This window comes from Cytobacillus spongiae (assembly GCF_021390075.1).
This window is the reverse complement of the sequence record NZ_CP089997.1, coordinates 3,286,241-3,401,583: the sequence shown is the minus strand read 5'-3', so window position 1 is coordinate 3,401,583 and position 115,343 is coordinate 3,286,241. Positions and strand designations below refer to the sequence as shown.

At 39.1% G+C, this 115,343-nt stretch carries 109 protein-coding genes, 21 tRNA genes, 3 rRNA genes, 1 pseudogene, 1 riboswitch and 1 other annotated feature (2 of these 136 running past the window's edge); of the genes and pseudogenes, 101 read left to right on the top strand and 33 right to left on the bottom strand.

Going from position 1 to position 115,343, the window contains the following annotated elements:
- The 3 genes from pruA to LS684_RS17190 form a co-directional block, all read left to right on the top strand.
- Positions 1 to 393: the end of an L-glutamate gamma-semialdehyde dehydrogenase gene (gene pruA / locus LS684_RS17200; RefSeq protein WP_233807740.1), read on the top strand. The gene continues 1,155 nt to the left of window position 1, outside the view; only the last 393 of its 1,548 coding nucleotides appear in the window; the start codon falls outside the window, past its left edge; the stop codon is at positions 391 to 393.
- Positions 394 to 533: 140 nt separating this feature from the next.
- Entirely contained in the window at positions 534 to 1,733 is a 1,200-nt protein-coding gene (locus tag LS684_RS17195) for an ornithine--oxo-acid transaminase (protein WP_233807739.1), read from the top strand.
- 83 nt (positions 1,734 to 1,816) lie between these two features.
- The gene (locus LS684_RS17190; protein ID WP_233807738.1) at positions 1,817 to 3,103 is read left to right on the top strand and encodes a Glu/Leu/Phe/Val family dehydrogenase; all 1,287 of its coding nucleotides are present in this window, start codon (positions 1,817 to 1,819) and stop codon (positions 3,101 to 3,103) included.
- Between the two features lie 51 nt (positions 3,104 to 3,154).
- Here the strand turns inward: LS684_RS17190 and LS684_RS17185 are convergent, their stop codons facing one another.
- A complete protein-coding gene (locus LS684_RS17185) occupies positions 3,155 to 3,388 on the bottom strand; it encodes a DUF378 domain-containing protein (RefSeq protein ID WP_233807736.1) in 234 nt (77 codons plus the stop codon).
- 169 nt (positions 3,389 to 3,557) lie between these two features.
- Between LS684_RS17185 and LS684_RS17180 the strand changes: the two genes are divergently transcribed.
- The 3 genes from LS684_RS17180 to LS684_RS17170 all read left to right on the top strand — a co-directional run bounded on the left by LS684_RS17180 (position 3,558) and on the right by LS684_RS17170 (position 6,785).
- Positions 3,558 to 4,721, top strand: coding sequence for an iron-containing alcohol dehydrogenase (locus LS684_RS17180; RefSeq protein WP_233807734.1), 1,164 nt, complete (start codon positions 3,558 to 3,560; stop codon positions 4,719 to 4,721).
- Between the two features lie 201 nt (positions 4,722 to 4,922).
- On the top strand, positions 4,923 to 6,272 hold the full coding sequence (locus tag LS684_RS17175) for a glucose-6-phosphate isomerase (RefSeq protein WP_233807733.1): 1,350 nt from the start codon (positions 4,923 to 4,925) through the stop codon (positions 6,270 to 6,272).
- Positions 6,273 to 6,377: 105 nt separating this feature from the next.
- Positions 6,378 to 6,785, top strand: coding sequence for a YugN-like family protein (locus LS684_RS17170; RefSeq protein ID WP_233807731.1), 408 nt, complete (start codon positions 6,378 to 6,380; stop codon positions 6,783 to 6,785).
- A 2-nt stretch (positions 6,786 to 6,787) separates the two neighbouring features.
- On the opposite strand, the gene LS684_RS17165 is transcribed toward LS684_RS17170, so the two are convergent.
- Positions 6,788 to 7,777, bottom strand: coding sequence for a potassium channel family protein (locus tag LS684_RS17165; RefSeq protein ID WP_233807729.1), 990 nt, complete (start codon positions 7,775 to 7,777; stop codon positions 6,788 to 6,790).
- A 371-nt stretch (positions 7,778 to 8,148) separates the two neighbouring features.
- On the opposite strand from LS684_RS17165, the gene LS684_RS17160 reads away from it, so the two are divergent.
- Positions 8,149 to 9,936, top strand: coding sequence for a methyl-accepting chemotaxis protein (locus LS684_RS17160; RefSeq protein WP_233807727.1), 1,788 nt, complete (start codon positions 8,149 to 8,151; stop codon positions 9,934 to 9,936).
- Between the two features lie 415 nt (positions 9,937 to 10,351).
- Positions 10,352 to 10,765: a LytS/YhcK type 5TM receptor domain-containing protein gene (locus LS684_RS24320; protein WP_432418833.1), complete on the top strand. Its 414-nt coding sequence runs from the start codon at positions 10,352 to 10,354 to the stop codon at positions 10,763 to 10,765.
- 13 nt (positions 10,766 to 10,778) lie between these two features.
- Here the strand turns inward: LS684_RS24320 and LS684_RS17155 are convergent, their stop codons facing one another.
- Positions 10,779 to 10,964, bottom strand: a complete 186-nt coding sequence (locus LS684_RS17155; RefSeq protein WP_233807725.1) for a hypothetical protein — start codon at positions 10,962 to 10,964, stop codon at positions 10,779 to 10,781.
- Positions 10,965 to 11,329: 365 nt separating this feature from the next.
- Here LS684_RS17155 and LS684_RS17150 point away from each other — a divergent pair, with 365 nt between their 5' ends.
- Entirely contained in the window at positions 11,330 to 13,393 is a 2,064-nt protein-coding gene (locus LS684_RS17150; RefSeq protein ID WP_233807722.1) for a methyl-accepting chemotaxis protein, read from the top strand.
- 98 nt (positions 13,394 to 13,491) lie between these two features.
- Here LS684_RS17150 and murQ read toward each other — a convergent pair whose 3' ends face one another.
- Genes murQ through LS684_RS17125 form a run of 5 tightly spaced genes read right to left on the bottom strand, consistent with a single transcriptional unit; the run spans position 13,492 to position 17,935 of the window.
- Positions 13,492 to 14,394: an N-acetylmuramic acid 6-phosphate etherase gene (murQ, locus tag LS684_RS17145; protein WP_233807720.1), complete on the bottom strand. Its 903-nt coding sequence runs from the start codon at positions 14,392 to 14,394 to the stop codon at positions 13,492 to 13,494.
- 24 nt (positions 14,395 to 14,418) lie between these two features.
- Complete coding sequence (anmK, locus tag LS684_RS17140) at positions 14,419 to 15,576, bottom strand: anhydro-N-acetylmuramic acid kinase AnmK (RefSeq protein ID WP_267930290.1); 1,158 nt, start codon at positions 15,574 to 15,576, stop codon at positions 14,419 to 14,421.
- On the bottom strand, positions 15,573 to 16,484 hold the full coding sequence (locus LS684_RS17135; RefSeq protein ID WP_233807713.1) for a BadF/BadG/BcrA/BcrD ATPase family protein: 912 nt from the start codon (positions 16,482 to 16,484) through the stop codon (positions 15,573 to 15,575). The genes anmK and LS684_RS17135 overlap by 4 nt, the downstream gene beginning before the upstream one ends.
- A 13-nt stretch (positions 16,485 to 16,497) precedes the next feature.
- Entirely contained in the window at positions 16,498 to 17,586 is a 1,089-nt protein-coding gene (locus LS684_RS17130; protein ID WP_233807711.1) for a DUF871 domain-containing protein, read from the bottom strand.
- A 13-nt stretch (positions 17,587 to 17,599) separates the two neighbouring features.
- Complete coding sequence (locus LS684_RS17125; RefSeq protein WP_233807702.1) at positions 17,600 to 17,935, bottom strand: PTS lactose/cellobiose transporter subunit IIA; 336 nt, start codon at positions 17,933 to 17,935, stop codon at positions 17,600 to 17,602.
- A 160-nt stretch (positions 17,936 to 18,095) separates the two neighbouring features.
- On the opposite strand from LS684_RS17125, the gene LS684_RS17120 reads away from it, so the two are divergent.
- From LS684_RS17120 to LS684_RS17095, 6 genes are all read left to right on the top strand, one after another.
- Positions 18,096 to 18,959: a MurR/RpiR family transcriptional regulator gene (locus LS684_RS17120; RefSeq protein WP_233807701.1), complete on the top strand. Its 864-nt coding sequence runs from the start codon at positions 18,096 to 18,098 to the stop codon at positions 18,957 to 18,959.
- A gap of 2 nt (positions 18,960 to 18,961) precedes the next feature.
- A complete protein-coding gene (locus LS684_RS17115) occupies positions 18,962 to 19,267 on the top strand; it encodes a PTS sugar transporter subunit IIB (protein WP_233807700.1) in 306 nt (101 codons plus the stop codon).
- A gap of 22 nt (positions 19,268 to 19,289) precedes the next feature.
- A complete protein-coding gene (locus tag LS684_RS17110) occupies positions 19,290 to 20,570 on the top strand; it encodes a PTS sugar transporter subunit IIC (protein ID WP_233807699.1) in 1,281 nt (426 codons plus the stop codon).
- Between the two features lie 86 nt (positions 20,571 to 20,656).
- Positions 20,657 to 20,947 carry a hypothetical protein gene (locus tag LS684_RS17105; protein ID WP_233807697.1) on the top strand — a complete coding sequence of 97 codons (291 nt, stop codon included), beginning with the start codon at positions 20,657 to 20,659 and terminating at the stop codon, positions 20,945 to 20,947.
- A gap of 14 nt (positions 20,948 to 20,961) precedes the next feature.
- The gene (locus LS684_RS17100) at positions 20,962 to 22,293 is read left to right on the top strand and encodes a 6-phospho-beta-glucosidase (RefSeq protein ID WP_233807696.1); all 1,332 of its coding nucleotides are present in this window, start codon (positions 20,962 to 20,964) and stop codon (positions 22,291 to 22,293) included.
- A 543-nt stretch (positions 22,294 to 22,836) separates the two neighbouring features.
- Positions 22,837 to 23,166 carry a hypothetical protein gene (locus tag LS684_RS17095; RefSeq protein ID WP_233807695.1) on the top strand — a complete coding sequence of 110 codons (330 nt, stop codon included), beginning with the start codon at positions 22,837 to 22,839 and terminating at the stop codon, positions 23,164 to 23,166.
- 471 nt (positions 23,167 to 23,637) lie between these two features.
- Here LS684_RS17095 and LS684_RS17090 read toward each other — a convergent pair whose 3' ends face one another.
- Positions 23,638 to 23,787: a hypothetical protein gene (locus LS684_RS17090; RefSeq protein ID WP_233807694.1), complete on the bottom strand. Its 150-nt coding sequence runs from the start codon at positions 23,785 to 23,787 to the stop codon at positions 23,638 to 23,640.
- A gap of 426 nt (positions 23,788 to 24,213) precedes the next feature.
- Between LS684_RS17090 and LS684_RS17085 the strand changes: the two genes are divergently transcribed.
- Positions 24,214 to 25,368 carry an MFS transporter gene (locus LS684_RS17085; protein ID WP_349293131.1) on the top strand — a complete coding sequence of 385 codons (1,155 nt, stop codon included), beginning with the start codon at positions 24,214 to 24,216 and terminating at the stop codon, positions 25,366 to 25,368.
- A gap of 339 nt (positions 25,369 to 25,707) precedes the next feature.
- On the opposite strand, the pseudogene LS684_RS17080 reads toward LS684_RS17085, so the two are convergent.
- Positions 25,708 to 25,932: pseudogene (locus LS684_RS17080) on the bottom strand (DDE-type integrase/transposase/recombinase); the annotation flags it as partial.
- Between the two features lie 36 nt (positions 25,933 to 25,968).
- Here LS684_RS17080 and LS684_RS24310 point away from each other — a divergent pair.
- The gene (locus tag LS684_RS24310; RefSeq protein ID WP_432418832.1) at positions 25,969 to 26,373 is read left to right on the top strand and encodes a radical SAM protein; all 405 of its coding nucleotides are present in this window, start codon (positions 25,969 to 25,971) and stop codon (positions 26,371 to 26,373) included.
- Here the strand turns inward: LS684_RS24310 and LS684_RS17075 are convergent.
- Together LS684_RS17075 and LS684_RS17070 are read right to left on the bottom strand one after the other, a co-directional pair.
- Positions 26,327 to 26,399 (bottom strand) — tRNA-Ala (locus LS684_RS17075). The genes LS684_RS24310 and LS684_RS17075 overlap by 47 nt on opposite strands.
- Before the next feature lie 66 nt (positions 26,400 to 26,465).
- Complete coding sequence (locus LS684_RS17070; RefSeq protein WP_233807692.1) at positions 26,466 to 27,158, bottom strand: MgtC/SapB family protein; 693 nt, start codon at positions 27,156 to 27,158, stop codon at positions 26,466 to 26,468.
- A 100-nt stretch (positions 27,159 to 27,258) separates the two neighbouring features.
- Here LS684_RS17070 and LS684_RS17065 point away from each other — a divergent pair, with 100 nt between their 5' ends.
- The 3 genes from LS684_RS17065 to LS684_RS17055 are packed head-to-tail and all read left to right on the top strand — an operon-like array spanning position 27,259 to position 29,304.
- The gene (locus LS684_RS17065) at positions 27,259 to 28,170 is read left to right on the top strand and encodes a DMT family transporter (RefSeq protein WP_233807691.1); all 912 of its coding nucleotides are present in this window, start codon (positions 27,259 to 27,261) and stop codon (positions 28,168 to 28,170) included.
- A 9-nt stretch (positions 28,171 to 28,179) separates the two neighbouring features.
- On the top strand, positions 28,180 to 28,731 hold the full coding sequence (locus LS684_RS17060) for a GNAT family N-acetyltransferase (RefSeq protein ID WP_233807689.1): 552 nt from the start codon (positions 28,180 to 28,182) through the stop codon (positions 28,729 to 28,731).
- Positions 28,732 to 29,304, top strand: a complete 573-nt coding sequence (locus tag LS684_RS17055) for a GNAT family N-acetyltransferase (RefSeq protein ID WP_233807682.1) — start codon at positions 28,732 to 28,734, stop codon at positions 29,302 to 29,304. It abuts the gene before it with no gap.
- Positions 29,305 to 29,422: 118 nt separating this feature from the next.
- Here the strand turns inward: LS684_RS17055 and LS684_RS17050 are convergent, their stop codons facing one another.
- Complete coding sequence (locus LS684_RS17050) at positions 29,423 to 29,599, bottom strand: hypothetical protein (protein ID WP_233807680.1); 177 nt, start codon at positions 29,597 to 29,599, stop codon at positions 29,423 to 29,425.
- A 702-nt stretch (positions 29,600 to 30,301) separates the two neighbouring features.
- Here LS684_RS17050 and LS684_RS17045 point away from each other — a divergent pair.
- The 23 genes from LS684_RS17045 (at position 30,302) to LS684_RS16935 (ending at position 37,331) form a co-directional block, all read left to right on the top strand.
- Positions 30,302 to 31,852, top strand: a 16S ribosomal RNA gene (locus LS684_RS17045).
- A gap of 316 nt (positions 31,853 to 32,168) precedes the next feature.
- A 23S ribosomal RNA gene (locus LS684_RS17040) occupies positions 32,169 to 35,101 on the top strand.
- Between the two features lie 187 nt (positions 35,102 to 35,288).
- A 5S ribosomal RNA gene (gene rrf, locus LS684_RS17035) occupies positions 35,289 to 35,405 on the top strand.
- Together the 16S, 23S and 5S rRNA genes with 20 tRNA genes alongside form the textbook arrangement of a ribosomal RNA operon.
- Before the next feature lie 9 nt (positions 35,406 to 35,414).
- Positions 35,415 to 35,490: transfer RNA gene (locus tag LS684_RS17030), tRNA-Val, on the top strand.
- 10 nt (positions 35,491 to 35,500) lie between these two features.
- Positions 35,501 to 35,576, top strand: a tRNA-Thr gene (locus LS684_RS17025).
- 16 nt (positions 35,577 to 35,592) lie between these two features.
- A tRNA-Lys gene (locus LS684_RS17020) sits at positions 35,593 to 35,668 on the top strand.
- A gap of 10 nt (positions 35,669 to 35,678) precedes the next feature.
- Positions 35,679 to 35,763 (top strand) — tRNA-Leu (locus LS684_RS17015).
- 9 nt (positions 35,764 to 35,772) lie between these two features.
- Positions 35,773 to 35,847, top strand: a tRNA-Gly gene (locus LS684_RS17010).
- Positions 35,848 to 35,855: 8 nt separating this feature from the next.
- A tRNA-Leu gene (locus LS684_RS17005) sits at positions 35,856 to 35,944 on the top strand.
- 13 nt (positions 35,945 to 35,957) lie between these two features.
- A tRNA-Arg gene (locus tag LS684_RS17000) sits at positions 35,958 to 36,034 on the top strand.
- Positions 36,035 to 36,037: 3 nt separating this feature from the next.
- Positions 36,038 to 36,114: transfer RNA gene (locus tag LS684_RS16995), tRNA-Pro, on the top strand.
- Positions 36,115 to 36,130: 16 nt separating this feature from the next.
- Positions 36,131 to 36,206, top strand: a tRNA-Ala gene (locus LS684_RS16990).
- A 20-nt stretch (positions 36,207 to 36,226) separates the two neighbouring features.
- Positions 36,227 to 36,303, top strand: a tRNA-Met gene (locus LS684_RS16985).
- Positions 36,304 to 36,312: 9 nt separating this feature from the next.
- Positions 36,313 to 36,389, top strand: a tRNA-Ile gene (locus LS684_RS16980).
- A gap of 17 nt (positions 36,390 to 36,406) precedes the next feature.
- Positions 36,407 to 36,499, top strand: a tRNA-Ser gene (locus tag LS684_RS16975).
- Between the two features lie 23 nt (positions 36,500 to 36,522).
- Positions 36,523 to 36,596: transfer RNA gene (locus LS684_RS16970), tRNA-Met, on the top strand.
- 3 nt (positions 36,597 to 36,599) lie between these two features.
- A tRNA-Asp gene (locus LS684_RS16965) sits at positions 36,600 to 36,676 on the top strand.
- 149 nt (positions 36,677 to 36,825) lie between these two features.
- A tRNA-Phe gene (locus LS684_RS16960) sits at positions 36,826 to 36,901 on the top strand.
- Positions 36,902 to 36,910: 9 nt separating this feature from the next.
- Positions 36,911 to 36,984 (top strand) — tRNA-Gly (locus tag LS684_RS16955).
- A gap of 9 nt (positions 36,985 to 36,993) precedes the next feature.
- Positions 36,994 to 37,070: transfer RNA gene (locus tag LS684_RS16950), tRNA-Ile, on the top strand.
- Positions 37,071 to 37,082: 12 nt separating this feature from the next.
- Positions 37,083 to 37,157, top strand: a tRNA-Asn gene (locus LS684_RS16945).
- A gap of 3 nt (positions 37,158 to 37,160) precedes the next feature.
- Positions 37,161 to 37,251, top strand: a tRNA-Ser gene (locus LS684_RS16940).
- An 8-nt stretch (positions 37,252 to 37,259) separates the two neighbouring features.
- A tRNA-Glu gene (locus LS684_RS16935) sits at positions 37,260 to 37,331 on the top strand.
- A 296-nt stretch (positions 37,332 to 37,627) separates the two neighbouring features.
- On the opposite strand, the gene LS684_RS16930 is transcribed toward LS684_RS16935, so the two are convergent.
- Positions 37,628 to 37,825 carry a hypothetical protein gene (locus LS684_RS16930; protein WP_233807678.1) on the bottom strand — a complete coding sequence of 66 codons (198 nt, stop codon included), beginning with the start codon at positions 37,823 to 37,825 and terminating at the stop codon, positions 37,628 to 37,630.
- A gap of 226 nt (positions 37,826 to 38,051) precedes the next feature.
- Between LS684_RS16930 and glgB the strand changes: the two genes are divergently transcribed.
- The 5 genes from glgB to LS684_RS16905 are packed head-to-tail and all read left to right on the top strand — an operon-like array spanning position 38,052 to position 45,984.
- Positions 38,052 to 39,992 (top strand): 1,4-alpha-glucan branching protein GlgB, encoded by a 1,941-nt coding sequence (glgB, locus tag LS684_RS16925; RefSeq protein WP_233807676.1) that lies wholly within the window; start codon positions 38,052 to 38,054, stop codon positions 39,990 to 39,992.
- A complete protein-coding gene (locus LS684_RS16920) occupies positions 39,940 to 41,091 on the top strand; it encodes a glucose-1-phosphate adenylyltransferase (protein ID WP_233807675.1) in 1,152 nt (383 codons plus the stop codon). The genes glgB and LS684_RS16920 overlap by 53 nt, the downstream gene beginning before the upstream one ends.
- 21 nt (positions 41,092 to 41,112) lie before the next feature.
- Positions 41,113 to 42,138 (top strand): GlgC family sugar phosphate nucleotidyltransferase, encoded by a 1,026-nt coding sequence (locus LS684_RS16915; protein WP_233807668.1) that lies wholly within the window; start codon positions 41,113 to 41,115, stop codon positions 42,136 to 42,138.
- Positions 42,135 to 43,586 carry a glycogen synthase GlgA gene (glgA, locus tag LS684_RS16910; protein WP_233807666.1) on the top strand — a complete coding sequence of 484 codons (1,452 nt, stop codon included), beginning with the start codon at positions 42,135 to 42,137 and terminating at the stop codon, positions 43,584 to 43,586. Before LS684_RS16915 ends, glgA begins: the two co-directional genes overlap by 4 nt.
- Complete coding sequence (locus LS684_RS16905) at positions 43,576 to 45,984, top strand: glycogen/starch/alpha-glucan phosphorylase (protein ID WP_233807664.1); 2,409 nt, start codon at positions 43,576 to 43,578, stop codon at positions 45,982 to 45,984. The genes glgA and LS684_RS16905 overlap by 11 nt, the downstream gene beginning before the upstream one ends.
- 69 nt (positions 45,985 to 46,053) lie before the next feature.
- Here the strand turns inward: LS684_RS16905 and LS684_RS16900 are convergent, their stop codons facing one another.
- Positions 46,054 to 46,989, bottom strand: coding sequence for a 1,4-dihydroxy-2-naphthoate polyprenyltransferase (locus tag LS684_RS16900; RefSeq protein ID WP_233807662.1), 936 nt, complete (start codon positions 46,987 to 46,989; stop codon positions 46,054 to 46,056).
- 621 nt (positions 46,990 to 47,610) lie between these two features.
- On the opposite strand from LS684_RS16900, the gene LS684_RS16895 reads away from it, so the two are divergent.
- The 7 genes from LS684_RS16895 (at position 47,611) to LS684_RS16865 (ending at position 55,950) form a co-directional block, all read left to right on the top strand.
- Complete coding sequence (locus LS684_RS16895; RefSeq protein ID WP_233807660.1) at positions 47,611 to 49,017, top strand: isochorismate synthase; 1,407 nt, start codon at positions 47,611 to 47,613, stop codon at positions 49,015 to 49,017.
- Entirely contained in the window at positions 49,014 to 50,765 is a 1,752-nt protein-coding gene (gene menD / locus LS684_RS16890; RefSeq protein ID WP_233807645.1) for a 2-succinyl-5-enolpyruvyl-6-hydroxy-3-cyclohexene-1-carboxylic-acid synthase, read from the top strand. Before LS684_RS16895 ends, menD begins: the two co-directional genes overlap by 4 nt.
- Before the next feature lie 2 nt (positions 50,766 to 50,767).
- A complete protein-coding gene (gene menH / locus LS684_RS16885; protein WP_233807643.1) occupies positions 50,768 to 51,574 on the top strand; it encodes a 2-succinyl-6-hydroxy-2,4-cyclohexadiene-1-carboxylate synthase in 807 nt (268 codons plus the stop codon).
- A 69-nt stretch (positions 51,575 to 51,643) separates the two neighbouring features.
- On the top strand, positions 51,644 to 52,462 hold the full coding sequence (gene menB / locus LS684_RS16880; protein WP_233807641.1) for a 1,4-dihydroxy-2-naphthoyl-CoA synthase: 819 nt from the start codon (positions 51,644 to 51,646) through the stop codon (positions 52,460 to 52,462).
- Positions 52,463 to 52,549: 87 nt separating this feature from the next.
- A complete protein-coding gene (locus LS684_RS16875) occupies positions 52,550 to 54,037 on the top strand; it encodes an o-succinylbenzoate--CoA ligase (RefSeq protein WP_233807639.1) in 1,488 nt (495 codons plus the stop codon).
- Positions 54,038 to 55,147, top strand: coding sequence for an o-succinylbenzoate synthase (gene menC / locus LS684_RS16870; RefSeq protein ID WP_233807637.1), 1,110 nt, complete (start codon positions 54,038 to 54,040; stop codon positions 55,145 to 55,147).
- An 8-nt stretch (positions 55,148 to 55,155) separates the two neighbouring features.
- Positions 55,156 to 55,950: a DUF817 domain-containing protein gene (locus LS684_RS16865; protein ID WP_233807636.1), complete on the top strand. Its 795-nt coding sequence runs from the start codon at positions 55,156 to 55,158 to the stop codon at positions 55,948 to 55,950.
- A 63-nt stretch (positions 55,951 to 56,013) separates the two neighbouring features.
- On the opposite strand, the gene LS684_RS16860 is transcribed toward LS684_RS16865, so the two are convergent.
- Positions 56,014 to 57,063, bottom strand: a complete 1,050-nt coding sequence (locus LS684_RS16860; RefSeq protein ID WP_233807635.1) for a cytochrome d ubiquinol oxidase subunit II — start codon at positions 57,061 to 57,063, stop codon at positions 56,014 to 56,016.
- A 16-nt stretch (positions 57,064 to 57,079) separates the two neighbouring features.
- Positions 57,080 to 58,441: a cytochrome ubiquinol oxidase subunit I gene (locus LS684_RS16855; RefSeq protein ID WP_233807634.1), complete on the bottom strand. Its 1,362-nt coding sequence runs from the start codon at positions 58,439 to 58,441 to the stop codon at positions 57,080 to 57,082.
- Between the two features lie 195 nt (positions 58,442 to 58,636).
- Here LS684_RS16855 and LS684_RS16850 point away from each other — a divergent pair, with 195 nt between their 5' ends.
- Together LS684_RS16850 and LS684_RS16845 are read left to right on the top strand one after the other, a co-directional pair.
- Positions 58,637 to 58,996: a DoxX family protein gene (locus tag LS684_RS16850; RefSeq protein ID WP_233807633.1), complete on the top strand. Its 360-nt coding sequence runs from the start codon at positions 58,637 to 58,639 to the stop codon at positions 58,994 to 58,996.
- A 25-nt stretch (positions 58,997 to 59,021) separates the two neighbouring features.
- A complete protein-coding gene (locus tag LS684_RS16845; RefSeq protein ID WP_233807632.1) occupies positions 59,022 to 59,468 on the top strand; it encodes a MarR family winged helix-turn-helix transcriptional regulator in 447 nt (148 codons plus the stop codon).
- A gap of 384 nt (positions 59,469 to 59,852) precedes the next feature.
- Here the strand turns inward: LS684_RS16845 and LS684_RS16840 are convergent, their stop codons facing one another.
- The gene (locus tag LS684_RS16840) at positions 59,853 to 61,055 is read right to left on the bottom strand and encodes a metal ABC transporter solute-binding protein, Zn/Mn family (RefSeq protein ID WP_233807631.1); all 1,203 of its coding nucleotides are present in this window, start codon (positions 61,053 to 61,055) and stop codon (positions 59,853 to 59,855) included.
- A 226-nt stretch (positions 61,056 to 61,281) separates the two neighbouring features.
- Between LS684_RS16840 and LS684_RS16835 the strand changes: the two genes are divergently transcribed.
- Positions 61,282 to 61,842 (top strand): beta-class carbonic anhydrase, encoded by a 561-nt coding sequence (locus LS684_RS16835; RefSeq protein WP_233807630.1) that lies wholly within the window; start codon positions 61,282 to 61,284, stop codon positions 61,840 to 61,842.
- A 16-nt stretch (positions 61,843 to 61,858) separates the two neighbouring features.
- Here the strand turns inward: LS684_RS16835 and yidD are convergent, their stop codons facing one another.
- Positions 61,859 to 62,083, bottom strand: a complete 225-nt coding sequence (gene yidD / locus LS684_RS16830; RefSeq protein ID WP_233811691.1) for a membrane protein insertion efficiency factor YidD — start codon at positions 62,081 to 62,083, stop codon at positions 61,859 to 61,861.
- Between the two features lie 80 nt (positions 62,084 to 62,163).
- Positions 62,164 to 62,325: a YtzI protein gene (gene ytzI, locus LS684_RS16825; RefSeq protein ID WP_233807629.1), complete on the bottom strand. Its 162-nt coding sequence runs from the start codon at positions 62,323 to 62,325 to the stop codon at positions 62,164 to 62,166.
- Between the two features lie 144 nt (positions 62,326 to 62,469).
- On the opposite strand from ytzI, the gene LS684_RS16820 reads away from it, so the two are divergent.
- From LS684_RS16820 to LS684_RS16810, 4 genes are all read left to right on the top strand, one after another.
- The gene (locus LS684_RS16820; RefSeq protein ID WP_233807628.1) at positions 62,470 to 62,907 is read left to right on the top strand and encodes a Dps family protein; all 438 of its coding nucleotides are present in this window, start codon (positions 62,470 to 62,472) and stop codon (positions 62,905 to 62,907) included.
- A gap of 306 nt (positions 62,908 to 63,213) precedes the next feature.
- A complete protein-coding gene (locus LS684_RS16815; RefSeq protein WP_233806036.1) occupies positions 63,214 to 64,419 on the top strand; it encodes an IS256 family transposase in 1,206 nt (401 codons plus the stop codon).
- Between the two features lie 423 nt (positions 64,420 to 64,842).
- Positions 64,843 to 64,974 carry a hypothetical protein gene (locus tag LS684_RS24155; protein WP_267930287.1) on the top strand — a complete coding sequence of 44 codons (132 nt, stop codon included), beginning with the start codon at positions 64,843 to 64,845 and terminating at the stop codon, positions 64,972 to 64,974.
- A gap of 373 nt (positions 64,975 to 65,347) precedes the next feature.
- Entirely contained in the window at positions 65,348 to 65,539 is a 192-nt protein-coding gene (locus LS684_RS16810; protein WP_233807627.1) for a putative motility protein, read from the top strand.
- 40 nt (positions 65,540 to 65,579) lie between these two features.
- Here LS684_RS16810 and LS684_RS16805 read toward each other — a convergent pair whose 3' ends face one another.
- On the bottom strand, positions 65,580 to 65,837 hold the full coding sequence (locus LS684_RS16805; RefSeq protein ID WP_233807626.1) for a DUF6154 family protein: 258 nt from the start codon (positions 65,835 to 65,837) through the stop codon (positions 65,580 to 65,582).
- Between the two features lie 196 nt (positions 65,838 to 66,033).
- Here LS684_RS16805 and LS684_RS16800 point away from each other — a divergent pair, with 196 nt between their 5' ends.
- Positions 66,034 to 66,366 carry a hydrolase gene (locus tag LS684_RS16800; protein WP_233807624.1) on the top strand — a complete coding sequence of 111 codons (333 nt, stop codon included), beginning with the start codon at positions 66,034 to 66,036 and terminating at the stop codon, positions 66,364 to 66,366.
- 37 nt (positions 66,367 to 66,403) lie between these two features.
- Here LS684_RS16800 and LS684_RS16795 read toward each other — a convergent pair whose 3' ends face one another.
- Entirely contained in the window at positions 66,404 to 67,279 is an 876-nt protein-coding gene (locus tag LS684_RS16795) for a DUF6612 family protein (RefSeq protein WP_233807622.1), read from the bottom strand.
- 146 nt (positions 67,280 to 67,425) lie between these two features.
- Between LS684_RS16795 and ytkD the strand changes: the two genes are divergently transcribed.
- Entirely contained in the window at positions 67,426 to 67,896 is a 471-nt protein-coding gene (gene ytkD, locus LS684_RS16790) for an RNA deprotection pyrophosphohydrolase (RefSeq protein WP_233807620.1), read from the top strand.
- A gap of 346 nt (positions 67,897 to 68,242) precedes the next feature.
- Here ytkD and LS684_RS16785 read toward each other — a convergent pair whose 3' ends face one another.
- From LS684_RS16785 to LS684_RS16775, 3 genes are all read right to left on the bottom strand, one after another.
- Positions 68,243 to 69,055, bottom strand: coding sequence for an ABC transporter permease (locus tag LS684_RS16785; RefSeq protein WP_233807618.1), 813 nt, complete (start codon positions 69,053 to 69,055; stop codon positions 68,243 to 68,245).
- On the bottom strand, positions 69,048 to 69,812 hold the full coding sequence (locus LS684_RS16780) for an ABC transporter ATP-binding protein (RefSeq protein ID WP_233807616.1): 765 nt from the start codon (positions 69,810 to 69,812) through the stop codon (positions 69,048 to 69,050). Before LS684_RS16780 ends, LS684_RS16785 begins: the two co-directional genes overlap by 8 nt.
- Before the next feature lie 66 nt (positions 69,813 to 69,878).
- Positions 69,879 to 70,874, bottom strand: coding sequence for an ABC transporter substrate-binding protein (locus tag LS684_RS16775; protein ID WP_233807614.1), 996 nt, complete (start codon positions 70,872 to 70,874; stop codon positions 69,879 to 69,881).
- A 365-nt stretch (positions 70,875 to 71,239) separates the two neighbouring features.
- Here LS684_RS16775 and LS684_RS16770 point away from each other — a divergent pair, with 365 nt between their 5' ends.
- Positions 71,240 to 72,025: an alpha/beta hydrolase family protein gene (locus LS684_RS16770; RefSeq protein WP_233811690.1), complete on the top strand. Its 786-nt coding sequence runs from the start codon at positions 71,240 to 71,242 to the stop codon at positions 72,023 to 72,025.
- Positions 72,026 to 72,068: 43 nt separating this feature from the next.
- Complete coding sequence (locus LS684_RS16765) at positions 72,069 to 72,314, top strand: DUF2584 domain-containing protein (RefSeq protein WP_233807613.1); 246 nt, start codon at positions 72,069 to 72,071, stop codon at positions 72,312 to 72,314.
- A 597-nt stretch (positions 72,315 to 72,911) separates the two neighbouring features.
- Here the strand turns inward: LS684_RS16765 and pckA are convergent.
- On the bottom strand, positions 72,912 to 74,498 hold the full coding sequence (gene pckA, locus LS684_RS16760) for a phosphoenolpyruvate carboxykinase (ATP) (RefSeq protein WP_233807612.1): 1,587 nt from the start codon (positions 74,496 to 74,498) through the stop codon (positions 72,912 to 72,914).
- Between the two features lie 208 nt (positions 74,499 to 74,706).
- Here pckA and LS684_RS16755 point away from each other — a divergent pair, with 208 nt between their 5' ends.
- The 3 genes from LS684_RS16755 (at position 74,707) to asnB (ending at position 79,381) form a co-directional block, all read left to right on the top strand.
- Positions 74,707 to 75,081: a thiol-disulfide oxidoreductase DCC family protein gene (locus LS684_RS16755; protein ID WP_233807611.1), complete on the top strand. Its 375-nt coding sequence runs from the start codon at positions 74,707 to 74,709 to the stop codon at positions 75,079 to 75,081.
- Positions 75,082 to 75,239: 158 nt separating this feature from the next.
- Positions 75,240 to 75,417, top strand: a riboswitch (SAM riboswitch).
- A gap of 316 nt (positions 75,418 to 75,733) precedes the next feature.
- The gene (gene metK, locus LS684_RS16750) at positions 75,734 to 76,933 is read left to right on the top strand and encodes a methionine adenosyltransferase (protein ID WP_233807610.1); all 1,200 of its coding nucleotides are present in this window, start codon (positions 75,734 to 75,736) and stop codon (positions 76,931 to 76,933) included.
- 552 nt (positions 76,934 to 77,485) lie between these two features.
- A complete protein-coding gene (gene asnB / locus LS684_RS16745) occupies positions 77,486 to 79,381 on the top strand; it encodes an asparagine synthase (glutamine-hydrolyzing) (protein ID WP_233807609.1) in 1,896 nt (631 codons plus the stop codon).
- Here the strand turns inward: asnB and LS684_RS16740 are convergent.
- Positions 79,378 to 80,178 (bottom strand): C39 family peptidase, encoded by an 801-nt coding sequence (locus LS684_RS16740; protein ID WP_233807608.1) that lies wholly within the window; start codon positions 80,176 to 80,178, stop codon positions 79,378 to 79,380. The two genes, asnB and LS684_RS16740, sit on opposite strands and share 4 nt — an antisense overlap.
- Before the next feature lie 67 nt (positions 80,179 to 80,245).
- Complete coding sequence (locus LS684_RS16735) at positions 80,246 to 80,767, bottom strand: gamma carbonic anhydrase (RefSeq protein WP_233807607.1); 522 nt, start codon at positions 80,765 to 80,767, stop codon at positions 80,246 to 80,248.
- A 285-nt stretch (positions 80,768 to 81,052) separates the two neighbouring features.
- Between LS684_RS16735 and LS684_RS16730 the strand changes: the two genes are divergently transcribed.
- Together LS684_RS16730 and LS684_RS16725 are read left to right on the top strand one after the other, a co-directional pair.
- Positions 81,053 to 82,132, top strand: coding sequence for a tetraprenyl-beta-curcumene synthase family protein (locus LS684_RS16730; protein ID WP_233811689.1), 1,080 nt, complete (start codon positions 81,053 to 81,055; stop codon positions 82,130 to 82,132).
- Between the two features lie 194 nt (positions 82,133 to 82,326).
- Positions 82,327 to 83,331, top strand: a complete 1,005-nt coding sequence (locus LS684_RS16725; RefSeq protein WP_233807606.1) for an LLM class flavin-dependent oxidoreductase — start codon at positions 82,327 to 82,329, stop codon at positions 83,329 to 83,331.
- A gap of 69 nt (positions 83,332 to 83,400) precedes the next feature.
- On the opposite strand, the gene mnmM is transcribed toward LS684_RS16725, so the two are convergent.
- Positions 83,401 to 83,973 carry a tRNA 5-(aminomethyl)-2-thiouridylate-methyltransferase MnmM gene (gene mnmM / locus LS684_RS16720; protein ID WP_233807605.1) on the bottom strand — a complete coding sequence of 191 codons (573 nt, stop codon included), beginning with the start codon at positions 83,971 to 83,973 and terminating at the stop codon, positions 83,401 to 83,403.
- Complete coding sequence (gene mnmL, locus LS684_RS16715; protein WP_233807604.1) at positions 83,970 to 84,938, bottom strand: tRNA modification radical SAM protein MnmL/YtqA; 969 nt, start codon at positions 84,936 to 84,938, stop codon at positions 83,970 to 83,972. The genes mnmM and mnmL overlap by 4 nt, the downstream gene beginning before the upstream one ends.
- A gap of 206 nt (positions 84,939 to 85,144) precedes the next feature.
- Between mnmL and LS684_RS16710 the strand changes: the two genes are divergently transcribed.
- The 17 genes from LS684_RS16710 (at position 85,145) to LS684_RS16630 (ending at position 97,089) form a co-directional block, all read left to right on the top strand.
- Positions 85,145 to 85,408 carry a YtzC family protein gene (locus LS684_RS16710; RefSeq protein WP_233807603.1) on the top strand — a complete coding sequence of 88 codons (264 nt, stop codon included), beginning with the start codon at positions 85,145 to 85,147 and terminating at the stop codon, positions 85,406 to 85,408.
- Positions 85,409 to 85,418: 10 nt separating this feature from the next.
- Positions 85,419 to 85,583, top strand: a complete 165-nt coding sequence (locus tag LS684_RS16705; protein WP_233807601.1) for a glycogen biosynthesis protein GlgD — start codon at positions 85,419 to 85,421, stop codon at positions 85,581 to 85,583.
- A 505-nt stretch (positions 85,584 to 86,088) separates the two neighbouring features.
- A complete protein-coding gene (locus LS684_RS16700; protein ID WP_233807599.1) occupies positions 86,089 to 87,039 on the top strand; it encodes a hypothetical protein in 951 nt (316 codons plus the stop codon).
- 5 nt (positions 87,040 to 87,044) lie between these two features.
- Positions 87,045 to 87,482, top strand: coding sequence for a cytochrome c maturation protein CcmE (locus tag LS684_RS16695; protein WP_233807597.1), 438 nt, complete (start codon positions 87,045 to 87,047; stop codon positions 87,480 to 87,482).
- A 21-nt stretch (positions 87,483 to 87,503) separates the two neighbouring features.
- The gene (locus LS684_RS16690) at positions 87,504 to 89,492 is read left to right on the top strand and encodes a heme lyase CcmF/NrfE family subunit (RefSeq protein ID WP_233807595.1); all 1,989 of its coding nucleotides are present in this window, start codon (positions 87,504 to 87,506) and stop codon (positions 89,490 to 89,492) included.
- On the top strand, positions 89,489 to 89,962 hold the full coding sequence (locus LS684_RS16685; protein WP_233807593.1) for a cytochrome c-type biogenesis protein CcmH: 474 nt from the start codon (positions 89,489 to 89,491) through the stop codon (positions 89,960 to 89,962). The genes LS684_RS16690 and LS684_RS16685 overlap by 4 nt, the downstream gene beginning before the upstream one ends.
- 13 nt (positions 89,963 to 89,975) lie before the next feature.
- On the top strand, positions 89,976 to 90,329 hold the full coding sequence (locus tag LS684_RS16680) for a hypothetical protein (RefSeq protein WP_233807591.1): 354 nt from the start codon (positions 89,976 to 89,978) through the stop codon (positions 90,327 to 90,329).
- A gap of 5 nt (positions 90,330 to 90,334) precedes the next feature.
- A complete protein-coding gene (locus LS684_RS16675; protein ID WP_233807589.1) occupies positions 90,335 to 90,679 on the top strand; it encodes a hypothetical protein in 345 nt (114 codons plus the stop codon).
- Positions 90,680 to 90,695: 16 nt separating this feature from the next.
- Positions 90,696 to 91,400, top strand: a complete 705-nt coding sequence (gene ccmA / locus LS684_RS16670) for a heme ABC exporter ATP-binding protein CcmA (RefSeq protein WP_233807587.1) — start codon at positions 90,696 to 90,698, stop codon at positions 91,398 to 91,400.
- A complete protein-coding gene (locus tag LS684_RS16665; RefSeq protein WP_233807585.1) occupies positions 91,397 to 92,080 on the top strand; it encodes a heme exporter protein CcmB in 684 nt (227 codons plus the stop codon). The genes ccmA and LS684_RS16665 overlap by 4 nt, the downstream gene beginning before the upstream one ends.
- Positions 92,080 to 92,790, top strand: coding sequence for a cytochrome c biogenesis protein (locus LS684_RS16660; RefSeq protein ID WP_233807584.1), 711 nt, complete (start codon positions 92,080 to 92,082; stop codon positions 92,788 to 92,790). Before LS684_RS16665 ends, LS684_RS16660 begins: the two co-directional genes overlap by 1 nt.
- A gap of 15 nt (positions 92,791 to 92,805) precedes the next feature.
- Positions 92,806 to 92,937, top strand: coding sequence for a CcmD family protein (locus tag LS684_RS16655; protein ID WP_233807583.1), 132 nt, complete (start codon positions 92,806 to 92,808; stop codon positions 92,935 to 92,937).
- 15 nt (positions 92,938 to 92,952) lie between these two features.
- The gene (locus tag LS684_RS16650; RefSeq protein WP_233807582.1) at positions 92,953 to 93,456 is read left to right on the top strand and encodes a TlpA family protein disulfide reductase; all 504 of its coding nucleotides are present in this window, start codon (positions 92,953 to 92,955) and stop codon (positions 93,454 to 93,456) included.
- Between the two features lie 64 nt (positions 93,457 to 93,520).
- Complete coding sequence (locus tag LS684_RS16645) at positions 93,521 to 94,045, top strand: cytochrome c3 family protein (RefSeq protein WP_233807581.1); 525 nt, start codon at positions 93,521 to 93,523, stop codon at positions 94,043 to 94,045.
- Entirely contained in the window at positions 94,038 to 95,471 is a 1,434-nt protein-coding gene (locus LS684_RS16640; protein ID WP_233807580.1) for an ammonia-forming cytochrome c nitrite reductase subunit c552, read from the top strand. Before LS684_RS16645 ends, LS684_RS16640 begins: the two co-directional genes overlap by 8 nt.
- Positions 95,472 to 95,715: 244 nt before the next feature.
- Positions 95,716 to 96,903 carry an MDR family MFS transporter gene (locus LS684_RS16635; protein ID WP_233807579.1) on the top strand — a complete coding sequence of 396 codons (1,188 nt, stop codon included), beginning with the start codon at positions 95,716 to 95,718 and terminating at the stop codon, positions 96,901 to 96,903.
- A gap of 45 nt (positions 96,904 to 96,948) precedes the next feature.
- Complete coding sequence (locus tag LS684_RS16630; RefSeq protein WP_233807578.1) at positions 96,949 to 97,089, top strand: hypothetical protein; 141 nt, start codon at positions 96,949 to 96,951, stop codon at positions 97,087 to 97,089.
- 236 nt (positions 97,090 to 97,325) lie between these two features.
- Here the strand turns inward: LS684_RS16630 and LS684_RS16625 are convergent, their stop codons facing one another.
- Positions 97,326 to 98,375 (bottom strand): NAD(P)/FAD-dependent oxidoreductase, encoded by a 1,050-nt coding sequence (locus LS684_RS16625; RefSeq protein ID WP_233807576.1) that lies wholly within the window; start codon positions 98,373 to 98,375, stop codon positions 97,326 to 97,328.
- Between the two features lie 451 nt (positions 98,376 to 98,826).
- Here LS684_RS16625 and LS684_RS16620 point away from each other — a divergent pair, with 451 nt between their 5' ends.
- The 8 genes from LS684_RS16620 to LS684_RS16585 all read left to right on the top strand — a co-directional run bounded on the left by LS684_RS16620 (position 98,827) and on the right by LS684_RS16585 (position 107,906).
- The gene (locus LS684_RS16620) at positions 98,827 to 99,333 is read left to right on the top strand and encodes a GNAT family N-acetyltransferase (RefSeq protein ID WP_233807574.1); all 507 of its coding nucleotides are present in this window, start codon (positions 98,827 to 98,829) and stop codon (positions 99,331 to 99,333) included.
- A 45-nt stretch (positions 99,334 to 99,378) separates the two neighbouring features.
- The gene (locus LS684_RS16615) at positions 99,379 to 100,743 is read left to right on the top strand and encodes a sigma-54 interaction domain-containing protein (RefSeq protein WP_233807573.1); all 1,365 of its coding nucleotides are present in this window, start codon (positions 99,379 to 99,381) and stop codon (positions 100,741 to 100,743) included.
- A gap of 303 nt (positions 100,744 to 101,046) precedes the next feature.
- Positions 101,047 to 102,366 (top strand): GntP family permease, encoded by a 1,320-nt coding sequence (locus LS684_RS16610; RefSeq protein WP_233807572.1) that lies wholly within the window; start codon positions 101,047 to 101,049, stop codon positions 102,364 to 102,366.
- 15 nt (positions 102,367 to 102,381) lie between these two features.
- Complete coding sequence (locus LS684_RS16605; protein WP_233807571.1) at positions 102,382 to 103,158, top strand: 3-hydroxybutyrate dehydrogenase; 777 nt, start codon at positions 102,382 to 102,384, stop codon at positions 103,156 to 103,158.
- Positions 103,159 to 103,621: 463 nt separating this feature from the next.
- Positions 103,622 to 103,848: a binding site (T-box leader), on the top strand.
- Between the two features lie 75 nt (positions 103,849 to 103,923).
- Entirely contained in the window at positions 103,924 to 106,341 is a 2,418-nt protein-coding gene (leuS, locus tag LS684_RS16600) for a leucine--tRNA ligase (protein ID WP_233807570.1), read from the top strand.
- A gap of 260 nt (positions 106,342 to 106,601) precedes the next feature.
- Positions 106,602 to 106,907, top strand: coding sequence for a rhodanese-like domain-containing protein (locus LS684_RS16595; protein ID WP_233807569.1), 306 nt, complete (start codon positions 106,602 to 106,604; stop codon positions 106,905 to 106,907).
- Between the two features lie 194 nt (positions 106,908 to 107,101).
- Positions 107,102 to 107,605, top strand: a complete 504-nt coding sequence (locus tag LS684_RS16590; RefSeq protein WP_233807568.1) for a CBO0543 family protein — start codon at positions 107,102 to 107,104, stop codon at positions 107,603 to 107,605.
- A 118-nt stretch (positions 107,606 to 107,723) separates the two neighbouring features.
- Positions 107,724 to 107,906, top strand: a complete 183-nt coding sequence (locus LS684_RS16585; RefSeq protein WP_233807567.1) for a sporulation protein Cse60 — start codon at positions 107,724 to 107,726, stop codon at positions 107,904 to 107,906.
- A 26-nt stretch (positions 107,907 to 107,932) separates the two neighbouring features.
- On the opposite strand, the gene LS684_RS16580 is transcribed toward LS684_RS16585, so the two are convergent.
- Positions 107,933 to 109,204 (bottom strand): BaiN/RdsA family NAD(P)/FAD-dependent oxidoreductase, encoded by a 1,272-nt coding sequence (locus LS684_RS16580; RefSeq protein WP_233807566.1) that lies wholly within the window; start codon positions 109,202 to 109,204, stop codon positions 107,933 to 107,935.
- A 192-nt stretch (positions 109,205 to 109,396) separates the two neighbouring features.
- Here LS684_RS16580 and LS684_RS16575 point away from each other — a divergent pair, with 192 nt between their 5' ends.
- Entirely contained in the window at positions 109,397 to 111,013 is a 1,617-nt protein-coding gene (locus LS684_RS16575) for a putative polysaccharide biosynthesis protein (protein ID WP_233807564.1), read from the top strand.
- A gap of 11 nt (positions 111,014 to 111,024) precedes the next feature.
- Positions 111,025 to 111,744, top strand: coding sequence for a pseudouridine synthase (locus LS684_RS16570; RefSeq protein WP_233807562.1), 720 nt, complete (start codon positions 111,025 to 111,027; stop codon positions 111,742 to 111,744).
- 92 nt (positions 111,745 to 111,836) lie between these two features.
- Here the strand turns inward: LS684_RS16570 and LS684_RS16565 are convergent, their stop codons facing one another.
- Positions 111,837 to 112,058 (bottom strand): DeoR family transcriptional regulator, encoded by a 222-nt coding sequence (locus tag LS684_RS16565; RefSeq protein WP_233807561.1) that lies wholly within the window; start codon positions 112,056 to 112,058, stop codon positions 111,837 to 111,839.
- A 497-nt stretch (positions 112,059 to 112,555) separates the two neighbouring features.
- Here LS684_RS16565 and LS684_RS16560 point away from each other — a divergent pair, with 497 nt between their 5' ends.
- From LS684_RS16560 to LS684_RS16550, 3 genes are all read left to right on the top strand, one after another.
- Entirely contained in the window at positions 112,556 to 113,266 is a 711-nt protein-coding gene (locus LS684_RS16560; protein ID WP_233807560.1) for an ABC transporter ATP-binding protein, read from the top strand.
- Complete coding sequence (locus LS684_RS16555) at positions 113,263 to 114,420, top strand: ABC transporter permease (RefSeq protein WP_233807559.1); 1,158 nt, start codon at positions 113,263 to 113,265, stop codon at positions 114,418 to 114,420. The genes LS684_RS16560 and LS684_RS16555 overlap by 4 nt, the downstream gene beginning before the upstream one ends.
- Before the next feature lie 81 nt (positions 114,421 to 114,501).
- Positions 114,502 to 115,343: the 5' portion of a potassium channel family protein gene (locus tag LS684_RS16550; protein ID WP_233807558.1), read on the top strand. Its footprint extends 172 nt past the window's final position; only the first 842 of its 1,014 coding nucleotides appear in the window; the start codon lies at positions 114,502 to 114,504; the stop codon falls past the right edge of the window.

Here is a 115,343-nt window from a genome sequence, read left to right as displayed (position 1 = left end):
GCAGGAGGAGAAGGGGACAGCTCAAAAGGCTTCTTCATTCAACCAACTGTAGTAGCTGACCTAAAGCCAACAGACCGCTTAATGCAGGAAGAAATCTTCGGACCAGTTGTTGGTTTCACAAAAGCGAAGGATTTCTCTGAGGCAATCGAGATCGCAAACAACACAGAGTACGGCTTAACAGGTGCTGTCATCACAAGAAACCGTGCACACATCGAGCAAGCTCGTGAAGACTTCCATGTTGGAAACCTATACTTTAACCGTAGCTGTACAGGTGCGATTGTTGGATACCAACCATTTGGTGGCTTCAACATGTCAGGAACCGATTCAAAAGCAGGTGGCCCGGACTACCTACTTCTTCATATGCAAGCGAAGACAACTTCTGAAATGTATTAATCTATTTTTTACTACGAGCCTTCAAAGTAAGAAGGCTCCCATGTACAATAGTAGTTGAGAAATTTCTAACAATTAAAGAAATTTCAAATCGTTTCAAGTGCCGTGATGAATGATACAAAAAAGTGAATGGAGGAAATAGAATGACAGAAGCAACGAAATCAAACTCTCTTATTGAACAAACTGAAAAATTTGGTGCGAAAAACTATCACCCTCTACCAATCGTTATTTCACAAGCAGAAGGTGTATGGGTAGAGGATCCAGAAGGCAACAAATATATGGATATGCTAAGTGCTTACTCAGCCGTTAACCAAGGGCATCGTCATCCAAAGATAATTCAAGCGCTTAAGGATCAGGCTGGTCGTGTTACATTAACTTCACGTGCATTCCATAATGACCAGCTTGGCCCATGGTACGAAAAAATTTGCCAATTAACAAATAAAGAAATGGCTTTACCGATGAATACAGGAGCGGAAGCAGTTGAAACGGCTATTAAAACTGCTCGTAGATGGGCATATGATGTGAAAGGTGTTACAGAGAATCAAGCCGAAATTATTGCTTGTGTAGGAAACTTCCACGGTCGTACAATGACTGCTGTGTCCCTATCCTCAGAGGATGAATACAAGCGTGGATTTGGCCCAATGCTACCAGGGATTAAACTCATTCCATATGGGGATTTAGAAGCTTTAAAAGAAGCGATTACTCCAAATACGGCAGCATTTTTAATTGAACCAATTCAAGGAGAAGCAGGTATTGTTCTTCCGCCGCAAGGCTTCTTAAAGAGTGCATATGAAGTATGTAAAGAAAACAATGTTCTTTTTATTGCAGATGAAATTCAAGCGGGTCTTGCTCGTTCTGGAAAGATGTTTGCTTGTGAATGGGAAGATGTAGATCCTGATATGTATATTTTAGGAAAAGCATTAGGTGGAGGCGTGTTCCCAATTTCATGTGTTGTAGCGAATAGTGAAGTGCTAGGTGTATTCAATCCTGGTTCACACGGTTCGACTTTTGGCGGAAATCCGATGGCATGTGCCGTATCGGTTGCAGCCCTTGATGTATTAGTAGAAGAAAACCTTGCAGAACGTTCACTAAAGCTTGGTGAATACTTCATGAATAAATTAAAAGAAATCAATAATCCAATCATTAAAGAAGTACGTGGACGTGGATTATTTATCGGAGTTGAGCTAAAGGAGCCAGCACGTCAATATTGTGAAGCTTTAAAAGAAGAAGGTCTATTATGTAAAGAAACACACGACACAGTGATTCGTTTTGCTCCACCACTGGTGATTTCAGAAGAAGAGTTAGATTGGGCAATTGAACGAATTCATAAAGTGCTTAGCTAAAAAGTAAGCACAGGCAGTACGTCATTGAATAACAGCACTTGTTTTACACAGCATATTATTTACGAGACTAAAGAGGTGCCATTATGGGAGCTACTGGGGTAGTAGAAAATAAAGAAAATCAGCAAACAGAAGAATCATTAAATTTATTTACTTCCACACAAATCGTCATAAAGGATGCGTTAACTAAGTTAGGGTATTCAGACGAAATGTTTGAGCTTTTGAAAGAGCCTTTGCGCATGTTAACCGTCAGAATTCCTGTCAGAATGGATGACGGCTCTGTGAAAATCTTTACTGGATACCGTTCACAGCATAATGATGCGGTTGGTCCAACAAAGGGAGGAGTTCGCTTCCATCCAGAAGTGAATGAAGACGAAGTGAAGGCACTTTCCATGTGGATGAGCTTAAAATGTGGAATTGTTGATTTACCATATGGTGGAGGAAAAGGGGGAATCATTTGTGACCCTCGAACGATGTCAATGGGAGAGCTTGAACGCCTTAGCCGTGGATATGTACGCGCGATTAGCCAAATCGTTGGACCAACAAAGGATATACCTGCACCAGATGTCTACACAAATTCACAAATCATGGCATGGATGATGGATGAATATAGCCGCCTTCGTGAGTACGATTCTCCTGGGTTTATTACAGGAAAGCCGTTAGTTCTCGGTGGTTCTCAAGGGAGAGAAAAAGCTACAGCTCAAGGGGTAACAATTTGTATCGAGGAAGCTGCGAAGCGGAAGGGCGTCCAAATTGAGGGAGCACGTGTGGTCATTCAAGGATTCGGAAATGCCGGCAGCTTCCTTGCTAAATTTATGTATGATGCTGGAGCAAAAGTAATTGGTATATCAGATGCATTGGGCGGGCTGTATGATCCGAACGGTTTAGATATTGACTATTTATTAGACCGTCGTGATAGCTTTGGTATGGTAACAAGTCTTTTTGAAAATACCATAACGAATGCAGAGCTGTTAGAGATTGATTGTGACATTTTAGTTCCTGCAGCAGTGTCGAATCAGATCACAGCTCAAAATGCTCGGAACATTAAAGCAACCATTGTGGTAGAAGCAGCGAATGGTCCAACTACATTGGATGCCACTAAGATCCTGTCGGAACGAGGCATTCTCCTAGTCCCTGATGTATTAGCAAGTGCTGGAGGCGTAACGGTTTCCTATTTTGAATGGGTACAAAATAATCAAGGCTACTATTGGAGCGAAGAAGAAGTAATCCAAAAGCTTCGCAAAGTACTTGTTCAAGCTTTTGAAAATGTGTACAATACAGCGACCAACCGTCAAGTAAACATGCGCTTAGCCGCCTATATGGAAGGCGCAAGAAAAATGTCAGAAGCATCACGCTTCAGAGGTTGGGTATAAGTAATGCAAAAAATCCTTGCACTATATAAGTGCAAGGATTTTTACGCTTTATTATCTACTTGGTCTAGCTTCAGGCTCTCTTTCAAGCTCTTCATTTGGTTTGAAGAGAAGTCCTAAGTTGATTAAACCTGCAATTCCTACTAAACCATATACAATTCTTGCAAGAGCAGAATCTTGACCACCAAAGATGGCAGCAACAAGATCGAATTGGAAGAATCCAATTAATCCCCAATTTATAGCTCCAATGATGGTAAGAACTAGTGCAATACGTTGGATTGTACTCATGCTGTTTCCTCCTTAGTTGTTGATGGATTCACTAATAGAATGAATCCAACTGATAAAATTTATTCATGTAAACCTAAAGGCAAATTAATTTTTTGCAATCATAGTTTTTGCAATAACTCCCTAATTATTCGATAATAATAACGAAGATAACTAAAGGAGGGCGTTACCGTTGCAAAGCTTTACATATTGGAATCCAACAAAGTTAATTTTTGGGAAAAATCAGTTAGAACAACTTAAGAATGAAGTTCCGCAATATGGTAAAAAAGTGCTTCTTGTATATGGCGGAGGAAGTATTAAAAAAAATGGGCTATACGATCAAGTAGTCAGCCTGTTAAAAGAAATAAATGTGGAATGGTTTGAACTAGCTGGAGTTGAACCAAACCCACGAATCTCAACAGTTCGTAAAGGCGTAGAAATTTGTAAAAATGAAGGCATTGATTTTTTGCTAGCTGTCGGTGGAGGAAGTGTAATTGATTGTACAAAAGCCATTGCAGCTGGTGCTAAATACGATGGAGATGCATGGGATTTAGTGAATAAGAAAGCATTTGCCAAAGAAGCTCTTCCGTTTGGTACGGTCCTGACCCTTGCTGCTACAGGTTCAGAAATGAACGCGGGTTCTGTAATAACGAACTGGGAAACAAATGAGAAATATGGATGGGGAAGCCCTGCTGTATTCCCTAAGTTCTCAATTTTAGATCCAACGAATACTTTCACCGTACCAAAGGATCAAACAATTTATGGAATTGTAGATATGATGTCCCATGTATTTGAACAATACTTCCATCAAGTCGAAAATACCCCCTTACAGGATCGTATGTGTGAATCAGTATTAACTACTGTTATGGAAGTAGCACCAAAGTTGATTGAGGATCTGGAGAATTACGATTATCGCGAAACCATTTTATACAACGGTACAATTGCTCTAAATGGAATGCTACAAATGGGGTACAGAGGAGATTGGGCATCACATAATATCGAGCATGCAGTTTCAGCAGTATACGATATTCCGCATGCAGGCGGTCTTGCCATTTTGTTCCCTAATTGGATGAAGCATAATCTAAATGAAAACCCAGCTCGCTTTAAACAGCTAGCTGTTCGAGTTTTCGGTGTAGATGCTGCTGGGAAAACAGACGAAGAAGTAGCGCTTGAAGGAATTGAGAAGCTTCGCGAATTCTGGAGCAGTTTAGGTGCACCAACACGTCTAGCTGATTATGATATTGATGACTCGAAGCTCCAGTTAATGGTAGATCGAGCAATGGCAAATGGTGATTTTGGAAACTTTAAAAAGCTAAACCATGAAGATGTTACCGCTATTTTGAAAGCATCCCTTTAAGAATTTCATTCATGAGCTCGACTACAATCGGTCGAGCTTTTCCCTTGTAATTTATGGGATAATGTCGCTGAAATTGGTTTATTCTATAGATGTGAAAAATAATTCGAAATTGGACGCGCTTACATATAGGGAAGCTTCTTGATTCCTCTTTCAGGTTTCGTTAAAGTGTAATAGATAATAAATATATTGGAGGATCAATAGATGACACATGTTCGTTTTGATTACTCAAACGCATTAAGTTTCTTTGGAGAACACGAAATTACATATTTGCGCGATGCCGTGAAAGTCTCTCACCATTCATTGCATGAGCAAACAGGTGCAGGAAGCGATTTTTTAGGATGGGTTGACCTTCCTACACAATATGATAAAGAAGAATTTTCTCGCATCCAGAAGAGTGCTGAGAAAATTAAAAGTGATTCTGATGTTCTGTTAGTTATTGGAATTGGTGGGTCCTATCTAGGAGCAAGAGCAGCAATTGAGATGCTACAGCACAGCTTCTACAATGCCCTTTCTCAAGAGAAGCGGAAAACTCCTCAAGTACTCTTTGTTGGGAATAATATTAGTTCTACTTATATGAAGGACTTAATGGACCTTATTGAAGGAAAAGATTTTTCGATTAATGTCATTTCAAAGTCAGGTACAACAACAGAGCCTGCCATTGCCTTCCGAATTTTCCGTAAGCTACTAGAGGAAAAATACGGTGTAGAAGAAGCGCGTAAACGGATCTATGCTACAACAGACCGTGAAAAAGGTGCGTTAAAAACACTAGCTACAGAAGAGGGCTATGAGTCATTCATCATTCCTGATGATGTAGGAGGTCGCTACTCAGTGTTAACAGCTGTTGGTCTTCTGCCAATTGCCGTAAGTGGGGCTGATATTGATGCGATGATGAAGGGAGCTGCACAAGCTTCAGAAGATTTTGGTAGCTCAGAATTAGAAGATAATATTGCCTACCAATATGCGGTTGTGCGAAATGTTCTCTATAATAAAGGGAAAACAATTGAAATGCTTATCAACTATGAGCCAGGGCTTCAGTATTTTGCTGAATGGTGGAAACAGTTATTTGGCGAAAGCGAAGGAAAAGATCAGAAGGGAATTTTCCCTGCATCAGCTAACTTCTCAACAGACCTTCATTCACTAGGGCAATACGTTCAAGAAGGACGCCGTGACTTATTTGAAACGATTATTAAAGTGGAAAAATCACGCCATGAGCTGGAGATTGAAGAAGCAGCTAGTGATTTAGATGGCTTAAACTATTTGGCTGGCAAAACGGTTGATTTCGTAAACAATAAAGCATTTGAAGGAACGATGCTCGCACATACAGATGGTGGAGTGCCGAACTTAGTTGTATCTATTCCTGAAATGGATGCATATACTTTTGGATATCTTGTCTATTTCTTTGAAAAAGCATGTGCGATGAGCGGCTATTTACTAGGAGTTAACCCATTTGATCAACCAGGCGTAGAGGCTTATAAAGTAAATATGTTTGCTCTTTTAGGTAAGCCTGGATATGAAGAAATAAAAGCAGAATTAGAGAAACGATTAAAATAAACAAAAGGAGAGTTAGCCAAATTATGGTTAACTCTCTTTTTTATCATATTGTCCCCTCTTGTTAGGAAAAGCTAATAAAAAGAAATTGAAAGGGGATACGTAATAATGATTGAGATACCTTCCAAAATAGAAGGAATGCAATTTGACTTGTACAAGCTTGAACAAGCTCTTAAGCCTCTAGGATACACGGTTGGAGGGAATTGGGATTATGATCATGGTTCTTTTGATTATAATATTGACAGTGAAGTAGGATATCAGTTTCTTCGAGTTCCTTTTCAAGCGATCGATGGTCAATTGGATTCGAACGGCTGTACGGTTGAGATTGGTCGCCCTTTTTTGTTATCCCATAAGTACCAACGTGGCTTAGATGATAACGCCTTTACAGGGAATCTCTCCGCATCCTTTAATCAGTTCTCAGAGCCTGTTGATAAAGATGCAAGCTTTCCTAAGGAGTATATCGATGTTGGGAAAGCCCTTCTTGATGAGCTTGAAAGTGCATTAATAAATGAATGACTTTACTTCGATATAATTAATAGTTGATCATCAATTTGGATGCGGAACGACTTAGGAGGATTCACAACAGTGTTTTCTCCTCTTTTTATGCCAACTAATAAGATTTCCTCTTGGAGTAATAAAAAATTCATTTCTGTGAAGCTTTTTCCTACCATTTCTTTGGTAATTGGACTAAGCGAAAAACGACTTCCATTTAACTGATTCATGAGGTCCACTAATGAGCTGACAAGTCCTTCTGACGCAATGCTATTCATCATTGCAAAGCTTGTTAATATATTGGATTGAATGATTTCATCCGCGCCAGCTCGCTGCGCATTAAGCAACTGTTCAGAAGTAAGTACTTCAACAATACAGAAAATAGAAGGATTTAACCCTTTAATTGTTAAGAGTGTTAAGATGGTGTTCATATCAGCTTGAAGCTCATCCATATTTTGATCAGCTGTAATGATGACCTTTTTTGCTCCAGCAATATTTGCTTTCAGGAGTGTTGCATCTTGATTTGGCCGACCTTGGATAAAATGAACATGTGCATTTGTAAGAGGATTTCTTTCGAGAGAGTAATCAATTAATACAACATCTTCTGTTGTTTTTCTACATAGAGATTCAATGATTTCTCTTGAACGCTCGTTCCATCCAATTACAATTAAATGATGATCTTTTTTAAAAGCCACTTTGCCCTCCAAGTATGCATTTTGTCGTGTGACGGTAGCTGCCGCTAAAGTGACGAAATAGGTAGAAAGGAATCCAGCTCCTAAAAGAATCAATATGATTCCGGTTACTTTTCCAACCATTGATTGTGGAACAAAATCACCATAGCCTACCGTCGAGGTTGTAATAATTGCCCACCAAATGCCATCAAATATGGTTGGAAACGTTTGAGGCTCTATTATATGAGCGATGAACCCAAATGTAAGGATCAATAGCAAAGCCATCGCCAATATTCGAATCATGAGCGGGAGCCGAATAAAAGTCGAGTATAGAAGTCGTGACACGCTCTCACCCTCTAGAATAGTTCTCCTTTCCATTATTGACCAAAATGAACGAGGTAAAACCGTAAATGTAAAGAGCAGTTTCGATCATTCGGATTTATTGAATGATAACCAGGTTATAAGTAGTTTTGCGGATCTGTTCAGAATTTCAATGGGATCACCAAATTGCCTTTGAAAATCATCCGGTGAGAGATTATGAGGAATATGTTTAGTTACTCGAAATATATTATTAAAATATAATAAATTTTCCTTATTTTCACAGATTCTTACAGAAAATCATACCAAAAAATATTATTGCAAACAGGACTTTCGTAGTGGTAATATACTATTATACTTAATATTCAGCAAATTCTGTAAAAAAAGGAGTGAGTACGATGAAATTTTTACAATCAATGAGGTTTAAGCTTCCTTTTTTAATGATTGTTTTACTAGTTGTACCGTTAACAATAGTAGGCTTTCTCTCATATCAAAAAACGAAAGTAATAGAGTATGCTGTTATACAAAAAGAGGATATGGAGAATGTGTCTGCTAAATTTAAGAGGATTTTTTCTGAACATGAAAATTTAATAGATGAGTTCACAGGTTATCCCGAACTCAAAATAGATACGTATCGGTTTCCAACGAAAGTAGAAAAGAACATAACGAACATGCCGAAGCCGAACGATCCGATGAAAATGGAATTTTATGAATCCTTTTTCCAAGACTTTGAAAAACAGCATGATTTTCTATTAAATACTTATGTTGCGACAGAAGAAGGAGAAGTTTACTTATCTAATATTCCTCCGAAAGAAGTGGATTTGACTCAATTTGATCCGAGAGAGCGGGAGTGGTATAAGCAAGCAAAAGAGGCAAATGGTGGAGTGGTTTGGACAACTCCCTATGTAGATGCAGGCTCTGGGAAATCAACAATTACCTTAGCGAAAACGATAGAAGATAAGAATGGGAACATGATAGGAGTTGTAGGGTTCGATTTTGACATGCATAAACTGGCCCTTCTGCTGCGAGGGGATTTGAGAAACACAACATTAATTGTAGCCGCCCTTGCCACGTTAATCGGGATTGCTATCGTTTCAATCTTTGTCATTCGGTTTAACGGTACCCTTCAAGCTTTACGACAAGAGATGGCAAAGGTTGAAAATGGAGACCTTTCGATTCAACCACTGGCGGTAAATCGTAAAGATGAGCTAGGTGAAGTGATATCAAGCTTCAATCAAATGGTTGCAAACCTAAAAGAACTAGTCCAAAAGGTCATTGATACCTCCCAGCATGTGGCAGCTTCTTCAGAACAGCTAAGTGCAAATGCAGATGAAACCTCTAAAGCATCAGAACAAATAGCAAGCTCTATCCAAGAGGTATCATCTGGAGCAGAGATTCAGTTAAACCGAGTTTCAAGCTCAACCAATATTGTTCAACAAATCTCGATCGATATACGGGATATATCTACTCGTGCTGATCGAGTTGCTCAGTCATCCCAACATACATTAGACAAAGCACAATCAGGAGAGGCAATTATTCAGAATGCAATTGAGCAAATGAATAGCATCACACATAATACAAAGCAATCAGCAGAAGTTATTTCCCTATTAAGCGAAAAATCGAAGGAAATCGAAGAAATTGTTACATTAATTAATGCGATTGCGGATCAAACAAATTTGCTTGCATTAAATGCTGCAATTGAAGCGGCAAGAGCAGGCGAGCACGGAAAAGGGTTTGCCGTCGTAGCAGATGAGGTGCGAAAGCTAGCTGAACAATCTGGGAAATCAACACAGCAAATCAATACTCTGATCAAAGAGATTCAATCGAATATCCACAAAGCTGTTGATTCAATGCACAATGGAGAAAAATCGGTAAAGAGAGGTACCGAGTTAGTTGGAGATGCTGGGAAATCCTTTATCGATATTTCAGAATCAGTTGACGCTGTAAGCAATCGAATGAAGGAAGTATCTCAATCGATTGAACAAATAAACCAACACACAGGAGCGTTAGTAGATTCCATTAAGGGTGTAAGCGAGATTACGGAACAAACGACAGCTTATACACATGAAGTTGCAACTGCGACAGAAGAACAAACGGCTTCAATGGAGGAAGTTAGTGCGGCAACAAAAGTGTTAGCAAACATGGCAGAAGAGCTGCATGAAGTTGCTAGTCAGTTTAAAATATAATGAATGAGGGACAAAATCAACAGGCCTAGAAGCTAATTTCTAGGCCTGTAGTTAAATTATCGTTCTATTTTTTTTCTAATTCCTCTACCCTCTTTTCTAGTCGTTTTGTCTTTTCCATCTCCTGAATGAGAAATGCAACCGTACTACACGATATAAAAAATGCAACCCACGCCACGTGAAAGGCCCCCCAATAGTCTTGTATTTTAGTACTTTACCATCATATTCAATTTTCCAACAATATGCAATTATGCTAGTATTAGAGATAGTATACAAAAAATAGTAAGATAGGAGCTGTTTAAGTGCAAGAAATATCAAGCTTTGTAGGCGAGGTATTATTCAACCTTTTATTGGTTTTGACTCCTATTTACTTTTATCAGTTTATTTTTACTAATATGGATCAAAAGGTAGTTAAGATATTTTCAGGAATCTTTTTGGAATTGCAGCTGTATTAAGTATGACGTTTCCTGTGGTGGCTGGAGAAGGCTTTTTATGGGATTTGCGCTGGGTCCCCTTTGCGATATGTGTGTTATATATGGGAGACCTAGCAGGAGCCATATGTGGATTGATTCTAATTAGCTATCGTTTTTCTTTAGGAGGAATAACTGCGTCACTTACTGTACTTTCTGTAGCCATAATTATATTCTACTTATTTCAATTCTATCGGAGATATTTTCCTCAATTTTCAAAGCCGAAAAAATACATAAAGAATACAACTGCTGCTGTCATGACCTTTTTTATTGTCCTTAGTGCTATTTGGATTGAATCTCCTTCAATTTGTAATCGGTCTTGTATTTCCTGTTTTAATTCAATTCCTTTTATATGCCACTGAAAATCTGCCGATTTTATAGATTTTCTTGAAAATCAAATAAAAAAGCTGGCTCAATTCCATTTAATTGGAATTGAGCCAGCTTTATTTTTGTATTGTCGTCCTTTTTTGCTTCAGTTGTTGCTCCATCAGTTTTAGAATTCTTTTTAGAATTGATCGAAAAATGGCCATTGTACCTTGCCTCTCCATGCCAATTAGACAAGAGATGTAGACTCCTGCGGGAACAGCGGGACAGGTGAGATCCCGCAGGCGCTTTAGCGCTGAGGAGGCTCACCGCACGCCCCGCGGAAAGCGAAGTATCCTTGAGTGAAGATCAACCGGTCTTTTTAACCAAACTATTCTATTAAGGACTTTTTCAGTGGCCTCCATTAAATAGAGGCATTTTTTTATTGTGCAACCCTGAGTAAATAATAGATATACCTTTTCCTCTAGGACTGATTTATCACAATCCTCTAATGTGTAATGAATAAAAATATTTTTGTAAATAATGTAACGCGATATATGTCGAACGTTGTCGTTTGATGTATAATCAAAAAAAGTATATTAATTCTTCTAAAGGGTGATGAGATGAAAAAGGGGTTTTGGTTATTTCGAAAGCTTGAGAGAAAATTAGCTTTTGCTGTACTAATTGCTATATTTATTGTGTTTTCTGCGACAGGGGTAGTGATGTTTAGCCAAGCGAAACAACAAGTTGTTAACAATATTGAGGATACATTATCCATTAGTAGTTTATCTATTTCGGATAAAGTTAGCTCTTTCTTTGAAATTAGATCGACGATGGTTGAACAAATGAAAACCAACCAAACCATCGTTAATTTTCTCAAAACAGCGAATGATAGAGATCATATAACAGAAAACCCTTATTATAGTGAACTCAACATGGCGTTAGATGAGATTGCGGCACTAGACAAAACAATTGGACTGGCATGGGTGGCGAGTGAAGAGGGGAGTTTTCTCGTTGGAAATGGAAAATATCTTTCTGCGCCTGATTGGAAGATTAGTGAACGTCCATGGAGAATACAAGTAGAATCCAGTGAGGGGTTTACTTTTACAGATCCATATGTGGATGCTATTACAGGTAAGGTAGTCATCAGTATCGTTGATAAAATTCAAGATAATGGGAAGATCATCGGCTTTGCAGCGTTTGATGTGTATTTAGATGATCTTCCAGAGATCATGAAATCCTTTACATTTGGAGAAAATGGATACACGTTCTTGGTTGATCGTACTGGGCAATTTATGTACCATCCAGACAAAGACTATATATTAGAGAAAAATATTAATGAGCTTACAGGTGAGATGTCCGCGATTGCGAACGAATTATCTCAAAATCAAACGGGTGTGAAATTAATTGAAGAATCAGGCGAGGGGAAATATGTAGGTTATGCACCTGTTCAGCAAAGTGGTTGGGCAATCGGAGCCGTTATGCTACAAGATGAAGCCCTTTCCTCATTAGAGACCTTATTCAAGACGACCATATTGTCCTTTACGATTGGTACAATTGTATTGGTAATATTAATGTATGTACTTGTAAGACATAATTTACGATTAATTCCAAGACTTCAAACATCGTTAGAGAAGATGGCTAAAGGAGATCTTACTGCCAAAGTGGAGCATAATTCCTACGACGAAATCGGAGAGATTGCGGATTCAATGAATGCAATGGCATCTAGTATGACCGATGCTATGATTACCGTAAATGAATCTGCTTCTTCTGTTACCCATTCATCTGAAGAAATCCGTCAAGTGTTTGAACATACTATTCGTTCGACCTCTGAAGTAGCGATGGCAGTCGGGGAGATTGCGCAAGCAACTGAGCAGCAAGCGAATGATTCTGAATCTGGTTCTTCACAAGTAGATAGCTTGGCAGGAAACATTGAACAAGTGGTTCACGCGACAAAAGAGATCGATAGCAAGACCTTTGATGCCGTTCAATTAAGCAAGGAAGGTACAAACCAGGTGCAGGACTTAATCAAATGGTCAAAAGCAGCGAGTGAATCAACGAATCAAATTGGAACGATTATTAATGAGATGAATGAAGCAAGTAAACAAATCTCATCTATTGTGGAAACGATTCATGGTATCGCCGAACAAACAAATTTACTTGCTTTAAATGCTTCAATCGAGGCGGCAAGAGCAGGGGAAGCAGGAAAAGGATTTGCAGTTGTAGCAACAGAAGTTCGAAAATTGTCTGAGCAAACAGGATCTGCTACAGAGGAAATACAAGCGAAAGTTCATGCCATTCAAGAAAAATCAAGACAAGCTGTGCAAGAGTTTGAGTACAATAAAGAGTATATTGGGAAAAATGAACAATCTGTTATGCAGACAGAACAAACCTTTAACACTATTACTGTAACACTAGATGAATTGAATGTGGGCACTAGAAACATTGATCAATTGATAGAAGAGATGAAATCGAAAAAGGAAGAGCTTGTAGATTCCATGCAAAGTATATCTGCAAGTGCGGAAGAGAACTCAGCTGCAACAGAAGAAGCTTCTGCAAGTGCTCAAGAGCAATTAGAGCAAGTAAGACAAGCCTATCAATATGTTGAGATGTTAAATAAGCTTTCTGAAGACCTTAAAACATCCATCTCAGCTTTTCAATTTCGTAAAGAAGAGGGAGAAAAGTAAATAAAGATAAATAAGGGGCATCTCTATAAGGGGATGCCCCTTGCTATTTGATATCTTTTTTATCCTTTTAATAGAAAACAACCTTTGAAAAGTGATTTTTACGATTTTACAGCTGCTTTTAATGCAGCTCGTAAGTGTCCTTTGTGCTGCTTTAAAAGCTCGGCAACGTCTTCTTTCCCTAGGCCTGTTAAGAGGGATAGAATGGCAGGTTTAACTGCACCGTGAGTATCAAGAGCTTGAATGGCTTCTTCTTCACTTGCATCGGCTGCTTCCATAATGATATTTCGGGAACGGATTTTTAGCTTTTCATTTGATGGCATAACATCCACCATTAAGTTGCTGTAAACCTTTCCAAGTTTGATCATAGAGGCTGTTGTCAGCATGTTTAATATAAGCTTCTGCGCAGTACCTGCTTTCATTCGTGTTGAACCCGTAACGACCTCTGGCCCTACCTCGGCAACAATGTCATGATCAGCAATCTGACCCATTGGAGAGTTTGGAGAGCAAACGATAGAAGCGGTGACTGCACCTCTTTTTTTTGCTTCTTTTAATGCACCAATTGTGTATGGAGTGCGCCCGCTTGCAGCAATTCCAACGACAACATCCTTTGAGGAAACTTGATGAACACAAATTTCTTCAATCCCCGCCTCTTCATCATCCTCAGCCCCTTCCATTGGATACTGAATCGCTTGTTCTCCACCAGCAATGATAGCTACAACCTTTTCTGGATCCGTGCTATAGGTTGGAGGACATTCGGAGGCATCGAGAATTCCAAGTCTGCCGCTCGTGCCTGCTCCGATATAGAGGAGGCGACCGCCATCTTCCATTTTCTCTACGATCGAATCAACGACTTTCGCGATAACAGAAATGGTTTTTCCTACCGCAAGAGCAACTGTCTGATCCTCTTCGTTAATTTTTTTTAACATGTCTTCTGTGCTCAATGTATCGATTTCCATCGTGTTTGGATTTCTTGTTTCTGTCAGAATTTTAGTAAGATCCATTTTCTGTAACTTCCTTTCGTAATGTCAATAGGGACTAGGTGTAATTGACCCTAAAATGACGGGGTGTTTTGCTCCTGTTGCACTGGGCACATTTCCAGGCTGACCATGAAGTGTTTCATTTGCTAATAGCGCGAAGGCAATGGCCTCCTTTGCATCAGATGAATAACCAAGATCCTCTTGAATAAGGACTCTTCGTTCTGGAAGAAGCTTGCGAAGCATGTTAATCAACGTAGAATTATAGCTTCCTCCTCCTCCAATGATTACTTCATCTATTGCATGTGTAGGAAAGACATATGCTTGATAGGCATTCGCTATAGTCTGAGCCGTATAGTAAGTCGCTGTTGCCACAAGATCTTGCTTTGATAGGTGGCTGTACTGTTGTAAGATTTTCAGAATAAAACGCTCTCCAAAAAGCTCTCTACCCGTTGATTTAGGAGGCTTTTTATTGAAGAAATCTTTCTCCCACTGGATCCATTCTTGAACGACTTGTTGATTAACGACACCATCTGCAGCAATCGCTCCATTTTTGTCATATGGAATTTCGAATAGCTTTTCGCAAAGTCCATCCATGATCATATTGCCAGGTCCTGTATCAAAAGCGTAGATGTCCTCTAGAGAGCAATTCTTTGGAAGTACGGTTACATTTCCAATTCCGCCGATATTTTGCAGAAGTCTGCCGGCTTCAGGATTTCGATAGAGTAGAAATTCTGTAAAGGGGACAAGTGGCGCACCTTCCCCGCCTGCTGCCATATCCATTGAACGAAAGTTGGATACCACTTTTGTATTTGTTCGATAGGCAATCACACTAGGCTCACCAATCTGTAGAGTTGATGGTACAGATTGATCTGCAGCAAACGGCTGATGATACACAGTTTGACCGTGGGAACCAATAAAACTTAGCTGTTTCGTATCTATTCCTGCTTCTTTGCATACTTGAAGGACCGCATCAGCAAAAATATCTCCAAGTTCAAAATGCAAGCTAGAAAGAAGAGGGGTAGAAGACTGCTCCATGCTCATGACTTGAAAAATCTTATCTTTTACCTTTTGTTCAAATGGAGTGTTTGTGAAATGGATTAATTTCACGTTCGTAGACAGTCCAGCACCATCAATGGAAACTAATGCTGCATCCACTCCATCGACGGAAGTGCCAGACATTAAACCGACAGCTAGTTGTTCACTCACCCTTGTATCATTCCTTTCTTAATCGCATATTGAACTTCAATGGCGCCAGTCGCAGGAGATAAAGAGTGAGAGCGATAACTAGCTCCATTAAAGGCGGCGTCAATCACTTTTTTAAATGCCTCTTGGACCCATTGATTCTTTTCTAAAACGCTTCCTTTCCAAGCGACAATAGGTGTATCGACTATATTAAGTCTTTGAAGGAGCTGGACAGTTTGGTGACCAAGGGCTGTCCCAGCATCTTGAAAGAGGGAAATCGCTGTTTGATTCCCTCCCTCGGCTAGTTGATGAATCACCTCTGTCAAAGAGGCGATTTCACCTTTTGATGAGGAATAGATGAATCCCTTCAATCCTTTTCCATCTGTTGCACTGATTTTTTTTAATAGATTGCTTGAAAGATAGGAGAGGGGAACACCTTGGTCTATTTCATCCGCAATCCTTTTAATCGATTGGATGGCAACATGATATGCACTACCTTCATCTCCTAACAGATGGCCCCAGCCGCCCGTCATTCCTTCCAGTGCTCCATTCCTACCGTAGCTAATGGAGCCTGTTCCAGATATGGTAAGGACTCCATTGTTATTTCCAATCAAGCTGAAATATGCAAGTGCAGCATCATTGATAATATATATAGGAAGGGAGGTGAGCTTCTCTAGTTCTTTTTTCATCTCAGGGGCAAGATTGCCCGATTCCGCTCCAGCCATTCCGATAATAATCGAATCTATTGAACTTGAAGCTTGATCCATAGTTAGGTGTTGAATAACATTTCCAATATTCTTTAATGCATCAGGAAAAGAGACGGTAGGGTTACCGTGTCCTGAAATTGCTTCTTGTAGGATGTTTTTATTGTCATCAAGTAGTAGTCCTTTTGTTTTCGTTCCACCTGCATCTATACCGATAATCATCTTCATAATCCCACCTTAATTATTCGGCTTTAAAGGCAAATTTCCCCCATGGCTTTAAATAATCTAGAAGGAAAATCTCTTCTTCTCGAATTCTTCCAACTACATTAGTTTTACCAGAGTTTTCCATATCCTGTAAAGCGATTTGTAGCTCGCCTGTATATTGGGCATAGTAATTATTTTCTATGACGATATCTCCACGTCGAATATTAACCGCATGATGCGGAGGGAAATCGTGTCCACGATACTTAACACGGCTTTGGGTTGAGCGGATTAAATAGTCAGATACATCTCCTCTATAGAAATGAGGTTCAGCAAATAGGATCGTCTTTTCTAAATCCGTCGTGCTTTCATGGACTTCAACGGTGAAGGTAAGTTTCGCTGGATTCAGCTCACTCAATGATTTAAGTTCTTCCTCTGACGCATACGCATTGCTGATAATTACATCATCAATTAAACCAGTTGCAAATAGATGTTTCGCTTGTACATCAATTGGGAGATTGCGGTGCATTTCAAGAGTTGGGAGCCCTTCCATTACTGGCCATGGTCCAAACGTTGCTTCTGCTGATGAAACAAATGCTGCAGTTCTCATGCCAATCTCTTTAAATTTCTTGCTGCAATCAATAAAGAATGGATAAGACAGCCCTGAATATCGATGTGGATAAAAGTTATGACAACCTAATAATCGATCCTTATTTGGCTGATACGTCATGATATTGTCAATGTACTTCGTAGCGTTACTCATGTTCAGTTCAATTTTTAAATTGTATGGATTGTAGGACATCATAGATTCCTCATGACCTGTATACCCGAGGTCAAGTCGAATTCCATGAGCACCTAGGTCTGCAAAGAAGGAAAGGTCATCATAGGAAATATTCAGTTCTTTAAAAATCCTAGGGCTAATATCTGCAATGACCTCCATCCCTTTTTCACGAGCAAATGCAATTGTCTCTTTAAAATTTGCAAGAATTTCATCCTTGTTCCCTTCAACAGACAGGAGGCAAGTAAATACTCGTTCGAATCCGTATGAAGCAGCAAGTGCTAAATACTCTTTGTCTTCCTCAACTGTAGAATGATTCGGATATATAGATACACCAAGTCGCTTGCTCATTTTCTACTCCTCCTTATGCTCTCTTTTCTAATTCATCAATTCTCTTTAGCATCTTAATCATTTGTTCAATAAGTGAAATCTCACTAATAGAAGTCATCAGATGGTCCTGTGCATGTATCATTAATAGAGATTTCTCAAATTTATCTCCATTAATTTCTGCTTGGATTAATTGAGTTTGTGTTTTGTGTGCTTTGTTTAAGTCTTGATGAGCGGCTTCTACTAATTGATCCGCTTCTGCGAAATTTCCTTCATGTGCTTTTGAGAGTGCCTCGTAAGCAGTGCTTTTCGCATTTCCTCCATTTGAGATGATTTCGAAAATTTCCATTTCTATATTACGTACTTCTGACATTGACGACTCCTCCTTGAGCTTAATTGAAATATGATTCTAGCATAATTATAAAATAAAAATTTAAAAACACAAAATAAATATTGAAATTTTATTTCATTATCGCATATAATCATAGTATATTGAAAGCCTTTACAACACAATCTTTTTTTTGGAGGTGACTATGGCAGAATTTCAAGTGTTAAAACATATTAAAAGTCAGTTGGATTCCTATACTCCATCTGAGCTAGCTGTTGCAGAATACGTACTAAGCTCACCTGAAAAGGTCATGGAAATGACCACGAAGCAACTTTCTCAATCATGTGGAAGTAGTGAAGCTGCAATTATCCGTTTTTGTAAAAGAATTGGGATTAACAGTTTTAGCGGGTTAAAAATCGAGCTTGCCAAAAGTACAAAGTCGGAACAATCTCCTTCCGAGATGGTAAATACACTTTTGCATTTTGAAGATGACCTTCAGACGGTTTTTAACAAAGTGCTTGTTAATACCCATCAAGCGTTAAAATGCACTGAAAAGCTATTTGTTATTGATGAAATGGAGAGGGCTGTGAAGGCTTTTCATGAAGCAGAAAGAGTCTATCTGTATGGAGCAGGCGGTTCAGCTGTTGTAGCAGAGGACTTCACTCTGAAGCTGCTTCGATTAAATTACTTAGCTTTTCAAGCAAATGACATTCATGTACAAATGATGATGGCTGCGAATCTAACAGAACGCGATGTCCTTTTTGTCGTTTCTACTTCCGGTCAAACAAAAGAAATTCTAAAGCTAATGAATGTTGCCCAGGAAAAAGGAGCAAAGATTGTTCTTCTTACACAACATGGAAAGTCACCAGCACGAAAGCTAGCCGATATTGTGTTAACTATTTCAGAGGAGGAACACAATATCCGAATTGGAACGATGACCGCACGAATTGCGCAATTAGTCGTCATCGATGCCTTATTTGTAGCTCTTTGTATGGAAAAAGGACATGGTGTATATGAACAAATTGTTCACACCCATGAGGTTGTCCAAAGAATGAAAGAGGAGGAATAGTGATGAAAATTTTATTCGTATGTTCAGGTGGTATGTCAAGTGCAATCGTGGTTAATGCATTAAAAAAAGAAGGCGAAAAAGCAGGAATTGAAATGGAAGTTCAAGCAATCGGTACTGGTGAAGTTTCTGATGAAATCACAAAAGGCTGGGATGTGTGTATGGTAGCACCTCAAATTCGTCATCGTTTTGATCAAGTAAAACAAGAAGCAGACAAAGCGAACGTACCATGTGGGCCAATCCCGCCACAGGCATATACACCACTTGGAGGACCGACACTGCTTAAAACTGTAAAAGAACTAATTAAATAATAAGATAACGGGGGGTTCACTCATGCAAAAATTTGTAAGTTTTTTAGAGAATAATTTATCTGGCCCTATGGCAAGACTCTCTGAACAAAGACACTTGCAAGCGATTCGAGATGGAGTAATTTCGGCTTTACCGTTCATTATCGTTGGGTCCTTTTTCTTAATTCTAGCATTCCCGCCTGTACCAGAAGCGGGAGTATTCGGAGATATTAAGCAATGGGCTTCAGACAATATCATTGAAATCCTCATTCCATACCGTTTAACGATGTTTATTATGTCACTCTATATAGCCTTTGGGATTGGATATAATCTCTCCAAAAGCTATGGTTTAGACCCATTATCAGGTGCACAAATTTCAGTCGCAGCTCTATTATTAACAATTACTCCTCAAGTGATGGAAGGCCAAGGATGGGTTCTCCCAATGACAAACCTTGGAGGTCACGGATTGTTTGTGGCAATGATTGTTTCCATTGCAGCTGTTGAAATCCTTCGATTCTGTAAGACGAAAAATATTACTATTAAAATGCCAGAACAAGTTCCGGCATCTGTATCAAGAAGTTTTGAAGCTCTTATTCCCGTAGCTATTGTTATTTTACTCGTATCTTCTATTACCGTTTTAGCTGGTGTTGATCTACATCACCTAATTAGTAAGGCAGTTGCACCACTTGTTTCTGTTGGTGATAGTATTTTTGGTGTATTAATTCCAGTATTCTTAATTACATTCTTCTGGTCATTCGGGATTCATGGGGTTTCTGTAGTAGGAACGGTTGCACGTCCTCTATGGGAAGTATTCCTTGTTAATAATGCAGATGCAGTAGCTAGTGGGGGAGCGATTCCTCATATTGCACCGGAAACATTCTACCAATGGTTTATCTGGATCGGTGGATCTGGGGCAACGCTAGGATTAGTTCTTGCTATGGTATTCTTCTCACGCTCAAAATATTTAAAAGCATTAGGAAGAACAAGTATCGTGCCAGGTATCTTCAATATCAATGAGCCAATTATTTTCGGTGCTCCAATAGTATTGAACCCAATTTTAATCATTCCGTTTATCATTACGCCACTAATTACAGGAACACTTTCGTATGTGGCAACAACAATTGGGCTAGTTTCGCCAACCTACATCATGCCTCCATGGACACTTCCAGCACCAATAGGAGCATTCCTTGCAACGGGTGGGGACTGGAGAGCAGTTGTACTTGTACTTATTAATATTACCATTTCATTCTCAATCTACTTCCCGTTCTTTAAGATGTATGATAAGAAAATGATTCAAATGGAAGAAAACGACGAACAAGCAGCTTAAGCGAACGAAAATAAATCGAATTGAAAAGTGGGAGTCCTTGGATTCCCACTTCTTTATTACACAAACACAGGTTAGGAGTGAAGGAATTGGTAGAAACCGTCGTTCCAAAACGAATTGGCTTTCGAAGTGTATTTGTAATTCTTCTATCTGTTTCAATAGGGTTACTTCTATTATCAAAGCCGTTAGTAAGCATCGGTCTAACAAAAGAATGGAGTATTTTCCTCGCAACAGGAATCTCATCCACAATTGCATTAGCGTTTGTTATGTTGAAAATCGAAGGTCCCGTAGAGGATCCGTCTGTTAAAAAGAAACGACTATTGCTTTCCGTTATTGTAAGTTTCTTGATTAGCTTTGTTCTAGCATTTATAGCTAAATAAAGGAGGTTTGCAAGATGAAAAAAGGAATAAAAATTGTAACCATTGGTGGAGGCTCAAGTTATACACCAGAGTTTGTAGAAGGGTTAATAATGCGTTACAAAGAATTACCTGTAAGTGAATTATGGCTAGTGGATATCGAAGAAGGCAAAGACAAGCTACAAATTGTTGGGGATTTGGCGAAACGAATGGTGGAACAAGCGAAGGTCCCAATGGAAATTCACCTTACATTAGATCGTCGAGAAGCATTGAAGGATGCTGATTTTGTAACCACGCAAATGAGAGTGGGCCAATTAAAAGCTAGAATTCAAGATGAGCGTCTACCGATTAAGTACGGGATGATTGGCCAAGAAACAAATGGTGCAGGTGGTCTATTTAAAGGAATGAGGACCATTCCTGTCTTACTGGAGATTGCCAAGGAAATTCAAGACCTTTGTCCTGACGCATGGCTGATTAACTTCACGAACCCTGCTGGGCTTGTGACAGAAGCACTGCTACGATATGGTGCTCATCCGAAGGTAGTTGGCGTATGTAATTTACCGATTAATACGAGAATGACGATTGCAAGATTATTAGGCGTTGATGTGGAGCGTTTGCATATTGATTTTGCAGGGTTAAACCATATGGTCTATGGACTAGATGTGAAGGTGGATGGTGAGTCCGTACTTCCTCAAGTCCTTGAGTTGATGGGAGATCCTGAACAACAAGTGTCGATGCAGAACATTGCCCCTATTCCATGGGAAAAAGAGTTCATCAAAAGCTTAGGCGTTATTCCATGTCCTTATCACCGCTATTACTATAAAACGAGTGAGATTCTACAGAAGCAGTTAGAAGAGTATCAAAATGGAGGTACTCGTGCAGAGGTAGTGCAGCGACTAGAGAACGACTTATTTGAGCTTTACCAAGATGAAAACTTAAAAATTAAGCCTCCTCAGTTAGAAAAAAGGGGAGGAGCATATTATAGCGATGCTGCCTGTAACTTAATTTCATCTATTCATAATGATCGAGGAGATATCCAGACACTCAATGTTCGTAATGAGGGTGCCATTTTAGGATTGCCTGTCGATTCAGCTGTCGAGGTAAACTGTGTGGTAACAAAGGAAGGACCAGAACCTATTCATGTAGGAGAGCTTCCAGTCGCTGTATCTGGACTTGTTCAACAAATCAAATCTTTTGAACGTGTAGCAGCGGAGGCTGCTGTAACAGGCTCTTATGAGAAGGCATTGCTGGCAATGACAATCAACCCGCTTGTCACAAGCGATGTAAAGGGAAAACAGCTTCTTGATGAAATGCTCGAAGTACATCAAGAGTATCTCCCGCAATTTAAAGGCCAAATTCAACATTCATAACTAGAAGAAGAGGCTGGGGCATACGTATTTCAGTCAATGGAATATCCGAACTATCAGGAGTTATCTCCTTTTACTAGTTCGGGTATTTTTGTTTGTGCGGAAAACAAATTATTAAAAAATAGTGGAATGGAGCGGAAGACTCTCGACTACTAAGGGAAATAGAGGAAAGGCTGAGACACCAAAGCGCAGCGAGGGTGCTCAGCTTCCTCCACGCGGAAAGCGAGTGTCTGCAGCGTAAATGGAACGAACTTGTTTTTACAACCTAACTATTTTAAAAAAGTCATTGTTCGTTTTTGAGAAGGAGTCATTTAGTTATGTCCAAGCCTCTTCCTATTATTGTATTTTTGCATCCTTGCTTTCCATTCCTGTATTGGATACGGACGTTATGCCATGCGGCTAATGACATTAGAATGGTTTGAATATAAAGTTCCATCATACTGATGATGAAAAATCTAAAAGATATGTGTTTTTTTAATTGCGGAGTTGTTAATCCATGCATCGAATGAACTACAATCAATCCTACCGCAAGAACCCCTAGACGAAGTGTGGTTAGAAAGAATTCAATCAGCCAATAATCTACTTTTTGAAATGGGAAAAATCAACATAGAAATTCTTCCTGTAAACAGCATTAAATTGAATGAAGAGACGGTATCTCGCCGCCAATTGTTTACGATGTGGGGAAAAGAAAGCAAGAGGCTTGCGAAGGAAGTTTCTCCTGCTAGTTGGCGTTTTAACCAAAAAAACCTTGAGCTTGCTCCATATTATTCAGACTTTCAGTTTAACCAAGTGGAAATTAATAGTGATACATGCACACTCTGCAGAACATGTGAGAGACTATGTCCGAAACAATGCTTCGTAATAAATGAAGAGTGAATCTCTTCGCAAGCCTGCTCATCATGTATGTTATGTGTGGATAGCTGTCCTGAACAGGCAGTATCAATTAATGAGAAGGTGTCAAAAGCCACGACAATTACTTTAGATGTTTACAATAAGACCTGTACTGATTGCAAGAAACCTTTCAAAACACTTCATAAGCAAGAGGCAAAATGCCCTGTTTGCTCTCACAAGAGAGAAGGATATCTTAGTAGCAACACTTGCTAAAAATGTCCTCATTGTTTTATGCAGTTATGAATAGAATACGTTCATAAGGGAACCCGTTAAGGTAAAGCTTAACGGGTTTTTAGTTATCCTGCCCCAGGAGTGATCTATTATCATACTAAAGCTATGTGCATTAAGTACATTCTGTCCTACTTAAAATCATCATCCAACTTAACATGGTGGATACTATTTTTTTTACTTTCTTCTAGGTATTTTTTTTAGTGCTTGAAAGATAATCTGTCCTCTTTATAGAATAACTTCAAAAAACTGCCACATCACGATAATTTCTTTGACATCAATTGGATCGGCTCTTGTGTGACTTGTGATTGAGAAAAAATAAAACTCTTCAGCGTTAAAATTGGTTCCTATTCTTACTTTTATTAGAAATGTATTCAATTAATGACTCTTATAAAGAAAAAGGAACTTGTAAAAATTTGGAGGGGATTAGGAATAGTTGTCGAATTTAATTTAGACTTAGATATTTCGAAGTACTATAATATCTTTTTAAAAAAACTATAATGGTTCGGTGAAGTTTATGGTTAGTTATACTCAAAGGATGAAAATGCTGTAAGACGGGAAATGCTCTTTTACGCAGTAAGTTTGTTAACTACTAACAGAATTAAGGCTTGTTGTGTTAAAGGTCATATGTAAGAAAAGCTCATAATTATTTTCTCTCTTTAGATGAATCAAAAGAACGGAAGGAAGCTCTGAAAGTGGATTTAAATAATATAAAAACATGGGATACTCTCTATGATTCATGTGTGGGATCATATAATACTTAATAAATAAGGGTGACAATATGCAACTTTATAAAAAAAAACTATAGTTTCATTTATATTAATAAATGAGTTATTAGCAACACAAGCATTAATTGTTCCTATCAGAGTATTATTCTATATTCATTTTTTAATATCAAATTCAGAAATTTCTATTTTAAAATTTGCAATGTTGGTAGTAGTTTTCTTTTTTGAGGTTCCAACTGGTTACGTTTCAGATAGATATGGGCATAAGAAGGCTGTTTTACTTGCTAAAATATCTGGAATACTTTCCATATTGATATTTATCTTTATGGGGAATTTTATTGGATTTTTAATTGCGAATGCTCTTTTAGGGTTAGCTTCCTCCATGGAGTCTGGTGCAAGGAACGCATACTACATGGAAATAACAAGAAAACAAAATATTGAATACAAAGATGTAATGGTTAAATTAGGTAAGTACTCTAAATACATACAATTTTTCTTAATGATTTTTAGTTCAATATTATATACACATTCCTATTTACTACCTTTTATCATAACATTTAGTCTTTATCTACTATCAATTCTATTTTTTTCTCTTTTACCAAATCAACACAAATATATAGAAAATGATAAAAAAGAAAATATATGGGGAGTTAGTAAACGTTTACTAGTCAAGATTTTACTAGATAAAAGATTGAGACTTGAGCTTATCTTTTTTACCTTCACATCTTCAATACTAATAAGTAATTTTGATTATTATACACACTTTTTTATAAATGCTAATATTAATGAAGGGTACTTTGGATTAATTTTTGCAGGTTTCATGCTTATAAATGTTATCGGTATAAACCTTTATAGCAAGGAATTATCAGTACGAAACGAAAATTTATTGTTTATCCTTACTCCTTTTAGTTTTCTATTGATAAGTAGTGGTAATATTGTTTTATTGATTGTTGGAGTGCTAATACAGCAAGTGCTATTTGCTTACTATTCTATCCACTACGATATATATGTTATAAAGTCAATTGATGATCTAAAGAATAGTGCACACTATCAATCAATGATTTCATTACTATATACTATTTTAAGAATGGGCATAATCTTAATTGTATCATTAGGATTTAAAGTTCTTAATTTAACCTCAATGTTCATTATATTTTTCGTAATCTTTTTCTTTACTACTCTCTATTATATAAAAAATCGAATTGATATAGGGGTGGGAAGAGATACGATTTAACTAATACCGGATTGTATCTCTATAATTCTCCGAAAATCTTAGAATTACTACTTTGTTTCTTATCCCTAAAATGCAGTGGACCCGGAGTTGGCTTGAAAAGGAGCCTCGGCGGGCATCAGCTCCCTGCGAGGAGCCAGCTAGTCATCGAGCTGGCTGCGCCAAACAAGGCTATCATGCCCGCCACTCCATATAAAGCCGTGGGTTACACACGAACTTCCTTAATCTTTATTGCCTGAAGCTCTGCTTTTTCCAAGAATTCCAATGGTGCGATGTCTTGAATGCTCCCATGTATACGAACTTTATTGTAAAACTTCATAAACTCTGAAACCACTTACTTTAAAAGGATTCGATATAAACGTTGTCATAACAGTTTCCTTTTCGGCTCTTACTGCCTATCATTTTGTATTTTTTTAATAGTTTTTGATATTCTGAGGGGGCATATTGAACAACACGATCTGAATGATGAATGACATCTTTTCCAGGCTTTTGAAGTTCGTATGCCATCTTTAATGCGGTAATGACGAATCCCTTGGTCATGGTTTTGCTCATAGCCCATCCGACGATAATGGATATTTAGTTCCAAAAAATCTGGATGAACAAATGGAAATAGAACTTAATAGATTTAAGAATAAGTATCACTCAACGCATTATCACTTAATTATCATGCCAACTGAACAGTGTAATTTTCGTTGCGTTTATTGTTATGAAGACTTCATAAAAGGTCAAATGACAAAGGAACACCAAGATGCGCTCACCAAACACATTGAAGAAAAAGCAAGTAGTATTGAGAATTTAGAGATTGGTTGGTTCGGAGGTGAACCACTAGAAGGATATGATGTTATAAAGTATATATCTGAGAGAGTTATAGAGCTTTCAAAGAAATATGGCTTTAAATACTCATCCCACACGAGCCTTGAAAAAATAAGAAAAACCCTTGCTACGCAAGGGCTTCCGGTTATGGAGCATAGGGGGCTCGAACCCCTGACCTCTACGCTGCCAGCGTAGCGCTCTCCCAGCTGAGCTAATGCCCCGAATAAATGGATTCTAATGAAGATTATAGCTACATGTGCCCGTTGATGCAAGAGGAAAATGAGAAATTATAAGCTCTCTACTTGAATCCCTCTTACACCTTCAATTTTAGAGACGCTATAGTAAACATCCGTTGTTTTTCTTTTATAGTTAACCGTTATGAGTAGTTGAATATGATGATCGCCGTCTTCAAGGTCACGTATTTTAATATTCTTAATAGAGATCCCTTCTTGTTGAATTTCTCCAATAATATCAGCGATGCTCTCTTTTTCTCTTATATTGAGCTGGAGGAGGATTTCTTTTTCCCGGAGCTGTTTTGGTCCAAGGATGGACATGACAATTGGAATGACTTCTACACTAATGATGAGAAGAACAACCCCTGCCATTGCCTCAATGAAAAAGCCAGCGCCTACTGCAATCCCAATTCCAGCAGCTCCCCAAATCATCGCAGCAGTTGTCAGGCCGGAGATGCTATCATTTCCCCTTCGTAATATAACTCCTGCTCCTAAAAAGCCAATTCCAGAGACAATTTGAGCGGCTAGACGTAAAGGGTCCATTGTAATATTGACATCATGGTCGCGTGGAAACAGATAAGCAGATTCAATAGAAACGATTGTTAATAAACAGCTAACGATGGAAATGACTAAACTCGTTTTTAATCCAACAGGTTTTCGTTTCAATTCACGCTCTAATCCAATGACAAGTCCGAGAATACCTGAAAGTCCAAGCTTAATGAGAATTTCAGTCTCAATGAAACTCATTTTTTCCTTCACGCCCTTCACTGAAAAAATACATAGTAAAACAACTGGAATTCGTTGTAAAATGATGTAGACACAATTGAATCTTAAAAGGGGTAAAGATATGAATCAACCACGAATAAACCCATATGTTGCTATTATCATAGGGGTCATCTCAGTTTCAACTTCAGCGATCCTAGTCAAGCTTAATTCGGCTCCTTCAGGTGTCACCGCATTTTATCGATTATTTTTTTCAGTTCTCATCATGCTGCCAGTATTTTTAATAAAGTATGTCGGAGAATTAAAAACTGTGACGAGACGGGATTGGTTTTTCTCAGTGATTGCAGGTGTCTTTCTTGCATTTCATTTCATCCTATGGTTTGAGTCATTAAATTATACATCTGTTGCCAGTTCAACAGTATTGGTGACACTTCAGCCACTATTTGCGTTTTTAGGTACGTATCTATTTTTCAAGGAACGTTTTTCGCCAAAAGCAATCATTGCAGGAATTATTGCCATTATAGGGAGTGTGATTATTAGCTGGGGAGACTTTCAAGTTAGTGGTTCCGCCCTCTTCGGTGATATTTTAGCGCTATTCGCTTGTGCCCTTGTTACAGGGTATTTAATGTTTGGTCAGACAGTTCGCAAACGATTATCTTTGGTCACTTACACATTCGTTGTGTATAGCATTAGCTCAATTACTTTATTGTTATATACATTTGCTGTAAATGAACCGTTGCTACCTTACCCTACTAGCGATTGGATATACTTTATTTTACTCGCTCTTATCCCAACATTACTTGGTCATACGTTATTTAATTGGGCACTTAAATGGCTGAGTACAAGTATTATTTCAATGGCAATTTTATTTGAACCAGTGGGTGCTACCATTCTGGCAATCCTTTTATTGAATGAGCACGTCATCTGGCCGCAAATTGTGGGCGGGACAATTGTATTAGGAGGAATTTCTTTATTTTTACTTGATGAAAGAAAGTTAAAACGTAAAAGAATGAAAGAATCCCAAGTGGCTAGTTAGGAGGATTGGATGAATATACGGGAAGCAGTAATAGAAGATGCTAGAGGAATGGCAGAGGTACATGTAAAAAGCTGGCAAGAAACTTACGAACATATCATCGAAGAGAGCTATCTAAGTAAGTTAAAAGTAGACGATCGATATGAATTATGGAAGAAATTAATTCCTTCTCGAAGCGAAAACAAACCAATCTACATTGCAGAAGAAGATAAAATAGTAGGTTTTGCATCCTTTGGTCCAGAACGAAAACAAAGTCATTCAATTGACTCTGAGTTATATGCCATTTATTTATTGAAAGAAGCGAAAGGAAAGAGAGTAGGAACAAGTCTACTTTATGAAGGTGTCACACAACTTAGAAAATGTGGAAGTCATTCTTTATTAGTTTGGGTTCTAGAGAGTAACTCAAGTAAAGCCTTCTATGAAAATTATGGGGGAGAAGTCTATCTCCAAGAAGAGATAACAATAGGTAATCAAAAATTAGTTGAAGTAGCCTATGTTTGGAAAAATCTTTCGGTGCTTCAGGATAAACTTGCATTAGCATTGTCTTTTAAAGGAGATTCATAGATGGGAATGGATCGTGCCTTCGAAGTTTTTCCTGCGCTACAAACAGAACGTTTACACCTAAGAAAACTTGAACTGAGCGATTCTATTGAATTATACAGTTATTTCTCTTTAGAAGAAGTAACTAAATATTATGATGTAGAAACTTTTCGGACAGAACAAGAAGCAGAGGAATTAATTGAAAGTTTATTCTTTTCATATGAGCAAGGAAAGCAAATTCGATGGGGCATTACAAAGAAAGAAACAAATGAACTCATCGGTACCTGTGGGTTTCATTCAATTGATCGTACCCATTCCAAGCTAGAAGTTGGATATGATCTGCACCCTGATTATTGGAGTCTTGGAATTATGTCCGAAGCGATGCACCGGATTATTAGCTATGCTTTTGAGGAAATGGATGTTAATCGGATAGAGGCATTCTATTTTCCAAAAAACATAGCATCTAAAAGAGTATTAGAGAAAAATGGCTTCCAACACGAAGGAATCTTAAGAAAAAGGTTCTTGCATAAAGGGAGTTATTTAGATGCAGTCTTAACAGCAAAACTTAAAGAAGATAGGAAAGAGGATCTCCTTTGATTGAAGAGGGGATCCTCTTTAGTAAGTTAACCTATATGGATATCGTTACCTATATTAGTAGAGGAAGTTTATTTTCCTGAAAGTAAAAAATGGCAATAGAAGCCTCTATTCATTCGTTCTAATAAAAAATGTATGTGAAGCTTGAAAACACGAATGCAAATGTAGTGGTAAAGACAAACGTTCCTCCTCTGACTTTTCCTTCAGTATTAGCAATTTGAATCCCTTCATAATAAGCATAGGCGAAAAGAAAGATAGCCATTACTAGTGAGATGTATAGTGCAATAGGTTCTAACATATTCATCACCTTTCAAATAGTCTATTTAATCCTATGAACAGATCATTAATTCTATTACTTAAAAAATCGTCCACAAATAAGAACATTAATTATCCGAAAAATACAATTTTTTTGTTAGTAACTCAATAATTGTGGATAATATGCATATCTTTATCCACTGCCTGTGGGTAAGTCAGCTGAATGTTGTGAATATTATGTAACATATGTGTATAATAATGTGGATAAAACTGGGTTTTCCACAAAATAGTACTCGTATAGTCTCGATTCCAAATTGGTAATGGGGCATTCATCATTATTAAAATCGTTCTACTATATATTTATTTGTTCTTCTATATCTTATGATGAGGTAGAATATATAGTAGATTATAATAAGTTCGAAGTTTTTACTCAGGCAATCATAACAGAGAGCTTAAGTAATTTATTTGCAGATATAATGAAGAAAAAAACACGCGAAAAATTTTAGAAGAAAAAATGAAAAATTATATTGAAATTATTTTTTGTGCGTGATATATTATTACTTGTCCTTAAGGACGCCAACATTTTGATAAAAAAGTTTCTCAAAAAAGTTATTGACATGATTTTATCAAAAATGTTATATTAATAAAGTCGCTTCTCGGCGATGATGATTGTTCTTTGAAAACTAAACGAACCATAACGTCAACGTTTTAAATTTGTTTTAACTATTGAGCTAATCAATACTCTTTTATGGAGAGTTTGATCCTGGCTCAGGACGAACGCTGGCGGCGTGCCTAATACATGCAAGTCGAGCGGATCTTTAAAAGCTTGCTTTTAAAGATTAGCGGCGGACGGGTGAGTAACACGTGGGCAACCTGCCTATAAGACTGGGATAACTCCGGGAAACCGGGGCTAATACCGGATAATGGCTCCTAACACATGTTAGGATTCTGAAAGATGGCTTCGGCTATCACTTATAGATGGGCCCGCGGCGCATTAGCTAGTTGGTGAGGTAACGGCTCACCAAGGCGACGATGCGTAGCCGACCTGAGAGGGTGATCGGCCACACTGGGACTGAGACACGGCCCAGACTCCTACGGGAGGCAGCAGTAGGGAATCTTCCGCAATGGACGAAAGTCTGACGGAGCAACGCCGCGTGAGTGATGAAGGTTTTCGGATCGTAAAACTCTGTTGTTAGGGAAGAACAAGTACCGTTCGAATAGGGCGGTACCTTGACGGTACCTAACCAGAAAGCCACGGCTAACTACGTGCCAGCAGCCGCGGTAATACGTAGGTGGCAAGCGTTGTCCGGAATTATTGGGCGTAAAGCGCGCGCAGGCGGTTCCTTAAGTCTGATGTGAAAGCCCACGGCTCAACCGTGGAGGGTCATTGGAAACTGGGGAACTTGAGTGCAGAAGAGGAGAGTGGAATTCCACGTGTAGCGGTGAAATGCGTAGAGATGTGGAGGAACACCAGTGGCGAAGGCGACTCTCTGGTCTGTAACTGACGCTGAGGCGCGAAAGCGTGGGGAGCGAACAGGATTAGATACCCTGGTAGTCCACGCCGTAAACGATGAGTGCTAAGTGTTAGAGGGTTTCCGCCCTTTAGTGCTGCAGCTAACGCATTAAGCACTCCGCCTGGGGAGTACGGTCGCAAGACTGAAACTCAAAGGAATTGACGGGGGCCCGCACAAGCGGTGGAGCATGTGGTTTAATTCGAAGCAACGCGAAGAACCTTACCAGGTCTTGACATCTCCTGACAACCCTAGAGATAGGGCGTTCCCCTTCGGGGGACAGGATGACAGGTGGTGCATGGTTGTCGTCAGCTCGTGTCGTGAGATGTTGGGTTAAGTCCCGCAACGAGCGCAACCCTTGATCTTAGTTGCCAGCATTCAGTTGGGCACTCTAAGGTGACTGCCGGTGACAAACCGGAGGAAGGTGGGGATGACGTCAAATCATCATGCCCCTTATGACCTGGGCTACACACGTGCTACAATGGATGGTACAAAGGGCTGCAAGACCGCGAGGTTTAGCCAATCCCATAAAACCATTCTCAGTTCGGATTGCAGGCTGCAACTCGCCTGCATGAAGCCGGAATCGCTAGTAATCGCGGATCAGCATGCCGCGGTGAATACGTTCCCGGGCCTTGTACACACCGCCCGTCACACCACGAGAGTTTGTAACACCCGAAGTCGGTGGGGTAACCTTTTGGAGCCAGCCGCCTAAGGTGGGACAGATGATTGGGGTGAAGTCGTAACAAGGTAGCCGTATCGGAAGGTGCGGCTGGATCACCTCCTTTCTAAGGATATTTACATGAAAGTTGACGCTTATGGTTCGTTTAGTTTTGAGAGAGCAATCTCTCTATAACAAACTCTCTTCTTATTATAGAAGAAAGTGAACTTGTTCCTTGAAAACTAGATAATGAAATATAGAAGAAAAAAAGAATTACCGAGTAATCGCCAATCTTAAGATTTTCTCTAAACAAGAAATTAGAAGGTTTCAAGACGCGAGCAGGTCGAGGAAGCAACTGAGTGAGCACCGGAATGTACTTACGTACATGAGGAGCGGAGCGAAGGAAGCTGACGAAGAGATGCGATGTGTATTGAAAGCTTATAGGTTAAGTTAGAAAGGGCGCACGGTGAATGCCTTGGCACTAGGAGCCGATGAAGGACGGTACTAACACCGATATGCTTCGGGGAGCTGTAAGTAAGCTTTGATCCGGAGATTTCCGAATGGGGAAACCCTCTATCCGTAATGGGATGGAATCCTTATCTGAATACATAGGATATGGAAGGCAGACCCGGGGAACTGAAACATCTAAGTACCCGGAGGAAGAGAAAGCAAATGCGATTCCCTGAGTAGCGGCGAGCGAAACGGGATTAGCCCAAACCAAGAGGCTTGCCTCTTGGGGTTGTAGGACACTCTATACGGAGTTACAAAGGAACGGAGTAAACGAACAAGCCTGGAAAGGCTGGTCAGAGAAGGTAACAACCCTGTAGTTGAAACTTCGTTCCCTCTTGAGTGGATCCTGAGTACGGCGGGACACGTGAAATCCCGTCGGAAGCTGGGAGGACCATCTCCCAAGGCTAAATACTCCCTAGTGACCGATAGTGAACCAGTACCGTGAGGGAAAGGTGAAAAGCACCCCGGAAGGGGAGTGAAAAAGATCCTGAAACCGTGTGCCTACAAGTAGTTAGAGCCCGTTAATGGGTGATAGCGTGCCTTTTGTAGAATGAACCGGCGAGTTACGATTACATGCAAGGTTAAGTTGGATAGACGGAGCCGTAGCGAAAGCGAGTCTGAATAGGGCGAATGAGTATGTGGTCGTAGACCCGAAACCAGGTGATCTACCCATGTCCAGGGTGAAGTCCAGGTAACACTGGATGGAGGCCCGAACCCACGCACGTTGAAAAGTGCGGGGATGAGGTGTGGGTAGCGGAGAAATTCCAATCGAACTTGGAGATAGCTGGTTCTCTCCGAAATAGCTTTAGGGCTAGCCTCATGTAGTAAGAGTCTTGGAGGTAGAGCACTGTTTGGACTAGGGGCCCCCATCGGGTTACCGAATTCAGATAAACTCCGAATGCCAAAGACTTATCCATGGGAGTCAGACTGCGAGTGATAAGATCCGTAGTCGAAAGGGAAACAGCCCAGACCACCAGCTAAGGTCCCAAAGTATACGTTAAGTGGAAAAGGATGTGGAGTTGCTTAGACAACCAGGATGTTGGCTTAGAAGCAGCCACCATTTAAAGAGTGCGTAATAGCTCACTGGTCGAGTGACTCCGCGCCGAAAATGTACCGGGGCTAAACGTATCACCGAAGCTGTGGATTGACATCTACGATGTCAGTGGTAGGAGAGCGTTCTAAGGGCGTTGAAGCTAGACCGCAAGGACTGGTGGAGCGCTTAGAAGTGAGAATGCCGGTATGAGTAGCGAAAGATGGGTGAGAATCCCATCCACCGAATGCCTAAGGTTTCCTGAGGAAGGCTCGTCCGCTCAGGGTTAGTCGGGACCTAAGCCGAGGCTGAAAAGCGTAGGCGATGGACAACAGGTTGATATTCCTGTACCACCTCTTTTCCGTTTGAGCAATGGGGGGACGCAGGAGGATAGGGTAAGCGCGCTGTTGGATATGCGCGTCCAAGCAGTTAGGCCGGTAACGAGGCAAATCCCGTTACCATAAGGCGGAGCTGTGATGGCGAGGGAAATAAAGTACCGAAGTTCCTGATTCCACACTGCCAAGAAAAGCCTCTAGCGAGGAAAAAGGTGCCCGTACCGCAAACCGACACAGGTAGGCGAGGAGAGAATCCTAAGGTGAGCGAGAGAACTCTCGTTAAGGAACTCGGCAAAATGACCCCGTAACTTCGGGAGAAGGGGTGCTTTTTAGGGTGAATAGCCCTGAAAAGCCGCAGTGAATAGGCCCAGGCGACTGTTTAGCAAAAACACAGGTCTCTGCAAAGCCGCAAGGCGAAGTATAGGGGCTGACGCCTGCCCGGTGCTGGAAGGTTAAGAGGAGGGGTTAGCGTAAGCGAAGCTCTGAATCGAAGCCCCAGTAAACGGCGGCCGTAACTATAACGGTCCTAAGGTAGCGAAATTCCTTGTCGGGTAAGTTCCGACCCGCACGAAAGGCGTAACGATCTGGGCACTGTCTCAACGAGAGACTCGGTGAAATTATAGTACCTGTGAAGATGCAGGTTACCCGCGACAGGACGGAAAGACCCCGTGGAGCTTTACTGTAGCCTGATATTGAATTTTGGTACAGCTTGTACAGGATAGGTAGGAGCCTTGGAAGCCGGAGCGCCAGCTTCGGTGGAGGCATTGGTGGGATACTACCCTGGCTGTATTGAAATTCTAACCCACGCCCCTGATCGGGGCGGGAGACAGTGTCAGGTGGGCAGTTTGACTGGGGCGGTCGCCTCCTAAAGAGTAACGGAGGCGCCCAAAGGTTCCCTCAGAATGGTTGGAAATCATTCGTAGAGTGTAAAGGCACAAGGGAGCTTGACTGCGAGACCTACAAGTCGAGCAGGGACGAAAGTCGGGCTTAGTGATCCGGTGGTTCCGCATGGAAGGGCCATCGCTCAACGGATAAAAGCTACCCCGGGGATAACAGGCTTATCTCCCCCAAGAGTCCACATCGACGGGGAGGTTTGGCACCTCGATGTCGGCTCATCGCATCCTGGGGCTGTAGTCGGTCCCAAGGGTTGGGCTGTTCGCCCATTAAAGCGGTACGCGAGCTGGGTTCAGAACGTCGTGAGACAGTTCGGTCCCTATCCGTCGTGGGCGTAGGAAATTTGAGAGGAGCTGTCCTTAGTACGAGAGGACCGGGATGGACGCACCGCTGGTGTACCAGTTGTCTTGCCAAAGGCATCGCTGGGTAGCTATGTGCGGAAGGGATAAGTGCTGAAAGCATCTAAGCATGAAGCCCCCCTCAAGATGAGATTTCCCATAGCGCAAGCTAGTAAGATCCCTGAAAGATGATCAGGTTGATAGGTCAGAGGTGGAAGCATGGTGACATGTGGAGCTGACTGATACTAATCGATCGAGGACTTAACCAAATAAGAAAGCGAAGGCGACTGTACAACTTCGATAGAAGGTAGGAGCCGTAGCTGGACTAGTTATGAAAATGGCATTACCGATATTCTTTCTTCTTCTATACATTATCTAGTTTTGAGGGAATAAATATAAAATTTCTCTTGAAAAATACTTAAAACATATTATAATAATATATGTCTTTAAGAAAAGTTTGGTGACGATAGCGAGAAGGTCACACCCGTTCCCATGCCGAACACGGAAGTTAAGCTTCTCAGCGCCGATGGTAGTTAGGGGCTGTCCCCTTGTGAGAGTAGGACGTCGCCAAGCGTATATAATGGAGGATTAGCTCAGCTGGGAGAGCACCTGCCTTACAAGCAGGGGGTCGGCGGTTCGATCCCGTCATCCTCCACCATATTCTTTATGCCGGTGTAGCTCAATTGGTAGAGCAACTGACTTGTAATCAGTAGGTTGGGGGTTCAAGTCCTCTCGCCGGCACCATTTTATATACTAATATGAGCCATTAGCTCAGTCGGTAGAGCATCTGACTTTTAATCAGAGGGTCGAAGGTTCGAGTCCTTCATGGCTCACCATTTATATCATGCGGGTGTGGCGGAATTGGCAGACGCACCAGACTTAGGATCTGGCGCCGCAAGGCGTGGGGGTTCGACTCCCTTCACCCGCACCAATTATATATGCGGAAGTAGTTCAGTGGTAGAACACCACCTTGCCAAGGTGGGGGTCGCGGGTTCGAATCCCGTCTTCCGCTCCAAAGGTAGTGCCGGGGTGGCGGAACTGGCAGACGCACAGGACTTAAAATCCTGCGGTAGGTGACTACCGTACCGGTTCGATTCCGGTCCTCGGCACCATTTTATAAATATTGCGCCCGTAGCTCAATTGGATAGAGCGTTTGACTACGGATCAAAAGGTTAGGGGTTCGACTCCTCTCGGGCGCGCCATTTCGGGAAGTAGCTCAGCTTGGTAGAGCACTTGGTTTGGGACCAAGGGGTCGCAGGTTCGAATCCTGTCTTCCCGACCATTTTCTAAAAAAGATTGGGGCCTTAGCTCAGCTGGGAGAGCGCCTGCCTTGCACGCAGGAGGTCAGCGGTTCGATCCCGCTAGGCTCCACCAATTATACTTTGATTTATCATGGCGGCGTAGCTCAGCTGGCTAGAGCGTACGGTTCATACCCGTGAGGTCGTGGGTTCGATTCCCTCCGCCGCTACCATGAAGTCTTGGACCTTTAGCTCAGCTGGTTAGAGCAGACGGCTCATAACCGTCCGGTCGTAGGTTCGAGTCCTACAAGGTCCACCATCTCAATTTTATACTGCGGAGGAATACCCAAGTCCGGCTGAAGGGATCGGTCTTGAAAACCGACAGGCGGGTTAAACCGCGCGGGGGTTCGAATCCCTCTTCCTCCGCCACTTATTTATCTAAATATTATTATCGCGGGGTGGAGCAGTCCGGTAGCTCGTCGGGCTCATAACCCGAAGGTCGCAGGTTCAAATCCTGTCCCCGCAATTTGGTCCGGTAGTTCAGTTGGTTAGAATGCCTGCCTGTCACGCAGGAGGTCGCGGGTTCGAGTCCCGTCCGGACCGCCATTTTCACGAAATAAGTAATGTATTATTATATTTGGCTCAGTCGGTAGAGCACGACCGAATAAGCTTCTTGAATAATCATTCTGAAATCGGAACGAAGGTTTGACACATTTTACGAACATTTTTAAAATAAGTAAATCACTATTAAATTTGGCTCAGTAGCTCAGTCGGTAGAGCAAAGGACTGAAAATCCTTGTGTCGGCGGTTCGATTCCGTCCTGAGCCACCATTGTTATATGCGGGTGTAGTTTAATGGTAAAACCTCAGCCTTCCAAGCTGATGTCGTGGGTTCGATTCCCATCACCCGCTCCATTTGATCTTGGGCCTATAGCTCAGCTGGTTAGAGCGCACGCCTGATAAGCGTGAGGTCGATGGTTCGAGTCCATTTAGGCCCACCATTCTATTATTATTCCACAGTAGCTCAGTGGTAGAGCTATCGGCTGTTAACCGATCGGTCGCAGGTTCGAGTCCTGCCTGTGGAGCCATATGGGGAAGTACTCAAGTGGCTGAAGAGGCGCCCCTGCTAAGGGTGTAGGTCGGGCAACCGGCGCGAGGGTTCAAATCCCTCCTTCTCCGCCATATGTTTTGGCCCGTTGGTCAAGCGGTTAAGACACCGCCCTTTCACGGCGGTAACACGGGTTCGAATCCCGTACGGGTCATATAGAAAAAAGCTGTTGACAATTGTCAGCAGCTTTTTTCTATATTTAGACAAAGCTGTGAACTCATTAACTAGTTGAATCCTTCTTCTTCTTCATAAATATAAAGATCCGTATGATAGAATGAACAAAACACGCTCATTCAACCATAGGAACTAAGTATCCTTCGAAAATCTAGTTGAGTATCGTCTTGATAAGAATTTCATCCCATCCAATCCACGGTCGCGCTTATAGTCTACTTACGTTCTAAATTGTAACCACATAGTCCCTCTTGTATTGCATCCAACAAAATCATCCTTTTAATAATCAACTAGTTCATCCTTTTTATTTAATGGTAGCCCAGGATTGTCTAGGTCAATTTCGGAAGTTACCCCAGTATAAGGTCCTCTAAACATATCTCCTGTTGCTAAAATTTTTTTATCTGGCGCTTCAAAATAAGGGGCGCCCACCTCAGTTTTATTTTCTCTCAGTAGCTTTTCTTCTTCTTTATTACTCATGAATGTTATACTCCCTTCAAAAATAATTTCATTTTTATTGTTTTATTTTGTCTTATTGTTCATTGGGTTATGTCGAAATCAGTTGAATTGTAATATTTTACAGATTTTATTAGCAAATTATTAATATTTATGTCAAAAAATTTAAAATTATTTTACAAGGATTATTATTCTAGAACTCGAATATTACAAGAAAGTCGAGAAATTATTATAGTTGGGACGGGAGAAAATGACTGTGACTACGTTATTTCCAACAGAATTTCAATTGCACTTATTCCATGAAGGAACGCTTTTCGATGCACATGAGCTGTTTGGAGCTCATCTAGTTGAGGCGGAAGGAATTACCCATACTCGATTCTGTGTATGGGCTCCTAATGCCAGAATTATCAGATTAGTAGGTGATTTTAATAATTGGAATGGAATGGGGTACGACTTACATAAAGTGAATCATGAAGGTGTTTGGATGCTTGTTGTGAATCAAGACCTTTCCCATGAAAATTATAAATACGAGATAATCACCTCCACAAACGAAAGGCTACTAAAGGCAGATCCCTTTGGTTATTATTCAGAATTACGCCCACATACAGCTTCAGTTATTTTCCCCTTATCTGGTTATGACTGGAATGATGAAGAATGGTTGAAAAAAAGAAGGAAAAAAGATACAAAAAATGAAGCTACATTAATCTATGAGGTTCATCTAGGTTCTTGGAAACTGAAGGATGATGGTAGCTATTATACGTATCGTGAACTTGCAGATGAGTTAATCCCTTATGTTGGTGAACTTGGGTTTACTCATATTGAAATCATGCCAATTGTTGAGCATCCGCTCGATTTGTCATGGGGCTATCAAGGAACGGGTTATTTCTCAGTGACCAGTCGTTATGGAAATCCAGTAGACTTTATGTATTTCGTGGATCAATGTCATCAGAATGGGCTTGGTGTCATTTTAGATTGGGTACCTGGTCATTTCTGTAAAGATGCCCATGGCTTGTACCGATTTGATGGCAGCTATTTATATGAATATCAAAATTCGTTGGATCGTGAAAATGAGATTTGGGGAACCGCCAATTTTGATTTAGGAAAAACGGAGGTTCAAAGCTTTTTAATTTCAAATGCTAAGTTTTGGATTGAATACTTTCATGTAGATGGGTTTAGAGTGGATGCAGTATCCAATTTAATTTATTGGCCGAATTCGAATGGGATGCATGAAAATCAATTTGCGATTCGGTTTTTAAAAAAGTTGCATACATTCATAAATGAATACGATTCAAGTGTTCTGATGATAGCTGAGGATTCTACCGACTGGCCAGGTGTGACAAAATCGGCAGAGGATAACGGGTTAGGCTTCACATATAAATGGAACATGGGATGGATGAATGACACGTTAGACTATATGGAGACTCCGCCTGATCAGAGGGCAAATAAGCATCACAAGATTACATTCTCTATGCTGTATGCATTTAGTGAAAGTTTCGTCCTTCCTTTTTCTCATGATGAGGTAGTCCATGGCAAGAAATCACTTCTAAATAAAATGCCAGGGGATTATTGGGATAAGTTTGCTCAGTATCGGTTGTTGCTTGGGTATATGATTTGTCATCCTGGCAAAAAACTGCTTTTTATGGGATTTGAGCTAGGTCACTTTGCAGAATGGAAGGACCAAGAGCAACTAGATTGGTTTTTATTAGATTATGACATGCATGATAAGACACATGCATATGTTAAAGAACTATTTAAAGTATATCGCCGCTCAAAGCCTTTGTATGAGCTTGACTGTAGCTATGAAGGGTTTGAGTGGATTGATGTTCATAACAAGGAGCAATCAATCTTCTCTTTTATCCGAAAAGGGAAGCGTGCTAACGAGTTATTAGTCGTAATTTGTAACTTTACAAGTCATATGTACCCTGAATTTCGAGTAGGTGTTCCTCTCTTAGGTTCTTATCGGGAAATCTTAAATAGTGATGATTCCCGTTTTGGTGGTTCACATGTGATAAATAAAAAAGTGATAAAAGCAGAGGAGCAAGAGTTCCATGGAAAAGCATATTCGATTTCTATGTCCATGCCACCTTATGGAATTTCAATATTACGCCCTGTTAAGCATAGGAAGGAGAGGATAAGTAATGGCAAAGAAAAAATGCGTAGCGATGCTATTAGCCGGAGGGAAAGGGAGTAGGCTTAGTTCATTAACGAAAAATTTGGCAAAGCCAGCGGTCCCATTCGGAGGTAAGTACCGTATTATTGATTTTACATTAAGTAATTGTACGAACTCAGGTGTGGAAACAGTAGGGGTATTAACTCAATATCAGCCACTTGTTCTAAACTCCTATATTGGGATTGGAAGCGCATGGGATTTGGACCGGAAAGATGGTGGTGTGACTGTCCTACCACCATATAGCGTTTCCTCTGAAGTTAAATGGTACTCTGGTACAGCCAGTGCCATTTATCAAAATCTCAATTATATTAAACAATATGAACCAGAGTATGTCCTGGTGCTTTCTGGAGATCATATATACAAAATGAATTATGATCTGATGCTCGATCATCATATTGAAAAAGGTGCAGATGTTACGATATCAGTAATTGAGGTGCCATGGGCAGAAGCAAGCCGGTTTGGCATAATGAACACGAATGAGGAATTGCGCATAACGGAATTTGAAGAAAAACCCCAAATGCCGAAAAACAACTTAGCTTCAATGGGCATTTATATTTTTAATTGGGCGACATTAAAGGAATATCTAGAAATGGACGATCGAAACCCTGAATCCTCTCATGATTTCGGCAAAGATGTTATCCCGCTTTTACTTGAAGAAAATAAAAAGCTATTTGCTTATCCTTTTTCAGGCTATTGGAAGGATGTAGGTACGGTGAAAAGCCTTTGGGAAGCAAATATGGATTTGTTAGATGAAAAGTGCGAACTAAATTTATTTGATTATTCTTGGAGAATCTATTCCGTCAATCCGAATCAGCCACCACAATACATTTCCCCTGAAGCTACAGTAATTGAATCATTAATTAATGAAGGTTGCACGGTGGAAGGTGAAGTGGAAAGATGTGTTTTGTTTCAAGGAGTGAAAGTTGAAGAAGGGTCTGTATTAAAAGAAACGGTTATTATGCCAGATGCCACTATTGGGAAGAATTCCTATATTGAAAAAGCCATTATTCCTTCAAATATACGTATTCCAGAGGGGACTGTTATTCGTCCGGGACGAGAATCGGATGATATTATTCTTGTTACAGAAGAGCTTATTGAAGAGCTATATCATAATTGTTAGAAGGGATGGAGGGAAATCTTGTTGAATAAAAAGTTACTAGGTGTTATTGATGCAACTACCTACCATGAAGATTTAGAAGAAATCATTATTCATCGCTCGCTTGCGGCAGTTCCTTTTGCTGGCAGGTATCGTTTAATTGATTTTATTTTATCCAATATGGTCAATTCGGGGATTCAAAGTGTAGCGATTTTCCCTAAATTTCAATATCGCTCATTAATGGATCATTTAGGTTCAGGTAAGGATTGGGATCTCAATCGAAAGCGTGATGGGCTATTCTTTTTCCCTTCTCCAAGTATCGATATTGGCCAAGGGATAGGCTCATTTAATCATTTCGCAGCAAACATTGATTATTTTTATCGCAGCAATCAAGAATATGCATTAATCGCTAACTGTTTTACTGTAATGAATATGAGTTTTCAGCAAGTATTGGATCGTCACATTCAAACAGGCTGTGATATTACGGAAATTCGCCAAGGTGGTCAATCACTAGAGATGTATTTAGTCAAAACTTCTCTTTTAATTGAACTCATAGAAACGCGCAATGAAACGGGCTTTATGTGTATGAATGATGTAGTTTCAGATATTCATCATACGTATAAACTATGTACCTACGAATATATGGATTATGCTGTTAAGATTGACTCAATTGAAACTTATTACAGCACTAGTATGAGTTTACTAGCACCAGATATGTGGAAAAAACTCTTCAAGCACGATCAACCGATTTTTACAAAAGTAAAGGATGAGCCGCCGACTCGTTATTTAAAAGGTGCACACGTTCAACATTCGATGATAGCAAATGGTTGCCAAATTGAGGGGCAGATTGAAAAAAGCGTCGTGTCAAGAGCAGTAAAAATTGGAAAAGGCTCCATCATAAAAAATAGTGTGATTATGCAAAAATGTCAAATAGGTGAGAACTGTGTGTTAGATTCGGTCATTTTAGACAAAGATGTAAAGGTAGAGGATGGAACGGTTATTCAAGGTACATCTGAATCACCAATTGTGATTAGAAAAGGCACAACACAAGGAGCGTTGATGAACTCGTGAAAGTATTATTTGCTGTCTCCGAATGCGTCCCGTTTATAAAAACGGGTGGGCTAGCTGATGTAGCAGGGTCACTACCAAAAGAGTTAAAGAGATTAGGAACGGATGTTAGAGTGATTCTGCCGAAATATGGAATGATCTCTGACTCCTATAAGAAGCAGATGAAAAAAGTAACAAGCTTCTATGTTCAGCTAGGATGGAGAATGCAATATTGTGGAATAGAAGAGCTTAAGCTAGATGACGTGACATTCTATTTTGTAGATAATGAATATTATTTTAAACGAGATCAGCTTTATGGATTTTATGATGATGGGGAACGATTTGGTTTTTTCAATCGAGCCGTCCTTGAAGCGATTGAAAAAATCGGATTTTATCCGGATGTAATCCACTGTCATGATTGGCACACAGGCATGATTCCATTTCTGTATAAGGTAGAGTATCAGAAACGAAATGGGTATGGGCTGATTCGTACGGTTTTTACCATTCACAATTTACAATTCCAAGGCATTATGCCAAAGGAAACCCTTCAGGATATTTTAGGATTGGATGAACGCTATTTCCACATTGACCAGCTTGAGTTCTATGGAAATATTAATTTTATGAAAGGTGCAATTGTCGCTGCTGATAAGATTACAACGGTTAGTCCTACCTACAGAAATGAAATTCAAACCGAATATTATGGCGAAAAATTAAACCATTTGCTTATCAAAAGGGATGAGGATTTAGATGGGATATTAAATGGGATTGATGATGACATGTATCATCCTTTAAAGGATTCATCTTTGGTTCAATCATATAGCGCGGATGATTTGCAAGGAAAAGCGATCAATAAGGCTGAAATTCAGAGGAAGTTTGCCCTTCCAGTTAATTCTGATATACCTCTTCTCGTCATGATTACTCGATTGACCAGGCAAAAAGGGTTAGACCTTGTTCAATGTGTGTTTGATGAACTGTTAAGCGATCATTTGCAGATGATTGTATTAGGGAGCGGAGATGCTTCATTTGAGCATTTCTTTCGAGAAATGGAGCACTTCTATCCTACAAAGTTTAAAGCATACATTGGCTTTGATGAAGACCTTGCTCACAGGCTTTATGCAGGTGCTGATTTATTCTTAATGCCTTCTCAATTTGAACCATGTGGATTAGGACAGCTCATTGCTATGAAGTATGGTGCCATTCCAATTGTGAGGGAAACAGGTGGACTAAATGATACAGTCCATTCATTTAATGAAGCAACGAATGAAGGAAATGGTTTTTCCTTTACCCATTTCAATGCTCACGATATGTTACACACGATTCGAAGAGCAAGCTCCTTCTACCAAAATGAGGATGTTTGGGATCTGCTCGTAAAACGTGCGATGAATATGGATTACAGCTGGGCTCAGTCTGCCTTTAAATATAATCGATTGTATTCTGAGCTTATCTCGAGGAGTGAGAGCCATGTTTTCTAATAAAGAAGAGTTTAAAGCCGCATTTTTAAAAAAGCTTGAGATGATCTTCGGTAAAAGTTTTGATGAGAGTACAAAAGGCGATCAGTTCCTGACACTCGGTTATATGATTCGAGAATATGTAAGTTCTGAATGGATTAAGACGAATGAATTGTATCGCGAAGCAAATGGCAAGCAAGCCTATTATTTATCTATTGAATTTTTATTAGGAAGATTATTAAGTCATAATTTACTGAACTTAGGAATTGATGAAGTTGTTAAGTCAGGTCTAGAAGACTTGAATATTCAATTAGGCGATTTAGAAGAGATTGAGGCGGATGCTGGACTAGGTAATGGGGGTCTAGGCCGCCTTGGTGCATGTTTCTTAGACTCATTAGCTTCTCTTAATCTACCTGGACATGGCTGTGGTATACGTTATCGCCACGGCTTGTTCGAGCAGAAATTTGTCGATGGCTATCAAGTCGAATTACCGGAACAATGGCTTCGGTATGGGCAAGTTTGGGAAGTAAGAAAGCAAGACCAATCTATTGAAGTGCCGTTTTGGGGAAAGGTTGAAACGACAGAGGAAAAGGGGCGGCTCATCTTTCGCCATGTGGATGCAGAAACCATTACTGCTGTACCGTATGACATGCCAGTAGTAGGGTATAAGACAGACACCGTAAACACGCTAAGGCTTTGGAGTGCTGAACCTTCCCCATATCCCATTCATACTGATGTTTTAAGGTATAAGCGTGAAACAGAAGCAGTATCAGAATTTTTATATCCTGATGATACGCATGACGAAGGGAAAATCCTACGATTAAAGCAACAGTACTTTCTTGTATCTGCGAGTATTCGATCCATTATTCGTTCATATGAGAAGCAACATGATTCGTTAACAGATTTTCATAAGCGTGTAAGTATTCATATCAATGATACACACCCTGTATTAGCTATTCCTGAGCTCATGAGAATACTAATGGATGAAAAGGGGATTGGCTGGGAGGAAGCCTGGACGATTACGACTCAAACTATTTCCTATACAAATCATACAACTCTATCAGAAGCACTAGAAAAGTGGCCGGTTCGAATTTTTCAGCCACTCCTTCCCCGAATCTATATGATTGTTCATGAAATAAATGAACGTTTTTGTCGTTCATTATGGGAAAAGTACCCTGATAATTGGGGGAAAATAGAGGAAATGGCCATCGTTGCCCACGAACAAGTGAAGATGGCTCACCTAGCTATAGTGGGAAGCTATAGTGTCAATGGAGTCGCGAAAATTCATACCGATATATTAAAAAACCGTGAAATGACCAATTTTTATCATTTGTATCCAGAGAAATTTAACAATAAAACGAATGGCATTACTCATAGAAGGTGGTTGCTTAAATCGAATCCAAAGCTTGCGAAGCTACTATCAGATTCTATTTCAGATAAATGGCTGACCCAGCCAGAAGAATTAAATGATCTTGTCCCTTTTCAAAGTGATAGTGCTTTTCGAGATCAGCTGTTTCAAATTAAACAGGAAAATAAACAAAAGCTGGCGGAACGAATTCGTAATCAGACGGGAATTGTCATTGATGAAGCATCGATTTTCGATGTACAGGTGAAGCGACTTCATGCGTATAAACGCCAGCTTCTAAATGTACTTCATATTATGTATATGTATAATCGATTGAGAGAAGATTCTAGCTATCAAATGTTTCCACGCACCTTCATTTTTGGAGCAAAAGCATCTCCAGGCTATTACTATGCAAAGAAAATCATAAAGCTAATCAATACGGTTGCTGAAAAAGTGAACAGTGACCCAGTTACAAAAGATAAGATAAAAGTTATTTTTCTAGAAAATTATCGTGTTTCATTGGCAGAGGATATCTTTCCTGCAGCTGATGTGAGTGAGCAAATATCAACTGCCAGTAAGGAAGCTTCAGGCACAGGCAATATGAAATTTATGATGAATGGCGCTTTAACGCTCGGAACATTAGACGGGGCAAACATCGAAATTAAAGAGAAGGTGGGCGACGATCATATCTTTATTTTCGGATTAACAGCTCAAGAGGTATTGAATTATTATCAAAATGGTGGGTATCAGTCATTAGAGTATTACCATCATGACCAAAGGATTCGGCAAGTCGTCGATCAGCTCACAAATGGATTTTTTGAAGGGTTAGACGATTTTGAAGTTATCTACGATGCCCTTCTCATGGAAAATGATCAATACTTTGTGTTGAGGGACTTCGCCTCATATGCTAACACTCAACGAGAAGTGGGGAATGCTTATGAAAATCAAGAAAGATGGTTAAAATCGAGTGTGATCAACATCGCTAAATCTGGTTATTTCTCAAGTGACAGAACCATCAAGGAATATGCAACTGATATATGGGGAATTCAACCATTTAGTAAGGAGTTTTCTCGCTAGATTGATAGATGAAGAGGAACAAACGAAAAACGCTTGGATTTTGAATATCCAAGCGTTTTCTTATGCTATTTATAAGAAATATCCTAAAAATAATCCAACTGAAAGCAAGAAGCCGAAAATGGTGTTCGTTTGAGCGGTTGCCTGCATGGCTGGCATCATTTGCATGGGTACTGTTTTTCCAATAAAGCCTTTCGTAGCCTTAATTGGCTTAGGCATGCTTAGAAGAACAATGGCTAACCATGGAGAAGTCACACCTGTAAGTATCAGTACAAACACCCAAATATAGGATACAAGAAACATACCAGCCAATAATTTAATGGCACCTTGTCGGCCCAAAAGAATCGCTAATGTTTTCCGGCCAAATTCCTTGTCACCATCTAAATCTCGAATGTTGTTGGCTAGCAAAATCGCTCCAACTAAAACCGCAATCGGGATGGAAACAAGTACACTTGTTGTTGAAACGGTCCCAACTTGAATGTAAAAAGAAATTAGGATGATGAGCATTCCCATGAACAGTCCTGCCACAATTTCACCGAATGGTGTATAAGCGATTGGTAGAGGTCCACCCGTATAGAAATAACCAGCAGCCATACAAATAAGGCCGACGATTGCTAACCACCAGCTTGTACTCATGCAAATGTATACCCCAAGCAATAAAGAAATGCCGTACAATCCAAAAGCTAGAGAAAGAACCGTCTTAGGCTTAATTCCTTCCCGTACAATTGCTCCACCAATTCCTACCGAATGCTCGTTATCCAAGCCTCGCTTAAAATCGTAATATTCATTGAACATATTCGTTGCGGCTTGAATTAACAAACTCGCAATCAGCATAGCAACAAATAAACCAAGATGGATGGTCGTTTGATGGATCGCTAAAGCCGTACCAAGAAGTACGGGAACAAAAGCAGCTGTTAATGTGTGTGGCCGCGTTAGCTTCCACCATACTTGCCAGTTGTTTCCTACCCTTCCAGTTGAGGAAGGACTTGTCTGCATATTTGGTTGCATTGTATTCTCTCCCTTATCTTATGTCAGACGTATATATATCTAAGATGCAAAACGATTGGTCTCATTCTGTACAAACTTAAGTTTAGGTAATGGACGATTTTGTGTCAATGACTTTTTACACGTAATAAAGGAGGTCATTTCCAATAGAAGGGCTAGTAGTAAGGACTATTTTCTAAGAGCTTGTCGTTTAATACCAGGTAAGAGTATCTTCTTCATAAGAAACTGACTATGTTACAAAACAACAATGGATAGGAAAACTGCAATAGTAATAGAAAGGCTATTAAATTAGACACCTATGAAGATAAATGAAGCCTGAGCCTATACGTAAAAAACTTCGCTCCCATTGGTATCTAAACCTCTGGATTAACTCAAATAGAAGAGCCCTAAGACCTCTTGTTATTTCTAGAATGCTGAAGCTACAATCTAATAGTAATGACGCTTGGATAATCAAGTCCTTTCATGGAAAAAATAGCTGAAATCAAAAGATTCCTTATTAATAAGGATAAAACTCGCTAATATGTGATTGCTTTTATTGACATGTAAATGGAATGAGGTGTATCTTAAAATAAGCTTAAGACAGTAAGGATAACGGTCTTTAGACGGTTATTGGGGGGATTTTTTTTGGTTACGATTCAAGATACGGAACTAAAAGAAGGGATCCTAAAAGGAATTGAAAGGGCAAGGAATTTTTCGAAGTCTATTCTAGTAAGTGAAGTTCATCAAATTGAAATGATGGACCCCCTTTCATTTTATGCTGCGGGAAAAGAGAATTTTTTCGGTGAGCGATTTTTTTGGAAAGACCCTTCTGATGAAACGACGATTATAGGAATTGGAATATGTAAACAAATTCAATCGGATCAGGCTTCTGACCGCTTTTTTCATGTGGAAGAAGAGTGGGCAAGACTAAACAAGGATAGTTTAGTCGATAATTCCTTTCAACTAAATGGGACTGGCCCTACGATGTTCGGGGGTTTTTCCTTCGATCCATTGAAGGAAAGAACAGAACTTTGGTCTAAATTTTCACATACCCTGTTCCATGTTCCAAAGTATATGCTAACACATGTAAATGGGCAATCTTATCTGACAACGAATGTAATTTGTACCAAGCATGATGATGCATCTTTATTTGAAAAGATAGAAGCAGAGAGGCGTACACTATTAACAAATGTAGAACTGCCAATAAATCAAGAGGTGCCCATGATAAAGGAAGCTGTGGAGATTGAACCTTCCGAATGGAAGGATACCGTTTCTTCCATTGTGAAGGGTTTGAAAACAGGTCCAATTAAAAAAGTAGTCCTTGCTAGAGAGCTAAGGCTCCAGTTTAATCATGAATTCGACATAGAATCGGTGCTCCAAAAATTATATGAGGAACAACGCCAAAGTTATATTTTTGCTTTTGAATCTAATGGTGACTGTTTCTTAGGTGCATCTCCTGAACGATTGGTGAAGAAGAATGGGGACGAAGTGTTCTCTACATGCTTAGCAGGGTCAACCCCACGTGGGAAGAATAAAGAAGATGACGAGCTGCTTGGTGAACAACTTCTATCCGACCAAAAGAACTTAGTGGAGCATCAATACGTGGTAGATATGATCAAAACGGCAATGAAAGACGAATGCATAGAGGTCCATTTACCTGATCAGCCTCAATTAATGAAAATGAGAGATATTCAACACCTTTACACACCTGTTACTGGAAAAACACAGAATGATACATCCTTGCTTCGACTCGTTAAGCGATTGCACCCAACTCCAGCTCTTGGTGGATTACCAAGAATGGAAGCTCTTGAAAAAATAAGAGAGGTTGAACAGTTAGACAGAGGCTATTATGCTGCACCACTCGGTTGGATCGATTACCAAGGGAACGGTGAGTATGCAGTTGCGATACGATCAGCGCTTATTCAGAAGACAGAGGCTTCATTGTTTGCAGGTTGTGGAGTTGTTGAAGATTCAAACGCTGAGAGCGAATATTTAGAGACAAAAATTAAGTTTCGACCTATGCTTTCCGCACTTGGAGGTAGTCCAAAATGAAGCATCAAGAAAATATAACAGCATACCTTGCTGCATTTGTTTCCGAACTAGTGAATTGTGGTGTAACTCAAGTGGTAGTTAGTCCTGGATCACGTTCAACCCCATTGGCAATGCTTTTAGCAGAGCATCCAGGCATGCATGTTCATGTTCATGTAGATGAGCGGTCAGCGGCTTTCTTTGGACTAGGAATAGCCAAGGCTACCGGTGATCCAACCGCAATTCTGTGCACTTCTGGAACAGCTGCCGCTAACTATTTTCCTGCAATTGTGGAAGCTAATTTATCAAGGGTCCCATTGATTGTATTAACAGGTGATCGACCACACGAGCTGAGAGACGTAGGTGCTCCACAAGCAATTGATCAAATTCACTTATACGGGAAACATGTGAAATGGTTCGTTGAAATGGCACCACCTGAGAGTTCTGTTGAAATGGTTCGATATGCACGTACAGTGGGGGCAAGAGCAGTTGCTACTGCTTTGCATTCACCTGCTGGACCTGTCCATCTCAATTTTCCTTTTCGTGAGCCACTCATTCCTAATCTGGAAAATAAAAAGTCGCTCTTCCAAATGACAGAGCGGGAAAAAGGCTATGTGGGGGTTGAACTAGGAAAGCTTCAATTGAGTGATGGGGAATATCGGCACGTAGCTGAAGCGGTATCATGTACAAAGAAAGGAATCATCGTCGTTGGAGCGATTGAAGATCCTACCTTTACTGAGGCCGTTATTGAACTCGCAGGAAAACTTCAATACCCAGTAATTGCTGATCCACTATCACAACTTCGAAGTGGGAAACATGATAAAACCAATATCATCGATGCATACGATACCTTTTTGCGAAACGATGATGCTAAAAGGGTGATGAAGCCAGAAGTAATTCTCCGTTTTGGTGCCATGCCGATTTCGAAAGCGTTATCAATCTTCCTAAAAGAAAACGAAGTGGCTACCCAGTACGTTATTGATGGCGGTGGAGATTGGCGAGATCCATCACAGTTAGCTACTCATATGATATATGCAGATGAAGTGATATTCTGCCAATCAATCAGCAAACTTGTAGAGGCTAGAGAATCATCTGATTATTTGTCCACCTGGCAGCAACTCAATTTATTAGCTAAACAAGAATTAAACATTATTCGTGATCACCAAGAGCTGAGTGAAGGAAAAATATTCAGCTTGATTGCCGATTTACTTCCAAAAAAGGCTGCATTGTTTGTTGGGAACAGTATGCCGATTCGCGATCTAGATACTTTTTTCCATAATAATGATAAGTCCATTCGGATATTTGCCAATCGGGGTGCAAATGGCATTGATGGAATTGTTTCGACTGCACTTGGCGTTGGGACTGTAATGCAGCCCCTTTATTTAGTTTTAGGAGACTTAACATTCTTTCATGACTTAAATGGCTTAATTATGTCTAAACTCTACCAAATCCCTATTCGTATAATATTAATAAACAATAATGGTGGCGGTATTTTCTCTTTCCTTCCACAAGCAAACTATCGTGATCATTATGAAGTGTTATTTGGAACTCCTTTAGACTTAGATTTTAGCCATGCTGTTTCTATGTACAATGGTTCCTACCGTACGATCACGGATTGGAATCATTTTACTTCCTCTTTTGGGCAGAATTTGGAGAATGATGGTCTCCAAGTGTTGGAAATTATGACAAATAGAGAGGATAATTTGCAAGAGCATCGAGAATTGTGGAAACGTGTTTCCCAGGAAATAAGTCGATTTTTGAATGGGGAATAGGGATGGAATTTGTATTAAATGAAGAGAGTTACTATGTCGAAATGGCTGGAAATGGATTTCCGTTGTTTTTGCTTCATGGGTTTACTGGCGATGTCACTACCTGGTATTCTACTAGTCCCTATTTTGCTTCAAAAGCCCAATTGATTTTTGTTGATCTATTAGGACATGGAAAAACAGCAAAGCCCAGTAATTATGAACGGTATGACATTCAGTTGATTGCAAATGATATGGTGGAGCTACTTGACAAGTTAGGGATTGAACAAGTGGATATACTAGGTTACTCGATGGGAGGTAGGCTAGCTCTCACGATTGCGATGCTCTATCCTGAAAGAGTAAGAAAACTGATTTTAGAAAGCGCCTCTCCAGGAATTCTGTTTAGTAATGATAGGCAGGAGCGTAGAAGACAAGATCAGCAACTTGCTCATTTTATCCTAGAAGAAGGAATCGAAAGGTTTGTTGAAAAATGGGAGAACATCACTCTTTTTCAGACGCAAAAAAATCTTCCTATTGACATTCAAAGTCAAATACGAAATCAGCGTAGAAAAAATTCGGAATTGGGACTAGCCAATAGTTTACTTGGAATGGGCACGGGCTCACAGTCATCCTGGTGGAATTTGCTTGGTGAATGCGCTGTCGAAACCTTGTTAATAACAGGGGAACTTGATCTTAAATTTTGTACTATTGCGGAAAAAATGCAGAATATGCTCGCAAAATGCAAATGGGTGAATGTGAATGGATGTGGACATGCAATTCATGTGGAAGAACCTGAAAAGTTTGGTACAATAGTAAGTGAGTTCTTGTCGAAATAAGAGTGCTTTAGCCAAGCTTAATAAAGCGTTTTCTCTTGAGTAACTCAGAAATTTTAAGGAGGATTTTATATGACAGTTGAATGGGTAGCTGGTCGTCAATATGAAGACATTATTTATGAAACGTGTAATGGAATTGCGAAGATTACGATCAATCGTCCAGAAGTACATAATGCCTTTCGTCCTAAGACCGTAATGGAATTGATTGATGCGTTTGCATTCGCACGTGATGATCAACGAGTTGGAGTTATTGTTTTAACAGGAGCAGGAGATAAAGCATTCTGTTCAGGTGGGGACCAATCGGTACGTGGACATGGGGGCTATGTGGGTGAAGATCAAATTCCTCGTTTAAACGTATTGGATCTTCAACGTTTAATTCGTGTTATTCCAAAGCCGGTTATCGCAATGGTAAAAGGTTATGCAATTGGTGGAGGACATGTTCTTCATGTAGTATGTGACTTAACGATTGCTGCAGATAATGCTGTATTCGGTCAAACGGGCCCGAAAGTTGGAAGCTTTGATGCAGGGTATGGTTCAGGCTATTTAGCAAGAATTATCGGGCACAAGAAAGCACGCGAAATTTGGTACCTATGCCGCCAATATAATGCACAAGACGCATTAGACATGGGACTAGTTAATACGGTTGTTCCACTAGAGCAAGTAGAAGAAGAAACGATTAAATGGTGTGAAGAGATTCTTGAAAAGAGTCCTACTGCCCTTCGTTTCTTAAAGGCTGCAATGAATGCAGATACGGATGGTCTAGCTGGAATCCAACAATTTGCTGGTGACGCTACATTACTTTATTACACAACAGAAGAGGCGAAAGAAGGCCGTGACGCGTTTAAAGAAAAACGCAAGCCGGACTTTGGTCAATTCCCACGTTTCCCTTAATAGGTCAGATTTGAACAGCTTGGTGGAGATCCATCAGGCTGTTTTAACTATGTATTGATTCATTCGTTTCGGAAAGGAAGATCGAGCATGAGCGGATATAGGATGCCGAACTTTTTAATAAACAGAGCATTTTTAACACCCAACCGGATAGCGTTGATTTGTGGAGAGCGTTCATATACCTTTCAACAAGTATTTGAAAAAGCTAAGGGAATAGCTGGTCTGCTTACTTTCTATGGAATTAAGCAGAATCAGCAAGTAGGGGTATTGTTGAAAAATAACGTGGATACGGTTTGGATTCTATATGCCCTTCAACTCTTAGGAGTGAAAGCAGTATTATTGAATAACCGCCTGTCAGCAGAAGAGTTAATCTGGCAGTTAAAGGATTCAGAGGCGACTGCTCTTTTAACAGAAGAGTCATTTCAAAGAGAATCAGATTCCATCCAAACTGAGGTAAACCCTTTTCTTATTCTAGATAAAGAAATGTTGTTTTCGACCACCCATCACGAACCGAATGTGATCGAGGAAATCAATTTAGAAGATATTTGTTCAATTATGTATACTTCTGGTACAACTGGAAATCCGAAAGGTGTCTTGCAAACATACGGAAATCATTGGTGGAGTGCAACAGGGTCCGCATTAAACTTAGGAATCACTGAGAAGGATCGCTGGCTGTGTGCTGTTCCACTTTTTCATATAAGCGGATATTCCATTTTAATGAGAAGCCTTATTTATGGAATAGCAGTTGTTCTTCATCCTACGTTCGATGAGAAAGCGATTATAAGAGATATACAGGATAAAAAGGTGACAATTATGTCTGTCGTTAGTACAATGCTCTCTAGAATTCTCCAGGATTTAGAGGATAATCTTCTGCCTGACTATTTTCGCTGTATGCTGCTAGGAGGTGGACCTGCCCCATTGCCCCTTCTTGAAACATGTGAATCCAAGAATATACCAGTTTTTCAAACGTACGGAATGACGGAAACTTCCTCACAAATGGTTACATTAGCACCGGAATATAGCCTTTTAAAGCTAGGATCTGCTGGTAAGCCACTTTTTCCTTCCCAAATAAAAATCGTAAATGAGGAAGGATTAGAGGTAGATCAGAACATCCCAGGTGAAATTATTGTTAAAGGTCCAAATGTAACAAAGGGGTATCTAAATCGCCCTAAGGATACGGAAGAAAAGATCAAGGATGGCTGGTTGTATACAGGGGATATCGGCTATGTGGATGAGGAAGGATTTTTATATGTACTTGATCGCCGTTCAGATCTCATTATATCAGGTGGCGAAAATATTTATCCCGCCGAAATTGAGGGGGTATTGTCCTCACATCCAGATATATTGGATGTAGGGGTCATCGGAAAAGACGATCCAATTTGGGGACAAATTCCCATCGCCTTTATTGTCCGAAGAAATTATTTAACAGAAGCGGAAGTGACTACCTTTTGCGCTGGGAAGTTAGCTAAATATAAAATTCCAAAAGAAATCCGGTTTATAGAGGAATTACCACGCAATGCGGCGAAAAAGCTACTTAGACGTGAGCTTCGTTATTTATTGAAAGAGGATAGATCCTAAATGAGACTAACTGCCATTAATTTTTACGTTATTCACATGCCTCTTGTCACGCCTTTTTCTACGCATTTAGAAACGGTGAAGAATCGCGAGAGCATTATCATTGAAATTATTGATCAGGATGGGAGAAAAGGCTATGGAGAAGTCGTTGCATTTTCTTCCCCGTGGTACACTGAAGAAACGGTGAAGACTTGTTATCATATGCTTACTGATTTTTTTATTCCTTTTTTGATGAAAAAAGAAATTAGAGAAGCAAAGGATATTTATCCGTTATTAAGTAATTTTAAAGGAAATCCTATGGCAAAAGCTGGGTTAGAGATGGCTTTTTGGGACCTGCAGGCAAAGCAAATGAATATTTCTTTATCAAAGCTATTAGGGGGAACTGCTTCAACTATTCCAGCAGGAGTTGTTGTCGGAGCGAAGAGTATTGAGGAAACCTTAGAGCAAATTGAACAGCACCTACTAAACGGATATCAACGCGTGAAGATTAAAATAAGCCCGGAAAATGATCTTAAGCTCGTATCTGCTATTCGAAAAGTGTATCCCCATCTATCACTAATGGCCGATGCCAATTCAGCTTATACTTTGAGGGATATGGATCGTTTGAAGGCGTTAGATGAGTATGGATTATTAATGATTGAACAACCATTAGATGCGAATGATATTATTCACCATGCTACCTTACAAAAGGAGCTTCAAACACCCATTTGCTTAGATGAGAGTATTGTGACGTTTCAAGATGCGAAGCATGCAATTCAGCTTGGCAGCTGTCAGGTGATTAATATTAAAATCGGACGTGTGGGCGGCGTGTGGACCGCTAAACAAATCCATGATCTTTGTTTAGAGAAGAACCTGGAAGTCTGGTGCGGAGGGATGCTTGAATTTGGCGTATCTAGAGCTCATAATATCGCATTAGCTTCTCTACCAGGATTTACAATCCCAGGTGATATCTCATCATCAAACAGGTATTGGACTGAGGATATTACATTGCCTGAGGTGAAGGTTGAAAAAGGGAGTATTTCTGTTCCATCGGGAACGGGAATTGGATTCGAAATCAATGAAAACCGTCTGAAGCAAGTAACCGTTGCTACAGAAAGATTTTCATTTTCTTAGGAGAGCATATGAAGTATTTAAAGGACTTACTAACTTTTACATATCTTCAAGCATTATCATGTATCTTTCCAGTTATCATTTTTTTGACACTTGGTTTGTCTACCTATGTGAAAATTCCAGGGGTAGGGAGGTATGATTTCATCCTCTTGATTTGCATCATTGCTCAGGTATTTATGATCATTTCTAAGCTTGAAACAATAGATGAACTCAAGGTGATTTGTGTCTTTCATCTCATTGGCCTAGCACTAGAAATCTATAAAGTCCATATGGGCTCTTGGTCGTATCCAGAGGAGGCTTGGTCAAAAATAGCAGGCGTACCATTGTATAGTGGATTTATGTATGCGAGTGTGGCAAGTTATATGTGCCAGTCGTGGAGAAGGATGAGCCTTCGGATAACTGGCTGGCCGAACCTATGGCTTGCATGGGCAAGTGCTGTTGCTGTTTATGGGAATTTTTTTACGCATCATTATATCTATGATTTTCGCTGGATATTGAAAGCAGTCATTGTCATGATCTTCTTTCGGTCATATGTTCTCTTTACGTTACGATCAACCACTTACAGGATGCCAGTCCCACTCTCTTTTGTATTAATTGGTTTCTTTATTTGGATTGCGGAGAATATTGCTACCTTCTATGGAGCTTGGCAATATCCGAATCAACAGGATGGATGGCAGCTTGTTCATTTCAGCAAAATCAGTTCATGGCTGCTATTAGTTATCGTAAGCTTCATCATTGTTGCACAGCTTAAGCATGTAAAACAAGCGAGAAAAACAATCAGTGATCAAAAAGAAATAACCCAATAAAACAAGCAGCAGGGATAGCCTGTCTGCTTGTTTGGTGAACCTGAGATGTTAACACTTTGATTATTATGTTTGCTGTTTAGACTCTTTTTGACGTAAGTATTTTTTATCATGCATAAATAAACTCCAAAAGTAAATGAATCCTGGAAATAAAATTGCAAACCCAACGATATAAGTGATGAATACTGCCCGGAAAGAGTTCGGATCAGTGAATGCCTCTTGAATCGTTACTTCAGGATACACGATATATGGCAGATGTGCTTTTCCATAAACATAGCTTGCGAGTAAGTATTGAATCGTGATGGCAATTACAGCAATTCTCGGCATTCCTTTTATACGTTGGTTTTTAAAGGAGGGTAAAAATAAACTTAAACCTCCTAGTAAGAAGAACGCAACAGATGTAAGTAATAATGGTAAGTCATCGAGCATCTTATCGTAAATCCACTTTGCCTCAGTTTTAAGGGTAAGCATAATGAGAAACGCCATTAATACAGATATAGGTCCAAGTATGATCGCATCTCTTCGGTACACATAATATGCTTCCATCTCCTCAGATACCTTTGAATAATCAGCAAGCAGGAGTGAGGAGAGAAAAAGTGTACTACTAAATGCAAAAGCAAAAAATGCATATTCGTTTGGACTAGTGAAAAGTCCAAACAAGTCGAGTGTTTGTTTCCCATCCGATATATCTACGTAATTTCCATGGGTAATTGGAAGAACGCTAATTAATAAGCCGGGAATTAATATCCCTGAGATCCCTGAAACAATGGTTAGCGGCTTGCGATATTCTTGTGCAATATTGGAGAAGACAAGAAAGGCACTTCGGATGGCAAGTAACAGCAAGATCATACTACCGGGAACAAGCAATACAGTTCCTAACGTATAGGCTGCTTTTGGGAAAAGGCTATAGACCGCAACGACAAGTGCAACGATAAAGGTATTCGTTACTTCCCATGTGGGAGAGAGATAACGGTTGGCAATATTGGTCGCTTTTGTTTTCGGTTTGTTAATATAGATCATTGACCAAAAGCCAGCGCCAAAATCCATTGTCGCCATAACAGCATATATAAATACGAACCCCCAGAGTACCGTTACAGCCAATAGAGCATCTGTCATTTTTCCATCAACTCCTTTATGAATTTGAACCGAATAAAGGCACTCCTTTTTGCTCTGCACGATTGATATCATCGATAACGGTATTCTTACGGAAGTAATAAAGCAGCACTAATACAACTGCTACCCCAAGAACAATGTATACAAGAATAAATAAGATAAATAAAATCCCCAAATTAGTTGCTGTTGTAGCTGAATCCTCAGTAGACAGGATCCGATAGATGGTCCAAGGCTGACGTCCTGTACACGCAAATACCCATCCGAATTCAATCGCAAGTACAGCTAACGGTCCAGAGGCTACAAACGACCACATAAGAAATTTAGGAAATCTATCTTTTTTCAATAACTTGTTCCAAACATAGGCGACTAACGAGAGAAGTATTAATAGTGAGCCGATTCTAACCATAGCATTAAAGAGTGTATGGACAAATAATGGGGGCCACTCTTCCTCTGGAAAGTCATCCAAGCCGATCACCTTTGTATCGAATGAATTGCCTGCTAAAAAGCTTAAGGCCCAAGGGATCTCTATTGCCCATTTCACTTCTTTTTCTTCCCGGTCAGTGAATCCACCAATTGCTAGTGGGGCATGGGTTTGGGTTTCAAACAGCCCCTCAGCAGCAGCGAGTTTCTCTGGTTGGTATTCATGTAAATATTGAGCGGATTCATGCCCATTAATGGACGTGAGGAATGAGAATATCCCGCCAATAATTAAACTAAGCATTAATGCCTTTTTATGAAATTGGTAAATCCTTGACTGAAAATCACTTCTCAGCATCTTAAAGGCTGCAACAGAAGCAATGACAAATGCACCAGTTGTATAGGCAGATAATGCAACATGACCTGCAGTTACAAAAAAGCTAGGGTTAAAAAATGCTGCCCACGGATCCACATCCACAATTTCTCCGTCCACAATTCGGAACCCTTGAGGAGTCCCTTCAAATGCATGAACATTTGTGATTAGCACAGCGGAGGCTAGTGCACCTATGGCAACGAGAATAAGACTTGAAATTCTCATCCATGGAGGAATTCGTTCTGCTGCATATACATAGATGGACATAAAGAGAGCCTCGATAAAGAAAGCATAAATTTCAATTTGAAAGGGAAGGGGCATGACTTTACCAATAACCTCCATAAACCCAGGCCATAAGAGAGAGAGCTGTACCCCTGCAATGGTCCCCGTCGGTATTCCAACACCAAGAAGAACAGCAAATGCCTTTGTCCATCTTTTTGCCATAATGACATAATCTAAATCCTTGGATTTCTGATATAAAAGCTCAGCTGTCAGCATCATAAGTGGAAGGCCCACGCCAATGGTGGCAAATATAATATGAAATCCCATGGTGATTCCAAATAAAGAGCGTGCAATTAATAAATCATCCATTCTCCACATTCGTCCTTTCATCAATCATTCCATTATCGTATTCTTTGCATATTTTTGGTTTATATGTAAAGATTTCCTGTTAAATTAATAATTCTTACTGCCTGTCTCTCATATTGACAAACAACTTATCCTAATGTTAGGATATTTTTATCCTATTATTAGGATAAATAATCTTAGGGTAAAAGGAGAGGGAAAATGATGCAAACATTTTCATTCATTTTAGAGATATTATTAGGAGTTGGATTTTTATTATTTGGAGGGATGAAGTTTGGTTCGAAGCAAATGGTGGAGGAATTTCAACGATATGGATATCCAGGAGGGTTTCGAATTTTTACAGGCTTAGTAGAAATTACTTCAGCGGTATTAATATTTATCGGAATTTGGAATGAACTATTTACTGCCTGGGGAAGTTTCCTTATGGTAGCGACCATGGTAGGTGCTATTTTTACCCATATCAAGGTGAAAGATCCTATGAGTAAACTAGGTATGCCACTCCTATTACTCATTTTGAGCTTAATTGTGTTATTATTAAATTTTCAGTATTTAATGGGATAGTAGCATAAATGGAATAGGAGGTTACATGTTGCAAGAGGAGAATCAACTTGATTTGAGACTATTTCGAATTTGGATGAAAGCTACAAAAACAGTTGCTGATAACATCCGAAATGATATCGATCGGTATCAAATTAATAATGAAAACTTTATGATTTTAGAGTTGCTTTATAGTAAAGGCCCCCATCCGGTTCAAAAAATAAGCGAAACGTTTGCCATTCCTAGTGGGAGCATCACATATGTTGTGGATAAATTAGAAAAGAAAGGGTTAGTAAAAAGGCTGCCTAACCCAGAAGATAGAAGGGCTTCTAACGTCACATTGACAGACGAAGGTAGAGCTCTCTTTGATGAGATTTTTCCTCAGCATGTGGCTACAATTTCTCAAAATCTATCATTTATTACAGAAGATGAAAAGGAACAGCTCATCTACTTATTAAAGAAAATTGGCTTAGGGGCAAAAGAGTTAAATAGTTGATGGCTAAAGTATTGAAATAGGGTATGGTCTCCATACTTTTTTCATTGTAAAAGAAAGAGGCTGGGACATAACTATATGACTCCTTCTCAGAGACGAACAATGATTTTATTCAAATAGTTAGGTTGTAAAAACAAGTTCGTTCCACCTGCGCTGCAGACACTCGCTTTCCGCGGGGAGGAATCTGAGCCTCCTCGCTTCGCTTGGGTGTCTCAGCCTTTCCTCTATTTCCCTTAGTAGTCGAGTGTTTCTTCCGCTCCATTCCACTATTTATTAATAGTTTTTTCTGAACAAACAAAAATACCCGAACTAGCAAAAGGAGATAACTCCTTCTACTAGTTCGGATATACCATTGACTGAAATCTAATATCCCAGCCTCTAAACGATTTAATGGGAAGAGTTTAACGCCTTTTCAAGACCTTTTAAATTGTCTTCCATTATGGAGAAATAAGTGCGTTTCTCTTTTAAGTCTTCATCTGTTAATACAGATAAGTTATGAAGAGTCAGTGCTTCCGCATTTAATTCGTTTTGCACTATTTCTGTTAGTTTTGATGATACATTTTGTTCAAAGAACACATGTGATAAACCATGTTCACGTGCTTCATTAATAATATTTTCTAATTCTTTCTGGGATGGCTCACTTGAAGTAGAAACACCTGAGATACTAATTTGTTCCATTCCATATCTATTTTCCCAATAGCCATATGCTTTATGTGAAACTAAGATTTCCTTATGAGCAGCTGTTGAGATCGTTTTTTCAAATTTTTCATCAAGCTCATCAAGTTCGTTTGCAAGCTGTTCAAAATTGGTTTCAAGCTCATTCTTATGGTCTGGAAGTAAGCGAACAAGCTCTAGCTTAATAGCTTCTGCTAATTCCTTCGAATAAATAGGGTCTAGCCAAACATGGGGATCAATGTCACCATGATTATGTCCTTCGTGCCCATCATGTCCTTCTTCTGAATCCGAATGTTCCTCTTCCGAATGTCCTTCCTCAGAATGAGAATGCCCTTCTTCTGAATCAGAATGCCCTTCTTCCGTATGCCCTTCTTCTGAATCAGAGTGTCCTTCTTCCGTATGCCCTTCTTCTGAATCAGAGTGCCCTTCTTCCGTATGTCCTTCTTCTGAATCAGAGTGCCCTTCTTCCGTATGTCCTTCTTCTGAATCAGAGTGTCCCTCTTCCGAATGCCCTTCTTCCTCGTGTTCCTCCCCACTATGCCCGCTTTCTTCTAAGTGAATATTTTCTCCAGCAGGTAAGAGGGATACTTGTTCATTTTCCAACGTATCTTTTGCTTTTTCAACAAAACCTTCGAGTCCTAATCCGATGAAAATAAATAAGTCAGAATCAGCTAGCTTCATCATATCTTTTTGTGATGGTTCAAAGGTGTGTTCATCAGCACCAGGCGGGTAAATTGTATCGACATCTACTAGGTCACCGGCAATCCGCTCTGTAAAATACTGTAATGGATAAACAGTCGTATAGACGTTTAATTTGTCGTTTTTTTCCTGGTTTGTAGAATTAGAATTTCCACAAGCTGAAAGGAATAAGCTTGCAGGAAGTAGAATAGCAAATAACAGTATCAGCTTTTTCATATAAGTTCCCCCTCTGTATTTAAAGTATTTAAAGCGTATTGATTACGATTTATCGCAAAAAAAAATTTTCTTTTTTATTTTATATTAGTAGGTAAATAATCCGTAACCGTTCCGATTTCACTATGATATCGTACAAAATTTTTTCGGAAAATGCAAGAATAAAAATTGTCTAGTTTTGTAATTGTTTGTATGCTAGAAAGGACTACTTAAAAAAGGGTGAAGAGAAATGAAACTACTCGAAGAGATTTTGCAGCATAATGAGCAATTCGTTGCTGACAAAAAGTATGAGGAGTATGCGACGACAAAATTTCCAAACAAGAAAATGGTTATTTTAACTTGTATGGATACTAGACTTCTTGAGCTATTACCTAAGGCAATTAACGTATCAAATGGGGATGTAAAGATTGTAAAGAATGCCGGAGCACTAGTTTCTCATCCTTTTGGAAGTATTATGAGGAGTCTATTAATTGCCGTTTACCAGCTACAAGCGGATGAAGTGCTTGTGATTGGTCATCATGATTGTGGGATGAGCGGAATGAAGGCCGACACTGTGATTGATTCAATGAAAAAAAGGGGAATCACAGAAGCAACCCTAAACACAGTCAACTACTCTGGAGTGGATGTTAACGCATGGTTAAGCGGCTTTGACAATGTATGTGATAGCGTAGGACACAGTGTGGATATCATTAAACATCATCCATTCATGCCGAAGGATGTTCCCGTTCATGGATTAGTGATCAGTCCAGAAACTGGAAAGCTTGATTTGGTTGTTAATGGATATGAATGATACGTAAGTGAGACTATCATTCCTTTTTTTCTGGAACAAGGTCAATCCCACCTGGATGTAAGGGATGACATTTCAAGATTCGTTTGATTGTTAGATACCCACCTTTAATTGGCCCAAACCGTTGAATGGCCTCAAGTCCGTATGAAGAACAAGTAGGATAAAAGCGGCATGTTGGCGGTTTAAGAGGTGATATAACAATTTGGTAAAATCGAATGATTCCAATGAACATTTTTTTAAACATCATATAGTCTCCTAGGAATTGTATTGAAGGGAAGACAAGACAATAGAGTTTACTTCCCTTGGTATAATTTCATATAACTATTATTTTTTCGATGCATCGCTTTCTTCGTTACTTTGTAAATGCGGATTATCTTCCAATGTGTCTACCGTATGCTTATATGAGTAGGCCTTTGAGGTTGTTAATACAGATAATAGGAGCACAACTAAAACGATAATCACACTTATGATTAATACGACAGTCATTTCAATGACGCCTCCTTCGCCACTATTTTATCAGAAGCCTCCCAAAAAGAGTACTCTCGAAACTTTCTTAAATGAATTTATTTTTTTGCTAAAATGTTTTATCTTGTCCAATCAGGGAAATATAACAATGGGAGGATGATAAATATGTCACAACAATTAATTCAATCTGTTAACAAACAAGTAGCCAATTGGACGGTCCTTTATGTGAAGCTACATAATTATCATTGGTATATTAAAGGACGTCATTTCTTCACTCTACATGAGAAGTTTGAAGAGCTTTATAATGAAGCGAATATCCATATTGATGAGCTAGCAGAACGTATTCTGTCCCTTGGTGGAAGCCCTGTTGCTACAATGAAAGATTGTTTAGAACTGGCTTCTGTTTCAGAAGCATCGGGAAGTGAAAAGGAAGAAGAGATGGTTCGCACGATTTGTAATGACTTCGAAGCTATGGAGAAAGAGCTTCAAGAAGCAATCGAGCTAGCTGAGGAAGCAAACGATGAAGGAACAGGTGATATGCTGTTATCTGTAAAACAAAGTTTGAAGAAGCATATTTGGATGTTCAAAGCATTTTTAGGATAAAGGTCTCAGATAGGAGATCTGCAAATATTGGATAGAGGCTGGGTGTGAAGATGCCCAGCCTCTTTTCTGTTTAGTTCATCTAAAGATAGGTATTTTGACCAGGCGTCAGCTCATAAGTTAGTAAGATAAAAATTTTTGAGAGGAGAACTAAAACCGAGTGAACAGCGTAGATATGACAGAAATCATCAAAAAGTATGATCGCTTCGGAAAAAACCGAAACAAGAGAAGTGAATTCACCTGTGGAATCGAGAGCGTATAAAATTTTGTGTAAATGGATATACTTTCCATTAAAGGAGATGGTCGTTTATGCAAAGTTTTCGAGATCTAACTGTAAGAGAATTAGCTAGTCAATGCCAAACTGTTGATGATATTCATATGATGATGAAAGAATTGTTTAGAGAAACACTTCAACAGGTATTTGAGGCTGAAATTGAGGAACATCTAGGTTATTCCAAGCATGATTCTTCTGGGAATAATACAGGAAATAGTCGTAATGGATATAGTAAAAAGTCGATTAAAACAAAGCTTGGAGAGACTCCTCTTAGTATACCTAGGGATCGAAAAGGTGAATATGAGCCACAGATTATCAAGAAGTATGAAACTTCTATCAATGGACTTGAAGATCAAATTATTGCTCTCTATTCTAAGGGAATGTCTACTCGAGATATCGAGCAACACATGAAAGATATCTACGGAGTCAATGTTTCACCAAGTTTGGTCAGTAAAGTCACAGATAAGATTTTACCCCTGGTCTATGAGTGGCAGTCTCGTCTACTAGAACCTGTTTATCCTATCGTGTTTTTAGACGCTATTCATTTTAAGGTAAAGCATGAAAATCGAATTGTTAGTAAAGCCGCATACACGGTATTAGGGATTAATACCGATGGTATTAAGGATATACTTGGAATCTGGATTGGTGAGGATGAGAGCGCTAGCTTCTGGCTGAATGTCTGCCAGGATCTTAAAAGCAGAGGAGTTGAAGACATTCTTATTGTTTGTAAGGACGGGCTTTCAGGCTTTTCTGAGGCGATTAGCGCTACGTTCCCAAAGACAGATATACAGTCATGTATTATTCATCAATTACGAAACAATGTAAAAGGTGTCCCTATGAAATACCGCAAAGAACTTATGGCTGATTTAAAGTTAGTTTATAAAGCGGTTACTTTAGAAAAAGCTGAAAGTGCTTTTCAAGATTTCAAAGAACAGTGGGGACAGAAGTATCCTGCAATTATTAAATCATGGGAAACAAATTGGTTGGAGTTAACTACTTATTTCTCCTATCCAGTAGAGATAAGAAAACTGATTTATACAACGAATACTATTGAAGCTTTCCATAGGCAGTTAAGAAAAGTTACGAAAACCAAAACAGCTTATCCAACAGATAATTCTTTACGTAAGATTGTTTTTCTGGCCACTATGGGGGTGACAGACCGATGGACTGTACCTGTACCAGGGTGGATGGAATGTAGGCAACAGTTTGAAATCATGTTCGCTGGTCGGCTTGGGAAATAAGTTCTGTCCTAGCATTCCTACGTATTAGGGCAATGCCTTAAGGGTTTATCGCTTTAGGTTCTCCCAAAAGGGAAAAAGAGAGGAAAATCCTCTCTTCCTTTTGTACAGAACCCCACTTGGTGCTCGGGTTGCTCCCCAGCATTGCCCTATCCCCCTAGTAGGTAAGATTATTGTTGACTATCAAGCACATGTTCAATCATTTACACAAAATAATTTACACTACCGTGGAATCCATCATACTGAGCGAAATGTGGGCATTGATGAGCGAAAGTGAGTCGAACCGGAGCGAAATCTTGACAATTGTGAGCGAAAATCGGAAAAAGCGAGCGAAATCGGCCCCTTTGTGAGCGAACGCTCGAAAAAGGAGCGTTCGCTCACAAAGTTAGAAAGATGCAAATTATTTGAGAGGAGAACTAAAACCGAGTGAACAGCGTAGATATGGCAGAAATCATTAAAAAGTATGATCGTTTCGGAAAAAACCTAAACAAGAGAAGTGAATTCACCTGTGGAATCCATCATACTGAGCGAAATGTGGGCATTGATGAGCGAAAGTGAGTAGAACCGGAGCGAAATCTTGACAATTGTGAGCGAAAATCGGAAAAAGCGAGCGAAATCGGCCCCTTTGTGAGCGAACGCTCAAAAAAGGAGCGTTCGCTCACAAAGTTAGAAAGATGCAAATTATTTGAGAGGAGAACTAAAACCGAGTGAACAGCGTAGATATGACAGAAATCATTAACATATGTGACAGGTAACCAAAGTAGATGCCAGTTCACACAAAAAATCGAAAATCGAGTTAAAAGAAGTACTCCCCATTAATTTCCCCATAAATGACAGCATTAACCCGAATCCGAATCCCTCTATATACACACTAATTTTCAACCACCCAAAGGTTAGACATGCTAAACTATCTATTAAGGAGGGATTGGCAATGAACATTTCAGAACTAATGGGAAAGCAAGTGGCTGAGCTTCAGCATACGTTGAATATAACCCTGCTAAAGAGTCAAATGTCTACCCAAACAGCTGCCGTTACAACCATGATTGAAGACATGACAAGCATACAGAAAGCGACACCGGCACCTCACCCGAACCTTGGTAAAACGGTTGACATTAAAGCATAAAAAGCTGATCTCTCATAGATCAGCTTTTGCTATGTATACGTTAATGTAAGTTTCGGTGAGACAATCCTTGTATTTTTCGTTGACCATAATCTTCTTGGGCAAATTTACCCTTCAAGCTTTCGATTAAGTAAATACCCATTAAGTTATATAGTTCCTGTTTATCCAATTCATGAATGATGCCGAGAAGGTCCTCGTAGCTCATTTCCTCCAAAAAGGCAAAAGCAAGCATATCAATATCCTCATCGTCACCCGTTAATTTATCTCGATATAATTCATAAAGCTCATCTACCAGTTTCACATGACTCACCCTCCGTTTAGATATAGAATTTTCATTTCTTCTTTTTTTATTATACTAATGGAATACCCTCTATTATGTAAAATATTCTCGAAATCCTTTAAGACTTTTTGAACATCTTGATTTCATGGCTTCCAGCGAATAAATTTTCAGTGAATGTGGGAAACCAAGACCAATAAGGATAAAGGGGATGCTAGTGATGGCTGAACAGAAAAAAACGTATTATATTGATATAGGTAGTGGAGAAATTAGCCAAAGTGAAACAAGCTCGACTTGGAGCTATAAAATTGAAGCTACAGACAATGATATCATTGAACTTAGAGAGCTCTTTGAGCAAAATTACTCGACGGACTGGCAGAATTTCTTTCGTGCTCATGTTCCGTATGTACAATATCATTTTGATCGTGAAAATGATGCCTATGATCGCACCATGACGAAGGTCTACGAGATGATTCACAAACTAGGAAATGAGGAGGCCAAACGCCATATTGAAAGTATGGGAATCTTAACAGAAGAAAACCCTCCAACATAAACTAAGCCGCTTTCTATAAAAGAAAGCGGCGGATTTGCTACATTTCCATCTCTACAGCAGTATCTAGGATCTCTTGAGGAATCGTGATTTCGTCATATTGATTGTAGTCACGATATTTTCCATTCATACTTTGCTTTAATTGAATGCTTTCTCCCTCCGCAGTTAGATCCATATTCATAAACATGTTAATGCTTGTTGGATAAAACGTATTTTTATCAATATAAAATTCATATGAAACTTCATTTATCTTCATTCCACTTAATAGGTCTCCATTAGCAGCAAGTTCAGGTGGTAAGGTTTGTTGAAGGGTTTCTTGAATAAAATCGTTGAACTTATCACCAGAGGCATTTAATTTAAGAATAAAGTTCTTGTCGTCCTGTTCGAAGGAAAAGTCATCCATGAACTGTTGCATTTTCTTCAATTCTTCTGTAGGGTTTGTTTGTTGGTCAGATATTTGCATTAACTGATCAGCCATTTCCTGAGGAAACTTCATCCATGTTTCACCAGCGGCATCGTAAATGTACATTCCATCTGCTGTAAAATAAGACTCGGTTTCATAAGTTTCGTTTGAGCCTTCCATTTCAATAGACATTTTTTGATGAAGTGCCATTGGGTCTGAAATAACTTTCATATCAATGGATGAATTTAAATTCATCACTTCTGTTTGTGAGCTCGAGCTCATTTCTTGTTTCATATCCATTGTTGCTGCAAAACTTTTTAATCCTTCTGAAGCCTTCATTGATTTGTCCATTACTTCCTCAAGGGTAAGCTCTGAATTATTTTCTGATTGGATTTGTTCATTTTGTCCTTCTTTTCCATTCGCATCTTGATTGACAGGCTTAGCAGTTTCATTACATGCCGCTAGCATCAATACAAGTAGAGCGGACATCAACATTGTTAAAGTTTTTTTCAACCGTTACACTCCCCTTTTATAAAACTGGCTTTCGTATGTACATACGAATAGCTAATGTGAAAAGTTTCAGTCACATCACTTAAAAAAGAAATCATTTCCATATATAATAATAGCATGAAATTCTTAAGAATATTGAGGTAGTTTAGATGGAACATTTTCATGATTTTTATGGGTCTTTCGTACGGCTGGCTTTCTCACGTCATGCATTTTCGAAAGATCCTGTACATGTATTTGTGATTTGTAAGTATCAAGATCATTGGCTCTTAACAAACCATTCGAAGCGTGGATGGGAATTCCCAGGAGGTAAGTTAGAAAAGGGAGAGACGCTTGAAGATGCTGCTAGAAGAGAGGTTTTAGAGGAGACAGGTGCTCACCTTATGAGTCTTAGATATATTGGCGAGTATGAAGTCACGAATGAGGAAACCACTTTTGTTAAGGCGATTTTTTGGGGGGACGTAGAAAAGATAGATGAACACGATAGCTATCTTGAAACGAAGGGTCCTGTATTAGTGAAAGGCGACTTGTTATCAGAACGTTTCCAAGATCATTATAGCTTCATCATGAAGGATGATGTGGTAGCTCTAGTGCTAGATCATTTAAAAGATGGGCTATATTGAATTTATTGTGTAAGCCTTTGTATGAGGAGGCTGGGACATAGGTATTCCAGTCAACGGTATATCCGAACGATCAGGAGTTATCTCCTTTACTAGTTCGGTATTTTTGTTGGTTCAGAAAACAAGTTTTTAAAAAATAGTGGAATGGAGCGGAAGACACTCGACTACTAAGGTAAATAGAGGAAAGGCTGAGACACCAAAGCGCAGCGAGGAGGCTCAGCTTCCTCCCCGCGGAAAACGAGTGTCTGCAGCGCAGGTGGAACGAACTTGTTTTTACAACCTACCTATTTGAATCAAGTCATTGTTCGTCTTTGAGAAGGAGTCATTTAGTTATGTCCCAGCCTCTGTATTATGCACTATCCTTAATTAGCTTCTTTTCAAGGAGTTCCACTACTTGATACATGAGTGTCGCAAAAACGGCAATCACAAGTAGGGATAAGAGGACGAGAGTAAAGTTAAATACTTGGAATCCATAAATAATCATATAGCCAAGACCTTTTGAAGATACAAGAAACTCTCCTACAATGACCCCTACCCAAGAGAGTCCCACATTTACTTTTAATGTGGAGATAATCGTTGGAAAGGATGCTGGTAATATGGCCTCTCGAAAGGATTGAATTCGGCTTGCACCAAAGGTTTGGAGGACCTTCAAGTAATTTGGATCAACCTCACGGAAAGAAGTATATACAACAATTGTGGTGATAATGATGGAAATAATCGCTCCCATCGCCACAATCGATGTAAAGTTTGGGCCGAGCGCGACAATAAGGATTGGGCCAAGTGCAACCTTTGGCATGGCGTTAAGAATAACTAAATAAGGGTCGAGAATTTTTGATATCATTGGTGACCACCAGAGAATAGCGGCTAGTATGGTTCCTAATAGTGTTCCTAAAATAAATCCAAACACAGTCTCTGTTAGAGTAATACCTAAGTTTGTAATAAGAGTGCCATCCTGGATTTTATCAATCATTAAATTCCAAACTTTTGATGGTGAGCTGAAGATTAAAGGGTCAATCCATTTCTTCGAGCTTGCCAGTTCCCATCCTGAAAAAAAGAGAACGAAAATGACCAGTTGATAAAAGCGGACCCATTTCTTTTCTCTCTTTAATGATTCAATATATTGCTTGTGAAGGTGTTCTACATTTCGCTTCTGGTTACTCAAGTGATTCCAACTCCTTCCATATCGTTTGGAATACAGCTGGATAGCTTTCGTGATTTCTTGCTTCAAATGGAGCTAGCTCTCTTAGTTCTTTCGGGATGAAAAAAGTTTTATGCAGCTTTCCAGGGCGAGGTGACAATAAGAATACACGGTCACTCATTGCAATAGCTTCACCTATATCATGTGTGACTAAGATGGCAGTTTTTTTAAAGGATTTAAGTGTGTCCGAGACAAGATCCTCTAGCTTTAATTTGGTCTGATAGTCAAGAGCTGAGAAAGGTTCATCAAGCATGAGTAACTTTGGTTCGGTAGCCAATGTACGTACGAGTGCAACCCTTTGTCGCATTCCTCCTGAAAGCTGTTTGGGGAATTGCTTCTCTACTCCCTTAAGGCCCATTTCCTTTAATAAGTGCAGGGCATAGTTCTTTTTCTCTTCTGTTAATTGATTCATTAGCTTTAGACCGATGAAAATATTTTCCTCAATTGTTTTCCAAGGAAATAAATAGTCTTGCTGTAACATATAGCCTATTTTGTCATCTGCTTTGGATACAGGTTCATTTTCTAGCAGTATTTCTCCTTCTGTGGGCTTGATTAAGCCAGCGATAATCGATAGTAGTGTTGTTTTTCCACAGCCACTAGGACCAAGAAATGAGACAAATTCTCCTTCTTCAACTTCAAGAGAGATATCGGAGAGGGCCGTAGTTGCCGTGGATTTTGTGAAATACGTATGGTAAATGCCATTGAGTTTTAAGAAATTCATTTCACGGCCTCCAAATAAGAGTAATCGATTCGCCACTAGCCCCTCGAGTATACGAGGGGAGCGAAGTTATTTTTTTACTTTTTCAGCAATGTCCGTATTGACTAATGTTTTATGGTCAACTACCTTAGGAAGCTCACCGGCTTCGTCCATGATTGTTTGCAGATTGTTCCACTCTTCTTCATCAAGAATAGGGTCTGTTGCATATGATCCCTGAGTCTTGTAGCGGTCAACTACCGTTTCAATAATTTCGAATTCGGTATCTTCAAAGAATGGCTGAATGACTTCAGCAATCTCTTTTGCAGAATGTTTTTCTACCCATTTCTGTGCTTTATATAACGCTCTAGTGAATTTTTCAACCGATTCTTTGTTTTCTTCCATATAACTAGTTTTGCTCATAAAGGTCGTATACGGAACATAGCCAGACTCTTTCCCAAAAGATGCAACGATGTGGCCTTTGCCTTCTTTTTCAAAAATGCTAGCTGTTGGTTCGAAAAGCTGAACAAAATCACCAGTTCCAGAGGCAAAAGCACTGGCAATGTTCGCGAAGTCAATGTTTTGAATAAGATTTAAGTCATTTTGTGGATCAATTCCTTGGTTCTTTAATACGAATTCACCAACCATTTGTGGCATGCCACCTTTACGCTGACCTAGAAAAGTGGAATTTATTAATTGATCCCAAGTGAAATTGTCGATTTTTTCACGTGATACTAAGAAGGTTCCATCTGTTTGAGTTAGCTGAGCAAAGTTAATGACAGGATCATCAGAGCCCTGTGCATATACGTAAATAGATGTCTCGGAACCAACTAATGCTACGTCTGCTCCGTCTGATAAAAGCGCGGTCATCGTTTTATCTCCACCCCATGTGGTAGTGACCTCCACGTCTAAGCCCTCTTCCTCAAAAAATCCTTTTTCTAAAGCAACATATTGTGGTGCATAGAAAATAGAACGCGTAACTTCTGCTACTCGTATTTTCGTTGTTTTCTCTTGATTACAGGCAGCTAAAGGGATGATTAATATAGCAATTAATAACAGGGAAAAACTGATTTTTGCCCATTTTTTCATGTAAGGCCCTCCTCGTTTGTATTGCCTCATTTTTAGGTTGTTTCCTATAACCTTGATGTTTCATCCTCTTCCTTACGTAACGAGTTTGTTCAAAAAAGCTTGTTCTTCAAGGTGAGGAAGACAAGCTACCTTGAATTCGACTGTTTGATAGGGATAGAATGATATTCAATTAGAAAGACGAAAGCAGCCATACAAATGAAATGAAGAAAATGTTATTTCATTTAAGTGATAACCACCTTCAATCCATTAGATTAATAATAGAAAACATCCTTTTTTAAATAATTTCTAAAATATCGTATGATAAGGATAAAAAATGTGTGAATGCCCATAAATAATTTTGTAGATAGAAGGAGGGAACGTGTGTGATTGCATCAGATCATCCATTAATTATTTCAAAACATAGGTTTCCATCACCAAACCCACAGATTGAGTTATTTTTAGTGACCTATATGTCAGGTGGATTGAAGGTAAAGGGGTTATTAGCAGAGCCGAAAGGAGAAGCGACTTACGAGGGACTACTATATTTAAGAGGTGGCATCAAAAATGTAGGAAAAGTACGGCCGGGCCGAATTGTTCAGTTTGCATCTGAAGGGTTTATAGTGTTTGCTCCGTTCTATCGAGGGAATCAGGGTGGCGAAGGAAATGAAGACTTTGCTGGGGATGATCGTGAAGACGCATTTTCTGCATTTGAGCTTTTGGATGTACATAAGAGAGTAAAGCGAGTTCATGTGTTTGGCTTTTCCCGAGGAGGAGTCATGGCATTATTAACAGGCATCGAATATCCAGGTGCTGCTTCAGTCGTCACATGGGGTGGAGTAAGCGATATGTTTTTAACTTATGTTGAGCGTAAGGATCTTCGTCGTATGATGAAGCGTGTAATTGGAGGGACGCCTACAAAATACCCTGAACGTTATCAATATCGTACGCCATTGTTTTCATTAGAAAAACTAAGGTCTCCCGTGTTGATTATCCATGGAGTCCAGGATCATAATGTGTCCATTGATCATTCGTATCGATTGGAGAAGCGGTTAAACGCATTACATAAAAAAGTTGAAAGCTGGTATTTTCAAGAATACACCCATTATTTCCCTCCGGCAATCAACCGAAAAGTTCTAGAAGACTTAACGATTTGGATGAAAACTCAAATGTGAAAATGGTATGATTACGTTAAGTGAAGATGAAGGAGAGAGTTAAATGGGTATGCCGCTTGAGCTAAATACAATGATTGTTACAAAGGGAAATGAAACACGTATGAATGACGAGAACATCTTCGTACTTGTAAAAGAAGGGTATCGTTTGTATCCACTAGAAATTCCCGTTGAAGTTCGTAAAACGAAACATGGAGAAAGTAGTGGAACCGCACTTATTAAAAAAGTGTCTTGGGAAAATAATCAAACAGAACTAACGTATCAATTGGTTTCATTAAACTCTACAAACTAAATGGGTGATACTAGGTACCTATTATAGTATGGGTTTAGGTTGTTTACATTCTGTAAACAACAGTGGGTAAAAAAAAGCTACGAAATCTTATTAACAAATTAGTTTTGTCATTGCAAAAGATAAAATTGCATAATAAAAAAAGGTGAAATTCGTACCGCTTAGGTAGTAGACAAAGAGGCTGGGACATAACTATATGACTCCTGCTCAAAGACGAACAATGACTTTATTCAAATAGGTAGGTTGTAAAAACAAGTTCGTTCCACCTGCGCTGCAGACACTTGCTTTCCGCAGGGAGGAAGCTGAGCCTCCTCCCTGCGCTTTGGTGTCTCAGCGTTTCCTCAATTCCCCTTAGCAGTCGAGTGTCTTCCGCTCCATTCCACTATTTTTTAATTTTTTTTTTCGAACAAATAAAAATACCCGAACTAGTAAAAAGTTCGGATATATCATGGACTGAAATACAAATACTTATGTCCCAGCCTCTTTCCTCTTAATTAGATTATGTGTTTAAAGAAATTCTAGAGGAATTGTCCCTCGAATTAATTAGCACATGTACTATTAAGTAGACCTCTTTAGCTTTAAACGATATTGCTTTTTCAGTTATGCTTTTGGAGCACCTTTTTCTAAGATATCAGAAGAAACGTTTGTGAACTTGTTGAAGTTATCACGGAATTTAGCTGCTAGTTCTTTTGCTTTAACCTCATATGCTCCTTGATCAGCCCAAGTCTTGTTTGGTTGAAGGACTTCATCAGGTACACCAGGTACATGGAGAGGAATGTTAAGTCCGAATATTTCGTCTGTAACCGTTTCAACATTATTTAATTCGCCTTCTAGAGCTGCTTGAACCATAGCACGCGTATAAGAAAGCTTCATTCGGTTACCAACGCCGTATTCTCCACCAGTCCAACCTGTGTTGACTAAATATACGTTCGCATTGTGTTCATCGATTTTTTTACCAAGCATTTCAGCGTAAGTAGTAGCTGGTAGTGGTAAGAATGGTGAACCAAAGCAAGTTGAGAAAGTTGCTTGAGGTGAAGTAATCCCTCGCTCAGTACCTGCAAGCTTTGATGTATAACCGCTTAAGAAGTGGAACATCGCTTGCTCTTTTGTTAATTTAGAGATTGGAGGTAGTACACCAAAAGCATCTGCTGTTAAGAAAATGATCGTATTAGGATGTCCTGCAATGCTAGGGTCAACAATATTATCAATTGCTTGGATAGGGTATGCAGCACGTGTATTTTCTGTAAGTGTGTTATCATCATAATCTGCAATTCGAGTTTCATGGTTTAGCATGACGTTTTCTAAAACAGAACCAAAACGGATCGCATCAAAGATTTGTGGTTCTTTTTCACGAGATAAATTGATACATTTCGCATAGCATCCACCTTCAATATTGAATACACCGTTTGGAGACCAACCGTGCTCATCATCACCGATTAAGCGGCGGTTAGGATCAGCAGATAGAGTGGTTTTTCCTGTTCCAGATAGACCAAAGAACAACGCAACGTCACCTTCTAAACCAACATTTGCTGAACAGTGCATAGATAAGATATCATTTTCAGGTAGAAGATAGTTCATAATAGAGAAAATCGATTTCTTCATTTCTCCTGCGTACTCTGTACCACCAATTAAAACGGTACGACGCTCAAATGATACCATGATAAAAGTTTCAGAGTTCGTTCCATCAACGGAAGGATCCGCTTTGAAATTTGGAGCAGAGATAACAGTGAACTTCGTTTCATGATCCAATAGTTCTTCTTCTGTTGGACGGATGAAAAGTTGATGCGCAAAAAGGTTATGCCATGCATATTCATTAATGACTTGGATTGGAAGTTGATATTTTTTATCTGCACCAGCAAATCCTTTGAAAACAAATACTTCATCTTTTTGGGCAAGGTAGTTTATTACTTTATTATATAAGTTGTTAAATACTTCTTCAGATATAGGTTGATTAACAGAACCCCAATCAATTTTATCTTTAATTGAAGCTTCTTCTACGATATATTTATCCTTAGGGGAGCGACCTGTATATTTACCAGTTGTAGCACGTACAGCTCCAGTAGATGTTAAAACACCCTCTTCACGTGTTAAAACCTTTTCCACTAGCTGTGGCACTGATAAATGCATTTGAATGTTATTGCCTTTTAATAACTCAGTTAATTCACTAGATATGCTTACAGAATTCATCTGATGAATACCTTCCTTTTTTCAATAGTATTTTTGAAAGTGATTACATCTCTAAATTAGTATAACACATTTAAACAATTAGTCTATACTAATTCAAAAAAAGTTTTTTGTTCAATCAATTTTCAAAATATATATTACATTTCCTGTCTAACCCCCACAATGTGTATTTATATGTATATTCCAAATATTTAACAATGGGACTGATGAGATGAAAATACTTGCCCTATATGATGAAACATGTGCTCTTTGCCAAGAATCTAAAAAACTCTTTCGTCGATTGGATCGTTTGAATAAAGTAGAGTGGGTGTCTCTGCAAACGTATGAGCGCTTAAACAAGTCATTTCCATTCACTAAAGAAGATCTCAGAAAAGAGCTTCATATAATATTACCGAATCAAAAAATAGTAAAAGGGTTTTATGCTGTGCGGAGGTTATTGTTGACTTCTCCTGTATTTACAATAATCGCTACCTTATTATACATCCCATTTGTTCCTCTTATAGGTGTCCCGGCTTATAAACTTATTGCAAAAAATCGTCATCGTTTCCTTAAACGTAAATGTGAGGATGGATCATGCTCTTTATAAGAGTTGCTTTAGCTATTCTTCCTATTTTGGCAGGAGCAGATGGTTCACTTATTCCATAACATACAAAATGCTAATAAAAGAGTAAATTGAAAGTATTTTTGAAAAAACATTGACATTATCCGATGTGATACGATATGATTTTTCCTTGAACGGATACTCTCTTATCCTGAGCTGGTGGAGGGACAGACCCTATGAAACCCAGCAACCTGCTATCAAAGATCTTAAAGAATTCAAACACATACGGCAAGAGTAATTTGCCGTGACTTCTTAGAACTCTTTTATTTTTGAGCAAAGGTGCTAAATCTGCGCAAGGACACGATCCTTGAACGATAAGAGTGAAAGGCGCAAATCATTTTGCTAACAACCTTTCCTCTATATAGGGAAGGTTTTTTTATGTTTAAAATGATCTTGACTGGAGTTTCTATCGGATATTTATGAATAATTCATCTTGAATTCCAAAACCTAATAAAAACTCCAAGTTTACCAGACCACTTCATAAGGTATAGAGTAACCATAACCGTAATGAAATGTGGGAGTAAGCTGTTCTTATTACTTAGGGAATGAGTACCGTATCAACCTTGAGGTTAAATATGCGGTTGATCTTTTGCCAAAAGGATAACCTCGCTATTTTCTTATATAAGGAGGAAATCAGATGTCAACGAAACGTCGTTTGTTTACTTCTGAGTCAGTTACTGAAGGTCATCCAGATAAAATCTGTGACCAAATTTCAGATGCGATTTTAGATGCAATTTTAGCTAAGGATGCCAATGCTCGTGTTGCGGCAGAAACATCGGTAACAACTGGTCTTGTACTTGTTGCTGGTGAAATTACTACCTCTACATACGTAGATATTCCAAAGATCGTTCGTGAAACAGTGAAAGAAATTGGGTATACTCGTGCAAAATATGGTTTTGATGCAGAAACATGTGCGGTCTTAACTTCTATTGATGAGCAATCTCCTGATATTGCTATGGGGGTTGACCAAGCGTTAGAAGCTCGCGAAGGCTTAATGACTGATGAGCAAATCGAAGCAATTGGAGCTGGGGATCAAGGATTAATGTTTGGTTTTGCTTGTAATGAAACAAAAGAGCTTATGCCTCTTCCAATCTCATTAGCTCATAAGCTTTCTCGTCGTTTAACTGAAGTACGTAAAGAAGAAATTCTTCCATACCTGCGTCCTGATGGTAAAACGCAAGTAACAGTTGAGTACGATGAAAATGACAAGCCAGTTCGTATTGATACGATTGTTATTTCAACTCAACATCATCCAGAAATTAGCCTGGAACAAATCCAGCGTAATTTAAAAGAACATGTTATTAATCCAGTTGTACCAAAAGAACTAATTGATGAAAACACTAAATACTTCATCAATCCTACTGGTCGTTTTGTTATTGGGGGACCACAAGGGGATGCTGGTTTAACTGGCCGTAAAATTATTGTTGATACTTACGGTGGATACGCTCGTCACGGTGGAGGAGCATTCTCTGGTAAGGATCCTACAAAAGTAGACCGCTCTGCAGCATATGCAGCTCGCTATGTAGCAAAGAATCTTGTAGCGGCTAAGTTAGCAGATAAAGTAGAAGTACAATTAGCTTATGCAATTGGTGTAGCACAGCCTGTATCTATTTCCGTTGATACTTTTGGCACTGGAAAGGTAAGTGAAGATGTATTAGTAGATCTAGTACGTAGTAACTTTGATCTTCGTCCAGCAGGGATTATCAATATGTTAGATCTACGTCGCCCGATTTATAAGCAAACGGCTGCTTATGGACACTTTGGACGCAATGATCTTGACCTTCCATGGGAAGCTACAGACAAAGCTGATGCATTGCGCGAACAAGCGAATGTATAATCTCTAACAAAATGAAAAAGACGGAAGTTACATCCATGTAACTTCCGTCTTTTTCATATCGTCTCTATATATAAATGATCCTATAAGGGAATCCCCTTAATATTTCCTATTGTTTTTTCAGTTTAACCGTGCAATTATAAAATAATTAATGGTAGTATTAGTAGGTATGTTTTATTGATATGCCATTAAGTTTATCCTGTTTTAGAAAAGCTTGTTGTGAGGAAAAACTCTATTTAATAAGGATATTTTTGTTAATCAAATAGATCTTATTAAAAGGCTATATTCTAAAAGCTTGTTGTTTAATATGAGGTAAGATTCCTTTCTTCATATGAAGGCTAGCAGTTTGGAGCGAGTGGATGCGAGACGCCTGCAAGAGCAGTGGGACAGGTGAGACCCCACAGGCGAAACCGAGGATACTCACCGCACTCCTCGCTGCAAGCGAGTATCCTGGAGCAGAAAACGGCCCATATTTCAAAAACAACAATGTATGTGAAAACATCTGAGTTTCAAATAGATTATTACATAATAGAAATGGAGTAGGTGACGTACATAATGTGTGGATTTATTGGTTGTGTACATGAAAAGGCACAGAACTTTCAAGATAATCAAAGACATGTATTTAAAAATATGAATGATATAATTACTCATCGTGGACCTGACGATGATGGATATTTTTACGATGACCATATCCAATTTGGCTTTCGCAGGCTTAGCATCATTGACATTGAAAGTGGACACCAACCATTGACATATGAAAATGAACGTTATTGGATTATCTTTAACGGAGAAATCTATAATTACGTGGAGCTACGTGAAGAGCTACTTAACGAAGGATTAAATTTTGAAACTAGCTCAGATACAGAAGTCATTATTGCGCTATTCAGCCATTTACGCGAGAAAGCAGTTGAGAAGCTTCGAGGAATGTTTGCATTTGTCATTTGGGATAAACAGGAGCAAACTCTTTATGGAGCTAGAGATCCATTCGGGATTAAACCGTTTTTCTATTATGATGATGGAGAAAAGACTTTCTTCGGATCAGAGAAGAAAAGTATCCTTTTGGCATTAGAAAATGAAGTGATCAACTATGATTCTCTGCAGCATTATTTAACCTATCAATTTGTTCCTGAACCATATACGATGACAGATGGAATTCAAAAGCTAGAGCCGGGTCATTATTTCACGAAAAAAATTGGTGGTCCGATGGAAGTAAATCGTTATTGGAAAGCTTCTTTTAAACCGGTACAAAAATCTGAGGAAACCTTCATTAAAGAAATCAAAGACGTATTGTTTGATTCAGTTAATATTCATATGCGAAGTGATGTGCCTGTAGGTTCATTTCTATCAGGTGGTATTGATTCCTCTATTATAGCTTCTATTGCGAAGGAATTTCATCCTGCCATTAAGACGTTTTCTGTCGGGTTTGAAAGAAACGGATTTAGTGAAATTGACGTAGCAAAGGAAACAGCGGAGAAACTTGGGGTCGAAAACATTAGTCATGTAATTACACCTCAAGAATATATGAATGAAATTCCAAAGATTATGTGGCATATGGACGATCCATTAGCCGATCCTGCCTGTGTACCTCTTTATTTTGTAGCGAAAGAAGCACGTAAGCATGTAACTGTTGTGCTTTCTGGAGAAGGGGCAGATGAGCTTTTTGGTGGCTATAACATTTATCGTGAACCACAATCTTTAGAGGTTTTTAACAGAATGCCAAGCATCGTAAAAAACTTCCTAAAATTCATGGCGCAAGTGATGCCAGAAGGAATGAAAGGAAAGAGCTTTATTGAGCGTGGAGTCACTCCGATGGAAGAACGATACATTGGGAATGCCAAGATGTTCTCTGAAGAAGAAAAACGCTCACTATTAAACGTATATCGTGACGGACTGAATTATAAGGACATTACGAAGCCGCTTTATGCTGAAAGCAAAGGGTATGATCCAGTTGACCGTATGCAATATATTGACATTCATACGTGGATGCGTGGAGACATTCTATTAAAGGCGGATAAAATGACGATGGCTCATTCCTTAGAGCTTCGTGTTCCATTTTTAGATAAAGCTGTATTTGATGTCGCGTCTCAAATTCCGACAAGCTTAAAAACAGCAAACGGAACGACGAAATATATTTTACGTAAAGCAGCAGAAGGAATTGTTCCTGATCATGTATTAAACCGCAAAAAGCTTGGTTTCCCTGTTCCAATCCGTCATTGGCTAAAGGATGAAATGAATGACTGGGCGAAAACGATTATTCGTGAGAGCGACACAGATCATTTAATAAATAAACCATATTTATTAGGCTTACTAGAGGATCACTGCCAAGGAAAAGCGGACAATAGCCGAAAAATATGGACAGTTTTAATGTTCATGGTTTGGCATCAAGTCTATGTGGAAAAAAAATACTCCTTCGAAAAGGAGTATCTGAAAGAAACAATTGCTCAAAATTAATCATTTTGTGGGAGAAAGGTAATCGCCTGACTCCCCATTTGCACCCAGGCTTGTTCAAATTCAGCTATGGGTGCTTTTTTATTTTTTTCACCTGTTAGAGGATCGTTAAAGTACACAAACTCTTCATCATATCCTGTTAATAAAACGGAATGCTCTTTAAATGTCACTTCGATTTTTCCGCTAGGTGTATACCAGGTTTGGAAGTGATCGGGTGAGAGCTTTTTATAGGTTGTGTTTGTAATAATCCATACAGGTCGTCCATCCGATAAATGAATTTTTAGCTCGGTGAAATCCGTTCCTGTTAAGTCATCAATTTGCCCTGGTAAGTACTGTTCAGCCAGATCGCGAATAGGTTCGTGATACACACCTAAACCAGGCTCGTCAAACGTATACATATTTCCAACAAACCCATCATGAGGATTACCAAAGTAAATTTTCCCATTTTCTACTCGATAAGTAGAACCTTCCTTCACGATTTGATTCGCAAGTGTCATTTTATCAACATGCACTCCAGCAAATTGAAGAAGCATAGTTAGGCTCGTAACTTCACAGCCTCGTGGAAGCTCAGGAAACTGGTTTACCACAGGTGCATCTATGAGGGCCTGGTCTTGTATTTTAATAATCGACATTTCAAAATTATCTTCTAAAAAGGTGTTGGTTTTTGCGATGGGCTTGTTTATCCACGATCTGACCGATTCGATGGCGAGTACAACCTTGGAATTTTGAGTATTATCTAAAATAAAGCCGCCAGTTATGATCAGAAGAACAACTAGAAACACAGATAGGAATCTAAGCATTTAGCCACCTCCTATCAACTGAATAATATAGGGAAGGTCGGCAAAGAATATATAGGCTCATTTTGAGTTATAAATCCTTTTGTTGAATTGACTTATAGTATTGAGCTTTTTCTACATATTCTCTTGAAATGCGCTCCATGTCTTGAATATCATCGGCATTTAGCTCACGTACCACCTTTGCAGGTCTTCCAAAAGCCAGTGAATTTGGTGGGATTTTCTTTCCTTGAGGGACTAAACTACCTGCTCCAATGAAAGCTCCTTCTCCTATTTCTGCGCCATCTAATATAATTGAACCCATTCCTATAAGAGCTTTTTTTCGGATGGTACAGCTGTGTAATATCACTTGATGACCAACTGTTACTTCATCTTCAATAATAAGTGGGCGGCTAGGGCTTTGATGTAAAACAGAATTATCTTGTATATTTACTTTGTTTCCAATAAGCGTTGGTGAAACATCCCCTCTAATAACCGTATTAAACCAGATGCTTGATTCTTCCCCAATAACAACATCTCCTGTTACAGTTGCAAAGTCAGCAATATATGCGGTATCTGCTATGCGAGGTGTTACTCCTTTATATGGATAGATCATGACTATTCTCTCTCCTTAATAATGATTGATTCTATTTTATCTTTTTAAGCATTGCCTTGGAACCCCTATTTCATCGGCAATGCTTAAAAAGAACAATGTAGATTTTACCTCAATTATACGAATGGACTTTTCTTTGTGATAAAAGCTGGAGATGATAGAATAAGGTTTATTAAATATAGCTATGAAAAAATCACGAAGTAGGAGTAGCATCACAGCTCCTTGTAAACAAAAATAAACACAATAGAGCCATTCATGTGTAGTGAGGTGTAACAGTTGATTCCATCTATGCCTATCAGTTTAATGTCTCGTGTCTATCGGAAAATTATCCCAGCAGTACATCGTGAATTAGCATATTGGAAGGAGCGCGCTTTGCAAATTCCGAATGCAGAGCTCAGGGAGCAAGCTCTCTCCAGTATCCAGCATAAAACCTTTCATTGTGAGGGTGGAGGCATCATGTCACTAATGGCAACAAATCAGTACAAAGATGCCATTAAATTTATTGTAGCTTATCAAACTATCAGTGACTATTTAGACAACTTATGTGATCGAAGTACTTCTCTTGATCCCAATGATTTTGCTGCTCTTCACGAATCGATGAGCCATGCTCTAACGGTAGGTGCGAGACATGTTAATTATTATCGCTTTCGAGAGGATCAAGAGGATGGAAATTATCTCTCAGACCTTGTGCAAACGTGCCAGCATGTTTTAGGGAAAATGAGACATTATGAGTACATTCAAAAGCACCTTCTTGAACTTTGCCAATATTATAGTGATTTACAAATACATAAGCATGTCAAAGTTGAAGAGCGAGAGGGCAGGTTGCAAAGTTGGTACGAATTGTATAAGAATCATATTCCAGAAATGGAGTGGTATGAATTTTCTGCATGCTCAGGGTCTACCCTCGGCATTTTCTGTCTTGTCTCCTACGGGATGAGAGATGATTTTCAAGATACCCATGCTCAAAATATTCGAAATGGGTATTTTCCATACATTCAGGGTTTACATATCTTATTAGATTACTTAATCGACCAAGATGAGGATCGTGAAGGTGGAGATTTAAATTTCTGCTTCTATTATCAAGACGAACAAGAGCTATTCGATCGGTTAAAACACTTTATTCTAGAAGCGGACCGTCATACAGAAGGGCTTCCCCATAAACAATTTCACAAGCTTATCAATCGTGGACTGGTAGGTATTTATTTATCAGATGAAAAAGTAAGAAAACAGAAAAATGTCAAGAAGTTAGCAAAAGAGATGATCAAAACCTCTGGCATGATTAGTTACTTTTTTTACATTAATGGAAGAGCTTACAGATCGATGCAAAAGCTAATTTCACCTAGAATGGTGAGGATATTCGGTAAATAAAGTGCATTTCAAAAACTAAGAGGATAAGTTAAAACTAGCTGTAAGTGTGTTCTTTTTCTACTATTTCTGTCTTTCATAAGACTTAACATTCCATGAGTGAGAGTGAACCCTAAATCATCATTCTTAAGCAGTTCATTAGACATTTTTTTCTCGGAGGCAGATAATAATAACACGATAAAAAAAGAGGTGTAGAAATGACTCTCAAATTAAGTGTATTAGATCAGTCACCGATATCTGAAGGGATGTCTGCTGAACAGGCATTAAACCATACAGTGTTATTAGCACAGCATGTAGAAAAGCTAGGATACTCTAGATTTTGGGTATCTGAACATCATGATACAACGAGCTTAGCCGGTTCGTCTCCAGAAGTGTTAATTGCACATTTAGCAGCGAAAACAGAGTCCATCCGTGTTGGCTCAGGAGGTGTAATGCTTCCTCATTATAGCCCATATAAGGTAGCGGAAAACTTCCGCGTTCTTGAAGGATTAAACCCAAATCGAATGGACCTTGGTTTAGGAAGAGCTCCAGGCGGGATGCCGATTGCCACTATGGCATTAAACCACGGACAACGTAGAATGACTGATCAGTTCCCAGAGCAAATTGATGATCTTTTGGGCTATTTACATGATGCACTTCCAAATCACCATCCATTTAATGGTCTTAAGGCAACACCGCAAATTCAAACAGCACCCGAAGTATGGGTGCTTGGATCTAGCTCATCAAGTGCCATTTTAGCAGCACAAAAGGGGCTCCCATATACATTTGCTCAATTTATTAATGGCGAGGGTGGCGTCCAATATACCGAATCTTATCGGCGTCATTTCAGACCTTCAAAATACTTGAAGCAACCGCTAAATATGGTAGCTGTCTTTGTCATTTGTGGAGAAACAGATGAAGAAGCAGAGCGAATTGCATCGAGTATCGACCTTTCGATTTTAATGATCGAACAAGGAATGAGATCAAATGGTACTCCTAGTCCTGAAAAAGCAGCAGCATATCAATACAGTCCCTATGAACTAGTGCGAATGAAAGAAAATCGCAAGCGAATGATTGTTGGAAATCCTCAGAAAGTAAAGGAGCAGATTCTTGCAATAGGCGAGCAATATGGGACAGATGAAGTAATGGCTGTCACCATTACGTATGATTTTAAAGATAAATTGAAGTCTTTTGAGCTATTAGCAAACGAGCTTCTTAAATAATTTATTTATCTAAAGATCATACTTTTTGAGTAGCTTTATTAAAAAGATAAGCTCGTCATGTGGACGAGCTTATCTTTTTTCAATCGCAACAATAAACGGAGGGTTGTTCTTTTGATTAATGAATTGGTATTGAAGTACATGAGCCCGTTTTTGGTCAATCCCTTTTACATAACGAAGAAGGTAATCCCTTTCGACTGCTCCTTCGATATGGCCATGATAAATGACAAGGATAATGATTCCTTCAGGTGCCATCATTTCTAGAAGCTGATCAATTGCTGAGATGGTTGTATCAGGCTTCGTCACAATCGTTTTGTCACCGCCTGGCAAATAACCAAGGTTAAAAATGGCTCCCGTTATTCGCCCATGGTGTATGGGTGGAATCGAGTTACTTACATGCTCATGACCTTTTTGGAAAAAAGTCACTCGTTCTAGAAGCTGATGCTCCCTTAAACGTTCCATCGAATGATTAAGTGCTTCCTCTTGAATATCAAAGCCATATACTCTCCCTGAATCCCCGACCAATTGAGCCAAAAATAATGCATCGTGTCCGTTTCCAAGTGTTGCATCAACGACGATGTCACCACGTGACACAGCTTGCTCTAATAGCTGCCTTGCAAAGGGAAGAATTCGTTCGAGCTTCATTGGCTTTTCACCAATTTATTAAAAGTGAAAAATTTACCTTGATAGCTTTGTCTGCGCTTAAGCTCAGCATCAATTTGATTAAGAACTTCCCACTTATTTACACTCCACATCGGACCAATCATGAGGTCAATGGGACCATCTCCCGTAATTCGGTGAACAATCATTTCGGGTGGAAGGATCTCTAATTGATCACATACTAAGTTAATGTAGTCATCAAAGGATAAAAATTCCAATAAGCCTTTTTCGTATTGCTTTACCATCGGTGTTCCTTTTAACAAGTGCAAGAGGTGGATCTTAATTCCTTGAACATCCAGCTTAGCAACCTCTCTTGTTGTTTCCATCATCATTTCAGTTGTTTCAAGTGGCAAACCGTTAATAATATGTGAGCATATTCGAATTCCGTGCTTCCGTAGCTTATGAACACCTTCTACATAAGTTTGATAATTATGGGCACGATTAATAATAGTAGCCGTTTTTTCGTGAACGGTTTGTAATCCAAGCTCCACCCATAAATAAGTACGTTTATTTAATTCTGCTAAATATTCAACGACATCATCAGGGAGACAATCGGGTCTAGTCGCAATAGAAAGACCAACCACATCCTCTTGAGCTAATACTCGTTCAAATCTTTCACGAAGTACTTCTACGGGAGCATGCGTATTTGTGAAAGCTTGGAAATAAGCCATGTATTTGCCGTCTTTCCACTTATGATGCATCTTGTTTTTTATTTCATGAAATTGAAATTCTAAATCGTCCGCACGGTTACCTGCGAAATCTCCAGACCCTGCCGCACTGCAAAATGTACAGCCTCCAAAGGCAACAGTGCCATCACGATTTGGACAATCAAAACCACCATCTAAAGCCACTTTAAACACTTTATGGCCGAATTGCTGACGAAGGTGATAATTCCAAGTGTGGTAACGTTTGTCATCTGAGGCATATGGAAACGGGTTATCCTTATTCAATCGGTTAACCTCCTTCTATCGTTCAATCTTGGTTATTGAGCTGAAAACTTCATAAGAAGAATTTTATCATGAAGGTAAGTGGTTATCCAATTCAATTTAAAATGGAAGCAATTATTTTGACGATTCCGTTGTAGGAGGACGGAGATTGAACACACTATAAAAAGAAGCAATTTATGCTTCAGGAAGAAAAAAGGGGGGCAAATTCGATGGCAACTCGTCAGTCTATGGAACAACTTCTTGAGCAATGTGAAACGGCTCTTCAGCATGCTCAAGAGCAATATAAACAAAGCAGTAGACAAGAGCATTATAACGATGATGAGTACGCGGTAGCTATGCAGGAGTTAGAGAATGCATACAATGATTTAACCCAATTAGCCCATAGTGCCAATTCGCAGCAACGTGAGCAGCTTCACCGTATGAGATTACAATTACAGCAAGCACAAAACCATATGACATTACTTAGATACTAGGGGGATATAGATGAAAAAACGTTCAAAGCAAAATAACCCTGAGCAGAAAACAAGAAATGGGATAAATAATCAGGATTTGGAGCTTGGTAAAGAATACGATCCACTAAAAAGCGCAAAGAAAAAATATGAAAACAAAGGTGGACAACCGGTTAAATCCAAGTTCCATCCAGAATAACTAAGTTTTAGGGGCAAAGAGGGAATCATAAAAGCAGCACCATATACTTAACGGATTGTTAGTTAAGTATATGGTGTTTATTTTGGTTTGAAGGAAAGGTTTTCATTTGTACTCTAGACAACCGAATCCTAACCTGCCTTAGGAGTTCTGTTTCTTCAATCATCATCAAAGAGTAAAAATGAATGAAAAATCTGAAAAAACAACATAAAAGTAGCTGTTCACAAAGTAGTAAAGAAGAGGAAAAACTTTTGTGAAATACGTCACAGAACTAGAAGGCAATAAAATGGTTTAAATAAGATAACGGAATCATCTACTTGTGAAGATGTCACCATCATTTGGGAAGAGGTTGTTGATAGAGCAAGATCTATCAATAAAATATTTACTCAGTTTATTAGATCATCACGTTGAAACACACCATTTTTTTTAGGGAATATTTGTGAATGAATTCACAAAATGTACAAATTTAAAGACATTTAATTTGAAATATCAAGAAAGGAAGAGATTAATGAAAAAGTGGATGGCTATCTTCAGCATGATCATTTTAATGTTCATCCCTCCAGAATGGGCAAAAGCCCAAGACCAATCAAGCATTCTGAAAATGGAAGAATTAAATATTCAAGTGATGCCAGAGTTTTCATATCACCCGAGTGATCAGGAACAAAATCATCCCCCACTTTTGGTTGGGTATCATGGAACACTTATGAATCAAACAGAAAACCCACAAAAAGGGAAAATCGAAATCCCGATGCCAATGAATGATCAAAACTTCCGAATTGGATTTGTAGCAGACTACAACAGAGAGTTAACCGAAATGAATGAGATCGAATATAAAATCGACACAACTACGGGAACCATTGCTTGGGAAACAAGTGAAGAAATACTTCCAGGTGAACTTTATAAATTTGTCATTGAATTTTATACAAGTAGCTTAAAAGTAGATAGTGAGAAAAAGACACTTTCCTATGAATTCACTAGCTTTGCTGACATTGGCTTATTAAGTCTCGTCGTTCTCGAGCCATTAAATACCGATAGCTTTAAGCTGACACCGACTGCTGAGTCCCATCAGCAGAACTCATATGGAATGAACATGTTTGTATATCCGTTTCAAGGAATAAAGGCAAATGAAACAAAAAGCTTTCAATTGGAATACAAACGGGCTGAGGAAAAAACTTCTTTAGAAATGATGAACGAAATGGCCGGTCATCCAGCTAATGGAGAAGGAGCGACTAAAAAGAATGAAATTCTCCCGGTTCGCACGATCATCATCTTGTTAGCATCCACATCCATAATTGGGGGTATTCTCGTCTTTCTGTTCCTAAGACGAAAGGGAAGAAGCATAGATTCTCCAGTTAGTAAAAATAACAGTGAAAGAAAGGCTCGGTTACGAATGATGCTCCTAGAAGGGAGTATTACAGAAGCTGAATATAAAGAGCTGTTAAAGAAGATCGGAGGGTAAGGAAGATGACAAAGAATAGAAAGATACTTTTTGGACTATCATTGGTTGCTTCTGCATTAGTCATCATGCTTTTTTCAACGATGCCAAGCGCTGGGAGTAAGGAAATCTCCATCCATGAGCTGAAGAGTGATATAGAACAATTCAATGGGGAATATGTAATGACCCAAGGACTGTTAAATGAACAGTCGGTAGAATGGGATGCTGACAAAATTGAACTTCGTTTTGAACTATATGATGAAAAAGATGAAGCTATTGAAGTTGTTTATCAAGGAGTTAAACCTGATAACTTCTCTGCAGATGTCATTGTTATTGTAGAGGGCTTTGTACAAGGTGATGGAGAATTTGAAGCGGAGAAAGTTCAAACGAAATGTCCTTCTAAATACGAAGGTGAAGATATGAACAACTATGACACAGAAACTCATAAAAAAATTCTCGAAGAGTAGAAGTAGAAAAAGGGTGACGACATGTATGTAATTGGAAATATTGCTCTTATACTCGGTGCGGTCATATCTGCCTATTCCATTGTGGCAAATATTATAGGAGTAAGAAAAAAAAGCTCAAAATGGTTGGAAAGTGCCCAAGGAGCTATGCTTTCACTATTGTTAGTAGGAAGTACTTCGACCTTTATCCTGCTTTATTTACTCGGTACAAGTCAATTTCAATACAAATATGTGGCTCAATATACGAATCTTGAACTGCCATTAGTTTATAAGCTCACTGCTTTTTGGGCAGGAAATGCTGGATCTTTATTACTTTGGACATTTTTGCTCAGTCTATATTCTGCAATTATTGTTCTCTCAAAAAAGAAACAAAATGAGATGCTTCCCTATGTCTCGAGTATTCTATCTATTAATCTTTTATTCTTCTATGTAGTGATGTTAATCAGCGGAAATCCATTTGAGATGACCGAGACAATTCCTCCAGATGGGAAAGGGCTAAACCCAATGCTTCAAAATCCGGGGATGGTCATTCACCCAGTAACACTCTATATGGGGTATGTTGGACTCGCCATCCCATTTGCTTATGCAATTGCTGCATTAATCATGAAACGAATGGATGCGCTGTGGATTAAGTTAACGAGAAAATGGACACTAACCGCCTGGCTATTTTTGACAATCGGGAATATCGTAGGTGGATGGTGGGCATATCTAGAGCTTGGCTGGGGAGGTTATTGGGCTTGGGATCCAGTTGAAAATGCTTCCTTTATGCCATGGCTAACCGTATCTGCTTTTCTTCACTCGGTAATGATTCAAGAGCGAAAAAACATGCTAAAGACTTGGAATCTAAGCTTAATCATTCTCTCCTATATTTTATCCTTATTCGGCACATTTCTAGTGCGTAGTGGGATCTTAACAAGTGTTCACGCATTTGGTGATAGCAATCTAGGAACGTATTTCTTACTATTTATGGCCTTTATGCTGTTATTTTCGATGTATGTGGTTATTAGTCGATACCAATTAATTAAAAAGGATAGCCTTCCGATTCAATCCTACTTCTCTAAGGAAAGTAGCTTTTTATTAAATAACTATATTTTAGTTGCGGCGACGTTTGCTGTCTTTTGGGGAACGATGTATCCGCTGATATCAGAAGCTTTAACTGGAACAAAAGTCAATGTGGGTGCTCCTTATTTCAATAAAGTGATGGCGCCGATTATGCTCGCTCTTATATTATTAATGGCCATTTGTCCATTAATATCATGGCAAAAGGCTGTGTTTAATCGTTTTATCAAAAATGCATATCTACCTCTCCTTGCAGGCATCTTGTTTGCGATAACGCTCATCTTTTCTGGTGTGAAGGGAGTATATGCAATCGGAGGCTTATCTGTAACCGTTATTATGCTATTTACACACTTTCTTGAAGTCATTAGAGGTGTAAGAGCGAGGCGAAAAGCCACGAAGGAAAATATCATTCTTGCTACGGTTAGACTGACCAGGAAAAATCAACGCCGATATGGTGGCTATTTGGTTCATATTGGAATTGCTTTCATTGCAGTAGGAGTCATCTGCTCCAATGCATATTCAACAGAGGTTATGAAAACAGTCTCTAAGGGAGAAACGGTCTCTATTGGAGATTATAAGCTTACATTCGAAGAGCTTTCTGAACGGTCCGAGAGAGGAAATGGCATTGTTCATGCTAACCTAGCCGTTTCATATAAAGGAAAAAACAAAGGAACGATAAAGCCAGAAAAAATATTCTATGATAAATGGCCAGAGCCTTCATCTGAAGTAGCAATAAAGACGAATTGGAAGGAAGATTTGTATGTCGTGTTAAGTTCTTGGGAAAGTAATGAAAAAATTACGCTTGTCATGAAAATTAACTCGTTTGTTAGTTGGATTTGGCTTGGTGGTGTAATTATGGTGCTTGGAACTGCAATCGCATTGATCGGTGGGAAACCGCTTAAGCGAGTCAACTCACAAACTCCAAATCGTAAAGAAGTGAGGGAGACAAAATGAAGCGTAGCTGGATTCTAATCGTGGCTTTTTATCTCATCTTTATTCCAAGTGTTGGTCTAGCAGCCTTCGATCATAATTCAAAGGAATTTAAAGAAGTTATATCACAGCTTGATATGCAAGGGCACGCTGATCATGATTTTGCTACTTGTAGTGTTCAAAAGGTTTATTACGAAGAAGTCGTTGACATGCTAAATGAAGGGAAATCAGAGCAGGATATTTTGAATTCTTATGTGGATGAATATGGTCAGCAAGCGTTAAGGGTACCAGCTACTGAAGGGGGAGGCATTATTGCGTGGGTGATGCCAGCTTTTATCTTTCTGATCGGCGCGATCGTTGTTGCCTATTGGATCAAAAAGCTTACAGTTTTAAACCATCAAAAGGCAGCTGCTACAAATACCACTTTTCAATCAAATGCCGATCAGGAAGTGCTAGAGAAAATCATAGAGGAAGAACGTCATAAGTTCTTTTAGGAGGGGATCCATTATGGATTATGTCTATCTCATTATTGGTTGCATCTTAGTGCTTACTTGCTTTTATTTTATCACTTCTCCCTTTTTTCAAACAGAGAAATGGGTGGCTGTCGAACGCAAGGAACCTGAGGGATATGCACCGTTAGAAAGCATTTATCAAACGATGAATGAACTGGAGATGGATTATTTAATGAAGAAACTATCTCCACAGGATTACGAACAAATGAAAGTCCATTACCAATCACTTGCAGCTGGGTATTTACAGGGGAATCAAATGAAAGCTGCAAATAGGAAAGAAAAAGTGAAGGATAAGATTGATGATGAAATAACTAAAGAGCTCCAAAAGCTTCGAAAAGGAAAGGGATGACTTAGATGAATGATCTCCCCCCTTTTCATCCAGACTGGCTCATCAATCTATGGTTTTCAACGCCAGTCCTAAGAGGAATGAATCCACATATTTTAATAATTATATTCCTGTTCGTAATCGTAATCCTATATTTTTGGAGGAAAAAGAGGAAAAACCAACAAGCATTCTATTATGAAGAACAGAAGTTTCAAAGACTTAGACAAGAGAAGCAACTGCTGGAACAAAAGCTAACAATGATGGTCGAGCAAAAAGCAGCGGGACATATAGAAGAAGAGCATTATGAAAGAAGTAGGAAAGAATATGAGATTAAATTACAGAAAGTCAAATTGGAGCTAGACCTATTTACGTAAGAAAGAGTTGGGGCATATGCTAGAATTTAAAAATCTTTCGAAAATAATTGGTGAAAAAATTATATTACGGAATCTTTCTTTAACATTAGATAAAGGAGAGAGTTTAGCGGTTATTGGTCCAAACGGAGCTGGTAAAAGTACATTATTTAAATGTGCCACAGGACTAATGAAGCCATCAAGTGGAGAGATTTGGATTGACCAACAAATCATGAAAAAAAATTCCACTACACAAAGGCAAGCCATTGGCCTACTTGGGCATGAATCTTTTTTATATAGCTCGCTCACTCCTCTTGAAAATCTCATGTTTTACGGGAAGTTATATAAAGTGCCCAATCGAGAGAAAGCCGCATTGAACTTACTGAAGAAAGTGGGTCTTGAATATTTCCGAGACATTCCTATTCGTTCTTTTTCAAGAGGAATGATACAGCGACTAGCAATTGCTCGGGTGCTATTGCAGGAGCCAAATGTCTTGCTTTTAGATGAGCCACATACAGGTTTAGACCAGGAGGCAGTGGCTTTGTTCAATCATATCATTCAAGAAAAGCAAGGGTTAGGTACTTCTATTCTCTTAATCTCACATGATTTTGAGCAAGTTCACAAACTATGTAATCGAGTAGCTATTCTGCACAAAGGAAGAATTATCTCAGATAACCAGGCAGAGCGTTTCCTAGATGTGAATGAATTAAAAGCTTATTACGAAAAGAAGGTGATAAGCAAATGAAATGGATTGTAAGCGATGCTCTTGCTATTGCAAGCAAGGACATAAGAAATGAATTAAAATCAAAGCAAAATTTTGGCATGATGGTGATCTTTTCTAGCTTAGTTATATTAATCTTTAGCTTTGCATTTGACCCAACGCAAAACTCAGTGAAAATGATTATACCTGGGCTTATCTGGGTAATTACTATTTTCTCTGGAATTCTTGGACTAAACCGTTCATTTCTAGTGGAACAGGACAATGAGTGTATAATCGGTTTGCTTGTCGCACCAATTGATCCGACGAGTATTTATTTGGGGAAGGTTTTATCTAATTTGGTAATTGTAACAGCAGTTCAATTAATTAGTGTCCCCGTGTTATTTATCTTATTTGATTTCCATTTCTATGGGGATTATCTGTGGTTCATTCTTATTGTCTTTATCGCAACATTCGGGTTTATTATTGTGGGAACATTTCTCGCAGCATTGGCAGCTAATGCTAAAAACAGTGAGATGCTATTACCTGTTCTCCTCCTCCCTTTACTAAGCCCTCTAATGATTGCAGCTGTACAAGCAACCCGAATTATTTTAGAAAATGAAGGAATACAGGATGTCAAATCATGGTTTCAGCTAATGGTTGGTTACGACTTATTATTTTTCGCTGTGTGTTTCTTCTTATTTGAATTTATTATGGAGGGATCTTAATGAATCAAACACGAACCAAAGTGGATCGCATCCTACTCTATACATTATTGCCGGCAGTCTTTATTAGCTTATATCTAGTCTTTATTTGGTCACCAATTGAAAAACAGATGGGGGTCACCCAAAAAATCTTCTATTTTCATGTTGGGTGTGCATGGGTAGCTTTTCTTGCCTTTTTTATCGTCGGCTTCTATAGTGTCCTAACGTTAAAAAAGCCAACTGAAAATCGCTTTATTCAAGCAGGGATTTCTGCTGAATTAGGTGTGTTGTTTACGACCATTACGTTAATAACGGGCATGATTTGGGGGAAATCTTCCTGGAATACATGGTGGACCTGGGAACCTCGCCTGGTCACGACCCTTATTCTGTGGTTTATTTATGTAGCCTATTTGTTTGTTCGAAAGATGGAGGGATCATGGGAGAAGATAGCTCGTTTTTCAGCGGTTTTCGGAATTATTGGATGCATCAATGTTCCAATCGTTTTTATGGCTATTCGTTGGTGGAATACGAAATTACATCCAATCGTATTTGGAGAGGGAAAGAACCAGCAAGGTGGTGGAATAGAGCCAAATATGCTTATCACACTCCTATTTTGTATCGCAACCATTACCCTGTTATATGTGTTTTTAATGAGGAAAGGAACTGAAATCGAGAAGATGCGATTAGCAGTGACTAAAGCGAAGAATAAAGCCATTAACAAGCTTGCGAGCTAAAAGGAGGAAATGAAAATGGAATATTTATATTTAGCTTATACAGTTATTTGGGCTCTTATTGGCGGCTATATTGTGGTTTTAGGGAAGCGCCAGCACCAATTAAAGAAAGACCTTGAGGTGTTAAAAGAGTGGAATTCAGAACAATAGAAGCGGGTGATGAAAATGGGAAAGAAACTCGTTCCAATATTTATAGGAATGATCACGATTGGTGTTCTCGGTCTATTGGTAAATGGGCTTAGTGGAAAAGTTTCTGCAAACCCAGGTGATCCTTCCATTGATTTCGAACTGAAGGATATGAATGGAGTTGTTCATCAGCTTTCTGACTATAAAGGGAAACCCGTTGTTATCAATTTTTTTACAACATGGTGTGAACCTTGTCTAGATGAAGCCCCAGAGCTTGAGGCATTTGGAACCGAATATGACGGAGCGGTACTTCTCGTATTAGCTAAGGGCGAATCAAAAAGAAGAATGACAGATTATATAGAGGAATCTAAGTCAAAACTTACGTATTTACTCGATACGAAAGAAGACGTTGCCAATGATTATGGGGTAATCGGTCAGCCTGAGACGATTATTATTGATGAAAATGGGCTTATTCATGAACGGTTCTCAGGACCGACAACAAAAGCGGATTTAATTCAAATGATGGAGAGCATGAAGCCTTAACCAAGGTTAGAACACAATTATGTGTTTTAATAGATTCATTTTGACTTGGAGGAGGTGATAAAGAATGTTCAAGAAGCTATTGGCTATCGATAAAAAAATGCTAATATTTATCGGAGTTTTTGCTGGAATCATTATTTCTGCAGTAACCGCTAAGACATTTGCCTATACAGATTCTGCTGATTTTTGCAAAAGCTGTCACATTATGACAAATGTACATGATTCATTTACTGATTCAACTCATGCAACCTTAGCGTGTAATGACTGTCACTTGCCACATGATAGCAAGGTTAAGAAGCTCGTTTTCAAAGCGAAAGCAGGTGTCGGCCATATGTATTTTAATACATTAGGATCAGACAAAATACCAGGTGTATTACATGCAACAGAAAGCTCTGAAGAGGTAATAAAGGAAAATTGTATCAGCTGTCACGAAAGTACAATTGATAATGTGTCACATGACGCGAAGGAAAGTTGCACAAGTTGCCATCAATCGATTCCACATGGCGATGATTTTAAATCAGAGGATTTCTATAAGCAGCCGAAACCAGGCGAGCTACTAGATAAAAAAGGAGGTACATTCAATAATGGCTAGAAAATATGGATGGTCATTCGTTTTTCTAGTCGCTGTTATGATGGTTATCACCGGCTGTGCGAGTAATGAAAGCGCAAATAGCTCGGCAGGTGAATTAAAAACAGGACTAGAAAAAGACGAAATTAGCAATGAAGCATTTAAGGATCTTTTTCCTCTTCAATATGACAGTTATTTAAAAAATAAAGAAGAAGAGGATACGAAATATTCAGGGTCTGTAAAACGTAGTAAATATGATGTGGACAAAGAGCCATATTTACCGATTTTATTTAATGGATACGGATTTGCCACTGAGTACAATGAAGATCGAGGTCATATATATGCCCTTGAAGATGTAAAAAATGTCAAACGGATTACAGATAAATCCATTGGCTCCTGCTACACTTGTAAATCTACAGCGGTGCCACAAATGATTGAGGAAATGGGCGATGACTATTGGGGTGGAAACTTCAATAAAGATATCTGGCCTAAAGGAGAAGAAATGGGGCACTCCCCTATTGGCTGCTCAGACTGTCATGATCCAGAAACAATGGACCTTCGTGTAACACGACCAAGTTTTGTAAAGGCAATGGCTACACAAGGAGTCGATGTTTCAAAAGCAACAAAAAATGATATGCGCAATTATGTATGTGGACAATGCCACGTAGAATATTACTTCGCACCTGAAAACGGAGAGGTAACTTTCCCTTGGGATAAGGGCTTTAAACCAGAAGATATGTATGAATACTACGAAACAACTGCAAAAGAAAAAGGCTTTGAAAAGGACTGGGTTCATAATGTGTCGGGGGCACCTATGCTAAAAGCACAGCATCCTGATTTTGAGACACATATGGAAGGGCCACATGGTCAAGCAGGCGTCACATGCTCAGATTGTCACATGCCATATGAGCGAAAAGATGATAAGAAGAAAATTAGCTCTCATTGGTGGACATCGCCATTAAAAACAATGGAACAATCATGTGGAACTTGTCATAGTAATCGTGAACTGGATGAACTAGAAGAACGAGTAATCAGTATACAGGACACACATATGGAAGCATTGCATGCTGCGGAAGATATTTCAATTACCGCTCATTACTATGTAAACAAGATGATCACTGAAAAAGTAAGCGAGGACAAAATTAAACTGGCTCAAGAGCAGGTACGGATTGGTCAATGGTTCTGGGATATTGTAGCTGCCGAAAGCTCAGCAGGCTTCCATAATCCGCAAGGGGCAATGGATTCAATGAGAGTATCAACAGAAGCATCGAACGAAGCTATTCGAATGGCAACAGAAGAGCTTGTGAAAAAAGGTGTAAACCTTGAAGAGCTAAAAGAAGAAATTGAAAAGGCAAAGAAAGCCGTTTTAGATGAGAAAGATAATTTCAAAAAGAAAGAGCAAGCTGTAAACAGTTATTTCACTGCACAACAACCTGCTCCAAAAAAATAAGGCAGATATACTAAGCGATAAAAACACTGTACAAACCCTATTTGTGCAGTGTTTTCTATTTGATTTTGACAAATAAAAGAGGGCATGTCAATTCCTAAGTCCTATTTTCTGATTGTTCTATCATATTATATTCCGAATAAAAGGAAGGAAAATTGATTGCAAAGGGACAGAAAAAGGTCTAAAATTACTTTGGTATTCGAAATAGATAGAGCATGTAGATATATTTAGTAAAGGGGCGATACGCATGCCACGTGCCTTATGGCTTTTAGTAATAGGGATGGCAGTGAATGTAACGGGCGCTTCTTTTTTATGGCCGTTAAACACGATCTATATTCACGAGCATCTAGGAAAATCACTGACATTTGCTGGCTTTGTCCTAATGTTAAACTCCGGGGCAAGCGTTATTGGAAATCTTTATGGTGGCAGCCTGTTTGATAAAATTGGTGGCTACAAGTCGATATTATTCGGAGTAGGCGTCACATTAGTTGCCCTAATCGGTTTAACCTTTTGGCATGATCTTATTCCTTACGTCATTTTTCTAACGATTATTGGTTTCGGCTCAGGTGTTGTTTTCCCATCCATGTATGCAATGGCTGGTTCTGTATGGAAAGAAGGCGGGAGAAAAGCATTTAATGCAATATATGTAGCTCAAAACTTAGGGGTTGCGGTCGGTGCCGCATTAGGTGGATATGTCGCATCCTATTCCTTTCAGCTAATTTTCATCGCAAATTCATTCATGTATACCATTTTCTTTTTCATTGCAGTATTTGGTTATCGTAGTATTCAAGTGAATAGCGGGAACCACACGTCGGTAATCCAAGAGAATAAAGCGATTAAGAATTATTCTAGGCTGTATGCTTTATTAATTTTAAGTATCGGTTATTTGCTTTGCTGGGTTGCGTATGTTCAGTGGCAGTCTACGATTGCTTCACATACTCAGGATCTTGGCATTACGTTAAAGCAGTATAGCTTGCTTTGGGCGATAAATGGAGCATTGATTGTCCTTGGGCAGCCTATAATGAACAATGTGGTTAAATACTTTGCTAAAACGTTAAAGTTACAAATTTTAATAGGGATTTTTATTTTTATCGCTTCATTTGCTGTCGTATCCGTCGCACAACAATTTACAGCATTTTTAACTGCCATGATCATCTTAACAATCGGCGAAATGCTCATTTGGCCAGCAGTACCAACGATTGCAAATGACCTAGCTCCTAAAGGAAGAGAAGGATTTTATCAAGGGATAGTTAACAGCACGGCAACTGGTGGACGTATGATTGGTCCTCTACTGGGAGGCTTAATGGTCGACTTATACGGCATGTCCATGCTCTTCATCGTTCTGATGTCTCTCTTCGTAGTAGCTATCTTCACGACCATTCTTTATGATCGAAAATTAAAAGATTCAAACTCCATCGTCACTCAAGCCTCATAACAGATAGTACTAAAAGCGCGAACTCCTTGCCGGGGGCGCGCTTTTTTGGTGACTGCAAGGCCGATTACTTGCTGGATGAAAGAAGCTCTTGACGGTTATGAACAATTGAAAAAAGGTCCTCATCCAGTAGATGAAGATCAAAAAGGCAATGAAACGATTGAAAAAAAGTCCTCATCCAGTAGATGAAGACCAAAAAGGCAATGAAACAACCGAAAAAAGGTCCTCATCAAGAAGATGAAGACCGAAAATGCTAGAAAACTAGAACAAAAAATCCTTCATCCAGCCGATGAAAGCCAAAGAACTAGGGAATACCTTGGAAATGCCACCATGAGTTAGTTCGTAACTAATTGGACTATAAATGGAAGCCATCACTGAGAAATGAACATTAATTCACGAAATCCTCTTCATTCCCTTTTCCATCTCTACTTCATCATCAACTTGACAAGCTCACGATTACGCTGCTTGAATACTTCATTATGGGATGAGACCATAGCCTGCTTGGTTGCTTCTGGATTTATGAACTGCTTGGCGTTGTTTACAGCGTTGGCTGCATCTTGGAATGCACCAGCAATTAAATGGAGCTTTCCATCATGCTTTAGGATGTCTCCTGCTGCATACAAGCCAGGGACAGATGAAGCGCTAACGGAATTGCCTTCTACATAAAAGTTATCCGCCATACGAATATCTAACTCACTCTTCATTAATAGGTCGGAATCTCGTTCATAGCCATGGTTAATAATGACTTCATCAATTGGTAAATATGTAACTTCTCCTGTCTCATGGTTCGTTAATTCGACTTGCTCAATCACTTCGTGGTTGTTTGAAGCAATTAACTTTGTAATCGATGTATGGAATATACAAGAAACCGTGCTATTCATTACTTGGGAAACTTGTGATTCGTGTCCGTTAAGTCCTTCTTTGCGGTAGGTTAAATACACTTTATTGGCTACTGGCTCAAGCTCGTTTGCCCAATCAATGGCTGTATTTCCACCACCTGATATGATGACAGTTTTGTTTTTAAACCGTTGCAATGATTTTACTGTATAATTTAAATTAGAAACCTCGAATCGGTCGGCACCCTCGATATCTAATTTTTGTGGGTTGAGAATGCCGCTCCCTACTGCCACGATAACTGTCTTGGAAAAATGAGCTTCTCCTGAGGTAGTTGTTAAGATAAAAATGCCTTCCTCATTTTGAGAAATCGTTTCAACTTTCTCGTTTAGAACCACTGTAGGGTCAAAGGTTAATCCTTGCTCTACTAACTGTTCGATCAATTTTGCTCCTGGAGTCGGAGTGAGGCCCCCTATATCCCAAATCATCTTTTCTGGATAGACATGGATTTTTCCGCCAAGTAGCGGTTGATATTCAATAATTTTTGTCTTCATTTCACGAAGTCCACTATAAAAAGCAGAGTATAAACCTGCTGGTCCGCCTCCAATAATCGTAACATCAAATAGTTCGTTTGAGATCAACCTATATCACTCCTAAACTTATAATATTGATTATCATTCTCATTTAACTATACGCTAGCCGAACGAAATATTCAATTCCTTTTATTAAGTAAGCAAGAGGAGCGAACAAAAAATTTGAACAACCTAAGAGGTGCTTCCCATTCCTTTATGAAGCTTGTTATACAGTTAATTGGCAAATATTTATTCGTAAAAATAGGAGGGAATGATAAAAAAATTCCGAATATTTAAGAGAGAATAGAAGGAAGCTGGATGATGGTAAAGGAGCTATGAAAAGCGTTTGATATTTCATCTTTTTTGTTTTGTGAAGAGGTAGATGGGGCTTACAACATTTGAAACCCTCCCTGCATTATTCGCTTGGAGTGCACTTCGAGTGGAAAGGGATTAATGAGCATCAGATGAAAAGGGTGGAAAAATATTGGTTAACAGATATCAGACTAATAGGAGGTAACTCATGAACGTAATAGTTGAGACAGATAGACTTATATTAAAGGTGTTTGAAGAACAGGATGTAGATGAAGCAAAAACTTTTTGGGGAGACCCTGAGGTGATGGAAAGCTGTCTAGGAGCCACGCCTCATGAGGTGTTACCAAACGTACTTAAGGCTTATGCGACATGCCATGACTCTAACCATTTATCTGTTTATGCAGTTGTAGAAAAAGTATCGCAAAAAGTTATTGGAGCTGCTGGATTTAATCTTGGAGAGTCTCTAAAACAGGTGGAGCTTATTTATCATTTTTCTAAAGAATATTGGGGGAAGGGATATGCGACTGAAGCAGTAATGGCTTGCATTACTACAGCGAAGCAAAACGAACTCGTGGAAAAAATCTCTGCTTCAGCTGCCCCGGAAAATGCAAGCTCATTAAAAATTCTTGAAAAAGTTGGTTTTGAATATCAAGGTATGAAGTGGTTTGAAGATACGGCACAAGAGGAGCCGTATTATGAAATGAAGTTGAAATAACGGAATAAAATATCAGAGGGAGATATCATTGGGAAGGAGCTTTCTATGAATCCAGCACTCTTTGAAATTCCAGCCGATATTCTAGAAACCATTGTGGAGAATGCATTTGAATGGCTTGTTGTCGTGGATCGGACAGGAAATATCACGTATATAAACAATAATTATTGTGAGTTTTTGGATGTTAAACGTGATGAAGTAATTGGCAGGCACGTTACAGAAATTATTGAAAACACAAGAATGCACATTGTTGCAGATACAGGCGTAGAAGAAATAGCTGACCTTCAATATATAAGGGGCAATTATATGATTGCAAACAGGATTCCAATTTTTTCGGATGGAAAGATTGTTGGCGCATTTGGGACCGTCTTTTTTCGAGATACACAAGAATGGATGAAAATGAATAGCCATGTGAAAAGTCTTTTGACCAAAATGCAATCCTATATACAATCATTTGATACGGGAGTTAAATATAGCTTGGACGATATTCTTGGCAGCTCGAAGCAAATGAAGAGTTTAAAGGAAAAAGTGAAAACTGTGGCATCGAGTGATATATCCGTATTAATAAGAGGAGAAAGTGGCACGGGAAAAGAGCTGTTTGCTCATAGTATTCACCAACTAAGCAACCGAAGTCATCAACCGTTTATTAAAATCAACTGCGGGGCAATCCCAGAGCATTTACTAGAATCAGAGCTATTTGGCTATGAAGAAGGAGCTTTCACTGGTGCAAAGAAGGGTGGAAAAAAAGGGAAGTTTCAGCTTGCTGATGGGGGAACGATTTTTTTAGATGAAGTAGGGGATATGCCCATTAACATGCAGGTAAAACTTCTTCGTGCACTCCAAGAGGGCGAAATTGAAGCTGTTGGATCGACAAAGCCGTTTTCTGTTGATGTACGAATTATAGCCGCGACCAATCGACCTCTGGAGAAAATGATGGAGGAGAAGCGATTTCGAGCAGACTTATTCTATCGAATTAATGTTGTGCCATTCTTAATCCCTTCCTTGCGGGAAAGAATGGAGGATCTTCCGTTACTACTCGATTACTTTGTTCAAAAAATAACGAAGAAATCAGGAAAAAGAATAATGAAAATCGATAATCGAGTGAATCAGCTTTTTCAATTATATAGTTGGCCTGGTAATATACGTGAGCTGGAAAATGTACTAGAGGCATCCATTCATTTATCGAATGATGAAGTAATCTCCATAGATTCTCTTCCTGAATATCTACAAGAAGCTCATCCAGTGTATCCCTTAGGCGAGAAAGACTTGAAGGAAATGCTGGAGGAGACTGAAAAGCGGATATTAAAACAAAGCATAGAGAAATACAAGCATAATAAATTAGAAGCTGCAAAGGCTTTGGGAATTAGTAAATCCACCATGTACGAAAAATTAAAGAAGTATGAACTAGATTAGTCCAGAATTTCGGAAATCATTCCGAAATTCTGGACTTTTTCTTATGTAGTAAACAAATGGAGGTATGACAATCCAAACTGACGACTTACCATATTGATTCATCGTTCTGTTTCCGACATTCTGGAAAAACAATTCACGAAAAATTCAAAAAAATGAGACGAAACCTACTTTTTTTGATTGGCACACAACTTGCATAAACGTTAAAGGGAGAAACAAATAAATGGAAAAGGGGGAGCAACTGTTGTTTTGGTAGCGTTTTCATAAAAGGTTAACAAGCAACTTCACATTAAAGGGGGAAATAAAATGCTTAGTATGATTGGTTTAATTGGTGGACTAATTCTTTTAATTGTATTAACGATGCGAGGAATGAACCTATTAGTCGCAGGGCCACTTTCTGCCTTATTTGTAGCAATTTTAAATGGGATGCCTTTATTCCCACAGCTTGTTGGAGAAGGAGAAGCAAATTTAGTTGGAAATTATATGTCTGGATTTTCTGGGTTTGTGACAGCTTGGTATTTAATGTTTTTACTAGGGGCCATTTTTGGCAAGGTCATGGAAGACAGCGGAGCAGCAGACAGTGTATCGAAATTAATTGTTGATAAGCTAGGAATGAAATATGCAGTGTTAGCAATCGTAGCTGCTTGTGCATTTTTAACCTATGGTGGTGTAAGTTTATTTGTTGTTGCTTTTTCTGTATACCCGATGGCAGTTAGTTTATTTAAACAAGCTAATTTGCCAAGGCGTTTTATTCCAGCAGCTTTAGCATTTGGATCGGTTACGTTTACGATGACTTCAGCTGGTTCACCAGAAATTCAGAACTGGATTCCAATTGAATATTTGAATACTTCTCCATATGCTGGTTGGGAAGTAAGTGCAATTGTTGCGGTGTTTATGATCATCTTTGGCTATTGGTGGTTAAAGCGAATGATTACAAAGGCAGTTGCGAAGGGAGAGAGCTTTGTTTCGAGAGATTCTGACCCAGTAAATGAAAATAAACCGCTTCCGAATCCGCTATTGGGGATCGTTCCATTATTTGTTGTATTAATCATTTCGTATATTTTTCATGATTCACTTAAGCAATCAGCATTAATCATTGCCCTATTAGGAGGTGTGATTGCCACTTATTTATTGAATCGAAAATATTTCAAAAACTTTTGGAATGCTGTTTCAGAAGGAACGCTTGGAGCTTTAATTGCTATTGGAAATACGGCTGCTGTAGTTGGTTTTGGTGGTGTTGCGAAAGCAGTCCCAGCTTTTCAAACAGCTGTTGATTATATGACAAGTATTCCTGGGAGCCCGTTAATTGGCGGGGCGGTAGCAGTTAGTTTAATAGCAGGGATGACTGGTTCCGCTTCGGGTGGGCAGGCGATTGCCCTTCCATTAATTGCTCCTCATTACTTGGATATGGGTGTTAATCCTGAAGCTTTGCATAGAGTTGTTGCGATATCGTCTGGTGCGTTAGATTCGCTTCCTCATAATGGGTATGTGGTGACTACGGTTCGGGCAATTTGTGGGGAAACACATCAGGATGCATATAATGCTGTTGGTGCAGTTACTGTGATTGTTCCATTGCTCGGTGTGATCTTGGCAATTATTTTATTCTCACTTGGTTTAGGCATTTAAGAAAGGAGTTACGTTATGGTTGATGGAAAGGTTGTTTTTATTACAGGGGCAGCTCAAGGAATTGGCTATGAAATCGCTAAGAATTTCGCAAGTCAAAAGGCTATGGTGATGCTAACAGATGTTCAAGAACAAGAAGTAATGTCTTCAGCACAACTGTTACAAAAGGAAGGGTTCGAGGTCAAAGGACTTAAGTGTGATGTTACAAAGGAAGTGGAAATTGAAGCTGCGATTTCCCAAACAGTTGCGGAATATGGGAGAATTGACATATTAATCAATAATGCAGGTCTCCAGCATGTTTCCTATATCGAGGATTTCCCAACAGCTAAATTTGAGTTTCTCATCCAAGTGATGCTAACTGCTCCTTTTGTGGCAATGAAGTATGCGTTGCCATATATGAAAAAGCAAGGATTTGGCCGTATTCTTAATATGGCCTCGATCAATGGCCTCGTTGGCTTTGCTGGGAAAGCGGCTTACAATAGTGCCAAGCACGGTGTCATTGGGCTTACAAAAGTGGCTGCACTAGAAGCAGCTCCATACGGGATAACCGTGAATGCGATATGCCCAGGCTATGTCGATACTCCATTAGTTCGTAATCAATTAGAGGACCTATCAAATACAAGAAATGTGCCGCTTGAAAAAGTGTTAGAGGAAGTGATTTATCCACTTGTCCCACAGAAAAGGCTTTTAGATGTATCAGAAATTGCCGATTATGCTATATTCCTATCAAGTGAAAAGGCAAAGGGGGTTACTGGTCAGGCCGTTGTCATTGATGGGGGATATACGGTTCAATAATATGGATATAAATTAAAGTGTTATTTTAAATTTACTAGGATCCAGTTTTTATGGGCGGAATTTAAGGTTAATATAGTGAGGTTGAGCTGGAGGTTTGTTATGGCCATTAGTTCAACCTTTTTTTATCGGAATTATATACATGCTTTTATTTAGGGAAACATTCTATCAGCCTTGTAAGTAGAAATGCTAAGTGCATTTCATATGACTTTTGTCCCCCTGTCCTCTCCTACAGACTTTTTCGTTCCAATCCTTTTGTGGATTAATCTACTTAATCAAAGAATGAATGGAGACATACGTAAACATATTGAATTATAGGCTAACGGAAGTTTGATTTTTGTTAGCAAACAATGTGGCATCTGAGCTATTTTAAAGAAGAATTTCCGTATCAAAATATTTTAATTAAACCAACTTGCATCTCTATCAGAAATTTTATACAATATCACTAATTAAGAACTTCTTATACCCATCAACAGTGATAAGGAATAGTAATGATGTTACGTCCGCTTTAAGAGAGATGACGGCTGGTGAAAGTCATTCGGACCCATCATGAACTCGCCTTTGAGTTGCAAGTGTGAATGATTAGTAATACTTGCCGTGTTCCGCGTTAAGGATGAATGAAGCGAGTGCTCGCTAGGAGCACTAATGTGGGTGGTACCGCGGGAGATTATACATAATCCTCTCGTCCCTATTATAGGGATGAGGGGTTTTTTTATTTTTTTGGCTCTGTTTTGACAGAGATCAACAGATTGTATAGGAGGAAACACAATGAGCTTCAATCACCAACAGATTGAAAAGAAATGGCAACAGCACTGGGAAGAAAACAAGACATATAAAACAACTGAAGATAAGGGGAAGCCGAAATTTTATGCATTAGATATGTTTCCATATCCATCTGGAGCAGGCTTACATGTAGGTCATCCAGAAGGATATACTGCGACAGATATACTTTCACGGATGAAGAGAATGCAAGGCTATAATGTTCTTCATCCTATGGGATGGGATGCCTTTGGATTGCCAGCAGAGCAATATGCACTTGATACGGGGAATGATCCTGCTGATTTTACGGAGCAAAATATTAATACATTTCGCCGCCAAATTAAAGAGCTAGGATTCTCGTACGATTGGGATCGTGAAGTGAATACAACAGATCCGAATTATTATAAGTGGACTCAATGGATTTTCACTAAATTATATGAAAAGGGTCTAGCCTATATTGATGAAGTGGCAGTTAACTGGTGTCCAGCTCTTGGAACAGTATTAGCGAATGAAGAAGTAATTGATGGTAAATCTGAGCGCGGTGGTCACCCAGTTGAACGTCGCCCGATGAAGCAATGGGTGTTGAAAATTACCGAATACGCAGACCGTTTACTAGAAGACCTTGAAGAGCTAGATTGGCCAGAGAGCTTAAAGGATATGCAGCGCAACTGGATTGGTCGTTCAGAAGGAGCGCATGTATCCTTTACAATTGATGGATACAGCGAGACATTTACCGTGTTCACAACTCGTCCAGATACATTATTTGGAGCGACCTATGCAGTTCTAGCTCCTGAACATCCATTTGTTGAGAAAATAACAACACCTGAACAGAAGGATGCCGTGGAAGCATATATAGCAAAGGTAAAGGCGAAGAGCGATTTAGAGCGTACAGACCTTGCGAAGGAAAAAACAGGCGTATTTACTGGGGCATATGCGGTTAACCCAATTAATGGAGAAAAAATGCCAATCTGGATTGCGGATTATGTGTTAATGAGCTACGGAACAGGTGCGATTATGGCGGTTCCAGCACATGATGAACGTGATTTTGAATTTGCGAAGGAATTTGATCTTCCAATTAAAGAAGTTGTGGCAGGCGGAGATGTGTCGAAGGAAGCTTATACAGGTGACGGAGAGCATGTGAACTCTGACTTCTTGAATGGACTTGGCAAAGAAGACGGAATAATAAAAGCAATCGAGTGGCTGGAAGAAAACGAAAAAGGCGAAAAGAAGGTTACGTATCGTCTACGTGATTGGTTATTTAGCCGTCAACGCTATTGGGGAGAGCCGATTCCAATCATTCACTGGGAAGACGGAACGATGACAGCTGTTCCTGAGGAAGAGCTTCCGTTAATCTTACCAAAAACAACTGAAATCAAGCCTTCTGGAACAGGCGAATCACCACTTGCCAACATTGACGATTGGGTTCATGTGGTTGATGAAAAGACAGGAAAAAAAGGAAAGCGCGAAACCAATACGATGCCACAGTGGGGGGGAAGCTGCTGGTACTTCTTACGCTATATTGATCCACATAATAATGAGAAGCTGGCGGACCCTGAAAAGCTAAAAGAATGGCTACCAATTGATATCTATATTGGAGGAGCAGAGCATGCCGTTCTTCATTTACTTTACGCAAGATTTTGGCATAAATTCCTATATGATATTGGTGTAGTGCCAACGAAAGAGCCTTTCCAAAAGTTATTTAATCAAGGGATGATTCTTGGTGAAAATAACGAGAAAATGAGTAAGTCAAAAGGAAATGTTGTTAATCCAGATGATATTGTTGTCAGCCATGGGGCAGACACCTTACGTCTTTATGAAATGTTCATGGGACCTTTGGATGCATCAATCGCTTGGTCAACAAATGGTCTAGATGGTTCGCGTCGCTTCTTGGATCGTATTTGGCGTTTGTTCGTTGAAGAAGATGGTTTATTAAATGAAAAGATCCAAGACAATGAAGAGGCACAAGGCCTTGAAAAAATCTATCACCAAACCGTGAAGAAAGTAACGGAAGACTTTGAAGGATTACGCTTCAATACGGCTATTTCTCAAATGATGGTATTCATTAATGATGCATACAAAGCAACTGCTCTTCCAAAAGAATATATGGAAGGGTTTGTGAAATTACTTTCACCAATTGCTCCACATATTGCCGAAGAGCTTTGGGAAAAGCTAGGCCACAGCGGAACCATCACATACGAAGCATGGCCAGCTTATGATGAGAGCAAGCTTGTTGATGATGAAGTCGAAATCGTTGTCCAAGTAAATGGAAAAGTTAAAACGAAGCTTCTAGTGCCAGCAGAAGCAGGAAAAGACGAATTAGAGAAACTTGCGATGGAAGACGACAAAGTGAAAGAACATATTGACGGGAAAACCATTCGCAAAGTAATTGCTGTACCTGGGAAATTAGTCAATATCGTAGCAAATTAATGTAGCAGAATGCACCCCCTGTTGGGTGCATTCTGTTTTTATATCCTTTAGGAGATTAAAGCCATATGAACCAAGTGGCTCATATGAACACAGCCCCAGTTGAACCAACTTGTAGCGTGAGGGATTTGGAAATTAATGACAAGGCATATGGAAGCAGTCTAGTATAAAAAATCAGGCAACACGATGGATTTTCCTTTAGCGGTGATGTAACATGTAAAAAGTTAGATTAAAATAAGTATATGTTTGAAAGGGTGTTATTGATGGAGCCGATTAAAACGATTACAACGGATGAGTTAGAAAAAAAGCTAAAGGCTGGAGAAATGCTTGAGCTAGTAGACGTTCGTGAGGATGAAGAAGTAGAACAAGGTATGATTCCAGGAGCCAAGCATATTCGAATGGGAACGATTCCTGAAAACTTGCAGGAATTCGATAAAGAGAAAGAGTATATTTTTATTTGTCGATCTGGAAACCGCAGTGGAAATGTTTGTTACTTCCTACAAGACCAAGGATATAAGGTCGTCAATATGGTCGGTGGTATGCTAGATTGGAATGGTGAAGTTAAGTAACCTATTGAAGATGAATCAACAATGCTTTGTAAGAAATGACAAAAGGGATGGGAGGATGCTCTCCATCCTTTTTGTTATTTTTTTAGCTTTGTTTATAGGGTTGATGACACTTACATTTTTTTCCTTATGTAAGGTGGAACAAAAATGGAAATAATTTAACTATATAAAATTTTTTCATTGAAAGGAAGCCATATATGCATGTGCTTTTAGCCATCCTATTATGTTTAGGTTTGATAAAGAGAGGTCAACTTACGGGCTGGAAAGATTATCACAGCACCTTATTATACATAGCTACCTGTAATCTTCTTTATAATTGTCTAACAGAGGATTATAAGCTTTGGAAATATAATGCGGATTTCTTTGAAAATCATATTATGACAGATTTGTTGTATAGCTTTATTATTTTACCAATTGTTGCTCTCCTTTTTCTTACCAATTTCCCGAATGAAGTAGAACGAAAGAAAAAGGGAATCTATGTACTAAAATGGGTAATTGCCTGCTTACTTACAGAGGCTTTATTTCTCTCATTTAATCGATTAGAGCTAATGCATGGATATAAATATTGGATGGAGATCTTTTTTTATACAACCATGTTTTTAATGATAAGGCTTCATACGAAAAAGCCACTAGCCACCTATTTTCTGTCTATTATTATCATCATTACATTAATTCAGCTCTTTGATGTTCCCATTAAATAACGGCTTTCATTCATTATTACGTGATGCCTCTCAGTAGAAAAACAATAAGACTAGGATTAAAAATCAAAAATTCTGTAAAAAATGTAGAAAAATGGAGTCGTGGAGAGGGAGAACGATTTTGGTTAAAGTGAAGCTGTTTGATTGTGAGCATGAAAAGGATCTAGAAAAAGAAATCAATCATTTTTTGCAGAAAATTGAAGAGCGTAAGCTGATTGATATTAAGTTCAATGTAGCAGCGTTACGGGAGGAGAAGGATGAACAAATCTATTGCTTTACAGCAATGGTCATGTATCGTGCCTGATGGTATTCCATCAGGCACGCATTAACTTAAGTTTGTTTAGCTAGAATTCCTGCATTGGTACCTGCTAACCGGCCGGTTACTAAGGCAGACGTTATATTGTATCCTCCTGTGTAGCCGTGAATATCCAAGATTTCTCCACAAAAAAATAACCCATCCATTAGCTTACTCCCCATTGTCTGAGGCTCTACTTCTTTAACTGATACGCCCCCCCCTGTAACGAAGGCTTTTTCAAGTGAGAGAGTTCCATTTACGGTGAATTGAAATTGCTTGCAGCTTTTTACAAAAGCTCTAATTTTATCTTGTGATAAGCTTGCACCTTTCGCGAGCGGATCGATTCCATTAGATTCGAGTAAGAATAAGAGATATCTTTCAGGTAATATTCCTTTTAGAATATTTTTGATGCTTTTCTTTGGATCCTCTTCTTTGATTAATTTATAGACTTCTTGGAACAAAGGCTCTTCCTTTTTAGAAGGTATGACATCTAAATTCATCGTTACTTGCTTGAGGTTCCATTTTTTCATGGCTTTCACTACATATTGACTACATCTTAATACGGCAGGGCCACTTATCCCAAAATGTGTGAAAATCATATCCATTTGGTGAGTGATTAGTGCTTTCCCTTTTGGGTTTAAAACGCTTAAAGCAACATTTCGTAATGAAAGTCCTTGTAATGTTTTATCTCGGATAAACCCTTCTGCTGAAGTTACCGGAACTTCTGTTGGAAATAGCTCAGTAATGCTATGTCCAGCCTTTTTGGCCCACGCATATCCGTCACCTGTGGAACCAGTGTGAGGTACAGATTTTCCGCCGACCGCAATTACAAGGGAGGTTGTTTCATAATATTGACCGGATTCTGTGATAATGGCTGACACGGAACCATTCACATATTGAACATCCTTAACGGGTGTGTTTGTTTTTACGTCTACTTTTAGTTCTTTTAACCTGTTGATTAGTGCATCCACCACTGATTGTGCTTTGTCAGTAACAGGAAACATACGCCCATGATCTTCTTCTTTCAATTGAATTCCAAGGTTTTCAAAAAAAGAAATAATGTCTTCGTTGTTAAAAATAGAAAAGGCACTATACAAAAAGCGGCCGTTTCCTGGAATATGCTTAATAATTTCTTCGATAGGTAGCCGGTTAGTTACATTACATCTGCCACCACCGGATATGGCAAGCTTTCTTCCAAGTTTACTTCCTTTATCTATTAAGAGCACCTTAGCTCCTTGTTCTCCAGCCGCAATGGAGGCCATTAATCCAGAGGGACCGCCTCCAATAATAATTACATCGTATTTCATTTTTTCACCATCTTCTTCAATCAATTCACCTTATTATAAACATTTCCATAGAAGCTGAAAAGCTTGCAGGAGAAATGAGGATTTTTTAAATAGAAAGTAGCTTTCAGTCTTAAAGAAGAGTAAACTATGATTAGTGTGTAAAAAAATCAATATGGTTTATGTAAATTTGGAACATATTTAGAGAGGGATCTTATGTCTTCAAAGTTATTAAGAGGAACCTTTATTCTGACATTTGGAACAATGCTTTCAAAGGTTCTTGGCCTATTTTATGTTATTCCTTTTTATGCGATTGTGGGATACGAGGGAACCGTTCTTTATGGGTATTCCTATGTGCCATATACCATTTTTATTAGTATTGCGACCGCAGGTGTGCCACTAGCTATTTCGAAATTTATCTCAAAATACAATGCTCTAGGCGAATATGCAGTGGGTAGAAAGCTCTTTAAATCTGGTTTGCTTGTCATGCTTGCAACTGGATTTCTTGCATTTCTCGTTCTTTATTTTTCCGCTCCAAGCTTGGCGAAGATGGTTATTCAAGATAAAGACCAAATTACAAGTGTGGAAGACGTTGTTACTGTTATTCGAGCGGTTAGCTTTGCGTTGATTGTTGTTCCATTTATGAGTTTAATTCGTGGTTTTTTCCAAGGGCACCAATCAATGGGGCCTTCAGCTGTTTCACAGGTTGTAGAACAAATTGTTCGAATTGTATTTCTATTAGCAGGTGCATTTATCGTTCTTAACTGGATGAATGGTTCCATTGTGACCGCTGTTAGTGTGGCTACATTTGCTGCCTTTGTTGGAGCGATTGGTAGCTTGTTCATTTTATTTTGGTATTGGTATAAGAGGAAGCCTTACTTAGATGAGCTACTTCTTGAAGATAAGGGTACTGCTGAAATTTCTTTACGTGAAATGTATAAAGAAATTATCGTCTATGCAGCTCCATTTGTTTTTGTTGGGATTGCCAATCCACTTTTTCAATTAGTAGATACGTTAACGTTTAACCGTGCTATGGTGGACATTGGCTTAGCGAGACAGGCAGATTTTGCCTTCAGTATATTAAATTTTGAATCACATAAATTAGTGATTATTCCCGTTTCACTTGCAACGGCATTCTCGCTTTCATTAGTTCCAAGTATAACGAAAGCATTTGTAGAAAAAGACCGAAAAAGTTTAAACCTCCAATTGAACCAAACTTTTCAGGTGCTCTTATTTTTGACCGTACCTGCAGTTGTAGGCTTGGCTTTACTTGCCGAGCCAATGTATACCTTGTTTTACGAACATAAGCCTTTAGGAACAGAGGTCCTACAGGTCTATGCACCGGTTGCGATATTGTTTGCCCTATTTACGGTCACCGCAGCTATTCTACAGGGAATAAATGAGCAACGATTTACCATACTAAGCTTATTAGTTGGGTTGCTTGTGAAGCTAAGTTTAAATATTCCATTGATTAAACTTCTAGAAACAAAGGGTGCTGTGCTAGCCACTGCTCTTGGGTATGTAGCCGCAATTTTAATTAATCTTTTTGTGATTCGAACATTTGCTAGATATCCCTTCAAGCTTGTATATAGAAGAAGTTTATTAATCATCATTTTTAACCTTTGTATGTTTATTGCAACGTGGATTACCTACAAAGGAGCTCTAATCTTTTTGTCTCCGGAAACGAAGTTGCAATCTCTCATCATAATCGCAATTTGTGCAACGATTGGTGCATCTGTTTATTTCTATCTAGCAATTAAATCAAGGCTTGTTTATTTCCTATTTGGTGAGCGAGCAGAGAGAATAGTTAGTAAGCTGCGCTTACGAATTTAAGGAGGGATTACATGCGAATTGATAAAATGCTTGCCAACTTAGGATTTGGTAGCAGAAAAGAAGTGAAAAAGCTGTTAAAGGATGGGGCAGTGAAAGTAAATGACCAGCCTGTAAAAGATGCAAAGCTGCATGTGAATCCAAAGGATGACACAGTTACGTTAAACGGAGAAGTCATCGAATATAAAGAGTTTATCTATTTAATGATGAATAAGCCTCCTGGTGTCATATCAGCAACAGAGGATTCTTATGACCAGACGGTCGTTGACTTATTAGAGTTTGAAGACAGTGTGTATTCACCGTTTCCTGTAGGGCGGCTAGATAAGGATACAGAAGGCTTATTGCTGATCACAAATGATGGTCAATTATCTCACCGCTTGCTTTCACCGAAAAAGCATGTTCCCAAAACCTATTTTGCTGTTATTGATCAAGAAGTCTCTGAAGGGGATATTTCTGCATTCAAAAAAGGGGTCACTTTAGACGATGGATATGTAACTAAACCTGCGGATCTAAAAATTATCAAGTCAGGAATAAGATCCGATATTGAGTTAACGATTACAGAAGGAAAGTTTCATCAGGTGAAGCGTATGTTTGAAGCAGTAGGGAAAAAAGTCATTTACTTAAAACGCCTAACTATGGGGCCATTGAGTTTGGATGAGAGCTTAGAGCTAGGGGAATATCGAGAGCTAACAGATGAGGAAATCCAGCAGTTAATAGAATATGAGGCAAACTAAAATCGCCCACGCAATCGGGCGATTTTTCTTTTTAGTATAATCAATTTTTAAGCAGAACACACCTCAAACAAGCGGGTGTCTCTTTTCTTATATTAGGAAGTCATTTTTACTTTTTTTTCGGTTGTTGTCCATTTTCCACGACTTGGACTGGTGACAAGATCATTATAGGCTAAGACATTTAGATCTCTTTGGATGGTGCGAGGAGTTATTCCAAATTCCTCTACAAGCTCTTGAGTAGTAACTGTTCCGTGATTATTTATAAACAAGTAGACGGATTTGATACGGTTTAACATCCGGTTAGTTGAAGGTTTCAAAGAACCACTCCCTATCCTTTTTTCAAACCTGTGACAATTACCTGCAGCCGACGAGTTAATTTGAAGGGTATCCTTCAAAGGTATGTAGTTTTCTTTTCCACAGACAACCCCTTTTCAAGTTATGTATGTCTGGCTAGATGTCTTACCTTTACCAATATTGTACCCTTATTGCCAAATAATTTCTAGGAAAATAATTAAATTTACAAAATATTAATATCAATTTAGAAAATGATTCCGTTATTTTCACGCCTCCTTATTTAAAAAACTATGAGAGAAGGGTGTATGAATATGATTATTTATTTAGAATTTTCTATTTAATGTACAGGTATATTTTAACAAATCGATACGAATCAGAATTAATTCTATTTTTATTATATGCATAAACATTTCTCTCTGCTTCATTACTATCGGTAAATTAGAATCATTGCCTGATGACTTTGCAAAGAAAATCAAACTTTTTCTCCTTTCATTCGTATAAAAGTGTGGGAGGCGTTTCTATGACTTTATTAAATGTAGATATACATCATGCAGGCTATGAGAAAGGGAAGGCAATTATAGAAAGTATCCTTTTTTCTCTTAATCAGGGTGAATTAATAGGGATTATTGGTCAAAATGGTGCAGGAAAAAGTACGACAATTAAGTCCATTCTAGGACTGCTTCAGAATATGGAAGGTACGATTACCTTCAAGGAGGAGAGTAAGTATTCATACATACCTGAACGCCCAATCTTCTATGATGAATTGACATTATGGGAGCATTTAGACTTTATTGCTGCCATAGAAGGCTTAGATGAGGGGATGTATCGTAGGCAAGCAGAAGTGCTTCTAGAGCAATACAAATTATCAGATCATGCACATAAACTGCCTAATACCTATTCTAAAGGAATGCAGCAAAAGGCGATGCTAGTTCTATCTCTTATTACCAATCCTTCCGTGTATATTATCGATGAGCCGTTTATTGGACTTGATCCGAATGCGATGAAGCTGTTCCTCGCTTCGATTGAAAGGGAGCGGAAAAGAGGAGCAGGAATCCTGATGTCTACTCATGTACTTGATACAGCTGAGAAGGTTTGTGACCGGTTTTTGCTCATCCATAATGGACGGCTTGCAGCTGCGGGTACCCTAAGGGAGATAAGGGATCAGTGTAATCTACCTGAAGGCTCTTTATATGAGTGCTTTCATGAGATTGCAGAGGGTAAAGATATATGAGTGCTGGTAAGCTGTTGACAAGAAGAATAAAAAACGACCTGAAGTTTCAGTATGAGGTTTTCCGTTCGATATCAGACTGGACGATTGTCGTATATATACTCATTCCAATTATGGTGTTTGTTACTATCCAATATGATAGCTGGTGGAACGAAGCACCAAGTTGGATTGAAGGAGTTCCCCTTCTTACGGTTTTATGTGCTGTATATATATTAATGTGGAACGGTATGCTCAGAAGCTATTTGCAAGAAGCGGATCAAATCTTTCTTGTCAAAAATCAAGGGCTTTACCTTCGAATGAAGCGTTTAGCTTATTTGCTTGCAATCTGCAAGCAGACGATTTTTGTCGTTATTCTATATGGAATAATCTCTCCCATTTTATTAAATTACTATCGTTTCGTTCCAATTGAGTGGGCCATTTATCTATTTTATTTTATTGGGTTAAATTGGTTTATAGTGACAATTAAATATGAACTTAAAAAAATTCAGCGTAAATTCATACGTATAATCGTGTCAATTATATCCTTTATCATTATCGGCCAAATTCTAGGAGCGATGTATTTCTTAGTACAACAAAGAGAATTTTGGTTAAGTACAATTGTAACGATAACAACATTCGCGATTTCCCTTCATAGAACGATGAACCTTGCCAATTATAAGGGAGAAATTCCACTAGAAATATCGATTGAAAGAGAAGCGAAGCTAAAATATATCCAGTTTATCTACCAGTTATCATTCGATATTGAAAAAGTTAAGCCACCTTCAAGTGAAAAGCCGCTTTTATATCGAAATTCGAAAAGGATGTTTAAACGAAATCGTACACCAGTTAAAGGGATGGTGGAACTTTTTCTAAAGGTATTTATGCGTAACAGCTCCTATTGGCTGACCTATCTTCAAACATGCTCGGTATCCCTAGTGGCAATAATAGTTGTTCCTCCATTGTGGATGAAAGGACTAATTTTTGCTCTAATGGTCTTAATGTTGGTTTATTGGCTGGAATTGATCTTTGAAAAGATTACCGTAATGCATCCGTTATCAGTAAAATATAAAGAGCACGAAAGCTATTATTCTGCTAAAAGGAAAATGGTATGGACACTAACTACGATCGGTAGCTCCTTCGTATTCTTCATTTCTATTTTGAGGATTGTCTTATATTAAAAATTTTTCTAAAGAATTATGAAAAATTTATTCGTAGGAAGAGCTTTCGTTTGATACCCTAATAATAAGGGAGGTGGAAATGTGATCATATTTCGATTGTTAAGGAAGCTGCTCTCCTTAAATAACCGGTTTATTTTTTCAGCTAGTTTATTTCTCGTTGGCTTTAGTACATGTATGATGAAATGGATCGAGCCTCAAACATTTCCTAGTTATTTTGACTCCTTCTGGTGGGTTATGACTACGGTAACAACGGTTGGGTACGGTGATTATTTCCCTGTAACAGTTGGTGGTCGAGTGTACGCTGTTTTCTTATATTTGTTTGGAATTGGCTTAATTGGAGTAGTTATAGGCAAGCTAGTTGATCTTCTAGCTCAATTTCGTTTGAACCAAGAGGAGGGCAAAATGAGCTATAAAGGGAAAGAGCATGTAGTCATTATTGGTTGGTCAAAGAAGGCAGAGTATGCATTAGATGAAATTCTGCAAGCGGAAGACAGGGTGGAGATTGTCATCATTTCAGCCCAAGAAAGAACACCAGTCAAACATGATCGGGTTCACTTTGTTCAAGGGGATGCCTCCGATGAAAGAGTATTGAAAATGGCGAACATCGAGAATTCTAGAAGTGTCATAATTTTTGTAGATGACTCGATTGATGACAGCCAATTAGCAGATGGGAAATCCTTATTAATTGCAACTGCGATTGAAAAATTAGCTGGAGATCTACATATTTCAGTAGAAGTGTTAGTCGAAAAGCATACCGAGCTGTTTAAATATGTATCGGTAGACGAATTTATCGTGTCGGATGAAATGATATCAAGAATGGCTGCTCAGTCCGTGCTTGCAAAAGGTGTCACAACCCTATATTCTCAATTAATGAGTAGGCAAATTGGCTCCGATATTTATCGGATTTCAGCTCGCTCTGATTG

Coding starts and splice junctions, on each gene's coding strand:
- LS684_RS17195 (WP_233807739.1), top strand. CDS start 534: ATGACAGAAGCAACGAAATCAAACTCTCTTATTGAACAAACTGAAAAA.
- LS684_RS17190 (WP_233807738.1), top strand. CDS start 1,817: ATGGGAGCTACTGGGGTAGTAGAAAATAAAGAAAATCAGCAAACAGAA.
- LS684_RS17185 (WP_233807736.1), bottom strand. CDS start 3,388: ATGAGTACAATCCAACGTATTGCACTAGTTCTTACCATCATTGGAGCT.
- LS684_RS17175 (WP_233807733.1), top strand. CDS start 4,923: ATGACACATGTTCGTTTTGATTACTCAAACGCATTAAGTTTCTTTGGA.
- LS684_RS17170 (WP_233807731.1), top strand. CDS start 6,378: ATGATTGAGATACCTTCCAAAATAGAAGGAATGCAATTTGACTTGTAC.
- LS684_RS17160 (WP_233807727.1), top strand. CDS start 8,149: ATGAAATTTTTACAATCAATGAGGTTTAAGCTTCCTTTTTTAATGATT.
- LS684_RS17150 (WP_233807722.1), top strand. CDS start 11,330: ATGAAAAAGGGGTTTTGGTTATTTCGAAAGCTTGAGAGAAAATTAGCT.
- murQ (WP_233807720.1), bottom strand. CDS start 14,394: ATGGATCTTACTAAAATTCTGACAGAAACAAGAAATCCAAACACGATG.
- LS684_RS17135 (WP_233807713.1), bottom strand. CDS start 16,484: ATGAAGATGATTATCGGTATAGATGCAGGTGGAACGAAAACAAAAGGA.
- LS684_RS17130 (WP_233807711.1), bottom strand. CDS start 17,586: ATGAGCAAGCGACTTGGTGTATCTATATATCCGAATCATTCTACAGTT.
- LS684_RS17125 (WP_233807702.1), bottom strand. CDS start 17,935: ATGTCAGAAGTACGTAATATAGAAATGGAAATTTTCGAAATCATCTCA.
- LS684_RS17120 (WP_233807701.1), top strand. CDS start 18,096: ATGGCAGAATTTCAAGTGTTAAAACATATTAAAAGTCAGTTGGATTCC.
- LS684_RS17115 (WP_233807700.1), top strand. CDS start 18,962: ATGAAAATTTTATTCGTATGTTCAGGTGGTATGTCAAGTGCAATCGTG.
- LS684_RS17110 (WP_233807699.1), top strand. CDS start 19,290: ATGCAAAAATTTGTAAGTTTTTTAGAGAATAATTTATCTGGCCCTATG.
- LS684_RS17100 (WP_233807696.1), top strand. CDS start 20,962: ATGAAAAAAGGAATAAAAATTGTAACCATTGGTGGAGGCTCAAGTTAT.
- LS684_RS24310 (WP_432418832.1), top strand. CDS start 25,969: ATGGAAATAGAACTTAATAGATTTAAGAATAAGTATCACTCAACGCAT.
- LS684_RS17070 (WP_233807692.1), bottom strand. CDS start 27,158: ATGAGTTTCATTGAGACTGAAATTCTCATTAAGCTTGGACTTTCAGGT.
- LS684_RS17065 (WP_233807691.1), top strand. CDS start 27,259: ATGAATCAACCACGAATAAACCCATATGTTGCTATTATCATAGGGGTC.
- LS684_RS17060 (WP_233807689.1), top strand. CDS start 28,180: ATGAATATACGGGAAGCAGTAATAGAAGATGCTAGAGGAATGGCAGAG.
- LS684_RS17055 (WP_233807682.1), top strand. CDS start 28,732: ATGGGAATGGATCGTGCCTTCGAAGTTTTTCCTGCGCTACAAACAGAA.
- LS684_RS17050 (WP_233807680.1), bottom strand. CDS start 29,599: ATGTTAGAACCTATTGCACTATACATCTCACTAGTAATGGCTATCTTT.
- LS684_RS16930 (WP_233807678.1), bottom strand. CDS start 37,825: ATGAGTAATAAAGAAGAAGAAAAGCTACTGAGAGAAAATAAAACTGAG.
- glgB (WP_233807676.1), top strand. CDS start 38,052: ATGACTGTGACTACGTTATTTCCAACAGAATTTCAATTGCACTTATTC.
- LS684_RS16920 (WP_233807675.1), top strand. CDS start 39,940: ATGGCAAAGAAAAAATGCGTAGCGATGCTATTAGCCGGAGGGAAAGGG.
- LS684_RS16905 (WP_233807664.1), top strand. CDS start 43,576: ATGTTTTCTAATAAAGAAGAGTTTAAAGCCGCATTTTTAAAAAAGCTT.
- LS684_RS16900 (WP_233807662.1), bottom strand. CDS start 46,989: ATGCAACCAAATATGCAGACAAGTCCTTCCTCAACTGGAAGGGTAGGA.
- menD (WP_233807645.1), top strand. CDS start 49,014: ATGAAGCATCAAGAAAATATAACAGCATACCTTGCTGCATTTGTTTCC.
- menH (WP_233807643.1), top strand. CDS start 50,768: ATGGAATTTGTATTAAATGAAGAGAGTTACTATGTCGAAATGGCTGGA.
- menB (WP_233807641.1), top strand. CDS start 51,644: ATGACAGTTGAATGGGTAGCTGGTCGTCAATATGAAGACATTATTTAT.
- LS684_RS16875 (WP_233807639.1), top strand. CDS start 52,550: ATGAGCGGATATAGGATGCCGAACTTTTTAATAAACAGAGCATTTTTA.
- menC (WP_233807637.1), top strand. CDS start 54,038: ATGAGACTAACTGCCATTAATTTTTACGTTATTCACATGCCTCTTGTC.
- LS684_RS16865 (WP_233807636.1), top strand. CDS start 55,156: ATGAAGTATTTAAAGGACTTACTAACTTTTACATATCTTCAAGCATTA.
- LS684_RS16860 (WP_233807635.1), bottom strand. CDS start 57,063: ATGACAGATGCTCTATTGGCTGTAACGGTACTCTGGGGGTTCGTATTT.
- LS684_RS16855 (WP_233807634.1), bottom strand. CDS start 58,441: ATGGATGATTTATTAATTGCACGCTCTTTATTTGGAATCACCATGGGA.
- LS684_RS16850 (WP_233807633.1), top strand. CDS start 58,637: ATGATGCAAACATTTTCATTCATTTTAGAGATATTATTAGGAGTTGGA.
- LS684_RS16845 (WP_233807632.1), top strand. CDS start 59,022: ATGTTGCAAGAGGAGAATCAACTTGATTTGAGACTATTTCGAATTTGG.
- LS684_RS16840 (WP_233807631.1), bottom strand. CDS start 61,055: ATGAAAAAGCTGATACTGTTATTTGCTATTCTACTTCCTGCAAGCTTA.
- LS684_RS16835 (WP_233807630.1), top strand. CDS start 61,282: ATGAAACTACTCGAAGAGATTTTGCAGCATAATGAGCAATTCGTTGCT.
- yidD (WP_233811691.1), bottom strand. CDS start 62,083: ATGTTTAAAAAAATGTTCATTGGAATCATTCGATTTTACCAAATTGTT.
- ytzI (WP_233807629.1), bottom strand. CDS start 62,325: ATGACTGTCGTATTAATCATAAGTGTGATTATCGTTTTAGTTGTGCTC.
- LS684_RS16820 (WP_233807628.1), top strand. CDS start 62,470: ATGTCACAACAATTAATTCAATCTGTTAACAAACAAGTAGCCAATTGG.
- LS684_RS16815 (WP_233806036.1), top strand. CDS start 63,214: ATGCAAAGTTTTCGAGATCTAACTGTAAGAGAATTAGCTAGTCAATGC.
- LS684_RS16810 (WP_233807627.1), top strand. CDS start 65,348: ATGAACATTTCAGAACTAATGGGAAAGCAAGTGGCTGAGCTTCAGCAT.
- LS684_RS16800 (WP_233807624.1), top strand. CDS start 66,034: ATGGCTGAACAGAAAAAAACGTATTATATTGATATAGGTAGTGGAGAA.
- ytkD (WP_233807620.1), top strand. CDS start 67,426: ATGGAACATTTTCATGATTTTTATGGGTCTTTCGTACGGCTGGCTTTC.
- LS684_RS16780 (WP_233807616.1), bottom strand. CDS start 69,812: ATGAATTTCTTAAAACTCAATGGCATTTACCATACGTATTTCACAAAA.
- LS684_RS16775 (WP_233807614.1), bottom strand. CDS start 70,874: ATGAAAAAATGGGCAAAAATCAGTTTTTCCCTGTTATTAATTGCTATA.
- LS684_RS16765 (WP_233807613.1), top strand. CDS start 72,069: ATGGGTATGCCGCTTGAGCTAAATACAATGATTGTTACAAAGGGAAAT.
- pckA (WP_233807612.1), bottom strand. CDS start 74,498: ATGAATTCTGTAAGCATATCTAGTGAATTAACTGAGTTATTAAAAGGC.
- LS684_RS16755 (WP_233807611.1), top strand. CDS start 74,707: ATGAAAATACTTGCCCTATATGATGAAACATGTGCTCTTTGCCAAGAA.
- metK (WP_233807610.1), top strand. CDS start 75,734: ATGTCAACGAAACGTCGTTTGTTTACTTCTGAGTCAGTTACTGAAGGT.
- asnB (WP_233807609.1), top strand. CDS start 77,486: ATGTGTGGATTTATTGGTTGTGTACATGAAAAGGCACAGAACTTTCAA.
- LS684_RS16740 (WP_233807608.1), bottom strand. CDS start 80,178: ATGCTTAGATTCCTATCTGTGTTTCTAGTTGTTCTTCTGATCATAACT.
- LS684_RS16735 (WP_233807607.1), bottom strand. CDS start 80,767: ATGATCTATCCATATAAAGGAGTAACACCTCGCATAGCAGATACCGCA.
- LS684_RS16730 (WP_233811689.1), top strand. CDS start 81,053: ATGCCTATCAGTTTAATGTCTCGTGTCTATCGGAAAATTATCCCAGCA.
- LS684_RS16725 (WP_233807606.1), top strand. CDS start 82,327: ATGACTCTCAAATTAAGTGTATTAGATCAGTCACCGATATCTGAAGGG.
- mnmM (WP_233807605.1), bottom strand. CDS start 83,973: ATGAAGCTCGAACGAATTCTTCCCTTTGCAAGGCAGCTATTAGAGCAA.
- LS684_RS16710 (WP_233807603.1), top strand. CDS start 85,145: ATGGCAACTCGTCAGTCTATGGAACAACTTCTTGAGCAATGTGAAACG.
- LS684_RS16705 (WP_233807601.1), top strand. CDS start 85,419: ATGAAAAAACGTTCAAAGCAAAATAACCCTGAGCAGAAAACAAGAAAT.
- LS684_RS16700 (WP_233807599.1), top strand. CDS start 86,089: ATGAAAAAGTGGATGGCTATCTTCAGCATGATCATTTTAATGTTCATC.
- LS684_RS16695 (WP_233807597.1), top strand. CDS start 87,045: ATGACAAAGAATAGAAAGATACTTTTTGGACTATCATTGGTTGCTTCT.
- LS684_RS16690 (WP_233807595.1), top strand. CDS start 87,504: ATGTATGTAATTGGAAATATTGCTCTTATACTCGGTGCGGTCATATCT.
- LS684_RS16685 (WP_233807593.1), top strand. CDS start 89,489: ATGAAGCGTAGCTGGATTCTAATCGTGGCTTTTTATCTCATCTTTATT.
- LS684_RS16680 (WP_233807591.1), top strand. CDS start 89,976: ATGGATTATGTCTATCTCATTATTGGTTGCATCTTAGTGCTTACTTGC.
- LS684_RS16675 (WP_233807589.1), top strand. CDS start 90,335: ATGAATGATCTCCCCCCTTTTCATCCAGACTGGCTCATCAATCTATGG.
- ccmA (WP_233807587.1), top strand. CDS start 90,696: ATGCTAGAATTTAAAAATCTTTCGAAAATAATTGGTGAAAAAATTATA.
- LS684_RS16665 (WP_233807585.1), top strand. CDS start 91,397: ATGAAATGGATTGTAAGCGATGCTCTTGCTATTGCAAGCAAGGACATA.
- LS684_RS16660 (WP_233807584.1), top strand. CDS start 92,080: ATGAATCAAACACGAACCAAAGTGGATCGCATCCTACTCTATACATTA.
- LS684_RS16655 (WP_233807583.1), top strand. CDS start 92,806: ATGGAATATTTATATTTAGCTTATACAGTTATTTGGGCTCTTATTGGC.
- LS684_RS16650 (WP_233807582.1), top strand. CDS start 92,953: ATGGGAAAGAAACTCGTTCCAATATTTATAGGAATGATCACGATTGGT.
- LS684_RS16645 (WP_233807581.1), top strand. CDS start 93,521: ATGTTCAAGAAGCTATTGGCTATCGATAAAAAAATGCTAATATTTATC.
- LS684_RS16640 (WP_233807580.1), top strand. CDS start 94,038: ATGGCTAGAAAATATGGATGGTCATTCGTTTTTCTAGTCGCTGTTATG.
- LS684_RS16635 (WP_233807579.1), top strand. CDS start 95,716: ATGCCACGTGCCTTATGGCTTTTAGTAATAGGGATGGCAGTGAATGTA.
- LS684_RS16620 (WP_233807574.1), top strand. CDS start 98,827: ATGAACGTAATAGTTGAGACAGATAGACTTATATTAAAGGTGTTTGAA.
- LS684_RS16615 (WP_233807573.1), top strand. CDS start 99,379: ATGAATCCAGCACTCTTTGAAATTCCAGCCGATATTCTAGAAACCATT.
- LS684_RS16610 (WP_233807572.1), top strand. CDS start 101,047: ATGCTTAGTATGATTGGTTTAATTGGTGGACTAATTCTTTTAATTGTA.
- LS684_RS16605 (WP_233807571.1), top strand. CDS start 102,382: ATGGTTGATGGAAAGGTTGTTTTTATTACAGGGGCAGCTCAAGGAATT.
- leuS (WP_233807570.1), top strand. CDS start 103,924: ATGAGCTTCAATCACCAACAGATTGAAAAGAAATGGCAACAGCACTGG.
- LS684_RS16595 (WP_233807569.1), top strand. CDS start 106,602: ATGGAGCCGATTAAAACGATTACAACGGATGAGTTAGAAAAAAAGCTA.
- LS684_RS16590 (WP_233807568.1), top strand. CDS start 107,102: ATGCATGTGCTTTTAGCCATCCTATTATGTTTAGGTTTGATAAAGAGA.
- LS684_RS16580 (WP_233807566.1), bottom strand. CDS start 109,204: ATGAAATACGATGTAATTATTATTGGAGGCGGTCCCTCTGGATTAATG.
- LS684_RS16575 (WP_233807564.1), top strand. CDS start 109,397: ATGTCTTCAAAGTTATTAAGAGGAACCTTTATTCTGACATTTGGAACA.
- LS684_RS16570 (WP_233807562.1), top strand. CDS start 111,025: ATGCGAATTGATAAAATGCTTGCCAACTTAGGATTTGGTAGCAGAAAA.
- LS684_RS16560 (WP_233807560.1), top strand. CDS start 112,556: ATGACTTTATTAAATGTAGATATACATCATGCAGGCTATGAGAAAGGG.
- LS684_RS16555 (WP_233807559.1), top strand. CDS start 113,263: ATGAGTGCTGGTAAGCTGTTGACAAGAAGAATAAAAAACGACCTGAAG.